Here is an 82,785-nt window from a genome sequence, read left to right as displayed (position 1 = left end):
TGAATCCGGGAGACGATGTCGGTGAGCTGGGCGACGGTGGCGTTGGCGTCATCGCGCATGCGGGCGAACACGCCGTGGAAATCCCCTTCCATCCGCACCGTCAGGTCGCCCTGCGAGAGCGCGGACAGCAGCGTGGACACCCGATCCAGAACCAGCGCGTTCGCGTCCAGCAACCCGTTGATGCGTTCGGACAGGGTCAGGAAGAACCCCTGCTTGCCGGTGGTGCCGATGCGTCCGCTCATGTCGCCGGACGCGGCGGCCTGCACGATGCGGGTCATTTCCTCCTCGACTTCCACCTCGGCGGTACGGTCGGACCACTCGACCACGAAGCCGAGGCGCCGGCCGGCGTCGTCCACCACCGGATTGATGATCAAGCGCATGACCCGCCCGCCCACCCGGATCTGGGCCTGGTGGGTGCCGCGCAGTTCCGCGAGCAGGCGTGACTGGTGCTCCGGATGCTTGTGGAAGATGTCGATGCTGCTGCCGATCAGGGTGGCCACGTCGAAACGCGGCACATCGCGGCGGATCTGTTCCTCCACCTGCGACAGCATCGCCAGCAGCGGCCGGTTGGCGTAGACGATGTTGCGATCGGCGTCGGCGATCATCACGTGGGTGGTCACCCCGTCCAGCGCGGTGCGGATGCGCAGGTTCTCCTGCCCGGCCGTGCGCTCGTGATGCAGGCGCTGTTGCAGCTGGCCGCTCATCGACACCAGCGCGGTCGCCAGCGACGCCGGCGGGAAGTCCATCCGGGCGATTTCCTCCGGCACGGGTTTGTCCGCCGCCACCTCGCGAGCGAGCGTCGTCAGCCGGCGCGGCCCGTAGCCCAGCCACAGCAACTGGCGCCGCAACTGCACGGCCATGATCACCAGCAGCACGGTTTCCACCACCACGTAGGCCGCGTGCAGCAGCACGATGCCAAAGCCGCTGCCCGCCGGGAACACCGGCACCGGCCAGCCGGCCTGCTGCATGAAGAAGAACGCCACGTGATGCACGGCGATGGCCGCTGCCGCGACCACGATCGGCACCCAGTCGCGGTAGTACAGCAGCAGCGCGATCATCAGGATCACGCCGAAATGCGCCTCGACCATGCCGCCGGACTGGTGGATCAGCACCGCGGACAGCACCATCAGCACCAGCGCCAGGGTAACCCGGCTCAGCCGCGTGCCCGGAAACAGGCGGGCCTGCAACGCGGCGACCGCGACGCTCGGCAGCGCGACCGCGAAAACCGGCATCCACTGGCCATTGCGCAGCGCCAGCAGCAGCGTGGCGACACCCAAGGTGGCCACCAACCACAGGAAGATGCGGTCGGCATCGGCCGCCAGTTCCTCCAGGTAGGCGTAGCGTTCGCGACCAACGAGGCCGCCATCGTTTCGAAGTGAATGCGGTTGGGCGGACATGCGATTCTCCTTATCTGCACGGGCAACGGGATCCGCTGACGAGCGCGCGCGGCGCGTCTTCGCGGTGGAAAGACAGGTAGCGGGTCGCCAACGGCGCGGTCGCGGTGCCGGCGCACAGTCCATCCGGACGCATCGGGCCGGCGTAGCGCAGCCGGCCCTCGGCATCCAGGGCGATCAGGGAATGGGGCAGATCCGTGCTGGCGACGCCGGCCAGTTCAACCCAGCGGATGCCCCGCGCGCGCAGCGCGTCCCGCACCTGGCGGGTGTCTTCGCGGTCGTCGCAGGTGCACGCCACGGGCAAGTGGAAGACCACCGCGGCACCGTGATGGCGTTCGAGGTCCACCTGTCCGCGCAGCGCGGTGAGCAGGGCATCGGCTTCGGAGACCGGCGAGGCACGCACGGCGCCAGTTTCGAGCCGGGCCAGCGCGGGCACCATCGCGCCCAGCCAGAGCACGAGCAGGCCCGGCCCTATCCAGGCGGGTGCGATCCTTCGCGGTGGTGCGGCAGTGGATTCCATTGCGGGCCCTCTCCCCAGGGCGTCAATGGTTCGTCCGGCATTGGTCCCAGACCCCACCTATCGGCTTCGCGACCGGAATCTTTATTACCTCCGCGCCGCCGCCACGACGAAACTCAACTGAACAGGCGCATCACCAGCCAGTTGATCGCGCCGCCGCCCAGCAGCAGGAACGCGAACAGGCTCAGCGCCAGCAGCAGCGGCTTGACCCCGGCCTGGCGGATGGCGCCGGCATGGGTGCGCAGGCCCAGCGCGGCCATCGCGGTCGCCAGCAGCACGGTATCCAGCTGCACGATCACCGCCACCCACGCGGTCGGCAGCAGGTGCAGCGAGTTGAACAGGCTGACCACGATGAACATCACCGCGAACCAGGGAATCATCAGCTTCGGCCGTGCGCCGTTGGCATCGGCGCCGGCTTCCGCGCCCAGGCGCGCGGACAGGATCAGCAGGAACGGCGCCAGCAGCATCACCCGGATCATCTTCTCGATCACCGCCACCGACGCGGCGGATTCACTGATCGCCTTGCCGGCGACCACGACCTGCGCGACTTCATGGATGGTCGATCCGGCGTAGACGCCATAGGCGTGCGCATCGATGCCCAGGTGCGGATACAGCGCCGGATACAGGAACATCCCCACGGTGCCGAACACCACCACCGTCGCCACCGCGACCGCCACCTTGTGCGGCTGCGCCTTGACCACCGGCTCGGCCGCCATCACCGCGGCGGCGCCGCAGATCGCGCTGCCCGCGCCGATCAGCATCGAGGTCTCGCGATCCAGCTTGAACAGGCGCGTGCCCAGCCACACCGCCAGCAGGAACACCGAGGCCACCACGATCACGTCGATCACCAGCCCGGCCATGCCGACCTGGGCGATGTCCTGCACGGTCACCCGGAAGCCATACAGCACGATGCCCAGCCGCAGCAGGGTGCTCTTGGCGAAATCCACGCCCGGCGCGGTGCGCGCGGCGATGCGCGGGAACACCGTGTTGCCGGCGACGATGCCCAGCAGGATCGCGGCGGTCAACGCGCTGATGCCCCAGCCCTGCACGGTCGGCAGGCTCGCCAGCCACAGGCCAACGGCCGCGAGCAGTGCCGCCAGGCCAAGGCCCAGCCACCAGCCGGACTGGCGATGCGGAGGGAGCGACACGGAAGACACGGACTGGCTGGACATCGGAAAACCCGGGAAAAACGGAGGCGCGGGCGGGACATTCCCGCCGACGGACGGCACCTTAGTCCCGGCCATTGGATGAGTCCAATGCATATAATTCCCTCATGCATGAATATTCCTCATTCAATTAATCTCCACCTCCTGCGGGTATTCGCCACGGTCGTCGAGCAGCAGGGCTTCTCGCGCGCGGCCGAGACGATGTTCATCACCCAGTCGGCGGTGTCCAAGGCGGTGCGCGAGCTGGAACACCAGCTCGAACTGCCGCTGATCGATCGCGGCCCCGGCGGCGCCCGCGGCATGCGCGGCATCCGCCTCACCGAAGGCGGCCAGGTGCTGTACGAGCACGCGCGCGGCATCTTCGCGATGGAGCGCATCGCGCTGGAGGACGTCCGCGAGCGGGTCGGCCTGCGCAAGGGCGAGCTGCGCATCGGCGCCAGCACCACGGTCGCCGGGTACTGGCTGCCGGTGCACGTCGCCGGCTACGCCCGTCGGCATCCGGACATCCGCACCCAGGTAATGGTCGCCAACACCGCCCAGATCGCCCAGGCGATCATCGACTGCACGGTGGATGCCGCGTTCGTCGAGGGACCGGTCGACGACCCGCGCATCGAGCGGCGGGTCTGGCGCGAGGAAGCGCTGGTGGTCATCGCGCCCGACGATCTGGCCGGCAGCGGCAGCCGGCTCGCGACCGCCACCAGCCTGAGCGAACAGACCTGGCTGCTGCGCGAGGAAGGCTCAGGCACCCGGCGTGTGGCCGAACGGCTGCTGCACGCGCACGGCATCACCCCGAAGCACCAGGTGGAGATCGGCAGCAACGAGGCCATCGCCCGCGCGGTGGCGGCCGGTGCCGGCGTCGCCATCCTGCCCTCGGTGGTGGTGGAGGATCTGATCGCGATGCGCCGCGTCCGCACGTTGTCGCTGGACGGCCAGGCCGCGCTGAGCCGCCGGCTGTACCGGCTGGAACTGCTCAACCGGCGTCGCTCGCCGGCGCTGGAAGCGTTCCTGGAGCGGTTGCCGGGCGCGTAGGGCAGACACGGCATCGTCCGGCCGCGGTTCGCTGCAATCCATTCTCCCACGCAGGAATGTCGCCGAAACCTGGCTTTCGGAAATGTCTTATTGGCTTCTTGTGCGTTGTTCGCGAAAAGAGGACGACTGAATCCTCCAGCCAAATCGAGTCAAGAAGAAGTCCCCAATGCGTGAACTACAGGCAAGCGAGATTGCAGCGGTAAGCGGAGGCGAACTGAATTGCTCGGTGGGCTTTCCTTCCGGTGTGTCATGCGAAGGAACGCTCAGCGATTGGCGCAGCGCGGCGCGAGGGGCATGGAACCTCCTCGCGGCCAGCCCCTTCGCCTTCCCGGGCGTCCTTATGCGCCTCCACTTCTATCGGTTGTCCCAGAAATAAAAACGGGTTCCCGGGGTGCGAAAGCACCCCGGACTTTCTCCCCCGATGAACAAGAAATCGCTTGCGCTGGGTGAAATCGGCGTCGCCATGCTGGCCACGCTGCTGGCCGGCGGCCTGTCCGAGCTGGGAGCACGGTTCGAAATCCGTGGTGCGGACGCGATTCAACAGATTGCCCTGTTTCTGGTACTGATGAAGTGCTATCCCGAGCGCTTGGCGAACCAATCGGGAATCACACCGCTGCTCTTCAGCATTTTCACCGGGAGCCTGTTGGGCGCCGTCTGGATCCTCGCCGTCGGTTTGCCCAACCTTGGCAACACGAAATTCCCGGCCGCGACGGATTTTTCGGCTGTGGACATTGCCCTGGGCGTCCTGACCGCCGGGGTCGCTGCTCCCCTGTTCGAGGAGAAGGTGGTCCGTCAGTTGATGCTCGACGGACTGTCGCGTCTCGTGGGCCGGTTCGCATCATCACTCGTGACCTCCGCCGCATTCGGGCTCTTCCATGCGAATTCCATGCTGTGGGCTTGTTTCGCCTCGCTTCTGCTTTGCTTCTGCGCGCTCCGGCTGAACATGACAAGCGTTCAACGAGCCATCGCCCATGGAATTTGCAACATTCTGATTCTTCTGTGGTATTTGACCGGCGGCTTGGGACTGTCCGGCTGATTGGCGCTGGAAGCGTTCCTGGAGCGGTTGCCGGGCGAGTGAAGCCGCTGTGCTTAAGCCCGCTCTTCATCGCGTCTGCACGGCGGCATGCTGCAATCCATCGGCAGTTTCCACTGGCATACGCGATGAAGATTCCCCGCAAGCGCGCCTATCCGCTGGACGACATCCGCCGTTTCCTCGAACCCGGTCCGGTGGTGCTGGTGAGCTCGGCCCACGGCGGCCAGCGCAACATCATGACGATGGGCTGGCACATGATGATGGGCTTCGAGCCGGCGCTGTTCGCCTGTTATCTCTGGCGCGGCAACCATACCTACGGATTGGTCCGGCGCAGCCGCGAATGCGTGATCAACCTGCCCGGCTCGCATCTGCTGGACGCGGTGGTCGGCATCGGCAACTGCAGCGGCGCGCAGGTGGACAAGTTCGAACGCTTCGGGCTTACCGCCGCCCGCGCGAGCCAGGTTGGCGCCCCGCTGATCCGCGAGTGCCATGCGAACTTCGAGTGCCGGCTGTACGAGCAGCGCCAGACCGACGCCTATCACCTGTTCATCTGGGAAGTGGTTGCGGCGCATGTCGCCATTTCCCCGCGCCTGCCCGAGACCGTGCACTACCGCGGCAACGGCGAGTTCATGATCTCCGGGCGCACGATCAGCCGCCGACGGGCCTTCCGCCCGGAAAACTTGTGAACCCCGCTCACGGAGGCGAGCTGGAGTGGTGCGGGAGATCGCCGCGTCGTGGTTCCGCCGCAGAAGGCGGCCCCCATCCCAGCCTTCCCCCGCAAGCGGGGGAAGGGGCGGTTTCCGGGTTCGGGAGAGTCTTCAACTTGCGGTGGCGGTGCGTAGCTCGCGGATGCATTCCAACGTTGCGAACGCACGGACACTGCCCCCTCCCCCGCCCGCGGGGGAGGGCCGGGGTGCGAAACGTCACTGCTGCTTCGCCGCTGAAAGCGCCCCCCATCCCAGCCTTCTCCCGCAAGCGGGGGAAGGGGCGGTTTCCGGGTTCGGGAGAGTCTTCAACTTGCGGTGGCGGTGCGTGGCTCGCGGATGCATTCCAACGTTGCGAATTGCTGAACAACGCACGGACACTGCCCCCTCCCCCGCCCGCGGGGGAGGGCTGGGGTGCGAAACGTCACTGCTGCTTCGCCGCTGAAAGCGCCCCCCATCCCAGCCTTCCCCCGCAAGCGGGGGAAGGGGCGTTTCCGGGTTCGGGAGAATCTTCAACTTGCGGTGGCGGTGTGTAGCTCGCGGATACATTCCAACGTTGCGAATTTCTGAACAACGCACGGACACTGCCCCCTCCCCCGCCCGCGGGGGAGGGCTGGGGTGGGGGCGAAACGACCGGACTGCCAGACGACGCACGAATACCCCCTTCACGCCCGAATTTGATCGCAAGGCGCGGAGTGTGGGCTAGGCTGGCGGGAACCAAGATGGCGTCGTCCCCCACGACGAGCCTTTCCGCCATGAACGCATCCTCCCCTTCCCGCCCGCGTACCGCCGCCACCGCCATCCAGGACGACCCGCGCTGGGCCGCGCTGCGGGCACGGGATCCGGCCGCCGATGGCCGCTTCGTGTACGCGGTGAAGACCACCGGCGTCTGGTGCCATCCCAGCAGCCCGTCGCGCCTGCCGCGGCCGGAGAACGTGGTGTTCTTCGATACTCCCGAAGCGGCCGAGGCCGCCGGCTACCGCGCCAACCGTCGCGCCGCCGCCGATCGCGCGGCGCTGGCCCGCCAGCACGCGGAACGGGTGGCGCATGCCTGCCGGCAATTGGAGAACACCGACGAGCCGCCCTCGCTGGCGCAATTGGCCGAAACCGCGGGGATGAGCCCCTACCACTTCCATCGCGTGTTCAAGGCCATCACTGGCGTGACCCCGAAAGCCTACGCGCAGGCGCAGCGCGCGCGCCGCATGCGCGAGGGACTGGAAGGCGACGCCACCATCACCGACGCGATCTTCGACGCCGGCTTCGGTTCCAACAGCCGCTTCTACGAAACCTCCAACCAGCGCCTGGGCATGCGCCCGAAGGACTGGCGCGCCGGCGGCGCCAATACCGACATCCGCTTCGCCATCGGCCAGTGCTCGCTGGGCGCGATCCTGGTCGCGCGCAGCGAGCGCGGGGTCTGCGCGATCCTGCTGGGCGAGGATCCGGAAGCGCTGGTGCGGGACCTGCAGGATCAGTTCCCGCGCGCGCACCTGATCGGCGGCGACGCGGGCTTCGAGGATTGGGTCGCGCGGGTGGTCGGCTTCGTCGAGGCGCCCGGCATCGGCCTGGACCTGCCGCTGGACGTGCGCGGCACCGCCTTCCAGGAACGGGTGTGGCAGGCGCTGCGGCAGATTCCGCCCGGCAGTACCGCCAGCTACGCCGAGATCGCCCAGCGCATCGGCATGCCGCGGGCGGTGCGCGCGGTGGCGCAGGCCTGCGGCGCCAACCACCTGGCGGTGGCCATTCCCTGCCACCGCGTGGTCCGCAGCGACGGTGCGCTGTCGGGCTACCGCTGGGGCGTGGATCGCAAGCGCGAACTGCTGCGGCGCGAAGGCGCGGCGTGACCGGATACCGGTGCGTTGCCGGCGCGGCGTGCTACGTTCCCCGCCTCTCCATGACGACGTTGGGACGGGCATGCGCAAGACGTGGAAGCGCGCCGCAGGGGCGATGTGTCTCTGGCTGATGGCGGCGCCGCTGCTGGCGGACAATCCGGGCGAACGCGCCTACGCCGACGTCGACCCGTTCATCGGCACCGGCGGCGAGGGCCATACCTATCCCGGTGCCACCGTTCCGTTCGGGATGGTCCAGCTCAGTCCCGATACCCGCATCCAGCCACGCAAGGACGCCTACGGCTGGGCCGCCGGTTATCGCCACGACGATCGCACCATCGTCGGCTTCTCGCACACCCACTTCTCCGGCACCGGCCATTCGGACCTCGGCGACGTCCTGCTGATGCCGATCAGCGGCGAGGTGAAGCTGGAGCGCGGCAATCCCGACCAGCCCGGCAGCGGCTACACCTCGCGCTTCCGCCACGACGACGAAACCGCGCAGCCCGGCTACTACGCGGTCACCCTCGACGACTACGGCGTGCGCGCCGAGCTCACCGCCACCGCGCGGGTCGGCGTGCACCGCTACAGCTTTCCGCGCGGCAAGCCCGCGCACGTGCTGATCGACCTGCGCACCAGCCTGTACGACTATCCGGGCAAGGTGCTGTGGTCGCGATTGCGCCTGCGCCCGGACGGCACCGTCACCGGCTTCCGCGAGACCCGCGGCTGGGCGCCGGGGCGGCAACTGTATTTCGCGCTGCGCTTCTCGCGGCCCATCCAGGGCAGGCAACTGCACGACACCGAGCAGGACGTCGCCTACAAGGGCTTCCCGCCGCCAGGCGAGAAGGATCCGCGCCAGCGCGCGCAAATCGAGGGCCGGCAGATCGTGGCGGCGTTCGATTTCGCCGATGCGCGGGAACCGTTGCTGGTCAAGGTCGCGATCTCCCCGGTCAGCGAGGACAACGCCATCGCCAATCTCGACGCCGAAGTGCCGGGCTGGGACTTCGACGGCGTGCGCGCCGACGCGCGCCGGCAGTGGACGCAGGCGCTGGGCGCGATCGACGTGGACGCGCCGGAACCGCAGCGGCGCAGCTTCTACACCGCGCTGTACCACACGCTGCTGGGGCCGACCCTGTTCATGGACAGCGACGGAAGCTACCGCGGACCGGACAATGCGGTGCACCAGGCCAAGGGCTTCACCCACTACTCGACCTTCTCGCTGTGGGATACCTACCGCGCGCTGCATCCGTTGCTGACCCTGGTGCAGCCGGAGCAGCGCACCAACGACTTCGTGCAGTCGCTGTTGGCCGCGCGCCGGCACAGCCCCTATGGCGTGCTGCCGGTATGGGCGTTCCACGGCCAGGAGACGTGGTGCATGATCGGCTACCACGCCGTGCCGGTGATCGCCGACGCCTACATGAAGGGCATACGCGGCTACGACGCCAACGAGGCGCTGGAGGCGATGGTCGCCAGCGCCAACTACGGACCCTACGACGGCATCGCACAGTACCGCGAACTCGGCTACGTGCCGATCGACGAGGAAGGCGAGGCCGCCTCCAAGACCCTTGAATACGCGTTCGACGACTGGACCATCGCGCAGGTGGCCGAGGCGATGGGACGCCAGGACGTCGCGGCCGACTTCAGCCGCCGTGCGGCCAACTGGAAGCATGCCTTCGATCCCGCCACCGGCTTCATGCGCGCGCGCAAGCGCGACGGCGCGTTCCGCGAGCCCTTCGATCCATCCGCCAGCGGCTACGGCACCGACTACACCGAGGGCAATGCCTGGCAGTACTCCTGGTACGTGCCGCAGGACGTGGCCGGACTGGCGCGGGCGCACGGCGGCGAGGACAAGCTGCTGGCGCGGCTGGACCAGGTGTTCGAGGCCAAGGTGGATCCGAAGATCTTCGCCCACATGGAAGACATCACCGGGTTGATCGGCTGGTACGCGCACGGCAACGAACCCAGCCATCACGTCGCCTACCTGTACGCGCACGCCGGCCAGCCCTGGCGCACCCAGGCGCGGCTGGGCGCGATCATGGCCAGCCAGTACGCACCGCGTCCGGACGGCCTGGCCGGCAACGACGATCTGGGCCAGATGTCGGCGTGGTACGTGTTCACCGCGCTGGGTTTCTATCCGGTCGCGCCGGCCAGCAACCAGTACGTCATCGGGCGGCCGTTCCTGCCACGCGCCAGCCTCAACCTGCCCAACGGCAAGCGCTTCACCGTGATCGCCGAGGGCCTGGACGAAGCGCATCCCTACATCGGCGGCGCGATCCTCAACGGCAAGCCGCTGGACCGCGCCTATCTGGAGCACGCCGAAATCCTGGCCGGCGGCGAGTTGCGCTTCACGATGCAGGCCGAGCCGAACCGCGCATGGGGACGCGACGCGCGTCCCTATTCGATGAGCCGCTGAAGGAAGCATCTGGAACGCGCAGGGGATGCGAAGGGGACGCGATATGCGTCCCCTTCCCTGCCGGCGCGGAAATCCGCGCCCATGTCCACGGAATCAGAACCCGCGTGAAAAACCGACCATCACGGTGGCGCCGCCATCCGTGTCGCGTTCGACCAGCGGACTGTCGCGAAGCGCCGATGGCAACCGGCGGTATTCGGCGCTGGCGATGAACAGCCATTTTTCCGCGAACGGACGCATCAGAATCAGGCTGGCGGTGGGCACGGTGACGCTGCCGGGACGGTAGCGCACCACGCCGCGGGCGATTTCCTCGTCGAGGGTGCCGTAGTAGTAGTCGGCCAGATCCGAGGACAGCCAGCGCACGCCCACGCCGGGCGTGAGCTGCCAGCCGCCGGCCCTGAATGGGTAGCGGTAGGTGATCGAGGCCTGCTGGCCTTCGCTGGTGCTGGTCACGTCGGCGCGCGCATCCAGTTCCAGTTCGCCGGCCGCACCGCGCCAACGCGCGCTCATGCCCACGTCCGCGGCATCGTCGCGGTCCTCCAGCAGGCGACGGTCGATACCGCGCTCGGCCAGTTCCGTAACGCCGAAGTCATCGGCGTCCACGCCGTCCAGGCGCCCGGCGACATAGCCGTCCAGCACGAAACCTCCGCGCGAGAACAGATGCAAGCCGGCCTGCGCGCCACGCCAGAAGAAGCGCTCGCCTTCGTACGACACATTGGGGAACACCAGCGTCCGGTCGTCCTCGCCGGCGTAGATGCCTTCGCGGCTGGCGACCGCCAGGCCGATGCGCCAATGTGACGCCGAGGCTTGTCCGGCTTCGCGATTGGATTCGGACACGACCTGCGCGGACACGGGCGCGGCGGCGCAGACAAGCAGACCCAGGCAGACCAGGGGGCGGACGGACGACATGAAGACTCCTGCGGGGAAGGCGTGGGGGCACGCGGGAGGCGCACGATAGGCACACCCGTTTTAATCGGGCTTTAAGACGAATGCTGCTCATCCGTCCGGCCTTTCACGAAACGGTCATGCCAGCCGGATCGACAATCGGTGCAAACCCGACGGAGTCCCCTCATGGAATACCTCCGCAGTCCGTACGGCCCCGCCAGCCTGGAGCGCGCGAGCCAGCAGGTCGCCGCCTGCCTCGCCTTCGATGAGCCGCCCGACATTCCCGAGGATTTCGAAGCCTTCAGCCGCGAGGACTTCCAGCGGCGGATACGCCTGCATCCGGATCTGGACTGGCACGACGCATGTCGCGCGTACGCGCTTGGACTGGCCACGCATGCCAGTCACGCCGGACGCACCGACCCGGCGACCGACGATGATCTGGAAGCGCAATGGGACCGCCTGCCCAGCCCGCCCGCCGCGGCGTGGCCGGTGGCGCGCATGTTGATCCACGAAACCTGGCGCTGGCTGTCCCGATAGGAGGCGCGGAGGAGACGTTCCTTCTCTTCCGGCCTTCCCTTTTTTCTTGCCGTCCCTTGCCGACGCGTTCAGGCCGGCGGCGGTGGCTGGCGCGTCTCCGGCCGGGAACGCGGGCGCGCGGTGGCGGGAACACGGCAGGCCTGGAGCCGTCCTCCCATGCGTTCCCACACCGCGGCCACGATCGTCATCACGGTCTCGCGATCCAGGCGGTCGCAGGGTGGCAACTGGCGTTCGTAGGCGCCTTCGATGCGATCGGCCAATGCGTCGAGCGGTTCGCGATGCCACTGCAGATAAAGATCGTAGGCGAAACGGAACGTCGGCTCGAAACGCCTGAACGCCCGATCGCGGTGGCCGGCCATCGGGCCGCAATGCTGCCACCGCTGCAGCTCGGCCTCGACGTCGATGACTTCGCACTTGCTTTCCGGGGTGAGTCCCTGCAACAGCATCCTTCTGCCTCCTTTCTCCGGCGGACACCCCCAATATCCGCGTCCAACATGACAGCATCAGCAGAAACAACGCATTCGACGCCGAAAAAACGGACGCCGGCGAGACCGTTCGTCGGAAATGCACGCGCCTTGCGTGACGCTGTTCGCGGATGAGCCCGGTACCCGTATCGTGGCGTCGGACTCCACATGTTCATCGACGGCTTTCCATCACCAACAGCCGACATCGACAGGAGCCTCCCGTGCTGAAGAACGTGGCGTTCACCATGTATCCCGTCCGCGACGTGCCGCGTGCCCGCGACGTCTACTAGAACGCACTGGGCCTGCGTGCCGGTTCGGTCGGCAATCAGGGCGACAAGTACTGGGTGGAATACGATCTGCCGGGCGGCGGTTGCCTGGCGCTGACCCATTTCATCGAGGACCGGCCCAGCGCGACCGCGGGCGGCACGATCGCGTTCGAAGTGGAGGATCTGGAGGACCTGATGCGGCAGCTGAAGGATCGCGGCGTGCCGTTCCGCAGCGACATCATCCACAGTCCGTTCTGCCGGATGGCGGTGTGTAGGACAGCGAAGGCAATTCGGTCCTGCTGCACCAGCTCAAGCCCAGGGCCTGAACCGGCGCGGGATTCAGTACTTGAGGTTCAGCTCGGTGACGTGCACGCGGTTGGCCTCGTACAGTTCCTGGAACTCCTCCTCGGTCAGATCGTCGGAGGCGTAGATCGAGACCGGATCCCATTCATGGTCGGTCGGCAGCGGCGTGCGCGGTCCGGCCTTGCGCGACAGCACCAGACCACGACGCTCGACCAGCTCGGGCAGATCGTCCCAGCGCTCGCGCTCGAAGTCGTTGGTACCGTAGAGCAGGATCACATCGTTCATCGCTTCGCCATCCATCGACCGGTTGGAATCCCCAAGTCTAGGAAGCCGGGCAATCATTGCAACAACCCGCGCGCAAAGCAGCGTGCCAGCGATGGCACGTTTTCGATGTCACGCCGGTCGCCGCCGCGCCGTCATCGCCTGCACGGCGCTGCCCGCCAGCATCGCGGCGATGAAGATCAATGCGCTGTCCGTGCCCGCGGCCGCGCCGACGAGCGCCGGACCGGGACAGTAGCCGGCCAGTCCCCAGCCGATGCCGAACAGCAACGCGCCGATCACCAGCGGACGGTCGATCGCGCGCGACAGCGGCAGGCGGAAACGATCCGCCAGCAACGGACGCCGGCGACGCAGCACCAGCCGGAACGCCACCCCCGTGGTGGCAACCGCACCCGCCAGCACGAACGCCAGGCGCGGATCGAAGTCGCCGGCCACATCCAGGAAGCCGAGCACGACGTTCGGGTCGGTCATGCGCGAAAGCGCCAGTCCGGCGCCGAACAACGCACCCGCCAGCAGCGCGGCGAACCAGCGTTTCATCCCGCGCCTCCCGCCAGATGCCGGGTCACGAACACGGTGAACACGGCGGCGGCCATGAACACCAGCACCGCCACCAGCGAGCGCAACGACAGCCGCGCCAGCCCGCACACGCCGTGCCCGCTGGTGCAACCATTGCCAAGCCGGGTGCCGAAGCCCACCAGCAGGCCGGCCAGCACCAGTACCGGCGTCGTGGCCGGCGACACGGAGACCTGTCCGGTCAGTTTCATCACCAGCACCCCGGCGCCCGCCAGCCCGAGCAGGAAGGCGATCCGCCAGCCCCGCTCGCCCGCGCCCTGCCCTGCCAAGCCATTGACGATGCCGCTGATGCCGGCGATGCGTCCATTGAAGAACAGCAACGCCGCGGCGGCGAGACCGATCAATACGCCGCCCAGCAATGCCTCGGACATGCCGCTCACGAAGGGCGGCCCAGCTGATTGAGCGGCAGGCGCAGATAAGCGATGCCATTGGCATCGGTCTCCGGCAGGCGGCCGCCGCGGATGTTCACCTGCAAGGCCGGCAGGATCAGGCGCGGTACCGGCAGGCTGGCGTCGCGTGTTTCGCGCAGGGCGACGAACTCGTCTTCGCCGCGCCGGTTGCCGACGTGGATGTTGCCTTCTCGCTGCGCCGCCACGCTGCTTTCCGCGCGCGGTTCGCGCCCGGCGGGATAGTCGTGGCACAGGAACACGCGCGTTTCCGGCGGCAGCGCGAGCAGTTTCTGGATCGAGGCGTACAGCTTGCGGGCATCCCCGCCCGGGAAGTCGACCCGCGCGGTGCCGGTTTCCGGCGCGAACATCGTGTCGCCGATGAAGGCGGCATCGCCGATGAGGTAGCTGAGGCTGTCATCGGTATGTCCGGGCGTGGCGAGGACACGCACGTCCAGTCCGCCCGCATCCAGGCGGTCGCCGTCCTGGAGCAGGCGATCGAACTGACCGCCATCGGCGACGAAGTCGTCGCCCAGCCCGAACAGCGCCTTGAAGCGGGCCTGTACCTGCACGATGCCGCGGCCGATCGCCAGCGGCGCGCCCAGCGCATCGCGCAGGTAGCCGCCCGCGCTGAGGTGGTCGGCGTGCGCATGGGTCTCCAGGATCCATTCGACCTTCAGGCGATGCTGGTGGATGTACCCGAGCACCGCGTCGGCGGAGGTGGTGGAGGTGCGCGCGCTCGCCGCGTCGTAGTCCAGCACCGGATCGATGACGACGGCCGCGCCGCCATCGGCGCCCGCGGACACGACGTAGCTGAAGGTGTTGGTGTCGGCGTGGAAGAAGCTCTCAACGCGTGGATGGATGGCGGTGGCGGCCATGTCCCGCTCCTTGCAATTTTATTCAAGTATTTGCTAAATTAGCATTGCCTTAAATATGGTGCAAGCCGATGCCTTCCTCCCATGACATGCAACGGATGGCCCGGCACGCGGAGGACGCGGCCGGCCTGCTGAAGGCGTTGGCGCACCCCGCCCGCCTGCTGGTGATGTGCCGGCTGCTGGAAGGCGAGGCAAGCGTGTCGGATCTGCAGGGCCTGACCGGGCTGTCGATGTCGGCGCTGTCCCAACACCTGGCGGTGCTGCGCGAAGCGGGACTGGTCGGTAACCGGAGGGTGGCCCAATCGATCCTCTACTCGCCTTTGCCGGGGCCCGCGTTCGGCGTCATGCAGGCGCTGTACGACGCCTATTGCGCTCCGGCCGCCCGCGCCTCGCGCGCGCGCCGCGCCCGCTGATCACAGCCAGCGCCGGACCCGCCGGCGATAGGCCGGGTAGGCGTCGGGAAACCGCTCGGCGAGCATCCGTTCCTCCGGAAGAATCTGGAACCGGGTAATCCAGGCGAGATAGAGCCCCACGCCGGCCAGCGCGAACGGCTGGGCGAGCACGCTGGCCCAGGCCAGCAGCAACAACGCGTGGCCCAGGTACATCGGATTGCGGCTGAAGCGATACGGTCCGGCGACCACCAGGCGGCTTGTCGCCTGTGGACGCATCGGGTTGACCGTGGTGCCGGCGCGGCCGAACCACCACTTCGGCACCAGGTTCAGCGCCAGTCCCGCCGTGCCCAGCGCGGCCGTCAACCATCCCGTGCCAGGCCAACGCGGCGAGGCGGGCGACAAGTTCGCCAGGCACCACATCAACGCGGCGGCAAGCAACAGGACGACGGGAGGCGGGACGCGGGTTTCCAGTACGCGGAGCATGCGGGTTCCGGGGGGCAGGCGGCACCCGGTCGGGGCCGCCCTTCCCTATACCAGCATTTCCAGCAACGCGCAGATCGCCTGCCGCTTGCGTACCGGCATCCGGCGCAGCAGTACCAGGACCCGGGCCTCCACGTCGTCCAGCACCTGGCCGGACGCCGCCGCCGGCACTTCGAACACCGGATGGTTGCCCGCCTCCCCACGGCCGGTCGCCAACCATTCGAACGGTACGTGGGTCGCCACGGCGATCAGGGTCAGATGCTCGAGACTGGGATGGGTGCCCCCCTCGCGCTCCCATTGTGTGACCGCGCTCCGCTTTACGCCCGCGCGCTGCGCGAGCTCCGCCTGCGACAGGTTTGCCAGCACGCGCGCACGTCGAATGCGCAATGCCATCGGAATCATCAGGAACTCCTTTCCCGCATGGGACCAAAAGTCAGTGCTGCTGCCCCACAAGTGACACTGCCCAAAAATTGACCGGTTCCGCTTGCCTCCCCTCTCGCACCAAGGTGCATCGGCGCGAAATGCAGTGACTGGCAAGTGGCGCTTACTGCAATGGCGTTCCTCCCGCGTTGCCAACGCGACGACCACGCATTAGTAACGATGCCGGGGAATGTAACGACAGCGCGCCCATCTATCAACGACCCACGTCGCGTTGTCCGCACACCGGATCGATCGCCGCAGGCGTAATCCGGAATCCAACAAAAAAGAAAACGCTTACAGACGGATTTGGACATCGACTACGGGGGGTAGTTTGATGGATACGAAGGGGTTTGCGCGGCGCTTCGCCCGCCGCATCGCCATGGCCGCCCTGCTGGCCGTCACGGCCATCGCGTTCGTGCCCGCGCCGTTGAAGGCGCAGACCGGATGCACCACCGGCGCCTGCATTTCCGCCGGACCGCGACTGGTGTCGGTGGACAGCACGCAGGGGCCCGTACTCAACCTGCTGCTGCAAACGCTGTTGCCGGGAACCACCGTCAATCTGTCGGTGCTGGACTGGAACGCACTTGCCGGCGCCGACATCAACCTCAATGCGCTGGTCACGCAGCTCGGACTGAACCTGGGCATCAGCGACACCAGCCAGGTACTGAACACCAACATCACCCTGGCCCAGTTGCAGTTGGCGATGGTGCAGGTATTGCAGGCCGACGGACAGACCGCCGCCGCCAACGCGCTCAACCTGCTGCCGCTCAACGTCGCCGGCCTGACCGGACAAATCCAGCTGGGCGATCTGTTGCAGATCAGCCTGCCGCAGGGATCGCTGGCCGATATCGATCTGGACCTGCTGGACCTGATCACCGGTTCGGCGCAGCTCTACAACTACAACAACGTGCTGACCACACCCACGCCGATCACGGTCAACACCGCGGCGCTGGGCCTGACCGGCGTGGCCAACCTGCAGTTGTGGCTGCAGGTGGTGGAACCGCCGGTGATCGTCTGCGGCCCGCAAGGCACCTCGTTCCACAGCAGCGCCATCCGCATCAAGATGAACGTCGATGTACTGCAGGGCTTCGATACCCAGGCGATCATCAACGCGCTCAACGCGGCCGGCCTGGGCCTGACCAACCTCACCCTGACCGCCGACGTACTCAAGCTCCAGCTGTATGCCGACGTGGCGCGTGCCGAAGGCACCATCACCGCCATCGACTACGTCGCCGGCGCAGTGAGTTTCCAGGCGCGGCCGGGGCTGGTGAATTTCTACATCGGCACCATCGCCGACAGCATCTTCTTCAACCGCACCCGGGTGGTGACCAACGCCGATGTCTCGCCGGTGGTCATCAACAACCTCCAGCTCGGGTTCCGGCTCAATCTCCTCGGCGTCGGCCTGATCGACGTGCAGGTGCCGCTGACCGTGACCGGCCGCGCCGCCGCGACCGGTTCGCCGGAGCTGCGCAACTTCACCGTCAACGCGCCGTACCCGCAGACGCGCACCGCCAGCAGCGGCACGGTCAGTGCCGGCACCCTGATCGTGGATCTGCTCAACAACCTGGACATCGAAGTCAGCCGCGGAACCCCGACCGTCACCCTGATACCACCATTCCCGCTGCCGCCGGTGGTGATCGCCCTGCCGCAGGCGCTGGTTCCGATCCTGGACACCATCGTCGACACCGTCGAAGCGACCTTGCAGGGCGCGGTCGTCCCGATCCTGCAGCCGGTGCTGACCACGCTGCTCGGCGGACTGGTCGACAACCTGCTGGCGCTGCTCGGCATCCGGGTCGGCAACGCGGTCTTCACCGTCGAAGGCGTGACGCGATCCTGCGTCGCCACCCTGGCGCTGGCGAAGATCCTCGCGCCGACCACCGATCCGGGCCGCTTCAACCTCAGCATCTCCCAGGCCGGCACCTCCGTGGCGACCGCCGGCGACGTCGGCAACAACGGCGCCACCACGCCCGCCCTGACCACACCCGGCCTGAGCTACGACCTGGCCGAAACCGCCGGCACCGGCACCCTGCTGAGCAGCTACACCACCACCTGGGCGTGCACGGATCAGGACGGCTCGGCGATCAGTTCCGGCAGCGGCACCAGCTTCAGCCTGACCGCACCGGCCGCCGGTACCGATCCGGTCAGCATCACCTGCCGGATCACCAACACCCGCGCGCTGCGCGCCGACGTGTCGGTCAGCAAGACCGACAACCAGGGCAGCTACACGCCCGGCGGCAGCGCCAGCTACGTGATCACCGTGAGCAATGCCGGACCCGATGCGGTCAGCGGCGTGGTGGTCAACGACACCCTGCCCGACGGCGCCCGACTATCCGCGCCCTGGACGTGCACGGCCACCGGCGCGGGCAGCAGCTGTCCGGCCAGTGGCGGCGCACAGGGGGATGCGGCCATCACCCTCAGCGTGAGCCTGGATGCGACGGGCACCGCGACGATCACCGTCCCGGTCACCTTCAGCGCCGACCCCACGGCGTACTGACCGCCGCGCCCCGATGCCATCGGCATCGCATCACCGAATCCACCCGCAAGACCCGCTTGCCCGCGCACCCGGCGCCGCAAGCCACCGCGAGGAACGCCGTATGGACAGCCGAGCGCCAACCCCCTCCAAGACCCGGATTCCGCCGCGTGCCGGATTCAGGCACGCGGCCGCAGGCGCGGTGGCATTGCTGGGCGGGTTGCTGGCCGCCGGCAGCGCGTTCGCGCAGACCTATCCGGCGAACCTCAGCAATACCGCCACCGTGACCCTGCCGCCGACGGTGACCGACCCGCAGGCAGGCAACAACAGCGGCACCGATACCAACACCCTGGCAGCCGAAGCCGCGCTGGGCGTCGACAAGATCCTGCTGACCGCTTCGCCGGTGGTCACCGGCGGCACCGTCACCTATCGCATCACCATCACCAACGCCGGTCCGTCGGCCGCCCTCGGCGCCAGCCTGGCCGACACCGTTCCCGCCGAACTGACCAACGTCAGCTGGACCTGCACCGCCAGCGCCGGATCCACCTGCAGCGCCGGCAGCGGCACCGGCAACGTCGCGCTCATCCTGGATGTCGCGGCCGCGGGCACCGTCACCGTCGACGTCACCGGCACCGCGCCGCTGACCACGCCGTCCACCATCGGTGCGAACACCGCCACCGTCACCCCGCCGGCCGGCACGACCGATCCCGATCCCGCCGACAACACCGACACCACCCCGCCGGTCCCGGTCGCGGCACGCCCGATCGTGGCGGTGGCCGACAGCGCCGGCCCCATAAATGGCATCGTCGGCCAGGCCAACGTGGTCAACGTGCTGGCCAACGACACCCTCGGCGGCGCGGCGGTGATTCCCGCGCAGATCACTTTCACGCCGGTCAGCACCGCGCAGCTGATCGTCAACGCGGACGGCTCGGTGGATGTGCCTGCGGGCACTGCGAACGGCACCTACACCACCACCTACCAGATCTGCGAGACCGCCAATCCCGGCAACTGCGACAGCGCCACCATCACGGTGACGGTCAACGCCACGGCGACCATCAACGCGGTCGACGACGCGCTGCCGGCGCAGGCGGCCGGCAGCATCGCGCTGACCGCGAACGTGCTGGACAACGACACCCTCGCCGGTGCACCGGTGGTTGCGGCGCTGGTCACCCTGACCTCCACGCCCAGCGGCCCGCTGACGATCGCCGGCGACGGCACGGTCACGCTGGATCCCGCCGCGGCGCCGGGCACCTATTCGGCGACCTACCAGATCTGCGAAACCGCGGTGCCCGCCAACTGCGACACCGCGACCGCCACGGTGCGGGTGGTCGCGGCGATCGATGCCGTCGACGATGCGGCCGGTCCGGTCAATGGCACCACCGGCGCCACCTCGCTGATCAACGTACTGGCCAACGACAGCGCCGGCGGCAGCAGCCCGGCCTCGCTGGCCACGGTAAGCCTGGCCGGTGTCAGCACCGCGGCGATCGTCTTCAACGCAGACGGCAGCGTCACGGTTCCCGCCGGCACGGCCGCCGGCACCCACGCCACCACCTACACGATCTGCTACCTGGATCCGCCGACCGTATGCGACAGCGCCAGCGTGCAGATCAGCGTGATCGCGCCGGGCGCGCTGGTCGCCAACGACGACACTTACAGCGGCATCAACGGCACCAGTGGCAATCCCGCTGTCGGCAACGTGCTCGACAACGACACCCTCGATGGAACTCCGGTGGCGCCGGGCGACATCGTGCTCACGCCGACGAATGCGGGGCCGGTCACCATCGCCGCCGATGGCACGATAAGCGTCGCGCCGAACACGCCGGCCGGCACCTACACGCCGAGCTATCAAATCTGCGAAGCCGCACTGCCGGACAACTGCGACACCGCCACGGTCAGCGTGACGGTCTCCACCATCGACGCGGTGACCGATGCACTGGGCCCGGCACCGGCCGGCACCCCGGCGGGCAACGTGCTGGACAACGACTTCGTCGACGGCGCGCCTGCCACGCCCGGCGCCGTCACCCTGACCCAGACCAGCGGCGGCCCGGCCCTGACCATCGCGCCCGACGGCAGCGTCACCATCGCCCCGGGCACGCCGGCCGGCCCGATCAGCGGCGGCTACCAAATCTGCCAGGTCGCCAATCCCTCCATCTGCGACAGCGTCACCATCACCGTCACCGTCGCCGCGGGCACCCTGATAGCCGTCGACGACACGCTCGGTCCGGTCAATGGCGCCTCCGGCGGCGTGGCGGCCGGCAACGTGCGCGACAACGACACCCTCAACGGCGCGCCGGTCACGCCCGCCGAGGTGACGGTGGCGCCGAACAACGTGGCGCCGATCACCATCGGTACCGACGGCACCGTGTCGGTGGCCCCCGGGACCGCGGCCGGCAGCTATTCGGCCAGCTACGACCTGTGCGAAGTGGTCAATCCCGCCAACTGCGACACCGCCACGGTGACGGTCGCGGTGAGCACGCTCGATGCGGTCGACGACGCCCTGGGCCCGGTCAACGGCGGCATCGGCGGCATCGCCGGCAATGTCCTGACCAACGATCGCCTCGACGGCGCGCCCTTCGCCACCACCGCGGTGACGCTCACGCCGACCAACACGCCGCAACTGACGATTGGCGCGGACGGCAACGTGACCGTCACCGCCGGCACCGCCGCCGGAACCTATTCCGCCAGCTACCAGATCTGCCAGGTTTCCAATCCGTTCATCTGCGATACCGCCACCATCGACGTCACGGTGATCGCCGACGCGGCACTGAACGCGGTGGACGACAGTTTCGGGCCGATCGATGGCGTCGCCGGCAGCACCAACGCGGGCAACGTGCTGGGCAATGACAGTTTCAACGGCGGCGCGATCACGCCGGCCAACGTGGTGTTCACGCCCAACGCGAGTTCGCCGCTGGCGATCGACGCCAATGGCGTGGTCTCGGTTGCCGCGGGAACGGCCGCCGGCATCTACAACGCCAGCTACCAGATCTGCGAAACCGGCAATCTTTCCAATTGCGACAGCGCGCAGGTGACGGTCACCGTGCAGGTATTGGCCGCCATCGATGCGGTCGACGACGGCCCCTACGTGGTGAACGGCACCACCGGCAACGCCAGCCTCGCCAGCCTGCTGGGCAACGACACCTTCAACGGCGGCGCCGTCGCTCCCGGCAGCGTGACCGTGACCAGTACCGCGGCCGCACCGCTCGCGGTCGACGCCAGCGGCGCGCTGTCGGTCGCTCCCGGCGCGCCGGCCGGCACGCTCACGGCGACCTACACGATCTGCGAGACCGCCAATCCGGGCAATTGCGACACCGCCGCGATCAGCGTGCAGGTGGTGGTCGTGGACGCGCAGGACGATGGCCTGGCCCTGGCCAACGGCAGCAGCGGCGGCGTGGCCGGCAACGTGCTGGGCAACGACAGCGTCGATGGCGCCACCGCGTCGACCGCCACCGCCACCGTGGGCGCGACGGCCACGCCGCCGCTGAGCCTGGGCGCCAACGGCGACGTGATCGTCGCCGCGAACACCCCGCCCGGCAGCTACACCCTCGCCTACACCCTGTGCTCGCTCGCGGCACCGTCGATCTGCGATACCGCCACGGTGACGGTCACCGTGGCCGCCGGCCCGCTGCCGATCAGCGCAGGCAACGACAGCGGCTCGGCTGCCGGCCGCGGTGGCGGCACCGCGATCGCCAACGTGCTCGCCAACGATCAGCTGGGCGGCGCCACGCCGACCCCGGCCACCGTCACGCTCACCCAGACGGCCGCGCCGTCGCATCCCGGCATCGTGCTGGATACCGCCAGCGGCGCGGTGACGGTGGCGGCGGGCACGCCCGCCGGCAGCTACACGCTCGGATACACGATCTGCCAGATCGCCGCACCGGCCAATTGCGCGGGCGCCACCGCGTCGATCACGGTCAATCCCGCGGCGGTGGACGCTATCGATGATCCGGCCGGCCCGGTCAACGGCCTCACCGGCGGCACCGGCGTGGTCAACCTGCTCGCCAACGACACCCTGGACGGCGCCACCGCGCCGCCGGCGGAGGTGGTGTTCACCGTGCTGTCCGCCAATCCGGCGCTGACCGTGCAGGCCAACGGCCAGGTGGACGTCGCCGCCGGCACGCCGGCCGGCAGCTACACCGTGACCTATCGCCTGTGCGAAGTGCTCAATCCCGCCAACTGCGACCAGGCCACGGTGACCGTGCAGGTACAGGCCGCGGCCATCGACGCGGTCGACGACACCGCGCCTTCCGCGGTGGGATCCGTGGCCGGCGGGCAGGCGATCGCCAACGTCGCGACCAACGATCTGCTCAACGGCGTGGCGGTGGATCCGGCCCAGATCGTGCTGAGCCAGACCAACACCAGCCATGCCAGCGTGCAGCTGCAGGCCGGAAGTGGCGCGGTGACCGTGTTGCCGCGCACGCCGGCGGGCACCTACTCGGTGGTGTACCGCCTGTGCGAACGGCTCAACCCCGCCAACTGCGACAGCGCCACCGCCAGCCTGGTGGTGGCCTTGCCGGCCATCGATGCGCAGGACGACACCGCGCCTCCGATTCCCGGCGGCGTGGCCGCCACCGGCGTGCTCAACGTGCTGGCCAACGATCACTACGATGGTGGCGCGGCCGCGCCGCCGGGCGTGATCCTCGCGCCGCTGGTACAGGGACCGCTGACCCTCAATGCCGACGGCAGCATCGATGTGGCGGCCGGCACGCCCGGCGGCAGCTACACCCTGACCTACACGCTGTGCGATGCCATCAATCCCGCCAGCTGCGACAGCGCCACCGTCACGATAGTCGTCAACGCCACCGTGATCGCGGCGACCGACGACAACGGGCAGACCCCGCAGGGAACGATGCTGGTGATACCGGTGCTGTCCAACGACAGCTACGCCGGTGCCCCCTCCGATGCCACCCGCCTGCTGGTGCAGAACCTCACCACGCCCGCTCACGGCACGGTGGAGGTGAATGCCGATGGCAGCGTGAGCTACACCCCGACCGGCTACTTCAGTGGCGCCGACAGCTTCCAGTACGACGCCTGCGAACGTGCCGTCCCCACCAACTGCGACACCGCCATCGTCAATGTCACCGTGCTGGCGAACGTCATCACCGCGGTCGATGACCAGGCCCGCGCGCGCCAGGCGCCGGTCGCCATCCCGGTGCTGGCCAACGACACGGTCAGCCACGCACCGCTGGATCCGGCTTCGCTGGTCGTCGCGGTGGCACCCGCGCACGGCCAGGCGACCTGCGCGCAGGGCGTCTGCACCTATACGGCCTCGCCGCGCTACGTGGGCCAGGACCGGTTCGAGTACCGCGTGTGCGATGTGTCGGTGCCCACGCCGGTATGCGCGCAGGCCGCGGTCGAGATCGAGGTGGAAGCCGAACCGGTGGTCCTGCGCCTGAGCAAGACCGCCGCGCAGCGTACCGCCCGCATCGGCGATCTGGTCCGCTACACCCTGCGCATCGACAACGTCGGCGAAGCCGACGCCGAACAGGTCAGCCTGCTCGATCGCCTGCCCGAGGGCTTCGTGATGGTGCCCGACTCGCTTCAGGTCATCGATGGCGACGCCGCCGGTTCCCTGTCCAACGCCCGCCCGTTGCGGGTAGGCGCGCTGGACATCGCGGTGGGCCGCAGCGCGACCGTGATCTACGTGCTGCGGGTGGGCGCCGGCGTCGGTCCGGGCGTGCACACCAACCGCGCCATCGTCCGCGACGACGAAGGCGCCGCGCTGAGCAACGAGGCCACCGCCGACGTGGAGGTCACCGGCGATCCCCTGCTGGACGACAGCCTGATCATCGGCAGCGTCTTCCACGACGCCAACGGCAACGGCCGCCAGGACGAAGGCGAACGCGGCCTGCCCGGGGTGCGCCTGGGCACGGTCGAAGGCCTGCTGATCGAGACCGATCGCCATGGCCGCTTCCATCTGGCCGGCATCGACGGCGGTCGCTGGGCGCGCGGGCGCAATTTCCTGATCAAGGTCGACGCCGCGACCCTGCCTCCGGGCAGCCGCTTCACCACCGAGAACCCGCGCGTCCTGCGCATCACCCCCGGCGTGCCGGTGCGCTTCGATTTCGGGGTGCAGGTACCGGGCATGCCGCTGGGCGGCGGTACCGGCGAGGTGGAGATCGATCTGGGCCAGGTGTTCTTCGCCAGTGGCAGCGCGGAAGTTCCGGCCGAGCACGCACCGCTGTTCGAACGCATCGCCGGGCGCCTGCGCGAAGGGCGGGGCGGGCGCGTGGTCATCACCGCGCAGGCCGACGGGCTGGTGTTGGCGTTCCATCGCGCCGCCGCGGTGCGCGCCGCGCTGGATGCACGGCTTGCGCCGGAGCTGCGCGAGGCGACCGCGATCGAACTGCGTACCCAGGTGGATGGGCGCACGGCACTGGTCACCCTGGATCGCGACATCGGCCTGGGCAACCTGCTGTTCGATACCGACAGCGTCGGCATTCGTCCGCAATACCAGCCGTTGCTGCGGGCGATCGCGCAACGCATAGAAAGCGGTCCGGACGTGATCGTGAGCATCGCCGGCCACGCCGACGCGCGCGGCACGCAGGAACACAACCTGCGCCTGAGCCGCGATCGCGCCGAGGCGGTCGCCGGGGCGCTGGCCGCGCTGCTCTCGCCGACGGCGCGCTCGCGCCTGCGGGTGGAGGCAGGGCCACCCACACCGACCGCGGCACGCGGGGAAGGACGCTGAGGGGGACATGACCATGGACATCAGCAAGCACGTTCCGAACCGCGTAGCCCTGGCCCTGTGCGGCCTGCTCGCCAGTGTCGCCAACGCGCAATCGACCGCGCCGTCCTCCGCGCCGGATGCACCGCCGCTGCCGCCGCGCTGCGACGCGCAGGGTTGCGCCAACGCGCAGGGCAGCCTGTTCCGCATCAATGCCTACGGCGAGGACCGGCCGGCCGCGACCGGCGGGGATGGCGATGCCCTGCAGCGGAACCGACGGGTGGAAACCGTGACCGCGCAGAGCTACGCGGGCACCAGCCAGGTGCTGGCCGAGGATCAGGCGCGCATCACCGGCCGCTTCACCGTGGACCTGCCGCAGGGCGGCACCCTCTGGGCGACCGAGGATCCGGCGCTGGGCCTGCCCATCCTCAACGTGCAGGCCGGCTCGCTGGCGCCGTTCGAGGATGGCCGCATCACCCAACCGGTCCGCTTCCACGCCTACAGCAACTACGCCGCGTTCTACGACCGGCTGGAGGTGGTGATCTACCGTGGCGACGACGAGGATCGGGTAACCCCGCTCGCCACCGTCAGCCTGCCGGTCGGCGCGGTGACCGACACGCGCTGGGACGGCGCGCTGCCGGCCGGCCTGCGCCTGCGACCGGGCGACGTCCTGCAATACGTGGCGCGCGCCCGCGCCGCCGACGGCAGCTTCGACGAGACCCATCCGCGCCGCATCCAGCTGGTCACCCCCGGTGACTACGCCCGCGGCGCGCAGGTGCTGCGCGACGAGGTGCAGCGCAGCCACGTCGACACCCTGGACGCGGCCACCGCGGAGTCGGTGCAGATCATCGAGTCGATCTACGGCAAGAGCGACCTGCGCCTGCGCAACATCCCGGTGTACGGATCGCGCGTGCGCATCCTCGGGCGCGATATTCCCGAAGGCATGCAGGTGGTGATCGACGGGCAGTCCTTCCCGGTCGATCAGGAGCGCAAGTTCGTCGCCGAGTTCCTGCAACCGGTCGGTCCGCACCGCTACCAGGTGCAGGTGAAGTCGTCGCAGGGCGTGGTCGCCGACACGCCGCTGGAGGTGGATGTCAGCGGCCGCTATGCCTTCGTCGCCGCGCTGGCGGACCTGACCCTGTCCAGCAACGACGCGAGCGGCGGACTGGACGCGCTGGCCGGCGACATCCGCCGGGACGACGGCTTCCTGCGCGAAGGCCGGCTGGCGTTCTACGCCAAGGGCAAATGGAAGGGACGCTACCTGCTCACCGCCCAGGCCGACACCTGGGAGAACGATCTGGAGCATCTTTTCGACGGCTTCCTGGATGCGCGCCCGACCGACATCTTCCGGCGCCTGGATCCGGATCTGTACTACCCGGTGTACGGCGACGATTCGCGCACCTGGCGCGACGTCGACACCCAGGGCAAGTTGTACCTGCGCCTGGACTGGGACCAGAACCAGGCGCTGTGGGGCAACTACGCCACCGGATTCACCGGTACCGAGTACGCCCAGTACAACCGCGCGCTGTACGGCGCGGCGCTGCACTGGCGCTCGCGCTCGGCGACCGCGCTGGGCGATCCGCGCAGCCTGCTGAAGGTGTTCGGCGCCGAGGCGCGCACCGCGCTCGGCCACACCGAATTCCTCGGCACCGGCGGCAGCCTGTACTACCTGCGCCACACCGACGTGCTGCCCGGGTCCGAACAGGTGGTGATGGAAGTGCGCGATCCCACCACCGGCCGGGTCGAAGCGCGGGTGAGCCTGCAACCGGGCGTTGACTACGAGATGGACGATCTGCAGGGCCGGTTGTTCCTGACCCGCGCGCTCTCGCAGATCACCCGCGAGAACGTGCGAACGCTGACCCGCGACGCCCCGCTGGACGGTTATCGGCAGGTGCTGCTGGTGGACTACGAATACGTGCCATCGGGCTTCGACTCGGACGACGCCACCATCGGCCTGCGCGGCCGCCAGTGGCTGGGCGATCACGTCTCGATCGGCGCCACCTACGTCGACGAGAACCGCAGCGGCGACGACTACTCGCTCAAGGGCGCGGACCTGACCCTGCAGGCCGGGCGCGGCACCTACCTGCGGATGGAAGCGACCCGCAGCGAATCCACGGTCGCGCCGATCTTCTATTCCGACAACGGCGGCCTGAGCTTCATCCAGCGCAATCCGGTTGCCGGCGCACGCTCCGGCGACGCGCGCATGGTCGAGGCACGCGCCAACCTGCAGGAGCTGGGCTGGACCCGGCGAGAATGGTCGTTCGGCGCGTGGTGGCGCGACGTCGATGCCGGCTTCTCGATCGGCCGCCAGGACACCGGCCTGGCGATCGAGGAATACGGCGCCGAATTCACCGGCCAGCTCAACGAGGACTTCACCCTGTACGGCCGCTACAGCCACGCCTCGCATGGCGCGCAGGAACTGGAACAGTCGCAGCTGACCTTCGACTGGCAGATCACCGGGGACGGACGCTTCGGCGGCGAACTGCGCCAACTGCGCGAGCGCGACGCCAACCGCGATGCCGACGCCACCCTGCTGGCGCTCAGCTACCGCCAGCGCTTCGGCGACAAGTGGGAACTCTACGGCGTCGGCCAGTACACGCTGGACGACGATTCCGGCCGCTATGATCGCAACAACCTGCTCACCGTGGGAGGCAAATACCTGTTCGGCGATCGCTCCAGCATCGGGGCGGAAGTCAGCAGCGGCAGCCGCGGCCACGGTGGAAAACTGGACGCCGAATACCGGCTGGGTCCGGACCATACGCTCTACGGCGCCTATAACTACAGCACCGACCGCACCGAACGCGACGGCCTGTTCGACACCGCGCTGCAATCGGGCTGGACCCTCGGCCAGCGCTGGCGGCTGAACAACCAGGTCAACGTCTACAACGAAAGCCAGTACCTGCGCGACAACCGCCGCGACGGCGACGGCATCGTCCACACCTTCGGCCTGGACTTCCGTCCGGCGCCGGGCTGGAACCTCGGCTTCACCGTGATGGACGGCGAACTGGACGCACGCGACGGGCGCGTGGATCGGCGCGCCTACAGCGTCAGCGGCGGCCGCACCGACGCGCGTACCGACTGGTCCAGCAAACTGGAATACCGCCGCGACCGCGGTGCCGAACAGCGTACCCAGTGGGTGACCACCAATCGGCTGTTCCATCGGGTCAACGAGGACTGGCGGCTGGCGCTGCGCGCCAACTACGCCGATACGAAGGACGATCTCAATCCCGCCGCCGGCGCGCGCCTGGCCGAGGCGAATCTCGGTTTCGCCTGGCGCCCGCACGACAACACCCGCTGGGCCGCGTTCGGCAAGTACACCTACCTGTACGACCGCGCCTCGCCCGGCCAGGAAGACGCGGACCTGTACGACCAGCGATCGCACGTGCTGTCGTTCGAAGGCACAGTGCAGTTGGACGATCGCTGGCAACTGGCGGGCAAGCTCGCCGGGCGCTGGGGCGACTACCGGATGGGGCGCGGAACCGGAAGCTGGTTGGACAGCCGCACCGACTTCGCCGCGTTGCAGGTGCGTTACCACCTGATCGGGCGCTGGGACGGGCTGGCCGAATACCGCTGGCTGAAAGTCCGCGACGGCGGCGACCGGCGCGGCTGGCTGATCGGGCTGGATCGCCAGATCCGCGAGAACTTCAAGGTCGGCGTGGGCTACAACTTCACCGACTTCAGCGGCGACCTGACCCAGCTCGACTACCGCCACAAAGGTTGGTTCCTCAACATCACCGGGTACTACTGACGTGCGGTCGGCGGCCTGGTGATCCCCTCTCCAGCCAGCCGCCGCCGCACGGCAGTTCCGTGATGCCCCCATCCCAACCTTCCCCCGCAAGCGGGGGAAGGAGCGGCACCGCTTGCAGGGAAACGAACGGACCACGGATTCAGCCCCCGCGTGCGGGGGAGGGCCGGGGTAGGGGCGAACGTGCCCGTACCGTTTGCGGCGCTGAAAGCGCCCCCATCCCAACCTTCCCCCGCGAGCGGGGGAAGGGGCGGCACCGCTCGCGGGGAAAGGAACGAACCACGGATTCCGCCCCCTCCCCCGCCTGCGGGGGAGGGCCGGGGTGGGGGCGAACGTGCCCGTACACCTTGCGGCGCTGAAAGCGCCCCCCATCCCAACCTTCCCCCGCAAGCGGGGGAATGAGCGACACCGCTTGCGGGGAAACGAACGAACCACGGATCCAGCCCCCTCCCCCGCCTGCGGGGGAGGGCCGGGGTGGGGGCGAACGTGCCCGTACCACTTGCGGCGCTGAAAGCGCCCCCATCCCAACCTTCCCCCGCAAGCGGGGGAAGGGGCGACACCGCTTGCGGGAAAACAAACGAACCACGGATCCAGCTCCCTTCCCCGCTTGCGGGGGAGGGCCGGGGTGGGGGCGAACGTGCCCGTACCGTTTGCGGCGCTGAAAGCGCCCCCATCCCAACCTTCCCCCGCAAGCGGGGGAAGGGGCGACACCGCTTCAGCGCTCGGAGCGGCGGATCACTCCGAACCCGCACCACCCTGCGCCACACGCGAGCGGCGCAGGAAGGCGATGAAATCGGTTGCCGGCAGCGGCCGCGAGAACAGCCAACCCTGCGCATAATCCACGCCACGCGCCTTCAGGTAGTCCAGTTGCGCCTGGGTCTCGACGCCTTCGGCGACGATGCGCAGGTCCAGTTCCTGCGCCATCTCGACGATGTGCGCGGTGACCAGGCTGGTGGCGGTGTCCAGGCCGATGGTATCGACGAACGATTTGTCGATCTTCAACGCGTCCAGCGGCAGATCCTGGAGATGGCGCAGGCTGGAATAACCGGTGCCGAAGTCGTCGATGGCCACCGAATGGCCCGCTTCGCGCGCCTCGCCCAGGGTGAGCCTGGCTGCCTCGATGTCGATGAAGCCGCGTTCGGTGGCTTCCAGCCAGATCTGTTCCGGCCGGATCCGGGTGCGCGGCAACGCCTCGCGGACCACGTCCAGGAAACGCCCGCTGCGGATGTCCTGTGCGCTCAGGTTGATGGCGATGTGCAGCGAACGATCCCGGGCCAGTTCCGCTTCCAGATCACCGATGACCCCGTCCAGCACCTGATCGGTGAGCGGTGCGATCAGGCCGCTCTCCTCGGCCAGCGGTATGAATTCGTCCGGCGGCACCAGCGCGCCCTCGCGACGCCAGCGCACCAGCGCCTCGGCGCCGACGCACGCGCCGGTGCGCAGTTCGATGATGGGCTGGTAATGAACGAGGAACTGGCGCCGGCGAATCCCGCGTTCCAGTTCCGCCAGGGGTGACAGCCGCTGGCGGATCAGCCAGACCGACAGCGCCACCAGCGCGGCCACCAGCACCAGCGCCAAGGGCAGCAGCTTCAGCTGTTCCTCGCGCAGGCGATCGGAAATCCCCGCCAGCGGCCGGACCGCCATCGCACGCCAGCCGTCCTGCGTGGCCGCGCCGTACAGCTGGCCAGCCTGGGTTCCGCGCGAAGCGCCCGCCCCTGCACGCGCCAGCAACCCGGAGGCCGCCGGCGCTGTGGCCGTGATCGGAGCGCCGCCCGGTGCATACACCGCGATCTGCACATCGTCGTCGGCCAGCACGTCCACCAGCCGTTCCGGATTGACCAGCGCGCTGTAGCCGCCGCGATGCAGCACCAGCATGGACGGCGCATCGCGGATGTGCGGCTGCACGTGCGTGCTGACGCCGATGCCGTCGCCGGTGGTGAAGTCGCTCGCCGCGCGCGGGATGTGTCCACGCAGCGCGCCCCAGGAACTGCAAAGCAGGCGACCGTCCCGGAAGTACGCCACGTCCTCGGCGGAACGCGTATCGAGCGTGGCCAGGCGCAGTTCCTCGATGTGCCGCGGCGAACACGGCGCCGCGTTCGAGCGGGAAAGGGTGTCGAACGCCTCATCGATTTCGGTGAAGGCATCGCGGGTGCGCGCGATCGCGCCGGCCGCGTAGCGCTGTAGATGCGCCTGTTCCTGGCGCAGGCCGGATTGCCAGCTCAGATAGCCCATGCCGCCCAGCGCGCCCAGGCTGGCGAACACCGCGAGTGACACGCCCAGCAGCAACACACGTTCCCTGTACATGCGGCCTTCCGGTTGCGGCGAAGGCGACAGGTTAGGCCGCTCCCGTGGGCCTGCCAACCGTCCGGCGGCCCCGGCTATCCGTCACTTCGCCCCGGGCAGCGCGTAGGCCACCCGGAACACGTCCATGCCGCCGGCCTCGTCGCGCTGGCCGGAAAACAGCAGGTGCCCGGGGCGCGACCAGTCCAGCATCGGCGCATAGCTGTCGTAGCGTGGATGGTTCAGGCCATCCGCCAGGCGATGGCCGGCGTCGTAGCCAGTGCCGGCGGCGTCGAGCGCGGCCACGAACAGGTCCACGCGATCGCGACGCAGATCACCCGCGCGCGTGAACACAATCGTCGTCCCGTCATCCAGGAAGGTGGCGTCGAATTCATCGGCATCGGTGTTGATGCCGCCCGGCAGGGATTGGGCGCTTGCAAACCCCGCGCCGCGGCGTTCGGCGACATACAGATCCTGCCGCCCCGCGCCACCCGCGCGATCACTGGAGAACAGCAGCCTTTCGCCATCCGGCGACAGCATCGGCGCGAACTCTTTGCCGGCACTGTTCACCGCCGGCCCCAGCCATTCCACCTCGCCGAAAGCGTCGCCGCGCACTTCCACCCGGTACAGGTCGTCGCCACCGGCGCCGCCCGGTCGATCCGAACAGAAGTACAGCTGGCGTCCGTCCGCCGAGAACGCCGGATCGAAATCGCGGCCCGTGGTGTTGAACGGCACCGGTGTCGGCGGCGACCACCTGCCCGCCTTCCGTCGCGACATCCACAGGTCGTAACCGCCCGCGCCGCCTGGCCGATCCCGGCTGAACCACACCGCGGTATCGCCATCGGGGCTGAGGGTCAGGCGCACCTCGCTGTAGGAGGTGGACACCTCACCCGGCGCGAAGCGCTCGACCGCGCCGGTCATCCGCATTGTTCGATCGCCCGCGGCGTCGGCCGCGACCATCCCGAGAATCAGCGCCATGTATCGCATCATCATCCCGCCCCTCTAGCCGTTCCGGGTGAAGTCGCTGATCCAGTCGGTGTCCCAGCTCGTCCCGCCATCGCGGGAGCTGGCCTGCTCCCAGCGCGCCGAACGCGGCGTGATCCGCGACCAGATCACCCGCGTGAGGATCACTTGTCCATCGACGATCTCCTCGCCGATGAACACGCGCTCGCCGTTGCGGATCCGGCCGCGCAGCGGCGCGCCGATGCGATCCGGCGTGCGTCCGTCCAGCCACCAGCTCGACCATTCCCCGCGCGCCGGATCGAACGCGCGGATACCCATCCCGCGCACGTCACCACCGGGCATCCGCATCAGGTTGTCGCCGACGTTGCCGAAACCACCCAGCACCGGCCAGTTGTGGAACGTGCCATCGAACTCGTCCCAGTCTTCGGTCCGCGACAAGCGCGGGCGGCGCCGATGCCGTACCCGCCATTGGCCGGCCAGGAAATTCCAGTCGTCCGGCGCCTGCGGCAATCGCGGCAACGGCGTGGGTTCGGCATCCGTGCGGGTGAACCAGTTGCGCCAGTTGACCTCCCAGCTGGCGCCATCGTCGCCCGAGAACGCCTGTTCCCACCACGGGCGCGGGCCGTGGATGTCGTGCCAGCGGAAACGCATGAGGATCGGTTGGCCGCGCAGGGTGTCGCGCCCGAGGAACGTGCCGCCGTCGCCGGCGAAGCCGCCGCGCACGGGCGGGTCGATGCGCGTGGGATTGCGCGCGTCCAGCCACCAGATCGCCCACTGGCGCGTGGCTGGATCGAACGCGCGGATGCTCATGCCGTGATAGCTGCCGCCGGGCAAGTCCATCTGGTTGTCGTCGATCGTGCCGAGTCCATCCAGGGTCGACCATACCGCGCCGCGGCCGGCAAACGACTCCCACTCGTCGCTGCCGGCCAGGCGCTCCTTCAGGCGCCGGTGACGAACGTTCCAGTTGCCGATCAGCCAGCGCCAATCCGCGCGCGGATCGGTTGCCGGCGCCGTGCTCCCCGCCATCGCCATCGTCGGGACCGGCCAAGGCAGCGCGGCGGCCGCGCCAGCGGCGAAGGCCATCAGCAGGCGGCGGCGACCGGAATCGGTGTCGGCGGAGGGAGCAATCGGCATGGCGGACCCGGCGGTGGAGTGAGGTTCATCGCCATGCTGCCGCCCCGGCCCGCACATTGACCACGCGAACATCGGTGCCCAGACTAAGCCGCACTTATGGTCGGTGAACACCGCTTCCCTTCGCTTGCTGCCATCCGCGCCTTCGAGGCGGCCGCGCGGTCGGGCAGTTTCGCGCGCGCGGCCGAGGAACTGGATACCACCGCGGCCTCGGTGAGCTACCACGTGCGCCGGCTGGAACAGCAGATCGGCGCGCCGCTGTTCCTGCGCGGCGCCAACCGGGTGCAGCTGACCGAGTCTGGCGAAATCGTCGCGCAGGAGGCCATCCGCGCATTCGCCGCGCTGCGCGCCAGCTTCATCCGCGCCGCTGCAGTCAACGAGTCGCGGCTGTCCCTGACCACCCTGCCGACCCTGGGCGCCAGTTGGCTGACGCCGAAACTCGGTGGCTTCCGCCAGCGCCATCCGGACATCGCGATCGAACTGGATCTGTCGGCCACCGCCGAGGATCTGGCGGGTGGCCGTTTCGACGCGGCGATCCGCAACGGCCACGGGCAGTGGCCCGGCCTGCGCGCGATCGAACTGTTCCCGAGCATCTTCATGCCGCTGTGCGCGCCGGCGCTGAAGGCCGCCGCCGCCGATCTCGCGCGGCCGGGCGGCATCTCACCCGTGCCGCTGCTGGGCCGGCCGGACTGGTGGGCGCTGTGGTTCCGCAGCCTCGGCAACGACACGCATGCGCCGCCCGAACGTTTCGCCACCCAGTTGTCCGCCGAACACCTGGACATCGCCGCCGCCATCGCCGGCCAGGGCATCGCGATCGGCTCGCCGCTGCTGTTCCATGACGAAATCGCCGCCGGCCGGCTGGTGCCCGCGCATCCGCACGTCGCCGGCGACGGCCGCACGTTCTGGTTCACCTATCCGGTGGCGCGGCACGCCAGCCGCAAGATCGCCTGCTTCGGCGAGTGGCTGGAAGGCGAAGCGGCACGAGCGCGAGAGAACGCGCGCGGCTGGCTGCGCGCGGCACGGGTTCCGGCCACCTGAGACCGCGCCCGATCAGGGCGTGGTGGCATGGCGCCGATCCAGCTGATCCCGCGGCGGCCGCTGCACGCGCAGCGCCTGCAGGCCGCAGACATCGACATTCTCGTAGACCATCTTCTGGCCGGTGCGGAAGGTGAAGCGCACGTCGTAGCGGCAGCCGACGCCATGCAGTTCGACGGTCGAGGAGTCGCCGCCGCCACGCACCGCCTCACCCAGGGCCACGTCCTGGAACCGGCCGCTGCCGGGTTCGGCCACTTCCAGCCGGTCGATGCTGTCGTGGGCCCGGTTGACCAACGCCAGGTAGCGGATCCCGGCGGATGCGGCAGGTTCCGCCGCGGCCGCGCGCACGGCGGGAAGGACCATCAGTACCGCGAACAGCGCGGCAATCGGGAAGCAATGACGCTGACGCATGACGAACTCTCCAGGGCAACCGGCCGCCGTCATGGCCGCCGTCGCATGCATCAGGCGACGTCCCGCGCATTTCCGGCAACGGAGTTGGGACGAATCGTCGTGGCCGGATTCCCAATCGTAGTGGGCAGGCCCTTGCTTTTTCTTTGCGCGCAAGTGCGCTTAGGATGCCCTGCCCCATCCGCCACCGACCCGCCGCGACCGCCGCATGAAGATTCGTCTGGGAACCATCGAAATCGGCCTGGCCCGCTACCTGGCCCTGTGGCTGCCGGTGACTTTTGTGTTCATCGTGCAGGGCATCATTGACGACCTCGCCTCCGGCCACCTGTGGGCGCTCACGGATTACGTGCGCTGGTCGGTCATCGTCTGGTACATCTGGGCCGCGCTGGCGCCGTGGGTGTTCCGCCTGGCCGAACGCCACCCCGTGCAGCCGCCGTATCGCGCCGGGCCATTGCTCTTCCATCTGTTCGCGGCCAGCGGCTTGACCTTCCTGTCGATGGTGGCGGGTGCCTTCATCTCCACCTTCTTCGAACCCAGTTCCTTCGGCGAGCAGCTTGCCCAGTTCTTCACCAAGTACATCACCATCGGCGTGGTGACCTATTGCGCGCTGGTGGCCATCCAGCATTCGTTGCGCTTCCAGGCCGAGAAGGCCCGCCGCGAACTGGAGGCCAGCCAGCTGGCCACCGAACTGGCGCAGTCGCGCCTGCAGGTGCTGAAGACCCAGTTGCAGCCGCACTTCCTGTTCAACACGCTGCACGCCATCGTCACCCTGCTGGACGAGGACAAGGTCAGCGCCGAGGACATGCTGCTGCGGCTGAGCGATCTGCTGCGCGCGTTCCTGGAGGACTACGACGGCCAGGAGATCACCCTGCGGCGCGAGCTGGCGCTGCTGGATCTGTACCTGGGCATCCAGCGCAAGCGCTATGGCGATCGCCTCGCCACCCAGATCTACATCGCCCCGGACCTGCTCGACTGCGCGGTGCCCAGCCTGCTGCTGCAACCGATCGTGGAGAACGCCATCCGCCACGGCATCGGCCAGCGCGTGGGCGGCGACCGCATCGAGATCGAAGCGCGGCGCGAGGGTGAACACCTGCTGCTGGAAGTACGCAACGGCAACAGCGTGCTGGAAGAAGGCGGCAGTCCGGGCGGCCACGGCATCGGCCTGTCCAATACCCGCCTGCGCCTGCGCGAGTTGTACGGCGAGGGCGCCGACCTGCGCCTGGACATGACCTGGCCGCAGGGCGTGGCCTGTCGCATCCGCCTGCCCTACCGGTTGCTGGAAGAACTGGACGACGTGCCGGAGCATGTGCCGGCATGAGCATCGGCGTGCTGGTGGTCGACGACGAGCCGATCGCACGCCATGCGATCGTCCGCCACCTGCGCGCGGATCCGGACATCGAGCTGCTGGGTGAATACGGCGACGGCGCGTCGGCGCTGGCGGCGATCCGTTCGCAGTCGCCGGATCTGGTGTTCCTGGACATCCAGATGCCGGCGATGACCGGCATCGAGGTGGTCGACGCGATTGGTCAGGCACGGATGCCGGCGATGGTGTTCGTCACCGCCTACGAGCAGTACGCGGTCAAGGCCTTCGAAGCCAACGCGGTGGACTACCTGGTCAAGCCGTTCAGCCGCGAGCGCTTCGCGGCGACGCTCGCGCGCGCCAAGGATCGGCTTTCGGCCGATCGCGGTCCGCACGGCGGCGAATCCCGGCGCATCCTGCAGGCGCTGGAGGATCTGCGCCAGCGCGACGCCTGGCTGCAGCGGATTCCGGTGCGCGTGGACGAGCACGTGGTGCTGGTGCCGGTGGATGACATCGTCTGGATCAAGGCCAACCGCAACACGGTGGAACTGCACCTGGCCGATCGTGTGCATGAGCTGCGCGAAACCATGGCGGCGCTGGCCGAGCGCCTGGACCCGCGCCACTTCGCCCGCATCCACCGCTCGGCGATCATCAACGTGCGCCGGGTCAAGGCCATCCATCCCTGGTTCAACGGCCACCACGTGGTCACCCTGGACACCGGCCAGGAACTGCGCATGAGCCGCTACCAGCACGAGGCCTTCCTGCGGCTGGTGACCACGCGCCAGGCGGAGCGCTAGGCGCGGGCAGGAGCGGCCTCCGGCCGCGAGCCCTTCGCGGGGTGAGCGTTCGCGCGGGTAGCCCGGGCCGGGGACGGCGCGCTGTCTTCGATGACGAACACATCGATGGCTTCGGCCAGGCCCTGCGCCTGCTGCTCCATGCTGCGGGCGGCGGCGGAGGCTTCCTCGACCAGGGCCGCGTTCTGCTGGGTGGTCTCGTCCATCTGGGTGATGGTCTGGTTGACCTGTTCGATGCCGGCGGACTGCTCCTGCGAAGCGGCGGCAATCTCGGCCATGATGTCGGTGACCCGCTGGACCGAGGCGACAATCTCGCCCATGGTCGCGCCGGCCTGGTTGACCAGCGCCGAGCCGGTGGCCACCTGGTCCACCGAGGCTTCAATCAGCCCCTTGATTTCCTTGGCCGCATTGGCCGAGCGCTGGGCCAGGGTGCGTACCTCCGAGGCCACCACCGCGAAGCCGCGGCCCTGTTCGCCGGCGCGGGCCGCTTCCACGGCCGCATTGAGAGCTAGGATATTGGTCTGGAAGGCGATGCCGTCGATGACGGCGATGATTTCGGCAATCTTGCGCGAGGCCGCTTCGATGTCGCGCATGGTGGTGACGACCTGGCCGACGACGTTGCCGCCTTGCGAAGCCACCGAAGCGGCACCGATGGCGAGCTGGTTGGCCTGGCGGGCGGAGTCGGCGTTCTGGCGGACGGTGGAGGTCAGTTCCTCCATGGAGGCGGCGGTTTCTTCCAGGTTGGCGGCCTGCTGCTCGGTGCGGCGGGACAGGTCGGCGTTGCCGGAGGCGATTTCCCCTGCCGCCGTGTTGATGGCGGTGGAGGCGTCTTGAATCCGGGAGACGATGTCGGTGAGCTGGGCGACGGTGGCGTTGGCGTCATCGCGCATGCGGGCGAACACGCCGTGGAAATCCCCTTCCATCCGCACCGTCAGGTCGCCCTGCGAGAGCGCGGACAACACGTATTGGAGTTTGGACAGATTGCCCTGCAGGACCTCGAACAGCGCGTTGATGCTGCGCGCCAAAGGTTGCAGGTAGCCCTGCTTGCCGGACACCTCGATGCGGCCCGCGAGGTCGCCCTCCGCGGCCGCGCGCAGCAGCGCGGTGATCTCGCGCTCCACCATCTTCTCCATCGCCAGGCTCTTCCATTCCAGGGTGGCACCCATCCGTTCCCCGTCGATCCGGATCGGGCTGGCGACCAGCAGATAATCTTGCTCGCCCAGCGTGAGGGTCTGTTCGAAACCCGCCTCCTCGTCCTGGATGCGTCGCGCCATCGGCGCCAGCGTGTCATCCAGCTTTTCCAGCGGCAGGCCGTCCGGCGCCGCGATGCCGTGACCCGCCAACGCCTCGCGCAGGCCATGGTTGGCGAAAGCGATCGTGCCGTCGGCGGCAAGCACCATCAATCCCGCATGCGCGTGGTCCATCGCCTGGCGGATACGCGCGTTCTCGCGGGCCGCCGCGCGCTCGCTGGCGATGCGTTCGCGCAGGCGGGCCTGCATGTGCGCCAGCGACGTCATCAGCTGGCCGATTTCGTCATGCGGATTGTCGACCCGCACGGCCGTGTCGAGGCGATCGTCGGCGATGGCGCCCGCCACTTCGGCGGCTTCGGCCAGGGGCCGGCGCACCGCCCGCAGCACCGCCCACAACACCCCGCCCAACACCAGGGCGACGCCGGCGAGCGTCACCACGAACAACACCGCCATGCCGAACCGTTGCGAGCGCTGCTGGCGCGCCGCGACGGCCAGCCCGCGTTCGCGGACCTGCTCCAGATCCGCCAGCGCCGGCGCGATGGCGGCGGCGGTGTCTTCCAGCGACGAGACTTCCACGTCCAGTCCGACCCGCGCGGCGGTATACGCCAGCAGTGCCGCCTGGTAAGCCTCCGCCTGCTGGCGAAGCTCGTCGCGCCGAACCTCGTCGATGCGGCTCGCCGACAGCGCCAGTTCGAACGGCAGCTTCTCCTCGCTGACCCGGTCCGCCAATGCGGAATCGCCACTGCGAAGGAACTCGCTCTCGAAACGGCGCATCCGCTGCATCGGGGCGTCCAGCGCCACGACCTGCTCGGCCTGCACCGCCTCTTCCAGCGCCTGGCCGGAACCGCGCAAGGTCGCGGACAGGCTGGCGTCGCCCTGTCCCATCTCGTCCACCCGTGCGTTCAGCGCATCGATGCCGGCGGCGAACTCGTCGATGCGGCCGGCCGCCGCGTCCAGCAGTTTCCTGTCCGCCGCGCCGGCCGGATGCTTGCGCAGTCGTTCCAGATCGCGACGCAAACGCTGCTGCGCCTGCCGCAGGGCATCACGATCGGCGTCATCCAGGCGGGTCGCATAGACCGTCTGCAATCGCCGGGTCTGCTCGACCTGGCGCTCCAGCGCGGCGAGCAGCGCACCGTAGCCCTGTTGCGCCTGGAAGCTGGCGGCGGCGCGCGCCTGTCCGGTGCTGGCCTGCCAATACGACAGCGCGATCAGCGACAATCCCGCGCCGGCCACCCATGCGCACAGGCGCAGCTTGCCGGCTATCGTCATCCGCCCCAGCCACCGTGTCAGCGCGGCGTGGGTGTCGCGGAAGGAAAGGCGTCGGGGAAACGGGCGCTTCCAGGAGAAAGGCAGGCGGAAGGCGGTCGGCATGGCGGACTCCGGGCAGAATTCCGCATCGGTATCGGCCGGTTCCTTCTGGACTTTAATGCCGGTTTTCAGGCCGTTTGCGCAGTGCATCGGCGGCAACGATGTTGTACCCGGTGTGTGCGACACCGCGATGACGTCGCGTGATCACCGCCATGTCGAAGCGCCACTTGCAGATGACGGAACGTCATCAGCCGCGTCGCGGAACTGTCATGAAGGCGCGCTAGGTTCGCGGCCCCATGTGCACACCCGATTCCGCCGTCTCGTCTGATCCGCTGCTGGATACGGTCCTGCGTGGCCGCGAACTGCTGGCGGCGTTCCAGCCGGTGGTGCGATTGGAGGACAACAAGGTGGTCGCGCACGAGGGGCTGATGCGCATCGCCGGCCGCGCCTGCTCGCCGCTGGAGCTGCTGGATCGCGCGCGCGCCGCCGGCCGCCTGGGCGAACTGGAGACCGTCGCCGCCGGCACGCTGGCGCGCAGCTTCGACTTCGATCGCGGCGGCCGCCTGCTGGTCAACCTGAGCGCCCACGCGATCCTGCAGGGCGCGCTGCGCCCGCAGCAGGTCATCGAGGTGCTGCTGTCGGCCGGCCGCGACCTGGGCCGCTTCGTCATCGAGATCACCGAACGCGACATCGTCGAGGACGTCGGCCAGCTGGCCGACGCGCTGGGCTACCTGCGCGCGGCCGGCATCCGCATCGCCCTGGACGACTTCGGCAATGGCCATTCCAACTTCGAGCTCTGGCACGAGTTGTCGCCGGAGTACGTCAAGCTCGACCGCTACCTGATCCACCACATCGCCGACAGCCCGGGTCGGCTGAGCATCGTCCGCTCGCTGGTGCAGGTGGCCGAAAGCCTGGGCGCCGAACTGGTCGCCGAAGGTGTCGAACGCCTGCAGGACCTGGCGATCATCAAGGATCTCGGCATCCCCTACGCGCAGGGCTACCTGCTGGGACGCCCGGCCAGCGAGGTGGCGCTGGCGGTGCCGGCGGAAGTCCGCGAGGCGCGTTTCGAGAAATTGCCGGTGTGGCCGCGCGCGCGGCGCGCCTCCGATTTCCGCGGGGTCACCGCCGCGCACCTGCTGATCGATGCGCCGTCGCTGACCGACGAGGCAAGCAACTTCGATGCGGAACAGCTGTTCCGCAATCATCCCGATTTGCCGTCGCTGCCGGTGGTGGACGCCGATGGCCAGCCACTGGGCCTGATCAACCGGCGGGTATTCAATGAACGCATGGCGGTGCCTTTCGCACGCGAGCTCAACGGCCGAAAATCCTGCGTACTGCTGATGCACGCCGCGCCGATCGTCTGCGACGTCGGCCAGAGCATCGACGCGATGTCGGAAATCCTGCTGGGCGAGGATCAGCGCTACCTGTCGGATGGCTTCATCATCACCCGCGACGGTCGCTACCTGGGCGTGGGCACCGGCGAAGCACTGGTGCGACGGGTGACCGAACTGCGCATCGAGGCTGCGCGCTACGCCAATCCGCTGACCCTGCTGCCCGGCAATATCCCCATCTCCGAGCATATCGGCCGCCTGCTCGAAACCGGTCGCTCCTTCGTCGCGGCCTACTGCGATCTCAACAGCTTCAAGCCGTACAACGACCAGTACGGCTACTTCCGCGGCGACCGCATGATCCGGCTGGTCGCCTCCACCCTGCTCAAGCACGTGCAGCCGAGCATGGATTTCGTCGGCCATGTCGGCGGCGACGATTTCGTGGTGCTGCTGCAGAGCGAGGACTGGGAGCGGCGCTGCCGCGACATCATCGCCGACTTCAACGCCGCCTCGCGGGCGCTGTTCGACGAACCGGACCTGGCGCGTGGCGTGCTGGAAAGCGAAGACCGCAGCGGCCGCTACACCACCTTCCCGCTGACCACCCTGACCATCGGCGTGGTCCAGGTGGACCCGGCCCGCTACGACAGCGCCGAGCAGGTCGCCTCCGACGCCGCTGCCGCCAAACGGCATGCCAAGCGGCACGGCCTGGGCCTGCACGGCGTGGCAACCGCGGAACCGGTCACGGAATAGGATCGCCGGCGCCGACTGTCACACAATCAGAACGCGGCCTTCGTATAGTCCGCCGCATGGAGACCTTGGCCGAAATCCGGATTGCTCTGGATGCCGCCAGCGACCGGCTGGCGCGTGGCCTCGTGCGCCAACCCGCGCAGGAATTCCTGGACGACCTGTGGACCCGCGTCTATGCCGGCGCGCCGGTGGACTTGCAACCCTACGTCTGGTCGCGCCTGGTCGAACTCGGCGCCGGCCTGATGCTGCCGGCGGACCAGAGCAGCCGCTTCCCGCCGCCAGCGAGCCACTACCGCCTCTGATCGCTGTTCAGGCCGGCAGGGCCTGCGGTCGCTCGCCGGGACAATAGCCGCGAAGATAATCCATGTGCGCGGGCAGCTGGCGCACGGTGGCGTCCACGCCTTCCCGGATCTCGCGCATGAAGCGGGCCAGTTCGGCTTCGCCCATCACGTCGGCCAGCGGATGATGGCGCTTCGGGACGATGCCTTGCCCGGTCATCACCTGGATCCAGGAGTTCTCCGCGAACAGCTCCGTCGGCACGTGGTAGACATTGCCCGTCTCCCGGAACAGATCGATCCGCCGCTGCAGCGACGGCGGCAGCTCCATCGTCCCGACCGTGCGCCAATAGGGCGTGTCCCGGCGCCGGGTCGCATGGTAGTGCAGGACGACGAAATCCCGGACGTGCTGCAATTCCGCGTCCAGGCGCGCGTTGTAGTCGTCGATGGCTTCCTGGGTGATGACATGCGGAAAGGCATGCAGCAGGCGCAGGATGCCTCGCTGGATCAGATGGATGGTGGTGGATTCCAGCGGTTCGATGAAGCTGCCCGCAAGCCCCAGCGCCACGCAGTTCCGGCTCCAGCACTTGTGCCGCTGGCCAGGCCGGAACCTCACCGGCCAAGGCTGCTTGATGATCTCGCCTTCCAGGCTGGACAGGAACTCCTCGCGCGCCTCGTCGTCGCCGATGAAGCGGCTGGAGTACACGATGCCGTTGCCTACCCGGTGCTGCAGTGGAATCCGCCATTGCCAACCTGCCTTGCCGGCGATCGCGCGCGTGTACGGCACCGCGTCGCGCACGGCGGTGGTCTGGGTGGCGAGTGCACTGTCATTGAGCAGCCAGTGCGACCAGTCAGTGAATCCCACGTTGAGCGCCTTGCCGATCAGCAACGCGCGAAAGCCCGTGCAGTCCAGGAACAAGTCGCCCTCGATCACGTCGCCATTCTCCAGGCGCAACGCGGCGATGCAGCCCGACGTCTCATCGACCTGCACGTCCGCGATCTTGCCTTCCACCCTGCGGACCCCGTAGCCCTCGCTGAAGCGGCGCAGGAAGCGTGCGTACAGGCTGGCGTCCAGGTGGTAGGCGTAGTTCATCTGGTAGCGCGGCAGGTGCGCGAACCGGTCCTCCAGCGCCGCCTTCAATTCGATGCAGTAATCGTCGTAGCTCCCTGCCAGCCCCAGCGCATGGGCACGCATCCAGAAGTGGTGGAAGTTCGCCATCCAGTGGTCGCGTCCGGTGACGCCGAACGAGTGGATGTAGCGATGCCCGACCTCGCGCCAGCCTTCGAAGGAGATGCCGAGCTTGATCGTGCCCTGGGTGGCGGCCATGAACTCCTGCTCGTTGATCTCCAGCAGGCGATGGAAGGTCACGAGGGTGGGAATGGTGGCTTCGCCGACGCCCACCGTCCCGATCTCCTCCGATTCCACCAGGGTGATGTCCAGTACCCTGCCCAGCATCCGTGACAGTGCCGCCGCCGCCATCCAGCCCGCCGTGCCGCCGCCGGCAATGACCACGCGCCTGACGGTTTTTCCGTTGATGCCTTCGGCCTGCGCCATGATGTCTCCTCAGCGGTTGAGTCTTTTCAGCAGGCGTGCGCGCAACTCGCGCGCCCGGTTCTCGTCCATCGGCCCGAGCACGCGGCGGGCGGCTTCCGGCATGTGCCCGGCGGTGGCTTCGCCGGGCAGGAACACGTAGTGATCGAACACGTCCCGCCAGATGGCACGCTGTTCCGGCGGAAGATCGCGCACCGTCATCAGCGCCAGCATCAGCGCGTTCATCGGCGTGTCCATCCAGGCCGGCGATTGCCGCCACCAGTAGTTGACCAGCACATTGAAAGGTTCCAGTCCCTCCATGTGGTGCCACCACATCGACGGAATCAGCACCGCGTCGCCGGGCGCCAGTTCGGCCACCCGCGCGTGTTTCCACGCCTCTGCGAAGCGCGGGTGGCGCTCCAGATCGGGCGCGGCGAAATCGACCAGGCTGATCGGCTGCCCCGCCGGGGTGAAATCGAGGGGTCCCACGTACAGGTTCGCGAGCTGATCCGGCGGGAACAGGGTGACGCGCCGCCGGCCGGCGACGACGCAGGCCAGGTTGTCGGGCACGTCCTGGTGCGCGGCGATGCGGGTCCGGTTGCCGATCCAGATGCTTGCCAGCGCCTCGCGCTCGCCGAGCCAAAGATCGTTGTGTTCGCGGAATCCGGGCAGCCACGTATCGAGAGTGGTGGAGGCGACGTAGATGGCCGGCGGCGCCGGGTCTGGCAGGTATTTGCGCAGCGTGTCCAGCGCCACGCCCAGCGGCACCTTTTCCTGCCTGAAATTGAATCCCTGCAGATCCGCGTCATAGAAGAATCGGCCGCGGATGTCCGGAGGCCCGACCGTCGCCACCACCGGCGGCGCGCCGGGACGCTCAAATCCCTTCAGGTACGCGATCGCCTCCTCCGTCGAGCGCCGCGCTGCCTGGACCATCGGCCAATGGGCAACCAGTCCGCGCAGGATCACCGGCCGGGACGAGCCCAGCAGCCGTGCCGGCAATGCCTGCGGGTCGACGTCGTTGACCTCCTCGATGGGTTCAGCGGCAGGCAGCATGACGGCCATTGAGCCTGGCGATGAGGTCGCGAATATTGGAGAGCGAGGCAATCGCCATGTAGATCGCTTCCAGGTGGCCGGCGGCATGCAGGCTGGCCAGTGCCCCGGCGTCCAGCGCTTTCAGGCGTTCCTCGTGGATCGTGTGGAAGCCCGCCAGCCGGCATGGCGTACCGTCATCCAGGGAGATATCGAGTACGAAGGATTCCAGCAGGCCGTGCGCCAGCAATGCGGCCGACAGCACCGGGTTGGCGGCAAGCCCGTCGTGCAACGCCAGCAACACGGAGTTGATCCGCTCCAGGTAGTCGCTGGTTCCGCCATGTTCGCGGAACACGGCCTCTCCCGAATGCCCGCCAACGCGAGGGTGATCCAGATCCACATGGATGAGCAGTTCCCCGCCCGAGGCGCCGATCAGGAAAGGCTGCCGCTCCACCGACAGCGGAAGATAGGGTGCCTGCCAGTCGTCCCCTTCCAGGAACAGGTTCTGCCCCGGCTCGAACCCGAACAGCGCCACCGGCTGGAAGCTACCGTCCTGCAGGCGCTGGAACACGATCGGATAGTGCGGCTGGATGGCGCGGAACTCGGCCGGGAAGATCGGCGCCAGCATGACCGCGTCGCCCAGCGCCTCGCCGCGGCGGACGTCGATACGCAGATCGCGGTGATCGATGTTGTTGAGCAGGGCGTGTCGGGGCATTGCGGGAACCGTGCTGTCCGGGCTGGCCCATGATAGGCCGGACCCGCGCGTTGGCGGTGGCCCGGCCTTTCATGGGCCTGGTTTCAGAACTTGTAGCGCAGCCCGAACATGTAGCGTGGTCCGTTCTGGGTGACCCACAACGCCTGGTTCACGTGCCGCCCGTGGACGCGCTGGGTTTCGTCGGTCAGGTTGATGCCTTCCAGGCTCAGGCTCAGGCGGTCGTTGAACTGGTAGCTGATGTTGGCGTCCAGTTGCCCGTAGGGCTCGGTGTAGTTCGGATTGGGCCCCTGGCCATCGAAGCGGCTCGACAGGAACCTGTCGCGCCAGTTGTACGCCAGTCGTATCTGCCACTTGTCCTTGTCGTAGAACCCGACCACGTTGAAGGAATCGCTAAGACCTTCCAGCGCGAACTGTTCGCCGAGATTGTAGTTGTCGTAGGTCAGGCTCGAATTGACGATGGTGTAGTTGGCGGCGATGCCGAAACCGGTGTCCTCGATCATGTGCTGGACGTTGAATTCCCAGCCATCCAGCGACGCCGATTTCTGGTTGGCCGGCACCGTGATGTCGAAACTGGCGACCGGATCCCCCGGCTGACCGACGATGGTTCCGGTCTCCTCGCCGTTGCTGTTGGTGCCGGTATGGGTCACCCCGGGGTCGCCATCATGATTGCGGAAGATGTAGTTGCGGATGCATACCATGTCGGTGGCCGGGCAGCCGGCATCGATCGCATTGTTCCAGTAGGTGCCGCCCACCGGCGTATGCAGCCCGAAGGAGGTATCCGCGACCTGGGTGGTGCCGATGTAGTTGTCGATGTTCTTGCGGAAATATCCCACCGAAACGAAGCTTGCCTCGCCGTAATACCACTCGAACGAGACGTCGAAGTTGTCCGACACGAGCGGCTTGAGCGCCGGGTTGCCCTGGCTGCCATCGCCACCGTCCACGCGCACGATGTTGGCGATGGTCTTGCCGCCCTGGATCTGCTCCCAGCCGGGCCGGCCGATGGTTCGGCCGTAGCTGGCACGCAGGACCATGTTGTCGCTCAGGTCCGCGCGCAGATCGAGATTGGGCAGCCAGTAGGCGTAGTCGCCTTCCAGTTGGGTGAAGCCGGCCTCGCCGTAGTTCACCACCATCTCGTTGGCGGAGAGCCAGGTGATGGTCTGTCCGATCGGCACCAGTGCGGTGGATTCCACGTCGGTCTTTTCGTAGCGGACCCCGACCGCGGCGTGGATGGGCACCTTCCAGTCCCAGGTCGTGGTCCACTGCAGGAACGCGCTCTTTGACTTTTCCGTCGTGCGCATGTCGCGGGTGAACTCGTCCGGTGCCACGTAACAGGTCGGGCATGCCGGGTTGTTCTCGTCGCCGACCTGCGCGGCGCGCTGGCGCAGGCGTTCGAAATCGAACACCAGGAACCGGCTGCTCCAGCGGGGGTCGCTGTGGTTGTCGAAGCTGCTGAAGTAGCGCGACATGTCGTCCGCATACCAGATGTCGTCGTCGTAGTCGCCAGGCTGGCCCACGCCGCCCCAGGTATCGCGCTGCATGTACCCGTAGGCTGTCCGGTTCTGCACTTCGGTCGAAGCCACGCCGAAATCCAGCCCGGAGTAGTCGCCGAACTTGAAGCGACCCTTGACCTGACCCTGTTCAACTTCCGACTTGGTATAGCTGTTGTGGAAGACCGAACCGGTCACCAGCGCGCGCGAGGGCTCCACCCCACCATTGGGGAACTCCATGTGCACGATCGGCAACGGACGGCTGTAGTCGACGGTGGTGGTGCCGCGCACGAAGGCCGCCGCGGCCAGCACGCCGGCCGATCCGTAGGGGCTGTCCGGCATCGTCTCGGCGGTGGAGTCGTGATAGTCGAATTCGAGGTTCAGCGCGTCGTTGACTTCCCACTCGACGTTGAAGCCAAGCGACTTGTTCTCGCTCTTGGTGGCGAACTGTGCTCCGCCCATGGCCACGTCCGCCGTCCCCGAGGTGAACTCCGAGTAGGAGGTAGGCGCCGATACCGGACCATCGGTCCAGGTGCTCTCGCCCGGCTGGTAGTTGAACCAGACCGAAAGCTCGCTGCGCTGCTGCTGGATCTTGTTTTCCGAATAGGTGTAGTCCAGCGTCGTGGTCACCCGGTCGGTGGGAGCCCATTGCAGGACGAGCTGGCCGTTGGTGCGCTGGCGCTGCACGCCGTTGACGCTGTAGCCGGTGTTCTGCGGCCGCGAATAGACGTCGTTGGGTCCCGGCCGGTTGGTGATGAGCTCGGAGTTGGGTTCGCCCGGTTGCGGCAACCGGTTCCAGCTGGTGGTGTCATCGCCACGGAACTTGGCCCAGCCGTTGGCGACCGACGCCTGGCTGAAACCGAAATCACGCTCCTGGTAGCTGGCCGATAAAGCCACGCCGAACTTTCCGTCGGCGAAGGTGTTGCTGAAGATGCCCGAGATTTCCGGGGTGATCGACTCGCCCTTGAAGGTGCGGGGCAGATTGTCCACCGTGGTGTCGTTGACGGCCTTGAGTCCGACACTGGCGACCAATCCGGGATTGTCGAGCGGGCGTGCGGTCTTGATGTTGATGGTCGCGCCGATGCCGCCGCTGGGTGTGTCCGAGCGCGCCGTCTTGTAGACCTCGATGGCGCTGATCGCTTCGGAGGCCAGATTGGCGAAATCGAAGGCGCGCGAATTGGAAACACCCGCACCGCCGGTCCCCAGCAAGCCGCCCGGCATCTGCCTGCCGTTCAACAACACGAGGTTGAAGTCCGGCCCGACGCCGCGCACGGTGACCTTGGAACCCTCGCCGAGCGAGCGATCGATGGACACGCCGCTGATCCGCTGCAGGGATTCTGCGAGGTTGGTGTCGGGGAACTTGCCGATGTCCTCGGCAACGATACCGTCGATCACGCCCTGTGAATCACGCTTCAGGTTCATCGACGACATGAAACTGCCACGGATACCGGTGACCGTGACGGTATCGAGAGTGGCTGGGTCAGCCTGCGGCGGCGTGCCCTGCGCATTCCCCTCGTTCTGCGCGCTTTCCTGCGACCAGGCCGGACTGGCCAATGCCAGCAACAGTGCCGACGTCAGGAGTTTCTTCTTCGGAACGAACTGCACCTGCTTCATGGATCTTCCTCCCCGGAAATTCACGAACTGCACGACGCGCGTTTGCTCAAGCGATAGCTGTCACCTCTGCTGGCGCCGAATTGGACGCCCGATTGACAGCGTTGTCAACTTTCGTGTCATTTTTGCTTTTTGTTGTTCAAAAACACTTGTTTTCAGCCTTTTTTGTCATTTGTGCAATGCAGCTGAAATCGTTTTCCAGTCATTGGGCCAGCAATATTCTTCTACTGAAATTCGTTTCATTTTTTTCTATACACGTGTACATAAACACGCGGGAAGAACGACTCGCGTGTGGCACGCCGCGCTGTTTTATCTGGCGTAGACACTCACTTGTCCGCCGATGTCCTGCGCATGTCCGATATGGACTTGATCGGACAACGGACCTAGCGTGCGCGCGGCGGGTGCCCGGTCGACTCGCGGAACAGCACTTCGTGCTCCACATGCACCATCCGCCCAGCATCGGGGGAGCGGATCCTCGCCAACAGTTCCATCGTCGCCATTCGCCCCATCTCGGAAGTCGGTTGACGCACCGTGGTCAGGGCGGGATGGATGTGTCGCGCGATAGGCGTGTCGTCGAATCCGCAGATGGAAAGGTCGGCGGGCACACGAAGTCCGCGCAGGGAAGCAACACGGATACAACCCGCCGCCATGTCGTCGTTGGCCGCGAAGATGGCCGTGGGCGGGTGTGCCATGTCCAGCAGGCGATGTGCGGCTTCGATGCCCGATTCGAAGGAGAACCTTCCCTGCACGACCAGGCCTGGCTCTTCGTCGATGCCCGCCGCTTTGAGCGCCTGCCTGTAGCCGCGGTAGCGCCAGAGGCAGGCTCCATGCGCGGGCGGTCCCTTGATGTGCCCGATCCGGTGGTGCCCCAGCGCGATCAGGCCGCGAACCAACTCGATGACCGCCGCGGTCTCGTCCATCATCACGCCGATTCGCCCCGTCGAATGCCTCGGCGCGATGCAGGCGAAAGGAACCTCATGTTCTTCGAGGTATTCCAGCACGGTCGCGTCGTCGGTCAGGGGAGGAATAAGCACCACGCCATCCGGCGCGAAATGCTCGAAAACGGCCCTGAGGTCCGCTGCCTTCCGCAGGCGTGGCGCGCCGACCGGTGCCAGCACCAGGTTGTAGTGACTGGCGCGGCATGCTTCCAGCATTCCGCCCTGCACTTCCATCAGGTAATTGCGCGAAGGGTTGTTGTAGACCAGCGCCACCGTGTATGAGCGCTGGCCGGCCAGGCTGCGTGCCGAGAGGTTCGGCCGGTATTGCAGCGCCTCCACGGCCTGCATCACCCGCTGGCGCGTTTCCTCGCGCACGTTGGGTTCATGGTTCAGCACCCGGGAGACGGTCTTCATGGACACACCCGCCGCCGCCGCCACGTCCTCGATTCGACTGCGCATTCTTCATCCGCCCCCGTCGCGACGCCGCAACCAATGACCGCACATTCGGACGCCGCACCTGGCAGCCGCTGTCCCGACGCGGTGCGTCGAATGGCGGCATGGTTTAGCAATCACATGACAGCGCTGTCAACCCATGTCCGGATCTGCCGCGTGTCCAGCGTGTGTCGCCGGACATCGATGCGTTTGGCGAGCCGTCGGTGCGTGGGCGCGGTCCAGACGGATGCCCCCGGCCCGTGATTTCACTGCGATGCGGCGACCCGGAATGGGAAGTTCGCGTATGCGGCATGCCCCTGCCCGTCATGCACCTCCACGAACAGCCGATAGTTGCCGGCGACCACGGGCGCCTGGAAGGAGATGCCTCCACGGCCATCCTCCTCCCGTTTGAACGCAACCGTGGGCGGCACGGCTTCCGCGTCGCCCCCCACCGTGGTGGCCCTGCTCTCTTCGCGGATCCGCCAGCGGAACGTCAACCGGTCGGCATCCGGGTCCTCGCTGGTGGTCCGGGCGGTGACGCGTTGTCCGGGCTGCAAGACCAGACTGCTTTCCGCTTGCTTCCCGTCGATGGCAATCGGGGTGATTGATGGCGCGCGATTTCGTGGCCATTGACCGGTCCACAGGTATTGCATCGTATCGACGCCCGGGGTGCTTTCCCCACTCGCCAGGAACAGGCCGTACCAGGTGGGCGTTCGCTCCTGCTTGTCGCCCCAGAGAAACACGTAGGACCCCAACCCCTGGCGGGTATCGCGCGCGATCAGGCGCTGGTAGCGCTCCTGGAGCCATGCCGCCTTCCGCGACGCATCGCCCTCGATGGGCGCGCCCCAATCGGTCTGCGGGCTTTCCCAATGCCCGGTCGGTCCCCACTCGGTGACGACGTAGGGCCCCTTCCAGCGGCTGCGTTCCAGCTTCGCGGGAAGATCCACGATATCTCCGTACAGCTGGATCCCAATCAGGTCCAGGGCTGGCGCGCGCGTCCTGATCAGCTCCATCAAATCCGGGTCGAATCCCGCCAGCGTGGTCATCACCGGATGATGGGGATCCTCGCGATGGATCATGACCGCCAGGTCGTTGACGGCGTTCCATACCCGCGGATCGCGGGATTCGAGGTTCAGTTCGTTGCCGACCACCCACATCAGCACCGCGGGGTGATTCCGGTAGAGACGTACCTCCTCGCGGACGCGCTTCCACTGTCTTTCCACCGCCGCCGAGTCGCCGTAATCGAAACCGTGGCGTTCCCGCGCGACTTCGATGCCCATCGCGACCATCAGGCCATTGCGCCGCGCCCGATCCAGCATGCCGACCACCCTGGCCCGATCCGTACCGGTGCTCCAGGTCCGGAAGGAGTTTCCACCGCGCGCGGCGAGTGCTTCCTGGTTGCCATCCGCCAGTCCCGCGCCACGGATCAGGAACGGATGACCGTCCACGGTGAGCCGATAACCGTCCGGCCCCTCGCTGATCTGGACGTGTGCAGGTATCGCCGGGTCCTCGGATGCCAGCGCCACTAGCGGAACCAGACAGCACCAGAGCAGGATGTTTCGCATGGGAACCCTCTCCAGGCAAGCGCCGTGGCATCGCGCCCGCGGCGCTCCATGGTCCCGCATCAGGTCCCGCCACGCCAGTTGTTGCCTCAGACGAACGGCTGATCGATGGCCGGCGAAGGCGGCGTGAACCAGCACGCACCTTCGTCGGTGACGTGGAAGTGATCTTCCAGGCGAACGCCGAAACGGCCGGGCACCACGATCATCGGTTCGTTGCTGCAGCACATGCCCGGCTGCAGCGCGGTGGCATTTCCGCGCACCAGATACGGTGCTTCGTGCACCGAGAGGCCACAACCGTGCCCGGTGCGATGCGGCAATCCCGGCAGCCGGTAGTCCGGTCCCAGCCCGGCGGACTCCAGCACGCGTCGCGCCGCCTGGTCCACGCTTTCGCAGGACACGCCGGGCCGCACCGCCGCGAACGCGGCCGCCTGCGCGGCCTGTTCCAGATCCCAGATACGACGCTGTTCGTCATCGGCGCGACCGTGGATCCAGGTGCGGGTGATATCGGAGTGGTAGCCCTGCACGCTGCAGCCGGTATCGATCAGGACCAGATCGCCTTCGCGCAGCGACTGCACGCCCGGCACGCCATGCGGAAACGCGGTGGCATGGCCGAACTGGACGATGCAGAACGTGGAACCGGCATCGGCGCCCAGCGCGCGGTGGGCATCGTCGATGAAGCGCACCAGTTCGGCGGTGGTGGTGCCTTCGCGGGCGATGCCGGCCGCCAGCCGGTGCACCTGCAGGGTCATGTCGCAGGCCTGCTGCATCAGCGCCAGCTCCGCCGGCGACTTGCACATCCGGCAACCGTCGATGATCCCGCCCGCCTCGCAGATGCGGCGTGCGTCCAGGTGTTCGCACAGGCCATGGTGAATCGCGAAGGCGGCGGCCGGATCCAGTGCCAGCGTGCGCGCGCCACGCTCCTTCATCGCCTGGGCCACGCGCGCATAGGGGTCCTCGTCTTCTTCCCACAGGCGGGGTTCGACTTGAATCTTCAGCACCGCCTCCAGCGAACCGGCTTCGAACGCAGGACAAATCATCACCGGCAGGCCGTTCCCGGTGATCAGCAGGGCCACCAGCCGCTCGCTGGCGCCCCACGGAATCCCGCAGAAATATCGCAGCGAGGCACCCGCGTTGACCAGCAGCGCATCCACGCCGCGCGCCCGCATCAGCACGCGCGCGCGTTCGATTCGCTGCTGGTACTCCTGCGCGGCGATGGGCGCTGCACACCGTTCCCACGGATGCAGCATGCCGGTCGCCTGCGTCGGCGAGAGATGGCCGATCTGCGCACTCATTCCGGAATCTCCAGATCGCGATCGGTCCAGCTGCCGTCGACGAGTCTCGGCACGCGGCCGGGATTGCGGTTCCGCAATGGCGCGGGCAACAACGCGTCGGGCACCTGGTCGTAGCTGTGCAGGGCTGCGAAGCGCCTGATCGCACCCGGCATCCCGACCGAGGTGAAGCCCGGATGGCTCGCGCTCGGCCAGGGGCCGCCGTGGTTCATCGCCGCGCTGACCGCCACGCCGGTAGGCATGCGGTTGGCGATCAGGCGTCCCACTTTCGCGCGCAACGGCGGCGCCAGCTGTCGCCACAGGTCGGCGTCGCTACCGTCATCGGCCAGGTAGATCGTGCCGGTCAGCTGGCCTTCCAGCGTGCGGATGATGGCGTCCATCTGCGCGGGATCGCGTACGCGCACCAGCAGAGTGACGGGTCCGAAGGCTTCCCGCTGAAGCGCGTCCGCGGCGGCGAGGAAGCGCTCGCCGTCCACGCTCAGCAGTGCCGGACGACAGCGGAAACCACCGCCGCTGGCGACACCACCACCGGCCAGCGGCGTGGCGCCCGCCGCGATCAGCGCTTCCACGGCGGCACGCAGGTGGCGCTGGCCGCCGCGCGACAGCAGCAGGCCTTCCGGCGCCTCGGCGAAACCACGGCGCGCGGTGTCTACGAAGACGTCGCCATCGTTGCCCTCGGGCACCAGCACCAGCCCCGGGTTGGTGCAGAACTGGCCGGCGCCGAGCGTGCAGGAGGACAGCAGTTCCTGCGCCAGCGTCTCCGCGCGCGCGGCCAATGCCCCTGGCAGCATCAGTACCGGATTGATGCTGGAGAGTTCGCCGTAGAACAGCACGCCGGCCGCGTCCGCGGCGCGCTTCAAGGCGACGCCGGCGGCACGGCTTCCGGTGAATGCGACCGCGCCGATCCGGGCGTCACCGGCGGCGCGCAGGCCAAGCGCTTCCGGCAACTGATACAGCATCTGCACGCTGGCGGCGGGCAGCCCGCTGGCGACCAACGCCTCGTGGGCCAGCCGCGCCAGCTGCTCGCTGGTGCCGGGATGGCCGGGATGCGCCTTGGCGATCACCGGCGTGCGCGCCACCAATGCGGACGCGAAGTCGCTGCCGGAAATTGCGTTGAACGCGAACGGGAAGTTGCCCGGTCCCAGCACCAGCACCGGCTTGCCGAGTGGCGCCAGCCACGCGCGCAGGCCATTGCGGGTGTCGATGGTCGGCAGGGTCCAGGCGTGGCTGCGCGCCGCCTCGGCGGCCAGTCGCAACTGGCCGCAGGTGCGCGGAATCTCCGCGCCGAGGAAACGCGGGGAAACCGGCAACCCGGTTTCCCTTTGCGCCAGCGCCGCCAGCGATTCGCAGTTCGCCTCGATGGCGTCGGCGTAGCGCTCCAGGAAATCCGCGATGGCGGCCGGATCCGCTGCGGCGAGTTCGTCCACGGCGGCGCAGGCCGACGCGATCGCCGTTTCCAGATCCCGCTCGCCGCTGATCGGATACGCGGTGCCGAAAGCTTCGCCGCTGTCCGGATCATCGGCCTGGAACGCATGGGTTCCATTCGCGCCGGATCCATCCTGGCTTTGCCGCCACTGGCCGGCCAGCAGGACCGGCGCCGCCGGCCCGCTCATGACTGCCGCGGCGGATGGGCGATGGCATGGCGGATGACCGCCAGTGCCGCCTCGCGTTCGGCGCCTTCCACCGGCAGGCGCGGCGCGCGAACGTGTTCGCTGCCCATGCCGACCTGCGCCTGCACCAGCTTGATCAGCTGGACGAACTTGGCGACCGTGTCCAGCCGCAGCAGCGGCAGGAACCATTCGTAGAGTTCGCGCGCGGCCGTGTAGCCGCCGTCGCGGGCAAGTTCGAACAGGCGCACGGACTCGCGCGGATAGGCGTTCACGAGGCCGGCGATCCAACCCTCGGCGCCCATCGACAGGCCTTCGACGATCGCATCGTCCATGCCCACCAGCAGCACCAGCTTGTCGCCGGTCAGTTCCTTGATGGCGGCGAAGCGGCGCACGTCACCGGAGGATTCCTTCACCGCGTGCACATGCGGATAGTCGCGCGCCAGCTCGGCAATCTGCGACGGCGTGATGTCGGTCCGGTAGGCGATCGGGTTGTTGTAGATGATGGCCGGCAGGTCCACCGCTTCCAGCACCGCGCGCGCATGCGCGGAAGCTTCGTGCCAATCACTGGTGTAGACGTAGACCGGCAGGACCATCATGCCGCCCGCGCCGGCTTCCTTCGCCGCGCGCGCCAGCCGCACCGCCTCGGCGGTGGACAGGGCGGCGATGCCGGGCACGATCGGCGCGCGGTCGCCGACCGCCGCGACCAGGGTGCGGATGATCGCGATCTTCTCGTCGAAACTCAGGGTCGCGGCCTCGCCCAGCGATCCCAACGGCACAAGCGCCGTGCAGCCGGCATCGACCAGCTTCCGCGCATGTTCGGCCAGGAAGGCGTGATCGACGCTGCCGTCTTGCGTGAAAGGCGTGGTGATGGCGGGCAGGACGCCGCGCAGGAATTGGCTTGGATTCATGGTGATGCACCTGTCTGGGTAGGAACGGAAAAGTCGGCCAGCGTGTCTATGCGAGCCGGAAACACGGGGGGACGGCGGTCCCCGGCGGAGACGGGGCCGGCGAACAGCCCCCATTCGGTGAGCGCGGTACCGCAGATGCGGCCCTGGCACGCGCCCATGCCGCAGCGGGTGGCCAGCTTGGCGTCGCGCGCGTCGGCGAACCGTTGCAGTTGATCCACGGTGACGTCCTCACAACGGCACACCACGGTGCCGGGCGCGATCGCCGGCCAGTCCGGCGCGTCGGGTTCGAAGTGGCGTTGCAGCCACGCGGCGAAGGCGCGGGCATGCCGTTGCCGGCGGCGCAGTGCGACCGGCACCGCGTCCGCGCCGGCGGCGGCGGCATGGCCGGCGACGGCGCCTTCGAGCAGCGCGCTGTCGCGGCCGCCGATGCCGCAGGCTTCGCCCGCCGCGTACACCCCGGCCAGGCTGGTCCGTTGATTGGCGTCCACCCGCACGCGCGGATGCCGCGGTGCCGGTTCCAATGCGCAGCCCAGCGACTGCGCCAGTTCGATATTGGGCACCAGCCCGTAGCCGACCGCCACGCCGTCGCAGGCAACGCGCAGGCGTTCGCGGCCGCGCCGGATGTCGACGGCTTCCACGCATCCGCCGCCGTGCGCGGCCAGCACTTCACTGTCGTGCCAGTACGGCACGCCTGCCAGCCGCAGGCGCAGCGCGATCGCCTGCCCGGCCTTGCCCGGCCAGCGCGGCAATCCGGCCGCGAAATGCCACAGGCGCCTGGGCGGGGTCCGTTCGCAGAGGGCGACCACGTGCGCACCGTACCGTCGCAGGGTGTCGGCGGCGGCCAGCAGCAGTGGACCACGACCGGCGACCACGATCCGGCGACCGTCGTACGGAACGCCCTGCTTGGCCAACGCCTGCGCGCCGCCCGCGCCGGTCACGCCCGGCAGCGTCCAGCCGGGAAACGGCAGCAGCAGCTCGCGGGCGCCGGTGGCGAGAATCAAGGCGCGGAAACGCAGGCGCAATGCGCCAGACGGGTCTTCGGCCAGCAGTTCCCCGGTGGTTCCGCCGGTGGCGATGACCTGGGTCTGCGCGTGCCACTGCACGCCGGCGGCCAGCGCCTGCCGCAGATATCCCGCGGCGGGCGTGGCGGACTGGCCGACCGCGTGTCGCCACACCTGCCCGCCCGGCGTGGCCTGCGCATCGACCCAGCCCACCCGCACGCCATGGCCACGTGCCGCGAGCGCCGCGGCCAGGCCCGCCGGCCCGGCGCCCACGATCAGCACATCGTAGTCGCGCACGCGCTCAGCCATCGGTTTCCACCCGCATGCCGTCGCGCACCGGCGTCATGCACGCGCGTCGCTGGCCGAGGCCGTCGATCTGCACCCGGCATTCGAAGCACACGCCCATGCCGCACAGCGGTGCGCGCGGCAACCGACCGACCGAACGGCGTGTCGAGAGCACACCGGCCCGCGCGATCGCGGCCGCCACGCTGCTGCCCGCCGGCACGTCCACCGGCTGGCCGTTCACCCTCACCCGCACCGGGCCGCTCACGACATCCCCCGCGCGGGCGAATACGGTGCCGGGTCGATCGCCGGCTCGCGTCCCAGGAACAGATCCATCAGCAGGCGGGCGGTGCCCAGCGCGGTGGTGATGCCAAGCCCTTCGTGTCCGGCCGCCACCCATATATCGCGCGCGTCGGGCATCGCTCCGATATACGGACGCCCGTCCGCCGTGGCCGGGCGAAACCCGGTCCACACTCGGATGGCCTGCACGGATCGCAGGATCGGCAGGTAGTCCAGCGTGCGTGCCAGCATGCGTTGCAACATGGGAATAGACACTGCCGGATCGGTCACGCCTTCCTCGCGGGAAGAACCGATCAGCAGTTGCCCGGTGGGACGCGGCTGCACGTTGAAGGCGACGCTGCTGGCTGCGTTGCCGTGCGCGGAATCGGCATAGCCCAATTCCAGCAATTGGTGGTGGACGATGCCGGGATGGCGGTCGGTAATCACCAGTTGCCCCTTGCGCGGACGCAGCGGCAGCCCGGGCAACAACGTCGGCGCCGCGCATCCGGTGGCGACGAGCACCGGCCCGTGCAGGCAGGTACCGTCGTCCAGCTTCACGCCGCCTTCGAATCGCGCCTCTGCACGACGACCAAGGAACAAGTGCAGGCGATGGGTCCGCGCGCGATCGACCAGGCAACGCGCCGCGCGTGGTGGATACACCACCGCCTCCCGCTCGACCCGCAGGCCGCCGGCCACGCCCTGCGCCAGATGCGGTTCCAGTGCCCGCAGGCGTGCGGCATCCAGCGCCTCGGCTTGGATGCCGACGGCCGCCAGGCGCGCGATCTTGGGCGCTACCCGCTCAAGTTCCCGTTCGTCGCGCGCGACCCAGATCGTGCCGCAGCGACTGAATTCGGCCGCGCACGGATCCGGGAATTCCTCCCACAAAGACAGCGAGTACGCCGCCAGCGCGAGTTCCGCCGGATCCTCGTCCATCGCCACCAGATGCCCCATCGCCGCCGCCGTCGCACCACCGCCGATCGGACCCGGCTCGACCAGCGCCACCTTCAGTCCCTCCGCGCAGGCGGCGTCGGCACAGGCCGCGCCAACCATGCCGGCACCGACGACGATGAGATCGAACGTGTTCACCGCGCGCCGTCACCCGCCGCGCCGATGCCCCAGGCAAAGGGATCGGAGGGATCGATGCACAGCTGCGCCCTGGCGGTAAGGTAGGCCTGGCCGGTAATCCGCGGCAGGATGCCGCGGGTGCCGCGCCGGTAATGGCCTTCGAAGCGGGTACCGAGGATGCCCTGCTGGATCCAGGCCTCGCCTTCAGCGAGTTTTCCGTCGGCGGCCAGGCAGGCCATCTTCGCGCTGGTTCCGGTGCCGCAGGGCGAGCGGTCATAGGCCAGTCCGGGACACAGTACGAAGTTGGCGATTACCCCGCTGCCGTCGCTGGCCGGCGCGTTGAGTTCGATGTGATCGATCTCCGCGCCATCGGCACCGGTGATGCCCGAGTCCCGCAAGGCGTTGCCGATGGCTTCGCTGTAGGCGGTCAGCTCGCGCTGGTGGCGCAGCACCAGCGGCAAGGGCGTCTGCGCGGTGATGAAGAACCAGTTTCCGCCCCACGCGATGTCGCCGCGCACACAGCCATGTCCAGGCACGTCGACCGCGACGTCGGCCGCCAGCCGGTAGCTCTCCACGTTGTCGACCGAAACACGGCCGTCGGCGTGCAGTTCCACGCCGACCGTACCCACTGGCGTCTGCAGACGATGCGCGCCCGGCGTCAGCCGCCCCAGCGCATGCAGGGTCCGCACGACGCCGATGGTGCCGTGCCCGCACATGCCCAGATAGCCGACGTTGTTGAAGAAGATGACGCCCGCCGCGGCATCCGGCTCGGTTGGCGGCAGCAACAGCGCTCCTACCACCGTGTCCGAGCCACGCGGCTCGCACACGATGGCGCTGCGCCAATGATCGAAATCCTGGCGGAAGCGGCGCAGTTGCGCCGCCGGATCGCCGCCGCCGAGATCGGGAAAACCGGCCACGACCACCCGGGTGGGTTCGCCGGCGGTGTGCGAATCGATGACGTCGAGTGTCTGCATGGCGGACATGCTTTCATCCGCGGGTTGGCAGCGGATAGCCGGCAATGTCCGGTGCCGATGCGGAATTCGGCACGATTTTGACGCGACCGGAACGGTGCGCCGCAGCATTTTCATCCCTGCCGGATGGCATTGACATATCGGCGCGAATCACTGTTATGGTGCTTCACGGAGAGGGGTACACGGTGCCCGCGGAAACGCGGGTCCACTAACGCCACGATGCCGCGCCGGCGTCGTGGCGGATGCCGAATGCCGCAGGATTGCGAACGCGGCGCGCGCCCTGGCGGTGCGTGGACGCGCATGCACTCTCCGCGTTTCGCCGCCATGCGGCGATCCCGCCGCCGCCATCGGAGTCCATGCCCATGCCGTTCGACATCGACATCCCGTCACAGGAATTGCAGGCGCTCTACGACGCGCTGCCGGACGTGGTGTTCTTCATCAAGGATGCGCAGGGCCGCTATACCCATTGCAATCTCACCCTGATGCGCCGACTGGGCCGCAAGCAGCGCGCCGACGTGCTCGGCAGGACCACCGTGGAAGTGTTCCCGCAACGCTTCGGCGACAGCTACCAGCAGCAGGATCTGCGCGTGCTGCGCGGCGAGATCATCGAGAACCAGCTGGAAGTCCACCTTTTCCCCAATCGCATGCCGGGCTGGGCGCTCACCTTCAAGCGGCCGGTGTTGCAGGCCGGCGCGGTGGTCGGGCTGATCGGCATCTCGCGCGATCTCGGCCAGCCGGACAATCGCCATTCGACCTTCCCGCGCCTGATGAAGGTGGTGGACCACATGCAGGAGCACCACGGCGAGAACGTCCGCATCACCGCCCTGGCGGATCTCGCCGGCCTGTCGGTCGCCCAGCTGGAAAGGCACTTCCGCCGCGTCTTCCAGCTCACCCCGCAGCAGATGCTGACCAAGCTGCGCATCGAGACCGCGATGCGCCTGTTGCAGGACGATGCCAGCATCGCCAGCATCGGCCAGGCCTGCGGTTTCGCCGACCAGAGCGCGTTCACCCGCCAGTTCAAGGCCACCGTGGGCATGACCCCGCGCGACTATCGCGCGCTTGGCCGGCATCCGCGCGCGGCGCCGATCGCCGGCACCTGACCGCCGCCCTGCGGGGGCGCGCTACTGATCGTCCTCCGCACCCAGATCCAGCTGCGTGGCGGGCAGGCCGGTGGCGGCACCCCAGCAATAGGCCAGCAGGGCGACCACCGCCACCGCCGTGGCGTCCCAGGGATGGACGAGCATGCCGCGGCCACCGAACGAGCCCAGGTACGACACGCCGATCATCATCAGGTAGAACCCGATCAGCCATAGCGAGGAGCGGATCTGCGCGCGCAGCGGCAGCTGTCCCGCCGGCATCAGCCGCGCGCAGGCCAGGTAAATCAGATAAAGCAGCACCTGCAGGCCCAGCAGCCAGGACACGGTGGACCAACCGGACCAGTAGACGATCAGCGAGGCCACCACGAAAGCGAGAGGTCCAAGCACGTCCAGCGCCTTCACCCGGAATGGCCGGTCCAGTCCGGGCGCGCTGCGGCGCAGTGCGGCGGCGGTGACCGGTGCGACGGCGTAGCTCATCATCAGCGCGGCCGACACCACGTTGATCATCGCTTCCCACGACGGAAACGGCAGCGTCCAGAACACCGAGAGCGCGAAGGTCAGCCACAGGGCCGGGCGCGGGATGCCGGATGACACTCCGACCCGGGTGAACAACCGGAAGAACGTACCGGTCCGCGCCCAGCCATAGATCACCCGCGGAGTGGCGTTCATGTAGATGTTGCCGGTACCGCTGGGTGAAACGATGGCATCGGACACGACCAGCACCGCCAGCCAGCCGGCGCCCAGCGCCAGCGCGATGTCGCGGTACGGCAGCGAGTACTCACCACCGACCGGTCCCCAACCCTGCGTCAACGCCGATGCCGGCACGCTGCCCAGGAACACCACCTGCAGCAGCACGTAGATCAGCGTGGACAACACCACCGACAGCAGCAGCGCGATCGGAATGGTCCGCTGCGGATTCCGCACCTCGCTGGCCACGGAGATGATCGGTGTCAGCCCCAGGTAGGCAAAGATGATGCCGCCGCCGGATACCGCCGCCCCCACGCCGGCCATGCCGAACGGCGCGAAGCCGTGCTCGGACAGGTTGGCTGGCTGGAAATGCAGCGCGAGCACGCCGATCACCAGCATCGGCACCACGAACTTGAACGCGCTGACGATGTTGTTCGCCAATGCGAAGGTCCGGATGCTGAAATAATTCAGCAGGAAGAACAGGCACAGCAGCAGGAACTGCACGATCCAGCCGGCCAGGCTGGCATCGCCGGAACCAGGCTTGTTCATCCAGGGAAACCAGGCCGCCGCGTACTGCCGCGCCGCCACCACTTCGATGGCGATCAGGCTGGAGAACGCGATCAGCGTGATCAGTCCCATCAGGTAACCCAGCAGCGGACCGTGCGAAAAGGTGGGATAGCGGATGATTCCGCCTGCGCGTGGCAACGCGGCGCCGAGCTCGCAGTAGATCAGGCCGAGCAGGAGCACCGCCACGCCACCGATCAGCCAGGAGAGAATTCCCGCGGGGCCGGCAATCGACGCCACGTGGCTGGCCGCGAACAGCCAGCCGGATCCGAAGATGGCGCCGAGCCCGATCAGGGTCAGGTCCGCCACGGAAAGACTTCGTTTGAACTTGCCCTGCTGCATGCCATCCCCCCCGGGTAGCTCGTTGCCTTGTCGCGCTCCGCCCGCGGCCCCACCGGGAACCGCGGGCGATTCGTCCCGCCGTGCCGTGTCCGGTGCATCCGGTCGTGCGTGGCGGTCAATGGAGTCTAGAAATGGCGTTTTGCCCGGGTCTTGGCGGATTCCGTCGGTCCTGGCGGCGAAGTGAGCACAAACCCGTTTCCATTTTTCCCGTTTTGTCGGGATCGGGTATTGGCATCAAGCATGTCATCTGCAAACCCAGTGACGGGCGTTGCGCGCCTGTTGCTCCGGCAGAGCTCACCGCGGCTCTCCGACATCCGCATGGCGCACTTTCGTTATGCGGTTTTCCGCATCCCTCCGCGCCATCAACGCCTAGAACGCGGCCGGCTCTCGCACCTAATGTGAAAAACGACACGTAAGCCCTGGGAGGGGCGAACGACGTTTGCCTGCATCAGGCCAAAACACCATCGGGGAGAGGGAATGAAGACGCATTCAGAACGGCTGCGGCCGACAATCCTGTGCCATGCGCTCGTGCTGGCGCTGGCGGCAGGCACACCGGGGGCGCTGTTCGCGCAGCAGGCAGACGGCGCAACACCGCAGGCCACGGCATCGACCGACCAGGACGAAGACACCGCCGAACAATCGGCCAATGGCCAGACCAGGACGCTCGATCAGGTCACCGTCACGGGATCGCGCATCAAGCGCGCCGAAGTCGAAGGCCCGGCGCCGGTGACGGTAATCACCGCCGACGATATCGAGAAGCAGGGCTTCAAGACCGTCTTCGACGCGCTGAACACGCTGACCCAGGCCAACGGTACCGTGGTCAACGAATCCACCTTGGCCAGCCAGTCGATCTTCGCGCCCAACGCCAACATCATCAATCTCCGCGGCCTGGGCCCGGGCCGGTCGCTGATCCTGATCAACGGCCGCCGCGTCGCCGAGTACCCGCTGCCCTATGGCGGCCAGAGCAACTTCGTCAATCTGGGCGCGATTCCCAGCAGCGCGGTCGAGCGCATCGAGGTGCTGTCCGGCGGCGCTTCGGCGATCTATGGCTCCGACGCGGTGGCCGGGGTGATGAACATCGTCACCAAGAAGAACTACGAAGGGCTGGAAGCCAAGCTCTACGGAAGCACGACCACACGCGGCGGCGGCGACACCGGCAACCTGCAGATCGTGGGTGGAAAGTCCGGTGACCGCTGGAGCCTGACCTACGCGATGGAATACATGAACCGCGAGGCCATCTTCACCCGCCAGCGCGACTTCATGGATTCGATGCGGGACAGCCCGATCGCCAGCGGTCGCACGCCCTGGGCCAACCTGTACCTGTACGACTTCGACGCGCCCGGCTATGTCAGCGAGATCGCCGATGCCTGCGACCGTTTCTTCGGCCATAGCGTGGTCTACACGACCGCATCCGGCAGCCGCTGCGCGCAGTACGACCGCCTGGCCGATTCCACCATCCGCAGTTCCGACGACAACCTGTCGCTGTACGGCTCCGGCGTGTTCGACATCAGCGAGAACGCGCAGATCTTCATGGATGCGATGTGGTGGCGGTCCAAGGCGCGCTATTCCACCGGCACCCAGTGGTGGTCTCCCTACAACGAGGAAACCGGCTACTACTACTACGACGTCGGCCGCGGCGCGCTGATGGACGCGCTGCGCGTGTTCCAGCCGGAGGAAACCGGGCGCGACGGCTTGATGACCGACAACGACGAGGAATCCTGGAGCATCACCACCGGCATCCGCGGCAGCCTGTTCGACAACCGCTTCGACTACGAACTTTCCTACAGCCACGCCGAGTACGAGACCGACACCCGCACTCCGCGCCTGATCGCCAGCAAGGTTGCCGACTACTTCCTTGGTCCGCGCCTGGGCAACGATCCGGTCTACGACTACTACCCGGCTTACCGGCTGGACTACGACCGCTTCACCACCCCGCTGACGCCGTCGCAGTTCGCGGCGATGTCGGCGACCATCCGGCCACGCGGCTACTCCGAGGCCAGCCAGTTCCAGGCCACCCTGAGCGGCGATCTGTTCGAACTTCCGGCCGGGCCGGTCGGCATGGCCTCGGTGCTGGAATGGGGTTCGCAGGAGTATGAGCTGGTGGCCGATCCGCGCACCCTGCCCAACGCCGACCCCGCCGAGGAAGCCTACAACTGGAACGACACCGGCGGCCGCGGCGCCCGGGACCGCTATGCGCTGGGCCTGGAGTTCAGCGTGCCGATCTTCAGCACCCTGAAGGCGCAGTTGGCGGCGCGCTACGACAAGTATGACGACATCACCGAGGTGGACGGCGCGGTCACCTGGAACGCCGGGCTGGAATGGCGTCCGGTCGACAGCCTGCTGCTGCGCGGCAGCTACGCCACCAGCTTCCGCGCACCGGACATGCACTACGTGTTCGCCGAACCCTCCGGCTACTACATCCAGATCTTCGACGAATACCGCTGCCGCGCCGAGAACAACAACGACGTGCTGGCGGCGGCTTGCCGCGACAACAGCAACACCGACTACTACTACTACACCGAGGGCGGACGGCGCGGCAACCGCCTGCTGGAGGAAGAGACCTCCAAGTCGTGGACCGCCGGTTTCGTCTGGGACATCCTGGACGGTCTGTCGGTCCAGGCCGACTACTACAGCATCCAGCTCGACCAGGGCGTCAACGATCTGTCCAACGGTTACGTGCTCAAGCGTGAAGCCGATTGCCGGCTGGGCGTGGATCGCAGCGGCAATCCGGTCGACACCAGCTCGCTGCTCTGCCAGACCGCACTGGATTTCGTCCAGCGCCGGCCGTCGCCGACCGATCCCGAAGGCACCGCGGTGACCCTGCTGACGGTCGGGCCAATCAACACCGCCACCGAGAAGACCACCGGCATCGACGCCACGGTCCGCTATCGCTGGGACACCGATCGCCTCGGTCGCTTCAACGTCCTGCTCGGCTGGTCGCACACGCTCAGCTACGAGTTCACCCAGTACGCCGAGGATGGCGTGCTCTACGACCGCGACAACCGCTCCTACAACTGGAACGCCCGCAGCCGGGCCAACCTGTCGGTGAACTGGAATCGCGGCGACTGGGGCGCGAACGTCTACGGCTCGCGGATGGGCTCGATCCCCAGCTACGACCTGGACCGCCGCATCGCGCCCTACCTGCTGTGGAATGCCAACCTGTCGAAGAAGATCACCGACAGGATGTCGGTGACCCTGTTCGTCAACAACGTGTTCGACAAGATCCATCCGCGCGACGACAGCTACGCCGACTACCCGTACTTCTACTGGACCTACAGCCCGATCGGGCGGGAGATCGGCGCGCAGCTGGCTTACCGGTTCCAGTAATCGGTGTTCCCCGGGGGCCGGCAGCCGGCCGGCCCCTTCTTTTTTTGGCTCCAGAGAAGATCGAATGAAAGATGCCCTTCGCCCACCTGCCGCCACCCGCCGGTCACGCGCGGCCCTGACCGTACTGGCCCTGCTCTCGCCGTTCGTCGCTTCAGCGAGTGATACCGCCCCCGGCGATGCGGACTACCAGCGCTCGCTGCACCTGGGACAGGAATGGATGTACCTGACCCGCGACCTGCCCTTCGCGGCCAAGGCCACCCACGATGGCCGCTTCTACTACCGCAAGACGGTGCCCGGCGGTTTCAGCTACGTGATCGTCGACCCGAAGGACCAGCGCAAGCGCCCGGCCTTCGACCAGGCACGCCTGGCGGCGGCGCTGGGCAAGGCCACCGGCGAACGCTACGAGCCGCTGCGGTTGCCGTTCCGCGATTTCGAATTCGCCGACGAAGGCCGCGCCATCAAGATGAAGATCGGCCTGGCCGAGCCGCGGCCATGGCGTTGCGAACTGAAGGACTATACCTGCGCGCGCGACGACGGCACGCCCAGCCGCCCGCGCGGCTGGGGCGTCGTGCGCGACATGACCCAGCCCGCCGACAACGCCCCGCGCCGCTCGCCGGACGGCAAATGGGAAGTCTTCGCGCAGGGCCACGACCTGGTCATCCGCGCGGCCGGTTCACTGGCGCAGCCCGAACCGCTCACCCGCGACGGCCGCGCCGACGCCTTCTACGATCCCGAATCAATCGCGTGGTCGCCCGATTCCCGGCGCCTGGCGGTCTACCGGGTCAAGCCCGGCACCGATCGCCGCGTCACCCGGGTCGAATCCACTCCCCGCAACCAGATCCAGCCAATCGTCCACACCCAGCTGTATCCCAAGCCGGGCGACGAGGTCGACATCGAACGGCCGGTACTGATCGATGTCGATTCGCGCACGGTGCGGGTCGTCGACGACGCGCTGTTCCCCAACCCGCTGCAACTGTGGGAGATCCAGTGGCGCAAGGACGGCGCGAGCTTCGCGTTCGAATACATCCAGCGTGGTTTCAAGCAGGTCCGCGTGATCAGCGTCGATGCCGCCAGCGGCCAGGCGCGGGTGGCGGTCAGCGAGGACAGCCCGACCTTCGTCAATGCCTGGAACCTCTATCGCCACGACGTCGGCAAGGACGGCAACGAGGTGCTGTGGATCTCCGAACGCGACGGCTGGCGCCACCTGTACCTGTTCGACGATGCCAGCGGCCAGGTCAAGCGACAGATCACGCGCGGCGAGTGGGTGGTGCGCGACGTGGTCAAGGTCGATGACGACAAGCGCCGGATCTGGTTCACCGCCGGCGGCATGGACGCGGGCAAGGACCCGTATCTTCAGCATTACTTCCGGGTCGACTTCGACGGCGGCAATCTCACCCGCCTGACCCAAGCCGACGCCTGGCACGATGTCGCCTTCTCCAGCGACATGGCCTATTACCTCGATACTTACTCGCGGGTGGATCTGCCGCCGGTCTCGGAACTGCGCCGCGCCGACGGCAGCCTGGTGTCGGTGCTCGAACGCGCCGATGTCGGCGCGCTGCGCGCGGCGGGTTGGAAGCCGCCCCAGATCTTCGCCGCCAAGGGCCGCGACGGCGCCACCGACATCTGGGGCATCGCGGTGCGTCCACGCGATCACGACCCGTCGAAGCACTATCCGGTCATCGAGTCGATCTACGCCGGGCCGCATGGTTCCTTCGTGCCCAAGCGCTTCTGGCCGTTCGACATGGATTCGGGCAGCGACAGCCTGGTACGGATGCAGGCATTGGCGGATCTGGGCTTCATCGTCGTCCGCATCGACGGCATGGGCACCACCGGCCGCTCCAAGGCCTTCCATGACGTGGCCTGGCAGAACCTGCAGGACGCCGGTTTCCCGGATCGCATCGCCTGGCACCGCGCGATGGCCGCGACGGATCCGTCCTACGACGTCGGCCGGGTCGGCATCCACGGGATGTCGGCGGGCGGGCAGAACACCCTGCACGCGCTGTTGTTCCATCCGGAGTTCTACAAGGCTGGCGTGGCCAGCAACGGCTGCTACGACAACCGCATGGACAAGCTGTGGTGGAACGAGCAATGGCTGGGCTGGCCGGTCAACGGCAGCTACTCGGCCGCGTCGGGCGTGGAGCACGCCAGCAAGCTGCGCGGCGACCTGCTGCTGATCGTGGGCGAACAGGACGCCAATGTGGATCCCGCCTCGACCCTGCAGGTGGCCGATGCGCTGATCCGCGCCGACAAGGATTTCGAACTGCTGATGATGCCCGGCGCCGGCCATTCGGTGGGACGCTGGTCCGAACCCTTCGACTACGTCCAGCGCCGCCACTACGACTTCTTCATCCGCCACCTCCAGGATCGGCCGACACCGCGCTGGAACTCGGCGTCCTCGGCGCCCTGAGCCACGCGCCTGTTTCGCGCGCCGGATGAACGGGCCAACGCGTCCGTTCGCCACGACCGGAAAAAGCGAAGCCCGGCAATGAATGCCGGGCTCTGCAAGCAGCGGCGGAGGGGGAGAGAGGGAGCCTCGTCGCTACGGAGGGAATTTTCCGCTGCCCCGGTTACGGGAACGTTTCACCCAATCGCAAATCCTGTTGCGGTCGCCACGCGGCCGCGGCGCCATGGTTGAAATGAACACGTAGCGTCACGGCTCTATAACTGTGCCCGGAACACGGGAGGATCCACGCCCCCGCCCACGCACCCGAGCCCCTTGCGGAACCCGCCATGCACAAGCCGTTCCGTGATTACCTGGGTGCTCACGGTGGAAAGAGCCTGGTCTGGCACGCCTACGATCTGCTGTTCGCCTATTTCCTGACCCAGCATCTCCAGTTGCCGCCGCAGACGATGGGGCTGCTGACGATGGCGCTGATGCTGTTCGGCGCGCTGGCCGATCCGGTGGCGGGCTGGTTGATCGGACGCGGCCCGGACGTGCCGCACCGGCTGGTCAGCCTGCAGGCGTGGGGAGCGCTGATCTCGACGCTCGCGTTCGTGGCGCTGTTCTCGGTGCCACTGCCGTTGTCGCCGGTCGTCCACGCCCTTGGCACCGGGCTGGTGTTCCAGCTCTGTTACAAGCTCTACGACGTTCCCCAGAATGCGCTGACATCGGTGCTCGCGCGCGACCACCGGGAAGTCCTGCAACTTTCGGCCGGGCGCTATTTCCTCAGTGGCGCCGCGCGCATCCTGGTGGCCCTCGCCGCCTATCTGCTGGTCGGCGAACATGCGACGTCGCCTTCCGGCGGACACATCGCGCTGCTCATCGCAGTGCTGTGCGCGCCGGCACTGCTATCCGCCTGGCGACTGGCCCGCGTCGTCCGGAAACCGGTGGACGATTCCGCCAACAGGAATGTCCATGGCGTCGCCGCCCGGATCCGCAGCGGCACTTTTCCGCGCCTGCCGGATGGCATGGCGATGCTGTTGACCGCCACCTTCGTCAACGCCGGCCTGCTCTCGGTGATGGGCAGGATGATGCCCTACCTGGCGTCGCGTTCCGGCGTGCTGATCGCCTTTTCCATCGGCACGCTGGCGCTGCTGCCGCTGTTCCGGCAGCTGGCCTCGCGCCGCGGCGAACATGCGGCGTTCCTGCTGGCCGCCTGCCTGTCCGCGATCGCCAGCCTCGGCCTATCACGATCGTTCGCGCTGCCGGGTGTTGCCGGGGATATCGGACTGAATACTTTCGCGTTTCTTTATGGCGGCGGCTCATTCGGCTGCACCATGCTGCTCTGGGGAACGGCCGCCAATCTGATCCATCGCCATCACGATCGGACCGCGACGCGCGCCGACACCTGGTCCTACGGCATCTACACCTTCGCTTCCAAGCTCGGCATCGCCCTGTCGATGCTGATGCTGGGCCAGGTGCTGGATCCGGCGGTGGCGCGGTCGCCGGCGGCCGATCACGGGCTTGCCCTGGCGCGGGCGGCGGCATTGGCCGCGCTCGGCGCACTCGTCTGCACCATGGTCATCTATCGGACGATGAAGTCGCTGCGCGAATCGCACGCCGGGCGCCCGCGCCCGTCTCCCGTGCTTGAAGCCGTCCCTCAGGGATCCAACGGATCCAGCGGATCCACCTTCGCCGAATCCGGCGAGGGACGGAACGGCACGTCGAATGGCGAGGTGCGCTTGCCGAGCGTGCCCGGCAGGTAGCCCAACTCGGTCCGGTTGCGTTCGACGAACTCCGCGCCCACCACGTAATCGATGTGCTTCGGGTCGCTGAGCACCAGTGCATCGCGATCCGCTGGCGCCTTCATCGCCATCAACAGGCGCGAGGCATTGCGCAGGTTGGTGGTGGTGTGCCGGGCATAGGGTTCGATCACCAGCGCGTGCTCCGGAACGCCGTACCGCTCCACCAGCGCGCGGCGCATCTCGACTGCTTCGACATGGCGGGTTCCGCGCGGGTGGACGGCGGCACCGCTGAGGATGATGAAAGGCGCCAGTCCGTCGAAATAGCGTTGCGCGGCGACCTTCACGTGCAGCTTGCCGCGCGCGCTCAGCGGCGTCAGCGGATCTTCCGGCCCGGCCCCGAGCACGATGATCGCGGTGTAGCGGTAGCGCGACCAGTCCAGCGTTTTCGCCTGGGCGAAGGCGGCCGCGTTCAGGCCACCCTCGATGGGCTCGAACGCGATCGCGTCGAGCCGGTCGTTGACGTCGATCAGCGCCAGCGCCAGGCCGATGCTGGCGTCCAGCGAGGCGACCGCCTCGCCGCGGCCGACCTCGCTGATCGCCACGGCGGTGGCGACGTCGGCGGCAAGCCGCTGGCTGCCCGCCTCGCCCATCGGTCCGTCGATTCGCGGATAGCGCGAAGCCGCGCCCTTGCCGTAGACATCAAGGATGGAATTGAGTCCGGCCAGCTCGCGGCGGATCGCCTCCGGCGGGCGGTCCGGCGCCGCCAGCGTCGCCATCGCGTCGATCTCCTGGCGGTTCCAGCGCGCGGCGTCGACCTTGCAGGCGGCATCGTCACCGCACTGCGCGAGCCGGCGCTCGCGCGCGGCCAGCAGGGTGCGAACCTCCGTGCCCGCCTGGTCGCGGCGGATCGCGGCGAGCGCCGGGAACAGGCGCTGGCCCAGCGCGGCGGTCACGCCGTCTTCCACGGTCGCGGCGAATCCGGGTTGGGCCACCGCCAGCATCAGGCACAGCAGAGCCGCGACGCGCATCACCAGCTCCGGCTCAGGACCAGGCGGAAGTTGCGCCCGAACAGCGGCCGCCCGTAGATGGCCTCGCTCGAACCCTGCCCGGACAACGCGTCGGTGCGCGTGTTGCCTTCGGTCAGGCCCTCTTCGTTGGTCAGGTTGTCGCCCACCAGTTGCACGCCCCACGGGCCACGCTTCCAGGACACGCCAAAACCGAGGGTTTGATAGGACGGCAGCATCGTGCGGTTGAAGAGATCCACGTAGGCCTTGCCGACCACATCGTAGCGGAGATAAGCCTCGATCTGTCCATCACCGGCGTCGAAGTTCACGGTCGGGCGGATATGTCCGTAGAACTTGGGCTCGCGGACGATCTGGTTGCCGTTCACCGCGCTGGGGTCGGCGCCGGAATTGTTCTGCAGATCCTTGTACTGCGGATCGCTGAAGGTCACCGCGCCCGCCACCGCGAACCAGTCCGTAGCCCGGAACAGGCCGTCGATCTCGACGCCCTTCGATACCGCCGTGCCGATGAAGGGCACCGACTGGTCGTTGCGGCCGGTGGTCGGGTTGTATGCCACGAACGAGGCGTTGAGCGGATCGAACTTGGTGTAGAACGCGGTCAGGTACAGGTACGAGGCCCCGAACGATGCCTTCAGGCCCAGCTCGTACTGATCGGTCGCGGTCTTGACGATGGTCGGATTGATGCTGCGCGCGACGCTGGACTGCGGCGGAATCTCCACATGGGAAGCGCGTGCGTACGCACCCAGTCCCGGGCGGAAGTCGTAGTTCAGGCCCACGGTCCAGTTGGTGACCGAGGGACTGAGATTGTGGGTCTGGGTGGCGCCGTTGAAGCGGCGGGTGGTGTCGTCGGCCAGGGTGGTCGCATCACCCAGGTTCGCGGCGGTGGTGTCTTCGGCGTAGCCGTCGTAGCTGTACTTCTCGTGGCGGATGCCGCCATCCAGTTTCAGTTTTTCGGTGATTTCCCAGGTGTCGTTGGCGTAGACCGCCAGCATCCGCGCATCCACTTCGCCGGCATTGAGCGTGGTGGTGTAGCGCAGCACGCCGTTGTCGGTGACGTAACCCAGCGGCGCGCCGGCGGCCGAATAGGCGACCAGATCGAGCGTCCTCGGCTTGCCGGACACCTCCAGCAGCATGTCCTGGTAGGCGGTGAACGCGGTGGTGCCGTAGAAGGCGGTGTAGATGCCGAAATTGACCTCGTGCGCGCCCAGGCCGGTCTCGAACCGGCGCGCTGCGCTCAGATCCGCCTGCGCCGAATAGAAGTCCGATTCGATCGCGCGATATTGGGCTGAGATCACCAGGCCGGAGGCGCCATAGGGATCATAGGCCGCCGTGCCGCGACTGCCGGCCAGCGCATAGCCCATCCGGGCGACGTCCGGACCGAACGCGGCCCGCGCCCGCTCCAGGTAGCTGTTGGCGAAGGTGTTGCCATCGGCCGGATTGGTCGTCGAATACAGCGCGTCGAAACTCAGCTTGCCCTTTGTGTAGCCGGATTTGAACGAGATGGTCCAGTCACCGGCGGTGTTCTCGTACTGGAAGCCGACGTTGCCGAAGCGCATGTGGCGGCCGTCGGCCAGATCCCGGCGCAGGCCGTGCATCACGCCGGCCGCGTCCAGGTACTTGAGCGAGACGTTGCGCAGCGACGGCGAGTTCATCGTTCCCTCGAAGTAATCCAGGTACGGATTCAGCGACACCGAGGGATTGCGCGGATCGGCGACCGGGATCGGCAGGTAGAACACGTTGTGGTCGTCGACGTAGGTCGCGCTGAACTTCATCCAGCTGTCTTCCATGTAGTGCTTGATGTTGGCGCGCAACTGGCCGCCTTGGTCGTTCGGGAAACCGTTGTCGCGGTAGCCGTCGTGATGGCGGAGGAATCCGCCCACGGCATAGTAGGTGTCCTCCGACAGCGCGCCGGACTGGTACGCCTCGCCGCGGTACAGCCCGGTGTCGCCCAGGGTCAGCTGCGCCTTGCCACGGGTTTCGTCGCCGCCCTCGACCAGCACGTTGTTGACGATGGCCGCGCCGCCGCTGGCATAGATCGGCGCCGGACCGCCGCGCACGATTTCCACGCGCTGGTTCATGACGTCGAAACGGTGCATGCCCTCGCCGGAGTTGAAGAAGTGCCCGTCGATCTCGTGGAAGAGTGGCAGGCCGTCCTGCTGGAACACGATGTAGCCGCGATCGGTCGGTATGCCGCGCAGGCGGGTGATGTTCTGCACCTCGCCGCCGGTGGATTCGACATGGATGCCCGGCACGCTGCCCAGCAGATCCGCGAAGCTCTTCGGCGCCAGCCGCTGCACTTCCTCGGAGGTCAGCGAATTGACCGCGTAGGAGGCATCGAACCGCCGCTGGGTGCGCGCGGCGCCGGTGACCACGATGGCGTCCAGGGTGTTGGCGTCGGTGTTGCCCGGGCGGGCATCGGCGGGGCGTGCCGGGGTGTCCTGCGCCGCGGACGCCGGGGCGGTATCGGTGGCGGCGGGCGGGTTCTGGGCGAACCCCGGCAGCGCGGTCAGGATGCCGGCCGCGAGGACGGACAGCCTGAAGGCAGAACGACGGGTAAGGCTCGACATGGTGGCTCCGGTGGGGGTGGCGGGGCAAAATATATTCCGCCAAGAAACATACTTGCTGATTGTTTCAGCCGGATTTCACGCTTAATCGCGAATTATTCTGTGTTCTTGACGAAATTCGCCCGTAATATCTTTGTCACTGGAATATAAAGGAATGGATCCATGTCCATAGCCCTGAGACTGGCGCCCAGCGAGCAACGCGTGCTCGACCTGCTCCGTTATCGCGGGCCGATGTCCCGCGCGGAGCTGTCGCGCGAATCGGACCTGGCGCCGCCCACCCTGTCGCGACTGATTCAGCAACTGCTCGACCGCGGACTGGTGATCGAGTCCGAGAAGGTGCGCGACGGCCAGCGCGGCAAACCCGCGCAGTTGGTGCGGCTGAATCCGCGCGGCGCCTTCGCCGCCGGCATCGCCGTGCAGAGCGAATATGTGGAAGGCTGCATCGTCGACATGGAGGGCGGCGTCTGCGCGAGCGCGAGGCTGCCGCTGCCGACCCTGGCGCCGGATCAGGTGGGCGCGGCGGCCTCGCATATGCTCGGGCAACTGATCGCCGAGGCCGGCATCGACATTTCCCGGTTGATCGGCGCCGGCGTTTCCATGCCCGGCGTGGCGCTGGGCGCGTACGGCTCCGGCACCCGCCCCGAAGGCAACAACGATCTGCCCGACGAATTCGAGGACTGGAAGCCGCTCGATCTGCAGGCGTTCTTCGCCGGAGTGCTGGAACTGCCCTGCTGGCTGGAGAACAGCTCCAAGGCCGTGGCGCTGGCGGAAATGTATTACGGCGAGGGACAACGGCTGGGCAGTTTCGCGGTCATGCACATCGCCTACGGCTTCGGCGGCGGGTTGATCCTCGACCGCCGTCCGTTTCGTGGCGCACGCGGCCACGCCGGCGAATTCGGCGGGCTGTTTCCCTACTCCAGCATCCGCCCCTCGGGCCGCGATCTGCTCGCGTACCTGGGCGAACGCATGGCGCGGCCGCCGCGGCATGTCCGCGACGTGGTGATCGAGGACATTCCCGAACATCTGCTCCACGGGTGGGCCGAGCGGGTCTATCCCTGCATGCACGACCTGTGCAGGTTCCTCACCGTCGCGCTGGATCTGGACGGCATCGTCCTGCACGGCCTGATTCCGGAAAAGCTGCTGCACCTGCTGGCCGATCTCGTGCGCCAGCGCGTGCCGCCGACCCTGCCGCCCGAACTCGTCATGCCCCGCGTCGTGGTCTCGCCCCTGTCCGCTTCCAGCCTGAGTGTCGGCGCCGCCAGCCTGCCGCTGCACTACACCACCGCCGCCACCCCGTAGAGCGGAGCTCGCTCCGCTGCTCCTCCGGCACCGCCCGAATCCACGAAGCCGAGCAAGCTCGGCTCCACCGCATTCGACGCGCCGCCATCGCGGTTGACGCTCATTCCAGCTTCACCACCAGCTTGCCGAAGTTGCGTCCCTTGAGCAGGCCGAAGAAGGCTTCGGGCGCGTTCTCCAGGCCTTCCACGATGTCCTCGCGATACTGGATGCGGCCGTCCGCCAGCCATTGGCCCATCTCTTCCAGGAAGCGGGGAAACAGATCGATGAAATCGCGCTGGATGAAGCCGCGCACGCTCAGGCGCTGGCGCAGGATCTGGCTGAAGAATCCGGGCAGGCGATCCGGTCCTGGCAATACCTGGCCGCGCGCGTTGTAGGTGGCAATCGTGCCGCAGACCGGGATCCGGGCGAAGTCGTTGAGCAGGGGAACGACCGCGTCGAACACCTTGCCGCCCACGTTCTCGAAGTACACGTCGATGCCGCCCGGTACCGCGGTGCGCAGCTGCTCGGAAAAATCATCCGCGCGGTGATCCAGCGCGACGTCGAAGCCGATCGTTTCCAGGTACTGCCGCTTGGCCTCGCCGCCGGCGATGCCGACGGTGCGCGCACCGCGCATCTTCGCGATCTGGCCGACCGTGGCGCCGACCGGGCCGCTGGCGGCGGCGACCACCAGCGTTTCCCCCGGCTGCGGCTTGCCTATCTCGTGCAGGCCGGCATAGGCGGTGAAGCCCGGCATTCCGTACACGCCCAGCGCCGTGCTGAGCGGCAGCGTCATGCCGTCGAGCCTGCGCGTGATCGCATCGCCATCGACGACCGCGAACGTCTGCCAGCCGCCCGTGGCCACGACCTGATCGCCCACCGCGAATCCGGGATGGCGGGATTCCAGCACCTCGCCCACCGTGCGTCCTTCCATGACGTCGTCGATGGCCACCGGCGGCGAATAGGAACGCCCGGCATCCATGCGTCCGCGCATGTACGGATCCAGCGACAGGTAGCGGTTGCGCAGCAGCACCTGGCCCGGACCGGGCGCGGGCACCGGCAGCCGTTCGAGACGGAAATGCGACGCGTCAGGCTCGCCACTCGGACGCGCCGCCAGGACGATACGGGTGTTGATGGGATTGCTCATTCGCGGGAACCGGGTTCAGGGGGTCCGACAGCATCGCACCGGCACCACTCTCCCTGCCCGGGAACCCGCTCGAAATCTGTGTTCCATCGGGAGCGGTGAACCAACGGGGCGGCCGTCCTCGCCTGCACCGGGGACATGCGACGTCAACCTGCCTTCCATCAGGCAGGTCGGGTCCCCGCGGGAAACGCCGTCCTTTGGCCGACGGGTGCCGTGCTTGGCAGACGGGCGTGCCGGGACTAAGGTGGCGGTCCGCCACGCCGCCGGCGCCGCCGATGAAGTCCTCCGCCCGGGGAACCCTGCAGGCTCGGATCAACCGCCGCGTCCGCCTTGAACTGCGGGCGGTGCGGCGCGCGCTCGCCGATCGGCGTCATCCGCACCGCGCGGTGCACGAGGCGCGCAAGGCCATCCGGCGCCTGCGCGCGTTGCTGGCGCTGGCCGTGCGGCGGCTGGAGGCGATCGAAGTCGTGGACCGGGAGTTGCGGCGCCTCGGCGACAGCCTGTCCCGGCTGCGCGATGCGCAGGTCGCGCTGGAAACGGCCGAGGCCATCGCATCGCAGGAACCGGCCTCCGCGCAGAACGTCGTGCGCTGGCTGGCCGAACGCCGCGATCACATGCTGGAACGCGCGCTCCGCCGCGATCCCGACTTCGCGCGCAGGCAGATGCTGCTTGATGCCTGCACGCGCGCGCTGGAGACGGTAGCGTGGTCGGAACTGGAAGACGACGACCTGCACGAGGCGCTCCGTCATTCGCGCAAGCGCCTGAAAAAAGCCGAACGCAAGGCGGAACGCGATCCGTCGCCGGAGCATCTGCACAGGTTGCGCCGCCGCGCGCGGCGCCTGCGCATGCAACTGGAACTGCTGCGCACGCTGGTCCCGGATTTCCATCCGGAGACGCTTCACGGCGAGACTCCGGGCAAGGCCATCCGCATCCTGCACAAGCAGAGCAATCGGCTGGGTCAACGCCAGGACAAGGAGCACCTGGCCGATGTGCTGGAACGCATGCCGATGACCTTCGAGCGCGAGGTCATGCGCCGGCGCATCGAACGCGAGCTGAAGGAACCGCGCTGACCGGGGCTGTCGCAACGGATACATGATGCCGTCGCGACGTCCCGCCGCACGCTATCGCCGGGAAACCACCCGCCGGTCCGCGTCCAGCCGTTCCATCACCACCTCCAGCGGTGCCGGCCTGGCCACGTAGAAGCCCTGCACGTAATCGCAGGCATTGTCGCGCAGCCAGTCGTACTCTCCCTTTTCCTCGACGCCCTCGGCGATGGTGCGCAAGCCAAGGCCTCGCCCCAGCGCGATGAGCGCGCGGCAGATGGACGCATTCTTCTCGTCGCGATGCACGCCGATCACGAAACTGCGGTCGATCTTCAGGTAATCCAGCGGCAGATCGCGCAGGTACGCCATGCTGGAGAAGCCCGTGCCGAAATCGTCGATGGAAATGCAGACGCCCTGGCGCTGCAGTTCCTCCAGCGAAGCGCGCACGGCCTCCCGGCTCTTGAGCATCGCCGTTTCCGTGAGCTCCACATGCAGGGCGCCGCGCGGCAATCCATGCCTGTCCTGCACCTGGCGAAGACTCGATGGCAGGGTGCCCTGCAGGAACTGCACGGCGGACACGTTGACGGCGATGGCGATGTCGTCCCAGCCTGCCGCGCCCAGCCGCGCCCTCGCCCGGGCCGCATGCTCCAGCACCCATTCGCCGATCGGCACGATCAAGCCGGATTCCTCGGCCAGCGGCACGAAATGGGCCGGCGGTACGTAGCTGCCGTCGTGCTGGCGCCAGCGCAGCAAGGCCTCCATCGCCACGACGTCGCCGGTGGTCAGGCAGGTGACGGGCTGGAAGAACAGCTCGAACTCGTTGCCCGCGATCGCACGGCGGAGCCGGGACAGGATGGCCAGGCGCTCGGCGGCCTGCTCGTTCATTTCCAGCCGGAACACGGTCGCGGGCTCGTTCTCGTTGCGGGAATGCAGCGCCGCCAACGCGGCGTGATCGACCACCTGCTCCGCCGCGCCGGGCACCACGCCCGGCGAATCGGCCACGCCGATCCAGGCTTCGACCCGGTGGCTGCCGCCTTCGAATTCGACCGGATCCGCCAGCACCCTGACCACCTCCGCGACGAGCCGCTCGATCTCGCGCGCGTCCCGTGCGACGAGCACGAACGCATCAGAGGGCAGGTAGGCGGCCGGCCCGTAGCGGCCGGCCACCGCGGACAGCCGGCGCGAGATCTCCGACAGGATGGCTTCGCCCATCCGCCGGCCGAGCGTGGGGGAGACCACCTCCAGATCCCGCAGTTGGAGGTAGACCGCGCCATAGGGCGTATGCCAGTTCTGCGAGCGCGCATTCACCTGATCGATCAGCGCGCGTAGTTTCAGCAGGCCCGTGCTTTCATCGTGCGTCGCCCGCCACGCGAGATCCTCCTCGTAGGCGACCCGTTCGCTGACGTCCTCGGCCAGCACCAGCCGAGCCGGGCGTCCGTCGAACTGGATGCTGCTGCTGTGCACGCGCACGTACATGGGGCGTCCGTCGCGGCTGTAGTGGATCCAGACATTTTCCGATTCGCGCGGCTCGGCGGTATCGTGCACCGACTTCAGCACCTCGGCCTGCTCCTCGGGCGAACGGATCTGGAGGATGGTCATGCCGAGGAACTCCTCGCGCGAATAGCCGTACTTGCGGATGGCCGCCTCGTTCACCGCCAGGAACCGCAGCGATTCCAGATCGAATACCCAGAACGGCAGCGGATTCAGATCGAACAGCTCGCGGAACTGGATTTCCGCGCGCTCGATCTGCGCCTGGCTTTCGCGCCGTTCGGTGATATCCACGATGGTGCCGGTCATGAGCGGCTTGCCGGCCTCCCCATCCACCCGAGCACCGCGCGCGCTGATCCAGCGGATCCTCCGGTCCGGAAGGACAACCCGGTATTCGGAATGGAACGACTGCCCGCTGGACAGCGAGTCGGAAAACTCGCGGCTGACGCGCTCGCGATCCTCGTCGTGCATGCGTTCGAAAAAGTCCTCCAGCGGAATCAGGTCCGGCTTCTCGTCGAATCCGAACAGCGCGGCCGCCTGCGCGGAGGCGCGGACCTTTTCCTGATCCAGCTCCAGCGCCCAGACCCCGGCACGCGAGGCTTCCTGCGCCTTGGCCAGCCAGTCGGCATGCCGCACCAGTTCTCCCTGCGTGGCAAGGCGCGCGGTTTCCGAGGACAGCAATCGCCTGACCAGATAGGCCGCACCCAGCCAGTAGAAGACCAGCAGCAGCGACGCGCTGATCACATAATTCCACCATGGCGCCAGCACTTCCCGTTCGGCGATGCCGACCGCGACCACGAACGGATAGCCGCTGGTGGAGGTGAAGCTGGCATAGCGCCTGACCTGGTCGAGGGGGCTGACCCGCCTGACCTGCGTGGTTTCTCCCGCCGCAAGTAGCGGGATGTCCATCCGCTTGCCGGTATCCCCCGCCTCACCCTGGCGCGCCAGCAGGTACCCATCGCGATCCAGGATGGCCGCGCTGCCGAGCTGGCCGATGTCCAACCCTTCCAGCAGGCGTTGCAGTTCGCCGGTCCGCAAACGCGCCACCAGCCAGTTGCCATCGGGGGTCCGCAACGCCAGCGGGACCACCGGGTGGCTGTGGCCCTGCACCTGCAGCCTGCCGGTCCTGAGATCCCCTTCGCCCGGGGGCGGCTGGAAGTTCGACTGCGAGGAATACTCGCTGACCCCGCGCCGTATCGGCTTTCCCTCGCGATCATAGAGATCGATGTCCTGCAGTTCGGCATTCCTGGAAATCACGGCGCGGATGGCCGAGGAGATGTCCCAGGTACTCTGCGATGGATAGTCGCGGACGTAGCCGTCGGCATCGCCCGCCATGCCGCGCAGGGCGCGTTCCAGGTGGCGTAGCTCGTAATGGAGCAGGCGATCGATGCCCACCGCGACCGCCAGGCTGTGGCGCTCGGCGGCATCGACCCGCGTGCCGCGGTCATGCACGATCGCCGCCAGCAGCGCGACGGTGAGCGCCAGCCCCAGCAGGATGCCGAACCGCCGGAATGCCGGCAGGGAACGGGCCAACGTGGCAAACCTGGCGGGATTCATGTCCATTGAATCGTCAGTCATGGCGGGGAAGATCGCTCAGGACGGCCCTCATTCCACGGGTGGGATGATTTTTTTACGTTACCGAGTGCGCGTAGGTGTTTTTGTGATGAATGTCGTCACTTGCCGTTGACCCGGAAACGCGAGCCGGCTGCGGATTCCGGCAAGGGATCCTGGCTGCTGCAAGCCATCCGCCAACGATGCGAATGGCGGGACATTTCCAGGCGAACTCAGGCACTGGGCGCTTCCGCGCCCAGCACGCTCACCCGGTATTGATCACGGCCCCCCTCCTTCGCCTCGTACAGCGCATCGTCCGCCGCCACCAGCAGATCCTCCTGCGCCTCCACTTCGCGGGCGAAGGCGGCGCCGATGCTGGTGGAGATCTGCAAGGTCAGATCCTCCAGCTGCAGCGGTTCGCGGACGCTGGCGATGATCTTCTCGGCGACCACCTTGACCATCACCGGGTGGGTGATGTGTTCAAGCAGGATGACGAACTCGTCACCGCCCAGCCGCACCACCAGATCGGTCGCGCGCACGCACGACACCAGCCGGCGCGCGAATTCGCGGATGACCCTGTCGCCGACCGCGTGTCCATGCGTGTCGTTGATGCACTTGAAGTGGTCGATGTCCAGGTACATCAGCGCCAGCGCCTCGCCGCTGCGCTCGATGCGCAGCAACGCCAGCGACAGCCGTTCCTCCAGTTGCCGGCGGTTGGGCACGCCGGTCAGCGCATCCACCCGGCTCAACCGCTCCAGTTCGCGGCGACTGGCTTCCAGCGCTTCTTCCGCCGCCACCCGCCGGCTGATGTCGCGCCCGGTCAGGATCAAGTCGTTCTCCGCCGGATTGTTTTCCTTGGGGATGGGACGCATGACCACCTCCATCCACAGGTAGTGCCCGTCGCGGTGGCGGACCCGGTACTTGAGCGTCTGCGGCTGGCCGGAAGCAAGCACCTCGTCCATTGCCACACGTTGCCGGCCCTGGTCGTCGGGATGCACCAGGCTCCAGCGCAGGCCCAGCATTTCCGCCGGCTTCCAGCCCAGGATGTCCTCGGACGCGGGGGACACGTACACGCGCTCGCCATCCGGCCGCAGCCGCACCACCAGATCGCCGGAGTAGTCGGCCAGCAGGCGGTAGCGGTGCTCGTTCTCGCGCACCCTGGAAGTCAGCTTGTCGCGCTCGGCCATGCCCAGCACCACCGGGATGGTGATCAGGCAGCCGCCGGCCAGGTACAGCTGAAGCAGCGCGATGCGGCCGGCATCGCCCAGATCCTCCGGTCCCCACAACGGACCGTTGCCCTGGGCGGTCAGGGTGCCGCCGATGACGCCCAGCAGGATCACGCCCGCCGCCACGCCCGGGAACCGATGCCGGAACGCGGCCAGCAACAGCGGCGGATAGGTCAGGAACAGCACCGGGTACGAGGTGCTGAACACCAGCGCACCCACCGCGGCAATCAGCGCCATGCTGATGACGAAGCTGCGCCGCTTGCCGCGCGGCGCGATGGCCCGCCAGCCTTCCACGTGCAGGACCAGGGTGGTGGTGGCGAAGATCACCATGCCCACCACGTGCGCGGCGTACCAGCCCAGGAACGCCCGCACGAAACTGGACGGCAGCGAAGCTTCCGCCATCCACGCCGCCAGCACGCCGGACAACGCGCAGCCGGCCAGTGTGCTGGCCGTGGCAACGCCCCCCAGGGTCAGCCAGCGCTGCGGGTCGCCCACGTTCGGCACCACCCGGCGCACCGACCACGCGACCACCAGCACTTCGATCAGATGGCAGGTCGCCAGGAAGGCCGCGGCTCCCAGCGGCACCCCGGCCAGCCACTGGCCCAGCAGGTCCGCCGCGATGCCGACACCCAGACAGAGCGGCCAGGCGCGCGTCTCGCGCGCCAGCAGCCAGCCGGTGAGGATGCCGCTGGATATCCAGACGGCGGCGAGTTCGTCCGCGCCTTTCCCCCATTTCAGGGAAAGCCACGCCGTCCCTCCGACCAGCACGGCCAGCGCGATGCCGTCCGACCACCGATTGACCTGCTTCCCAGCGCCCACCGCGCCCCCTCGCCATACCCGGCCAGACGCCAGCCTGGCCTGCCTCCCGTCATCGACGTGTCGATGACCCCGCGCCAGTGTAGCCACCCCGGGGCCGGGGGATAACGGGGCGGCATGCATCGTCGGGGGGATTCGACGCTTCCTGGACGCCGGCCGTCAGCCGGCGCCGCGCACCGCCATCGCGCAATCCATCGTCCGCCGGGTCCGGCCTGCCCGCGGGAGACCCCGCGGACGCGATGCTCAGACGACGCCGTGCCGCTTCAGCAGCGCCTGTTCGTCGCCCGATACCCAGCCGAAGACCCTGGCCTCGCCGTCCCGAACCTGGACCAGGTAATGCACCTCGAAATCGATCGCCGTTTCGGCGAGATCGTCGCGCGCATAGGTCGCGGTCCATGCCACGCTGGCCATGCAGTGAAGCCCGTCGATGGGCGCGACGCGGATATCCCGTATCCGCATCCGCCGGGTACCGATGTCGCGATAGTGCGCATACCCCTGGGCCATGACGTTCCTGAGCTGCTGATCGTTCTTGCCCGACATCACCCCGGCCGGCGAAGCGGCGATGAAGTCCGAGGCATACAGGGATGCGACCTCGTCCATGTCCGCCTCGCCCGCCAGGGCTTGCCGGAACAGCCGCTCGTAGCGTTCAAACAGCCTTCTTACTTCCGTTTCCATGACAGGCGCTCCGATGAGGGTGCCGGCCCCATTCTGCCTCCCGGGAGCGGTGGCAAGCCGGTGAAGGCGCCGCCTGCGGGGGATCGTCCCTCCTGACGCCTGCTGTCGCGTCCGCTGGCATGCACGGATGGAATCCGGCACCCAACCGGGGATCTGCGCCCACTCGCCGGCAAGGCGTGCTTTTCACGACCCGACCACGCTGGCGGCCGCAGGCTCGCCTGGCACCGCCGTGCCTCCGGAGATTCCGCCATGATGCGTCGTGGTTCGTTTGCAGGGCTCCTGCATGCCGCGTTGTCCGGGATGGCGGCGATCACCGGATCCGGCCAGGCGCACGCGGCCACGATCACGGTGGGCAACTGCGACGACACCGGTCCCGGAAGCCTCCGCGCGGCGGTGGGTTCCGCCGCCAGCGGCGACATCATCGACCTGCGCGGGCTGGCCTGCGATCGCATCGTGCTCGGCGGCAGCCTGTACTTCGGGCAGGAGGACCTGACCTTCAAGGGTCCCGGGCGCGCGCGACTGGCCATCGACGGCAACTGGTACGGCAACCGGGCCATCGAGCACTGGGGGCGCGGGACGCTGCGCATCGAGGATCTTTCCATCGAGAATTCGCGCGACGAGCTAGGCGGCTCGCACGACATGGGCGGCTGCATCAAGTCGCTGGGGAACATCGAGATCGTGCGTTCCCGCGTGCACCACTGCCTGCTGGTCGTCCGTGATGACATCTACTGGACCGAGGAAGGCCGTGGCGGCGCGATCTATGCCTTCGGCAACGTGCTCATCGAGCGCAGCATCGTGTCCGATGCCCACGTGACGACCTTCGGCTATGGCGGTGCGGTCAACGCGGGCGGCACGGTGACGGTCCTGGACAGCCAGATCCGCGACAGTTCGGCGTACTACGGCGGTGGCATCGCCGCGAACGACCTGACGTTGCGACGTTCGGTCGTGAGCGGAAACCGGGCGCGGGTCGGCGGCGGATTGCACATCGATGGCGCCGCGCTGATCGAGGACTCCACGATTTCCGGCAATGCCGCCTCCGAGCCGCAGCATCCTGCCCGCGACGAGGCCCTGGCCGGGGGAGGGATCAACGCCTACTCCGGTCCCGTCATCGTCAACAGCACCTTCAGCGGCAATGTCGCCGAATACTGGGCGGCGATGCTCCTGCAGGGCGGCGGGGCAAGGATCCTCAACAGCACCATCGCCTTCAACGAGAACACCCTGGATTGCAGGGGCGCGCTACGGTCGGTCCTGGAACTCGACCTGGAAAGCACCGTGGTCGCACGCAACACCTGCCTCGGCGCGCCATCCATCGACGTCTCCATCTACATCGATGGCGTCGTGGGCGGCCACAACCTGATCCAGTCGTCGCAGGCCTCGTTGCCGGCCGACACCCTCCAGGCCGATCCGCTGCTCTCGCCGTTGGCGGACCACGGCGGCCCGTCGCCCACCCACCTGCTCCTGCGTGGCAGCCCGGCCATCGATCGTGGCAGCAACC

At 67.9% G+C, this 82,785-nt stretch carries 57 protein-coding genes and 1 pseudogene (1 of these 58 running past the window's edge); 22 read left to right on the top strand and 36 right to left on the bottom strand.

The window, feature by feature from the left end; translation table 11 throughout:
• From IB228_RS19490 to IB228_RS19480, 3 genes and pseudogenes are all read right to left on the bottom strand, one after another.
• Positions 1-1,397: pseudogene (locus IB228_RS19490) on the bottom strand (methyl-accepting chemotaxis protein); the annotation flags it as partial.
• Between the two features lie 10 nt (positions 1,398-1,407).
• Positions 1,408-1,914 carry a hypothetical protein gene (locus IB228_RS19485; RefSeq protein WP_192199616.1) on the bottom strand — a complete coding sequence of 169 codons (507 nt, stop codon included), beginning with the start codon at positions 1,912-1,914 and terminating at the stop codon, positions 1,408-1,410.
• A gap of 113 nt (positions 1,915-2,027) precedes the next feature.
• The gene (locus IB228_RS19480; protein WP_192199615.1) at positions 2,028-3,083 is read right to left on the bottom strand and encodes a YeiH family protein; all 1,056 of its coding nucleotides are present in this window, start codon (positions 3,081-3,083) and stop codon (positions 2,028-2,030) included.
• Between the two features lie 105 nt (positions 3,084-3,188).
• Here IB228_RS19480 and IB228_RS19475 point away from each other — a divergent pair, with 105 nt between their 5' ends.
• From IB228_RS19475 to IB228_RS19455, 5 genes are all read left to right on the top strand, one after another.
• Positions 3,189-4,106: a LysR substrate-binding domain-containing protein gene (locus IB228_RS19475; RefSeq protein WP_225562560.1), complete on the top strand. Its 918-nt coding sequence runs from the start codon at positions 3,189-3,191 to the stop codon at positions 4,104-4,106.
• 421 nt (positions 4,107-4,527) lie between these two features.
• Positions 4,528-5,142, top strand: a complete 615-nt coding sequence (locus tag IB228_RS19470) for a CPBP family intramembrane glutamic endopeptidase (RefSeq protein WP_192199614.1) — start codon at positions 4,528-4,530, stop codon at positions 5,140-5,142.
• A gap of 125 nt (positions 5,143-5,267) precedes the next feature.
• Complete coding sequence (locus tag IB228_RS19465) at positions 5,268-5,825, top strand: flavin reductase family protein (protein WP_192199613.1); 558 nt, start codon at positions 5,268-5,270, stop codon at positions 5,823-5,825.
• A 773-nt stretch (positions 5,826-6,598) separates the two neighbouring features.
• The gene (gene ada / locus IB228_RS19460) at positions 6,599-7,684 is read left to right on the top strand and encodes a bifunctional DNA-binding transcriptional regulator/O6-methylguanine-DNA methyltransferase Ada (protein WP_192199612.1); all 1,086 of its coding nucleotides are present in this window, start codon (positions 6,599-6,601) and stop codon (positions 7,682-7,684) included.
• A gap of 118 nt (positions 7,685-7,802) precedes the next feature.
• A complete protein-coding gene (locus tag IB228_RS19455; protein ID WP_225562578.1) occupies positions 7,803-10,079 on the top strand; it encodes a GH92 family glycosyl hydrolase in 2,277 nt (758 codons plus the stop codon).
• A gap of 93 nt (positions 10,080-10,172) precedes the next feature.
• On the opposite strand, the gene IB228_RS19450 is transcribed toward IB228_RS19455, so the two are convergent.
• The gene (locus tag IB228_RS19450) at positions 10,173-10,985 is read right to left on the bottom strand and encodes a MipA/OmpV family protein (protein WP_225562559.1); all 813 of its coding nucleotides are present in this window, start codon (positions 10,983-10,985) and stop codon (positions 10,173-10,175) included.
• Between the two features lie 162 nt (positions 10,986-11,147).
• Between IB228_RS19450 and IB228_RS19445 the strand changes: the two genes are divergently transcribed.
• On the top strand, positions 11,148-11,498 hold the full coding sequence (locus IB228_RS19445; protein ID WP_183639421.1) for a hypothetical protein: 351 nt from the start codon (positions 11,148-11,150) through the stop codon (positions 11,496-11,498).
• A gap of 68 nt (positions 11,499-11,566) precedes the next feature.
• Here IB228_RS19445 and IB228_RS19440 read toward each other — a convergent pair whose 3' ends face one another.
• The 5 genes from IB228_RS19440 to IB228_RS19420 all read right to left on the bottom strand — a co-directional run bounded on the left by IB228_RS19440 (position 11,567) and on the right by IB228_RS19420 (position 14,647).
• Positions 11,567-11,944 (bottom strand): hypothetical protein, encoded by a 378-nt coding sequence (locus IB228_RS19440; protein WP_192199610.1) that lies wholly within the window; start codon positions 11,942-11,944, stop codon positions 11,567-11,569.
• Positions 11,945-12,567: 623 nt separating this feature from the next.
• Positions 12,568-12,816 (bottom strand): hypothetical protein, encoded by a 249-nt coding sequence (locus IB228_RS19435; RefSeq protein WP_192199609.1) that lies wholly within the window; start codon positions 12,814-12,816, stop codon positions 12,568-12,570.
• Positions 12,817-12,924: 108 nt separating this feature from the next.
• On the bottom strand, positions 12,925-13,347 hold the full coding sequence (locus IB228_RS19430; protein ID WP_192199608.1) for a DUF6691 family protein: 423 nt from the start codon (positions 13,345-13,347) through the stop codon (positions 12,925-12,927).
• A complete protein-coding gene (locus IB228_RS19425; RefSeq protein ID WP_192199607.1) occupies positions 13,344-13,754 on the bottom strand; it encodes a YeeE/YedE thiosulfate transporter family protein in 411 nt (136 codons plus the stop codon). Before IB228_RS19425 ends, IB228_RS19430 begins: the two co-directional genes overlap by 4 nt.
• 5 nt (positions 13,755-13,759) lie before the next feature.
• On the bottom strand, positions 13,760-14,647 hold the full coding sequence (locus IB228_RS19420; RefSeq protein ID WP_192199606.1) for an MBL fold metallo-hydrolase: 888 nt from the start codon (positions 14,645-14,647) through the stop codon (positions 13,760-13,762).
• Between the two features lie 68 nt (positions 14,648-14,715).
• Here IB228_RS19420 and IB228_RS19415 point away from each other — a divergent pair, with 68 nt between their 5' ends.
• Positions 14,716-15,057, top strand: coding sequence for a metalloregulator ArsR/SmtB family transcription factor (locus tag IB228_RS19415; RefSeq protein ID WP_192199605.1), 342 nt, complete (start codon positions 14,716-14,718; stop codon positions 15,055-15,057).
• Here the strand turns inward: IB228_RS19415 and IB228_RS19410 are convergent, their stop codons facing one another.
• Positions 15,058-15,519, bottom strand: coding sequence for an isoprenylcysteine carboxylmethyltransferase family protein (locus IB228_RS19410; RefSeq protein ID WP_192199604.1), 462 nt, complete (start codon positions 15,517-15,519; stop codon positions 15,058-15,060).
• Between the two features lie 45 nt (positions 15,520-15,564).
• Positions 15,565-15,918, bottom strand: a complete 354-nt coding sequence (locus tag IB228_RS19405) for a helix-turn-helix transcriptional regulator (protein ID WP_141455359.1) — start codon at positions 15,916-15,918, stop codon at positions 15,565-15,567.
• A gap of 352 nt (positions 15,919-16,270) precedes the next feature.
• On the opposite strand from IB228_RS19405, the gene IB228_RS19400 reads away from it, so the two are divergent.
• From IB228_RS19400 to IB228_RS19390, 3 genes are all read left to right on the top strand, one after another.
• A complete protein-coding gene (locus tag IB228_RS19400) occupies positions 16,271-18,430 on the top strand; it encodes a DUF11 domain-containing protein (RefSeq protein WP_192199603.1) in 2,160 nt (719 codons plus the stop codon).
• Between the two features lie 100 nt (positions 18,431-18,530).
• Positions 18,531-25,094 (top strand): Ig-like domain-containing protein, encoded by a 6,564-nt coding sequence (locus IB228_RS19395; protein ID WP_192199602.1) that lies wholly within the window; start codon positions 18,531-18,533, stop codon positions 25,092-25,094.
• A 7-nt stretch (positions 25,095-25,101) separates the two neighbouring features.
• Positions 25,102-28,818: a hypothetical protein gene (locus IB228_RS19390; protein ID WP_225562558.1), complete on the top strand. Its 3,717-nt coding sequence runs from the start codon at positions 25,102-25,104 to the stop codon at positions 28,816-28,818.
• A gap of 732 nt (positions 28,819-29,550) precedes the next feature.
• Here the strand turns inward: IB228_RS19390 and IB228_RS19385 are convergent.
• The 3 genes from IB228_RS19385 to IB228_RS19375 form a co-directional block, all read right to left on the bottom strand.
• Complete coding sequence (locus IB228_RS19385; protein WP_192199601.1) at positions 29,551-31,119, bottom strand: EAL domain-containing protein; 1,569 nt, start codon at positions 31,117-31,119, stop codon at positions 29,551-29,553.
• Positions 31,120-31,200: 81 nt separating this feature from the next.
• Positions 31,201-32,085 carry a hypothetical protein gene (locus tag IB228_RS19380; RefSeq protein WP_225562557.1) on the bottom strand — a complete coding sequence of 295 codons (885 nt, stop codon included), beginning with the start codon at positions 32,083-32,085 and terminating at the stop codon, positions 31,201-31,203.
• Positions 32,086-32,097: 12 nt separating this feature from the next.
• Positions 32,098-33,192: a hypothetical protein gene (locus IB228_RS19375; protein ID WP_192199600.1), complete on the bottom strand. Its 1,095-nt coding sequence runs from the start codon at positions 33,190-33,192 to the stop codon at positions 32,098-32,100.
• Between the two features lie 96 nt (positions 33,193-33,288).
• Here IB228_RS19375 and IB228_RS19370 point away from each other — a divergent pair, with 96 nt between their 5' ends.
• Positions 33,289-34,227: a LysR substrate-binding domain-containing protein gene (locus tag IB228_RS19370; protein WP_192199599.1), complete on the top strand. Its 939-nt coding sequence runs from the start codon at positions 33,289-33,291 to the stop codon at positions 34,225-34,227.
• A gap of 12 nt (positions 34,228-34,239) precedes the next feature.
• Here the strand turns inward: IB228_RS19370 and IB228_RS19365 are convergent, their stop codons facing one another.
• Positions 34,240-34,635, bottom strand: a complete 396-nt coding sequence (locus tag IB228_RS19365) for a hypothetical protein (RefSeq protein ID WP_192199598.1) — start codon at positions 34,633-34,635, stop codon at positions 34,240-34,242.
• Positions 34,636-34,840: 205 nt separating this feature from the next.
• On the opposite strand from IB228_RS19365, the gene IB228_RS19360 reads away from it, so the two are divergent.
• Positions 34,841-35,950 carry a histidine kinase gene (locus IB228_RS19360; protein ID WP_183639435.1) on the top strand — a complete coding sequence of 370 codons (1,110 nt, stop codon included), beginning with the start codon at positions 34,841-34,843 and terminating at the stop codon, positions 35,948-35,950.
• A complete protein-coding gene (locus tag IB228_RS19355) occupies positions 35,947-36,729 on the top strand; it encodes a LytTR family DNA-binding domain-containing protein (RefSeq protein WP_192199597.1) in 783 nt (260 codons plus the stop codon). Before IB228_RS19360 ends, IB228_RS19355 begins: the two co-directional genes overlap by 4 nt.
• Here the strand turns inward: IB228_RS19355 and IB228_RS19350 are convergent.
• The gene (locus IB228_RS19350; RefSeq protein WP_225562556.1) at positions 36,726-39,347 is read right to left on the bottom strand and encodes a methyl-accepting chemotaxis protein; all 2,622 of its coding nucleotides are present in this window, start codon (positions 39,345-39,347) and stop codon (positions 36,726-36,728) included. The genes IB228_RS19355 and IB228_RS19350 overlap by 4 nt on opposite strands.
• A gap of 233 nt (positions 39,348-39,580) precedes the next feature.
• Here IB228_RS19350 and IB228_RS19345 point away from each other — a divergent pair, with 233 nt between their 5' ends.
• Together IB228_RS19345 and IB228_RS19340 are read left to right on the top strand one after the other, a co-directional pair.
• Positions 39,581-41,362 carry an EAL domain-containing protein gene (locus tag IB228_RS19345; RefSeq protein ID WP_192199596.1) on the top strand — a complete coding sequence of 594 codons (1,782 nt, stop codon included), beginning with the start codon at positions 39,581-39,583 and terminating at the stop codon, positions 41,360-41,362.
• Between the two features lie 56 nt (positions 41,363-41,418).
• Positions 41,419-41,661 (top strand): hypothetical protein, encoded by a 243-nt coding sequence (locus IB228_RS19340; RefSeq protein WP_183639438.1) that lies wholly within the window; start codon positions 41,419-41,421, stop codon positions 41,659-41,661.
• A gap of 7 nt (positions 41,662-41,668) precedes the next feature.
• On the opposite strand, the gene IB228_RS19335 is transcribed toward IB228_RS19340, so the two are convergent.
• The 13 genes from IB228_RS19335 to IB228_RS19275 form a co-directional block, all read right to left on the bottom strand.
• Positions 41,669-43,189, bottom strand: a complete 1,521-nt coding sequence (locus tag IB228_RS19335) for a tryptophan halogenase family protein (protein ID WP_192199595.1) — start codon at positions 43,187-43,189, stop codon at positions 41,669-41,671.
• A gap of 9 nt (positions 43,190-43,198) precedes the next feature.
• Entirely contained in the window at positions 43,199-44,215 is a 1,017-nt protein-coding gene (locus tag IB228_RS19330) for a cupin-like domain-containing protein (RefSeq protein ID WP_192199635.1), read from the bottom strand.
• On the bottom strand, positions 44,202-44,909 hold the full coding sequence (locus IB228_RS19325; protein WP_192199594.1) for a SapC family protein: 708 nt from the start codon (positions 44,907-44,909) through the stop codon (positions 44,202-44,204). The genes IB228_RS19330 and IB228_RS19325 overlap by 14 nt, the downstream gene beginning before the upstream one ends.
• Before the next feature lie 83 nt (positions 44,910-44,992).
• The gene (locus tag IB228_RS19320; protein WP_192199593.1) at positions 44,993-48,010 is read right to left on the bottom strand and encodes a TonB-dependent receptor; all 3,018 of its coding nucleotides are present in this window, start codon (positions 48,008-48,010) and stop codon (positions 44,993-44,995) included.
• Positions 48,011-48,390: 380 nt separating this feature from the next.
• Complete coding sequence (locus IB228_RS19315) at positions 48,391-49,404, bottom strand: LacI family DNA-binding transcriptional regulator (protein WP_192199592.1); 1,014 nt, start codon at positions 49,402-49,404, stop codon at positions 48,391-48,393.
• A gap of 239 nt (positions 49,405-49,643) precedes the next feature.
• Complete coding sequence (locus tag IB228_RS19310) at positions 49,644-51,077, bottom strand: glycoside hydrolase family 2 TIM barrel-domain containing protein (protein WP_343227112.1); 1,434 nt, start codon at positions 51,075-51,077, stop codon at positions 49,644-49,646.
• On the bottom strand, positions 51,029-52,309 hold the full coding sequence (locus IB228_RS19305) for a Xaa-Pro peptidase family protein (RefSeq protein WP_343227113.1): 1,281 nt from the start codon (positions 52,307-52,309) through the stop codon (positions 51,029-51,031). Before IB228_RS19305 ends, IB228_RS19310 begins: the two co-directional genes overlap by 49 nt.
• Positions 52,228-53,841, bottom strand: a complete 1,614-nt coding sequence (locus IB228_RS19300; protein WP_192199590.1) for an aldehyde dehydrogenase family protein — start codon at positions 53,839-53,841, stop codon at positions 52,228-52,230. The genes IB228_RS19305 and IB228_RS19300 overlap by 82 nt, the downstream gene beginning before the upstream one ends.
• Complete coding sequence (locus IB228_RS19295) at positions 53,838-54,746, bottom strand: dihydrodipicolinate synthase family protein (RefSeq protein WP_183639446.1); 909 nt, start codon at positions 54,744-54,746, stop codon at positions 53,838-53,840. Before IB228_RS19295 ends, IB228_RS19300 begins: the two co-directional genes overlap by 4 nt.
• A complete protein-coding gene (locus tag IB228_RS19290) occupies positions 54,743-56,056 on the bottom strand; it encodes an FAD/NAD(P)-binding oxidoreductase (RefSeq protein ID WP_192199589.1) in 1,314 nt (437 codons plus the stop codon). The genes IB228_RS19295 and IB228_RS19290 overlap by 4 nt, the downstream gene beginning before the upstream one ends.
• Positions 56,049-56,297, bottom strand: a complete 249-nt coding sequence (locus IB228_RS19285; RefSeq protein WP_192199588.1) for a (2Fe-2S)-binding protein — start codon at positions 56,295-56,297, stop codon at positions 56,049-56,051. The genes IB228_RS19290 and IB228_RS19285 overlap by 8 nt, the downstream gene beginning before the upstream one ends.
• Positions 56,294-57,394, bottom strand: coding sequence for an FAD-dependent oxidoreductase (locus tag IB228_RS19280; RefSeq protein ID WP_192199587.1), 1,101 nt, complete (start codon positions 57,392-57,394; stop codon positions 56,294-56,296). Before IB228_RS19280 ends, IB228_RS19285 begins: the two co-directional genes overlap by 4 nt.
• Positions 57,391-58,347: a proline racemase family protein gene (locus IB228_RS19275; protein ID WP_192199633.1), complete on the bottom strand. Its 957-nt coding sequence runs from the start codon at positions 58,345-58,347 to the stop codon at positions 57,391-57,393. Before IB228_RS19275 ends, IB228_RS19280 begins: the two co-directional genes overlap by 4 nt.
• A gap of 359 nt (positions 58,348-58,706) precedes the next feature.
• Between IB228_RS19275 and IB228_RS19270 the strand changes: the two genes are divergently transcribed.
• A complete protein-coding gene (locus tag IB228_RS19270; protein ID WP_183639450.1) occupies positions 58,707-59,444 on the top strand; it encodes an AraC family transcriptional regulator in 738 nt (245 codons plus the stop codon).
• A gap of 21 nt (positions 59,445-59,465) precedes the next feature.
• On the opposite strand, the gene IB228_RS19265 is transcribed toward IB228_RS19270, so the two are convergent.
• Complete coding sequence (locus IB228_RS19265) at positions 59,466-61,034, bottom strand: APC family permease (protein ID WP_192199586.1); 1,569 nt, start codon at positions 61,032-61,034, stop codon at positions 59,466-59,468.
• Between the two features lie 477 nt (positions 61,035-61,511).
• On the opposite strand from IB228_RS19265, the gene IB228_RS19260 reads away from it, so the two are divergent.
• From IB228_RS19260 to IB228_RS19250, 3 genes are all read left to right on the top strand, one after another.
• A complete protein-coding gene (locus IB228_RS19260) occupies positions 61,512-64,361 on the top strand; it encodes a TonB-dependent receptor (RefSeq protein ID WP_192199585.1) in 2,850 nt (949 codons plus the stop codon).
• 217 nt (positions 64,362-64,578) lie between these two features.
• Positions 64,579-66,768 carry a S9 family peptidase gene (locus tag IB228_RS19255; protein WP_225562575.1) on the top strand — a complete coding sequence of 730 codons (2,190 nt, stop codon included), beginning with the start codon at positions 64,579-64,581 and terminating at the stop codon, positions 66,766-66,768.
• Between the two features lie 323 nt (positions 66,769-67,091).
• On the top strand, positions 67,092-68,507 hold the full coding sequence (locus IB228_RS19250) for an MFS transporter (protein WP_192199583.1): 1,416 nt from the start codon (positions 67,092-67,094) through the stop codon (positions 68,505-68,507).
• Here IB228_RS19250 and IB228_RS19245 read toward each other — a convergent pair.
• Positions 68,402-69,514 (bottom strand): YdcF family protein, encoded by a 1,113-nt coding sequence (locus tag IB228_RS19245; protein ID WP_192199582.1) that lies wholly within the window; start codon positions 69,512-69,514, stop codon positions 68,402-68,404. The two genes, IB228_RS19250 and IB228_RS19245, sit on opposite strands and share 106 nt — an antisense overlap.
• Complete coding sequence (locus tag IB228_RS19240; protein ID WP_192199581.1) at positions 69,514-72,075, bottom strand: TonB-dependent receptor; 2,562 nt, start codon at positions 72,073-72,075, stop codon at positions 69,514-69,516. Before IB228_RS19240 ends, IB228_RS19245 begins: the two co-directional genes overlap by 1 nt.
• Positions 72,076-72,234: 159 nt before the next feature.
• On the opposite strand from IB228_RS19240, the gene IB228_RS19235 reads away from it, so the two are divergent.
• On the top strand, positions 72,235-73,371 hold the full coding sequence (locus tag IB228_RS19235; protein ID WP_192199580.1) for an ROK family transcriptional regulator: 1,137 nt from the start codon (positions 72,235-72,237) through the stop codon (positions 73,369-73,371).
• A gap of 100 nt (positions 73,372-73,471) precedes the next feature.
• Here the strand turns inward: IB228_RS19235 and IB228_RS19230 are convergent, their stop codons facing one another.
• Entirely contained in the window at positions 73,472-74,494 is a 1,023-nt protein-coding gene (locus IB228_RS19230; protein WP_192199579.1) for an NADP-dependent oxidoreductase, read from the bottom strand.
• A 272-nt stretch (positions 74,495-74,766) separates the two neighbouring features.
• Between IB228_RS19230 and IB228_RS19225 the strand changes: the two genes are divergently transcribed.
• Positions 74,767-75,561 (top strand): CHAD domain-containing protein, encoded by a 795-nt coding sequence (locus IB228_RS19225; protein ID WP_183639459.1) that lies wholly within the window; start codon positions 74,767-74,769, stop codon positions 75,559-75,561.
• A gap of 51 nt (positions 75,562-75,612) precedes the next feature.
• Here IB228_RS19225 and IB228_RS19220 read toward each other — a convergent pair whose 3' ends face one another.
• The 3 genes from IB228_RS19220 to IB228_RS19210 all read right to left on the bottom strand — a co-directional run bounded on the left by IB228_RS19220 (position 75,613) and on the right by IB228_RS19210 (position 81,290).
• Positions 75,613-78,600, bottom strand: a complete 2,988-nt coding sequence (locus tag IB228_RS19220) for an EAL domain-containing protein (protein ID WP_192199578.1) — start codon at positions 78,598-78,600, stop codon at positions 75,613-75,615.
• Positions 78,601-78,806: 206 nt separating this feature from the next.
• Entirely contained in the window at positions 78,807-80,618 is a 1,812-nt protein-coding gene (locus IB228_RS19215) for a sensor domain-containing diguanylate cyclase (RefSeq protein WP_183639461.1), read from the bottom strand.
• A gap of 240 nt (positions 80,619-80,858) precedes the next feature.
• Entirely contained in the window at positions 80,859-81,290 is a 432-nt protein-coding gene (locus IB228_RS19210; RefSeq protein WP_192199577.1) for a DUF4440 domain-containing protein, read from the bottom strand.
• A 249-nt stretch (positions 81,291-81,539) separates the two neighbouring features.
• Between IB228_RS19210 and IB228_RS19205 the strand changes: the two genes are divergently transcribed.
• Positions 81,540-82,785: the 5' portion of a choice-of-anchor Q domain-containing protein gene (locus IB228_RS19205; protein ID WP_192199576.1), read on the top strand. 101 nt of this gene lie beyond the right edge of the window; the window shows 1,246 of its 1,347 coding nt (coding positions 1-1,246); the start codon lies at positions 81,540-81,542; its stop codon lies off the right edge, out of view.

The sequence above is a fragment of the Pseudoxanthomonas sp. PXM04 genome (assembly GCF_014851695.1).
Lineage (GTDB): Bacteria > Pseudomonadota > Gammaproteobacteria > Xanthomonadales > Xanthomonadaceae > Pseudoxanthomonas_A > Pseudoxanthomonas_A beigongshangi.
This window is presented reverse-complemented; position numbering and strand designations above follow the sequence as displayed.

What these genes read in the sequence shown, in the direction of transcription:
- IB228_RS19485 (WP_192199616.1), bottom strand. Translation starts at nt 1,914, where the DNA reads ATGGAATCCACTGCCGCACCACCGCGAAGGATCGCACCCGCCTGGATA.
- IB228_RS19480 (WP_192199615.1), bottom strand. Translation starts at nt 3,083, where the DNA reads ATGTCCAGCCAGTCCGTGTCTTCCGTGTCGCTCCCTCCGCATCGCCAG.
- IB228_RS19475 (WP_225562560.1), top strand. Translation starts at nt 3,189, where the DNA reads ATGAATATTCCTCATTCAATTAATCTCCACCTCCTGCGGGTATTCGCC.
- IB228_RS19470 (WP_192199614.1), top strand. Translation starts at nt 4,528, where the DNA reads ATGAACAAGAAATCGCTTGCGCTGGGTGAAATCGGCGTCGCCATGCTG.
- IB228_RS19465 (WP_192199613.1), top strand. Translation starts at nt 5,268, where the DNA reads ATGAAGATTCCCCGCAAGCGCGCCTATCCGCTGGACGACATCCGCCGT.
- ada (WP_192199612.1), top strand. Translation starts at nt 6,599, where the DNA reads ATGAACGCATCCTCCCCTTCCCGCCCGCGTACCGCCGCCACCGCCATC.
- IB228_RS19455 (WP_225562578.1), top strand. Translation starts at nt 7,803, where the DNA reads ATGGCGGCGCCGCTGCTGGCGGACAATCCGGGCGAACGCGCCTACGCC.
- IB228_RS19450 (WP_225562559.1), bottom strand. Translation starts at nt 10,985, where the DNA reads ATGTCGTCCGTCCGCCCCCTGGTCTGCCTGGGTCTGCTTGTCTGCGCC.
- IB228_RS19445 (WP_183639421.1), top strand. Translation starts at nt 11,148, where the DNA reads ATGGAATACCTCCGCAGTCCGTACGGCCCCGCCAGCCTGGAGCGCGCG.
- IB228_RS19440 (WP_192199610.1), bottom strand. Translation starts at nt 11,944, where the DNA reads ATGCTGTTGCAGGGACTCACCCCGGAAAGCAAGTGCGAAGTCATCGAC.
- IB228_RS19435 (WP_192199609.1), bottom strand. Translation starts at nt 12,816, where the DNA reads ATGAACGATGTGATCCTGCTCTACGGTACCAACGACTTCGAGCGCGAG.
- IB228_RS19430 (WP_192199608.1), bottom strand. Translation starts at nt 13,347, where the DNA reads ATGAAACGCTGGTTCGCCGCGCTGCTGGCGGGTGCGTTGTTCGGCGCC.
- IB228_RS19425 (WP_192199607.1), bottom strand. Translation starts at nt 13,754, where the DNA reads ATGTCCGAGGCATTGCTGGGCGGCGTATTGATCGGTCTCGCCGCCGCG.
- IB228_RS19420 (WP_192199606.1), bottom strand. Translation starts at nt 14,647, where the DNA reads ATGGCCGCCACCGCCATCCATCCACGCGTTGAGAGCTTCTTCCACGCC.
- IB228_RS19415 (WP_192199605.1), top strand. Translation starts at nt 14,716, where the DNA reads ATGCCTTCCTCCCATGACATGCAACGGATGGCCCGGCACGCGGAGGAC.
- IB228_RS19410 (WP_192199604.1), bottom strand. Translation starts at nt 15,519, where the DNA reads ATGCTCCGCGTACTGGAAACCCGCGTCCCGCCTCCCGTCGTCCTGTTG.
- IB228_RS19405 (WP_141455359.1), bottom strand. Translation starts at nt 15,918, where the DNA reads ATGATTCCGATGGCATTGCGCATTCGACGTGCGCGCGTGCTGGCAAAC.
- IB228_RS19400 (WP_192199603.1), top strand. Translation starts at nt 16,271, where the DNA reads ATGGATACGAAGGGGTTTGCGCGGCGCTTCGCCCGCCGCATCGCCATG.
- IB228_RS19395 (WP_192199602.1), top strand. Translation starts at nt 18,531, where the DNA reads ATGGACAGCCGAGCGCCAACCCCCTCCAAGACCCGGATTCCGCCGCGT.
- IB228_RS19390 (WP_225562558.1), top strand. Translation starts at nt 25,102, where the DNA reads ATGACCATGGACATCAGCAAGCACGTTCCGAACCGCGTAGCCCTGGCC.
- IB228_RS19385 (WP_192199601.1), bottom strand. Translation starts at nt 31,119, where the DNA reads ATGTACAGGGAACGTGTGTTGCTGCTGGGCGTGTCACTCGCGGTGTTC.
- IB228_RS19380 (WP_225562557.1), bottom strand. Translation starts at nt 32,085, where the DNA reads ATGATGCGATACATGGCGCTGATTCTCGGGATGGTCGCGGCCGACGCC.
- IB228_RS19375 (WP_192199600.1), bottom strand. Translation starts at nt 33,192, where the DNA reads ATGCCGATTGCTCCCTCCGCCGACACCGATTCCGGTCGCCGCCGCCTG.
- IB228_RS19370 (WP_192199599.1), top strand. Translation starts at nt 33,289, where the DNA reads ATGGTCGGTGAACACCGCTTCCCTTCGCTTGCTGCCATCCGCGCCTTC.
- IB228_RS19365 (WP_192199598.1), bottom strand. Translation starts at nt 34,635, where the DNA reads ATGCGTCAGCGTCATTGCTTCCCGATTGCCGCGCTGTTCGCGGTACTG.
- IB228_RS19360 (WP_183639435.1), top strand. Translation starts at nt 34,841, where the DNA reads ATGAAGATTCGTCTGGGAACCATCGAAATCGGCCTGGCCCGCTACCTG.
- IB228_RS19355 (WP_192199597.1), top strand. Translation starts at nt 35,947, where the DNA reads ATGAGCATCGGCGTGCTGGTGGTCGACGACGAGCCGATCGCACGCCAT.
- IB228_RS19350 (WP_225562556.1), bottom strand. Translation starts at nt 39,347, where the DNA reads ATGCCGACCGCCTTCCGCCTGCCTTTCTCCTGGAAGCGCCCGTTTCCC.
- IB228_RS19345 (WP_192199596.1), top strand. Translation starts at nt 39,581, where the DNA reads ATGTGCACACCCGATTCCGCCGTCTCGTCTGATCCGCTGCTGGATACG.
- IB228_RS19340 (WP_183639438.1), top strand. Translation starts at nt 41,419, where the DNA reads ATGGAGACCTTGGCCGAAATCCGGATTGCTCTGGATGCCGCCAGCGAC.
- IB228_RS19335 (WP_192199595.1), bottom strand. Translation starts at nt 43,189, where the DNA reads ATGGCGCAGGCCGAAGGCATCAACGGAAAAACCGTCAGGCGCGTGGTC.
- IB228_RS19325 (WP_192199594.1), bottom strand. Translation starts at nt 44,909, where the DNA reads ATGCCCCGACACGCCCTGCTCAACAACATCGATCACCGCGATCTGCGT.
- IB228_RS19320 (WP_192199593.1), bottom strand. Translation starts at nt 48,010, where the DNA reads ATGAAGCAGGTGCAGTTCGTTCCGAAGAAGAAACTCCTGACGTCGGCA.
- IB228_RS19315 (WP_192199592.1), bottom strand. Translation starts at nt 49,404, where the DNA reads ATGCGCAGTCGAATCGAGGACGTGGCGGCGGCGGCGGGTGTGTCCATG.
- IB228_RS19300 (WP_192199590.1), bottom strand. Translation starts at nt 53,841, where the DNA reads ATGAGCGGGCCGGCGGCGCCGGTCCTGCTGGCCGGCCAGTGGCGGCAA.
- IB228_RS19295 (WP_183639446.1), bottom strand. Translation starts at nt 54,746, where the DNA reads ATGAATCCAAGCCAATTCCTGCGCGGCGTCCTGCCCGCCATCACCACG.
- IB228_RS19290 (WP_192199589.1), bottom strand. Translation starts at nt 56,056, where the DNA reads ATGGCTGAGCGCGTGCGCGACTACGATGTGCTGATCGTGGGCGCCGGG.
- IB228_RS19275 (WP_192199633.1), bottom strand. Translation starts at nt 58,347, where the DNA reads ATGCAGACACTCGACGTCATCGATTCGCACACCGCCGGCGAACCCACC.
- IB228_RS19270 (WP_183639450.1), top strand. Translation starts at nt 58,707, where the DNA reads ATGCCGTTCGACATCGACATCCCGTCACAGGAATTGCAGGCGCTCTAC.
- IB228_RS19265 (WP_192199586.1), bottom strand. Translation starts at nt 61,034, where the DNA reads ATGCAGCAGGGCAAGTTCAAACGAAGTCTTTCCGTGGCGGACCTGACC.
- IB228_RS19260 (WP_192199585.1), top strand. Translation starts at nt 61,512, where the DNA reads ATGAAGACGCATTCAGAACGGCTGCGGCCGACAATCCTGTGCCATGCG.
- IB228_RS19255 (WP_225562575.1), top strand. Translation starts at nt 64,579, where the DNA reads ATGTACCTGACCCGCGACCTGCCCTTCGCGGCCAAGGCCACCCACGAT.
- IB228_RS19250 (WP_192199583.1), top strand. Translation starts at nt 67,092, where the DNA reads ATGCACAAGCCGTTCCGTGATTACCTGGGTGCTCACGGTGGAAAGAGC.
- IB228_RS19245 (WP_192199582.1), bottom strand. Translation starts at nt 69,514, where the DNA reads ATGCGCGTCGCGGCTCTGCTGTGCCTGATGCTGGCGGTGGCCCAACCC.
- IB228_RS19240 (WP_192199581.1), bottom strand. Translation starts at nt 72,075, where the DNA reads ATGTCGAGCCTTACCCGTCGTTCTGCCTTCAGGCTGTCCGTCCTCGCG.
- IB228_RS19235 (WP_192199580.1), top strand. Translation starts at nt 72,235, where the DNA reads ATGTCCATAGCCCTGAGACTGGCGCCCAGCGAGCAACGCGTGCTCGAC.
- IB228_RS19230 (WP_192199579.1), bottom strand. Translation starts at nt 74,494, where the DNA reads ATGAGCAATCCCATCAACACCCGTATCGTCCTGGCGGCGCGTCCGAGT.
- IB228_RS19225 (WP_183639459.1), top strand. Translation starts at nt 74,767, where the DNA reads ATGAAGTCCTCCGCCCGGGGAACCCTGCAGGCTCGGATCAACCGCCGC.
- IB228_RS19220 (WP_192199578.1), bottom strand. Translation starts at nt 78,600, where the DNA reads ATGACTGACGATTCAATGGACATGAATCCCGCCAGGTTTGCCACGTTG.
- IB228_RS19210 (WP_192199577.1), bottom strand. Translation starts at nt 81,290, where the DNA reads ATGGAAACGGAAGTAAGAAGGCTGTTTGAACGCTACGAGCGGCTGTTC.